Annotated in this window: 106 protein-coding genes and 2 tRNA genes (1 of these 108 cut by a window edge); 76 read left to right on the top strand and 32 right to left on the bottom strand. The window is 33.1% G+C overall.

Translation table 11 applies throughout. The features are described 5' to 3' along the window. The 11 genes from EYD46_RS11055 to EYD46_RS11010 all read left to right on the top strand — a co-directional run. Positions 1 to 1,331, top strand: the end of a protein-coding gene (locus EYD46_RS11055) for a LamG-like jellyroll fold domain-containing protein (protein WP_130937211.1). The gene continues 3,535 nt to the left of window position 1, outside the view; only the last 1,331 of its 4,866 coding nucleotides appear in the window; its start codon lies beyond the left edge, outside the window; the stop codon is at positions 1,329 to 1,331. Between the two features lie 133 nt (positions 1,332 to 1,464). Beyond that, positions 1,465 to 2,109 (top strand): GntR family transcriptional regulator, encoded by a 645-nt coding sequence (locus tag EYD46_RS11050; protein WP_130937210.1) that lies wholly within the window; start codon positions 1,465 to 1,467, stop codon positions 2,107 to 2,109. Continuing rightward, entirely contained in the window at positions 2,102 to 3,148 is a 1,047-nt protein-coding gene (locus tag EYD46_RS11045; protein WP_130937209.1) for an isocitrate/isopropylmalate dehydrogenase family protein, read from the top strand. The genes EYD46_RS11050 and EYD46_RS11045 overlap by 8 nt, the downstream gene beginning before the upstream one ends. Positions 3,149 to 3,158: 10 nt before the next feature. Next, positions 3,159 to 3,791: a cyclase family protein gene (locus EYD46_RS11040; protein ID WP_130937208.1), complete on the top strand. Its 633-nt coding sequence runs from the start codon at positions 3,159 to 3,161 to the stop codon at positions 3,789 to 3,791. A 3-nt stretch (positions 3,792 to 3,794) separates the two neighbouring features. Next, positions 3,795 to 5,207: a four-carbon acid sugar kinase family protein gene (locus EYD46_RS11035; RefSeq protein WP_130937207.1), complete on the top strand. Its 1,413-nt coding sequence runs from the start codon at positions 3,795 to 3,797 to the stop codon at positions 5,205 to 5,207. After that, positions 5,200 to 6,456: an MFS transporter gene (locus tag EYD46_RS11030; RefSeq protein ID WP_130937206.1), complete on the top strand. Its 1,257-nt coding sequence runs from the start codon at positions 5,200 to 5,202 to the stop codon at positions 6,454 to 6,456. Before EYD46_RS11035 ends, EYD46_RS11030 begins: the two co-directional genes overlap by 8 nt. Beyond that, positions 6,449 to 7,474 carry a Gfo/Idh/MocA family protein gene (locus EYD46_RS11025; protein WP_130937205.1) on the top strand — a complete coding sequence of 342 codons (1,026 nt, stop codon included), beginning with the start codon at positions 6,449 to 6,451 and terminating at the stop codon, positions 7,472 to 7,474. The genes EYD46_RS11030 and EYD46_RS11025 overlap by 8 nt, the downstream gene beginning before the upstream one ends. Before the next feature lie 77 nt (positions 7,475 to 7,551). Then, positions 7,552 to 8,556 (top strand): LacI family DNA-binding transcriptional regulator, encoded by a 1,005-nt coding sequence (locus EYD46_RS11020; protein ID WP_130937204.1) that lies wholly within the window; start codon positions 7,552 to 7,554, stop codon positions 8,554 to 8,556. A gap of 367 nt (positions 8,557 to 8,923) precedes the next feature. After that, positions 8,924 to 9,070 (top strand): hypothetical protein, encoded by a 147-nt coding sequence (locus EYD46_RS17770; RefSeq protein ID WP_165454373.1) that lies wholly within the window; start codon positions 8,924 to 8,926, stop codon positions 9,068 to 9,070. Positions 9,071 to 9,189: 119 nt separating this feature from the next. Then, positions 9,190 to 11,034: a tetratricopeptide repeat-containing sensor histidine kinase gene (locus EYD46_RS11015; RefSeq protein ID WP_130937203.1), complete on the top strand. Its 1,845-nt coding sequence runs from the start codon at positions 9,190 to 9,192 to the stop codon at positions 11,032 to 11,034. Between the two features lie 3 nt (positions 11,035 to 11,037). Continuing rightward, the gene (locus tag EYD46_RS11010) at positions 11,038 to 11,718 is read left to right on the top strand and encodes a response regulator (RefSeq protein ID WP_229731336.1); all 681 of its coding nucleotides are present in this window, start codon (positions 11,038 to 11,040) and stop codon (positions 11,716 to 11,718) included. Between the two features lie 261 nt (positions 11,719 to 11,979). On the opposite strand, the gene EYD46_RS11005 is transcribed toward EYD46_RS11010, so the two are convergent. Next, complete coding sequence (locus EYD46_RS11005) at positions 11,980 to 12,483, bottom strand: DUF456 domain-containing protein (protein ID WP_130937202.1); 504 nt, start codon at positions 12,481 to 12,483, stop codon at positions 11,980 to 11,982. Positions 12,484 to 12,620: 137 nt separating this feature from the next. On the opposite strand from EYD46_RS11005, the gene EYD46_RS11000 reads away from it, so the two are divergent. The 5 genes from EYD46_RS11000 (at position 12,621) to EYD46_RS10980 (ending at position 16,177) form a co-directional block, all read left to right on the top strand. Beyond that, positions 12,621 to 12,983 (top strand): BlaI/MecI/CopY family transcriptional regulator, encoded by a 363-nt coding sequence (locus EYD46_RS11000; RefSeq protein ID WP_130937201.1) that lies wholly within the window; start codon positions 12,621 to 12,623, stop codon positions 12,981 to 12,983. Position 12,984: 1 nt separating this feature from the next. Next, entirely contained in the window at positions 12,985 to 14,487 is a 1,503-nt protein-coding gene (locus tag EYD46_RS10995; RefSeq protein WP_130937200.1) for a M56 family metallopeptidase, read from the top strand. Continuing rightward, positions 14,488 to 15,183, top strand: coding sequence for a tetratricopeptide repeat protein (locus EYD46_RS10990; RefSeq protein ID WP_130937199.1), 696 nt, complete (start codon positions 14,488 to 14,490; stop codon positions 15,181 to 15,183). A 27-nt stretch (positions 15,184 to 15,210) separates the two neighbouring features. Then, positions 15,211 to 15,630, top strand: a complete 420-nt coding sequence (locus tag EYD46_RS10985) for a tetratricopeptide repeat protein (RefSeq protein WP_130937198.1) — start codon at positions 15,211 to 15,213, stop codon at positions 15,628 to 15,630. 70 nt (positions 15,631 to 15,700) lie between these two features. Next, positions 15,701 to 16,177, top strand: coding sequence for a hypothetical protein (locus EYD46_RS10980; protein WP_130937197.1), 477 nt, complete (start codon positions 15,701 to 15,703; stop codon positions 16,175 to 16,177). Here EYD46_RS10980 and EYD46_RS10975 read toward each other — a convergent pair whose 3' ends face one another. Genes EYD46_RS10975 through EYD46_RS10965 form a run of 3 tightly spaced genes read right to left on the bottom strand, consistent with a single transcriptional unit; the run spans position 16,178 to position 19,061 of the window. Further along, a complete protein-coding gene (locus tag EYD46_RS10975; protein ID WP_130937196.1) occupies positions 16,178 to 16,912 on the bottom strand; it encodes a Bax inhibitor-1/YccA family protein in 735 nt (244 codons plus the stop codon). It abuts the gene before it with no gap. A gap of 17 nt (positions 16,913 to 16,929) precedes the next feature. Beyond that, entirely contained in the window at positions 16,930 to 18,072 is a 1,143-nt protein-coding gene (locus EYD46_RS10970) for a glycosyltransferase (RefSeq protein WP_130937195.1), read from the bottom strand. Continuing rightward, positions 18,069 to 19,061, bottom strand: coding sequence for a lysylphosphatidylglycerol synthase domain-containing protein (locus tag EYD46_RS10965; RefSeq protein WP_229731335.1), 993 nt, complete (start codon positions 19,059 to 19,061; stop codon positions 18,069 to 18,071). Before EYD46_RS10965 ends, EYD46_RS10970 begins: the two co-directional genes overlap by 4 nt. 10 nt (positions 19,062 to 19,071) lie before the next feature. On the opposite strand from EYD46_RS10965, the gene EYD46_RS10960 reads away from it, so the two are divergent. From EYD46_RS10960 to EYD46_RS10925, 8 genes are all read left to right on the top strand, one after another. Then, positions 19,072 to 19,710 carry an outer membrane beta-barrel protein gene (locus EYD46_RS10960; protein WP_130937194.1) on the top strand — a complete coding sequence of 213 codons (639 nt, stop codon included), beginning with the start codon at positions 19,072 to 19,074 and terminating at the stop codon, positions 19,708 to 19,710. Beyond that, the gene (ruvC, locus tag EYD46_RS10955; protein WP_130937193.1) at positions 19,710 to 20,261 is read left to right on the top strand and encodes a crossover junction endodeoxyribonuclease RuvC; all 552 of its coding nucleotides are present in this window, start codon (positions 19,710 to 19,712) and stop codon (positions 20,259 to 20,261) included. Before EYD46_RS10960 ends, ruvC begins: the two co-directional genes overlap by 1 nt. 72 nt (positions 20,262 to 20,333) lie before the next feature. Then, entirely contained in the window at positions 20,334 to 21,209 is an 876-nt protein-coding gene (locus EYD46_RS10950; RefSeq protein ID WP_130937192.1) for a hypothetical protein, read from the top strand. A gap of 59 nt (positions 21,210 to 21,268) precedes the next feature. After that, complete coding sequence (gene hemW / locus EYD46_RS10945) at positions 21,269 to 22,402, top strand: radical SAM family heme chaperone HemW (RefSeq protein ID WP_130937191.1); 1,134 nt, start codon at positions 21,269 to 21,271, stop codon at positions 22,400 to 22,402. Beyond that, entirely contained in the window at positions 22,399 to 23,148 is a 750-nt protein-coding gene (locus EYD46_RS10940; protein WP_130937190.1) for a cyclase family protein, read from the top strand. Before hemW ends, EYD46_RS10940 begins: the two co-directional genes overlap by 4 nt. Next, positions 23,148 to 23,756, top strand: a complete 609-nt coding sequence (locus EYD46_RS10935) for a DUF4230 domain-containing protein (protein ID WP_130937189.1) — start codon at positions 23,148 to 23,150, stop codon at positions 23,754 to 23,756. The genes EYD46_RS10940 and EYD46_RS10935 overlap by 1 nt, the downstream gene beginning before the upstream one ends. Continuing rightward, positions 23,753 to 24,157, top strand: coding sequence for a GNAT family N-acetyltransferase (locus EYD46_RS10930; protein WP_308807866.1), 405 nt, complete (start codon positions 23,753 to 23,755; stop codon positions 24,155 to 24,157). The genes EYD46_RS10935 and EYD46_RS10930 overlap by 4 nt, the downstream gene beginning before the upstream one ends. Further along, complete coding sequence (locus EYD46_RS10925) at positions 24,154 to 24,528, top strand: MmcQ/YjbR family DNA-binding protein (protein WP_130937188.1); 375 nt, start codon at positions 24,154 to 24,156, stop codon at positions 24,526 to 24,528. The genes EYD46_RS10930 and EYD46_RS10925 overlap by 4 nt, the downstream gene beginning before the upstream one ends. A gap of 29 nt (positions 24,529 to 24,557) precedes the next feature. Here the strand turns inward: EYD46_RS10925 and EYD46_RS10920 are convergent, their stop codons facing one another. Then, complete coding sequence (locus EYD46_RS10920; protein ID WP_130937187.1) at positions 24,558 to 24,989, bottom strand: YybH family protein; 432 nt, start codon at positions 24,987 to 24,989, stop codon at positions 24,558 to 24,560. Between the two features lie 216 nt (positions 24,990 to 25,205). Between EYD46_RS10920 and EYD46_RS10915 the strand changes: the two genes are divergently transcribed. Both EYD46_RS10915 and EYD46_RS10910 read left to right on the top strand, forming a co-directional pair. Continuing rightward, positions 25,206 to 25,484: an STAS domain-containing protein gene (locus EYD46_RS10915; RefSeq protein ID WP_130937186.1), complete on the top strand. Its 279-nt coding sequence runs from the start codon at positions 25,206 to 25,208 to the stop codon at positions 25,482 to 25,484. Between the two features lie 153 nt (positions 25,485 to 25,637). Next, positions 25,638 to 25,916: a hypothetical protein gene (locus EYD46_RS10910; RefSeq protein WP_130937185.1), complete on the top strand. Its 279-nt coding sequence runs from the start codon at positions 25,638 to 25,640 to the stop codon at positions 25,914 to 25,916. Here EYD46_RS10910 and EYD46_RS10905 read toward each other — a convergent pair whose 3' ends face one another. The 5 genes from EYD46_RS10905 to EYD46_RS10885 form a co-directional block, all read right to left on the bottom strand. After that, entirely contained in the window at positions 25,917 to 27,017 is a 1,101-nt protein-coding gene (locus EYD46_RS10905; protein WP_130937184.1) for a DUF4407 domain-containing protein, read from the bottom strand. It abuts the gene before it with no gap. A 95-nt stretch (positions 27,018 to 27,112) separates the two neighbouring features. Then, positions 27,113 to 28,816, bottom strand: a complete 1,704-nt coding sequence (locus EYD46_RS10900) for a M56 family metallopeptidase (RefSeq protein WP_130937183.1) — start codon at positions 28,814 to 28,816, stop codon at positions 27,113 to 27,115. A 2-nt stretch (positions 28,817 to 28,818) separates the two neighbouring features. Further along, positions 28,819 to 29,184 (bottom strand): BlaI/MecI/CopY family transcriptional regulator, encoded by a 366-nt coding sequence (locus EYD46_RS10895; protein ID WP_130937182.1) that lies wholly within the window; start codon positions 29,182 to 29,184, stop codon positions 28,819 to 28,821. Positions 29,185 to 29,265: 81 nt separating this feature from the next. Further along, positions 29,266 to 30,126: a DMT family transporter gene (locus EYD46_RS10890; protein ID WP_130937181.1), complete on the bottom strand. Its 861-nt coding sequence runs from the start codon at positions 30,124 to 30,126 to the stop codon at positions 29,266 to 29,268. A gap of 121 nt (positions 30,127 to 30,247) precedes the next feature. After that, positions 30,248 to 31,639: a dipeptidase gene (locus EYD46_RS10885; protein WP_130937180.1), complete on the bottom strand. Its 1,392-nt coding sequence runs from the start codon at positions 31,637 to 31,639 to the stop codon at positions 30,248 to 30,250. A gap of 98 nt (positions 31,640 to 31,737) precedes the next feature. On the opposite strand from EYD46_RS10885, the gene EYD46_RS10880 reads away from it, so the two are divergent. Continuing rightward, positions 31,738 to 31,819: transfer RNA gene (locus tag EYD46_RS10880), tRNA-Leu, on the top strand. A 162-nt stretch (positions 31,820 to 31,981) separates the two neighbouring features. After that, positions 31,982 to 34,366, top strand: coding sequence for a GAF domain-containing protein (locus EYD46_RS10875; RefSeq protein WP_130937179.1), 2,385 nt, complete (start codon positions 31,982 to 31,984; stop codon positions 34,364 to 34,366). A 6-nt stretch (positions 34,367 to 34,372) separates the two neighbouring features. Here EYD46_RS10875 and EYD46_RS10870 read toward each other — a convergent pair whose 3' ends face one another. From EYD46_RS10870 to EYD46_RS10860, 3 genes are all read right to left on the bottom strand, one after another. After that, positions 34,373 to 35,500 carry a PepSY-associated TM helix domain-containing protein gene (locus EYD46_RS10870; protein ID WP_130937178.1) on the bottom strand — a complete coding sequence of 376 codons (1,128 nt, stop codon included), beginning with the start codon at positions 35,498 to 35,500 and terminating at the stop codon, positions 34,373 to 34,375. A 91-nt stretch (positions 35,501 to 35,591) separates the two neighbouring features. Then, the gene (locus EYD46_RS10865) at positions 35,592 to 38,012 is read right to left on the bottom strand and encodes a TonB-dependent receptor (RefSeq protein ID WP_130937177.1); all 2,421 of its coding nucleotides are present in this window, start codon (positions 38,010 to 38,012) and stop codon (positions 35,592 to 35,594) included. A gap of 174 nt (positions 38,013 to 38,186) precedes the next feature. Continuing rightward, a complete protein-coding gene (locus EYD46_RS10860) occupies positions 38,187 to 39,389 on the bottom strand; it encodes a Pycsar system effector family protein (protein WP_130937176.1) in 1,203 nt (400 codons plus the stop codon). 202 nt (positions 39,390 to 39,591) lie between these two features. Here EYD46_RS10860 and msrB point away from each other — a divergent pair, with 202 nt between their 5' ends. The 11 genes from msrB to trxA all read left to right on the top strand — a co-directional run bounded on the left by msrB (position 39,592) and on the right by trxA (position 50,188). Continuing rightward, positions 39,592 to 40,041, top strand: a complete 450-nt coding sequence (gene msrB / locus EYD46_RS10855) for a peptide-methionine (R)-S-oxide reductase MsrB (protein WP_130937175.1) — start codon at positions 39,592 to 39,594, stop codon at positions 40,039 to 40,041. A gap of 10 nt (positions 40,042 to 40,051) precedes the next feature. Beyond that, positions 40,052 to 40,300, top strand: a complete 249-nt coding sequence (locus EYD46_RS10850; RefSeq protein WP_130937174.1) for a glutaredoxin family protein — start codon at positions 40,052 to 40,054, stop codon at positions 40,298 to 40,300. Continuing rightward, positions 40,297 to 41,853, top strand: a complete 1,557-nt coding sequence (locus EYD46_RS10845) for a protein adenylyltransferase SelO (RefSeq protein ID WP_130937173.1) — start codon at positions 40,297 to 40,299, stop codon at positions 41,851 to 41,853. Before EYD46_RS10850 ends, EYD46_RS10845 begins: the two co-directional genes overlap by 4 nt. Further along, positions 41,853 to 42,107: a peptide methionine sulfoxide reductase gene (locus EYD46_RS10840; protein ID WP_130937172.1), complete on the top strand. Its 255-nt coding sequence runs from the start codon at positions 41,853 to 41,855 to the stop codon at positions 42,105 to 42,107. Before EYD46_RS10845 ends, EYD46_RS10840 begins: the two co-directional genes overlap by 1 nt. Positions 42,108 to 42,139: 32 nt before the next feature. Further along, complete coding sequence (gene msrA / locus EYD46_RS10835) at positions 42,140 to 42,643, top strand: peptide-methionine (S)-S-oxide reductase MsrA (protein ID WP_130937171.1); 504 nt, start codon at positions 42,140 to 42,142, stop codon at positions 42,641 to 42,643. Positions 42,644 to 42,720: 77 nt separating this feature from the next. Next, complete coding sequence (locus tag EYD46_RS10830; protein ID WP_130937170.1) at positions 42,721 to 43,197, top strand: hypothetical protein; 477 nt, start codon at positions 42,721 to 42,723, stop codon at positions 43,195 to 43,197. 170 nt (positions 43,198 to 43,367) lie between these two features. Further along, the gene (locus tag EYD46_RS10825) at positions 43,368 to 43,922 is read left to right on the top strand and encodes a peptide-methionine (S)-S-oxide reductase (protein WP_130937169.1); all 555 of its coding nucleotides are present in this window, start codon (positions 43,368 to 43,370) and stop codon (positions 43,920 to 43,922) included. Beyond that, positions 43,879 to 45,099 carry a bifunctional alpha/beta hydrolase/OsmC family protein gene (locus EYD46_RS10820; protein WP_130937168.1) on the top strand — a complete coding sequence of 407 codons (1,221 nt, stop codon included), beginning with the start codon at positions 43,879 to 43,881 and terminating at the stop codon, positions 45,097 to 45,099. Before EYD46_RS10825 ends, EYD46_RS10820 begins: the two co-directional genes overlap by 44 nt. Next, positions 45,099 to 46,061 (top strand): aldo/keto reductase, encoded by a 963-nt coding sequence (locus EYD46_RS10815; RefSeq protein ID WP_130937167.1) that lies wholly within the window; start codon positions 45,099 to 45,101, stop codon positions 46,059 to 46,061. Before EYD46_RS10820 ends, EYD46_RS10815 begins: the two co-directional genes overlap by 1 nt. A gap of 43 nt (positions 46,062 to 46,104) precedes the next feature. Further along, positions 46,105 to 49,779, top strand: coding sequence for a metallophosphoesterase (locus EYD46_RS10810; protein WP_130937166.1), 3,675 nt, complete (start codon positions 46,105 to 46,107; stop codon positions 49,777 to 49,779). 97 nt (positions 49,780 to 49,876) lie between these two features. After that, on the top strand, positions 49,877 to 50,188 hold the full coding sequence (gene trxA / locus EYD46_RS10805; RefSeq protein WP_130937165.1) for a thioredoxin: 312 nt from the start codon (positions 49,877 to 49,879) through the stop codon (positions 50,186 to 50,188). Here trxA and EYD46_RS10800 read toward each other — a convergent pair. Next, positions 50,185 to 50,979 (bottom strand): hypothetical protein, encoded by a 795-nt coding sequence (locus EYD46_RS10800; protein WP_130937164.1) that lies wholly within the window; start codon positions 50,977 to 50,979, stop codon positions 50,185 to 50,187. The two genes, trxA and EYD46_RS10800, sit on opposite strands and share 4 nt — an antisense overlap. A 67-nt stretch (positions 50,980 to 51,046) precedes the next feature. Here EYD46_RS10800 and EYD46_RS10795 point away from each other — a divergent pair, with 67 nt between their 5' ends. From EYD46_RS10795 to EYD46_RS10740, 12 genes are all read left to right on the top strand, one after another. Continuing rightward, a complete protein-coding gene (locus EYD46_RS10795) occupies positions 51,047 to 51,733 on the top strand; it encodes a glycerophosphodiester phosphodiesterase (RefSeq protein ID WP_130937163.1) in 687 nt (228 codons plus the stop codon). Further along, entirely contained in the window at positions 51,730 to 52,944 is a 1,215-nt protein-coding gene (locus EYD46_RS10790) for a BaiN/RdsA family NAD(P)/FAD-dependent oxidoreductase (RefSeq protein WP_130937162.1), read from the top strand. The genes EYD46_RS10795 and EYD46_RS10790 overlap by 4 nt, the downstream gene beginning before the upstream one ends. A 4-nt stretch (positions 52,945 to 52,948) precedes the next feature. Next, positions 52,949 to 53,356, top strand: a complete 408-nt coding sequence (locus tag EYD46_RS10785; protein WP_130937161.1) for a DUF4174 domain-containing protein — start codon at positions 52,949 to 52,951, stop codon at positions 53,354 to 53,356. Beyond that, positions 53,349 to 53,870, top strand: coding sequence for a DUF1697 domain-containing protein (locus EYD46_RS10780; RefSeq protein ID WP_130937160.1), 522 nt, complete (start codon positions 53,349 to 53,351; stop codon positions 53,868 to 53,870). Before EYD46_RS10785 ends, EYD46_RS10780 begins: the two co-directional genes overlap by 8 nt. A gap of 162 nt (positions 53,871 to 54,032) precedes the next feature. Next, positions 54,033 to 55,142 carry a diphosphomevalonate/mevalonate 3,5-bisphosphate decarboxylase family protein gene (locus EYD46_RS10775; protein ID WP_130937159.1) on the top strand — a complete coding sequence of 370 codons (1,110 nt, stop codon included), beginning with the start codon at positions 54,033 to 54,035 and terminating at the stop codon, positions 55,140 to 55,142. 70 nt (positions 55,143 to 55,212) lie between these two features. Then, a complete protein-coding gene (locus EYD46_RS10770) occupies positions 55,213 to 56,142 on the top strand; it encodes a mevalonate kinase family protein (RefSeq protein ID WP_130937158.1) in 930 nt (309 codons plus the stop codon). A 71-nt stretch (positions 56,143 to 56,213) separates the two neighbouring features. After that, positions 56,214 to 57,116 carry a geranylgeranylglycerol-phosphate geranylgeranyltransferase gene (locus tag EYD46_RS10765; RefSeq protein ID WP_130937157.1) on the top strand — a complete coding sequence of 301 codons (903 nt, stop codon included), beginning with the start codon at positions 56,214 to 56,216 and terminating at the stop codon, positions 57,114 to 57,116. Then, positions 57,117 to 58,067, top strand: a complete 951-nt coding sequence (locus EYD46_RS10760; protein WP_130937156.1) for a carbon-nitrogen hydrolase family protein — start codon at positions 57,117 to 57,119, stop codon at positions 58,065 to 58,067. 67 nt (positions 58,068 to 58,134) lie between these two features. Further along, positions 58,135 to 58,968: a pseudouridine synthase gene (locus EYD46_RS10755; protein WP_130937155.1), complete on the top strand. Its 834-nt coding sequence runs from the start codon at positions 58,135 to 58,137 to the stop codon at positions 58,966 to 58,968. A gap of 184 nt (positions 58,969 to 59,152) precedes the next feature. Further along, a complete protein-coding gene (locus EYD46_RS10750) occupies positions 59,153 to 59,500 on the top strand; it encodes a hypothetical protein (protein ID WP_130937154.1) in 348 nt (115 codons plus the stop codon). Between the two features lie 265 nt (positions 59,501 to 59,765). Beyond that, positions 59,766 to 60,092, top strand: a complete 327-nt coding sequence (locus EYD46_RS10745) for a hypothetical protein (protein ID WP_130937152.1) — start codon at positions 59,766 to 59,768, stop codon at positions 60,090 to 60,092. A gap of 20 nt (positions 60,093 to 60,112) precedes the next feature. Then, positions 60,113 to 60,334, top strand: coding sequence for a hypothetical protein (locus EYD46_RS10740; protein ID WP_130937150.1), 222 nt, complete (start codon positions 60,113 to 60,115; stop codon positions 60,332 to 60,334). On the opposite strand, the gene EYD46_RS10735 is transcribed toward EYD46_RS10740, so the two are convergent. The 9 genes from EYD46_RS10735 to EYD46_RS10695 form a co-directional block, all read right to left on the bottom strand. Further along, positions 60,320 to 61,801: a mannosyltransferase gene (locus EYD46_RS10735; RefSeq protein ID WP_130937148.1), complete on the bottom strand. Its 1,482-nt coding sequence runs from the start codon at positions 61,799 to 61,801 to the stop codon at positions 60,320 to 60,322. The two genes, EYD46_RS10740 and EYD46_RS10735, sit on opposite strands and share 15 nt — an antisense overlap. Positions 61,802 to 62,089: 288 nt before the next feature. After that, positions 62,090 to 63,580, bottom strand: coding sequence for a cellulose synthase family protein (locus EYD46_RS10730; RefSeq protein ID WP_130937146.1), 1,491 nt, complete (start codon positions 63,578 to 63,580; stop codon positions 62,090 to 62,092). After that, complete coding sequence (locus EYD46_RS10725; RefSeq protein WP_130937144.1) at positions 63,580 to 64,269, bottom strand: glycosyltransferase family 2 protein; 690 nt, start codon at positions 64,267 to 64,269, stop codon at positions 63,580 to 63,582. The genes EYD46_RS10730 and EYD46_RS10725 overlap by 1 nt, the downstream gene beginning before the upstream one ends. 137 nt (positions 64,270 to 64,406) lie before the next feature. Then, positions 64,407 to 65,336, bottom strand: a complete 930-nt coding sequence (locus EYD46_RS10720; protein WP_130937142.1) for a homocysteine S-methyltransferase family protein — start codon at positions 65,334 to 65,336, stop codon at positions 64,407 to 64,409. 2 nt (positions 65,337 to 65,338) lie between these two features. Beyond that, positions 65,339 to 66,094, bottom strand: coding sequence for a sterol desaturase family protein (locus EYD46_RS10715; RefSeq protein ID WP_130937140.1), 756 nt, complete (start codon positions 66,092 to 66,094; stop codon positions 65,339 to 65,341). A 107-nt stretch (positions 66,095 to 66,201) separates the two neighbouring features. After that, positions 66,202 to 67,971 carry a tetratricopeptide repeat protein gene (locus EYD46_RS10710; protein ID WP_130937138.1) on the bottom strand — a complete coding sequence of 590 codons (1,770 nt, stop codon included), beginning with the start codon at positions 67,969 to 67,971 and terminating at the stop codon, positions 66,202 to 66,204. 91 nt (positions 67,972 to 68,062) lie between these two features. Next, complete coding sequence (locus tag EYD46_RS10705; protein ID WP_130937137.1) at positions 68,063 to 68,965, bottom strand: toxin-antitoxin system YwqK family antitoxin; 903 nt, start codon at positions 68,963 to 68,965, stop codon at positions 68,063 to 68,065. Then, positions 68,966 to 70,555: a 4Fe-4S binding protein gene (locus tag EYD46_RS10700; RefSeq protein WP_130937135.1), complete on the bottom strand. Its 1,590-nt coding sequence runs from the start codon at positions 70,553 to 70,555 to the stop codon at positions 68,966 to 68,968. It lies immediately after the preceding gene. A gap of 2 nt (positions 70,556 to 70,557) precedes the next feature. Then, positions 70,558 to 71,859, bottom strand: a complete 1,302-nt coding sequence (locus tag EYD46_RS10695; RefSeq protein WP_130937133.1) for an NAD(P)/FAD-dependent oxidoreductase — start codon at positions 71,857 to 71,859, stop codon at positions 70,558 to 70,560. A 376-nt stretch (positions 71,860 to 72,235) separates the two neighbouring features. On the opposite strand from EYD46_RS10695, the gene EYD46_RS10690 reads away from it, so the two are divergent. From EYD46_RS10690 to EYD46_RS10665, 6 genes are all read left to right on the top strand, one after another. Then, positions 72,236 to 72,949 carry a DUF547 domain-containing protein gene (locus tag EYD46_RS10690; RefSeq protein WP_130937131.1) on the top strand — a complete coding sequence of 238 codons (714 nt, stop codon included), beginning with the start codon at positions 72,236 to 72,238 and terminating at the stop codon, positions 72,947 to 72,949. A 69-nt stretch (positions 72,950 to 73,018) separates the two neighbouring features. Further along, positions 73,019 to 73,924 (top strand): hypothetical protein, encoded by a 906-nt coding sequence (locus EYD46_RS10685; protein ID WP_130937129.1) that lies wholly within the window; start codon positions 73,019 to 73,021, stop codon positions 73,922 to 73,924. 46 nt (positions 73,925 to 73,970) lie between these two features. Next, on the top strand, positions 73,971 to 74,978 hold the full coding sequence (locus tag EYD46_RS10680; protein ID WP_130937127.1) for a glycoside hydrolase family 113: 1,008 nt from the start codon (positions 73,971 to 73,973) through the stop codon (positions 74,976 to 74,978). Beyond that, complete coding sequence (locus EYD46_RS10675) at positions 74,978 to 75,709, top strand: hypothetical protein (protein ID WP_130937126.1); 732 nt, start codon at positions 74,978 to 74,980, stop codon at positions 75,707 to 75,709. Before EYD46_RS10680 ends, EYD46_RS10675 begins: the two co-directional genes overlap by 1 nt. Positions 75,710 to 75,777: 68 nt before the next feature. Continuing rightward, positions 75,778 to 76,965, top strand: coding sequence for a POTRA domain-containing protein (locus tag EYD46_RS10670; protein ID WP_317128082.1), 1,188 nt, complete (start codon positions 75,778 to 75,780; stop codon positions 76,963 to 76,965). 110 nt (positions 76,966 to 77,075) lie between these two features. Beyond that, positions 77,076 to 77,807 carry a metallophosphoesterase family protein gene (locus EYD46_RS10665; protein WP_130937124.1) on the top strand — a complete coding sequence of 244 codons (732 nt, stop codon included), beginning with the start codon at positions 77,076 to 77,078 and terminating at the stop codon, positions 77,805 to 77,807. Here EYD46_RS10665 and EYD46_RS10660 read toward each other — a convergent pair. From EYD46_RS10660 to EYD46_RS10630, 7 genes are all read right to left on the bottom strand, one after another. Then, complete coding sequence (locus EYD46_RS10660) at positions 77,804 to 78,526, bottom strand: TIGR04283 family arsenosugar biosynthesis glycosyltransferase (RefSeq protein ID WP_130937122.1); 723 nt, start codon at positions 78,524 to 78,526, stop codon at positions 77,804 to 77,806. The genes EYD46_RS10665 and EYD46_RS10660 overlap by 4 nt on opposite strands. After that, positions 78,519 to 79,400, bottom strand: a complete 882-nt coding sequence (locus EYD46_RS10655) for a DUF547 domain-containing protein (protein ID WP_229731334.1) — start codon at positions 79,398 to 79,400, stop codon at positions 78,519 to 78,521. Before EYD46_RS10655 ends, EYD46_RS10660 begins: the two co-directional genes overlap by 8 nt. Before the next feature lie 18 nt (positions 79,401 to 79,418). Beyond that, a complete protein-coding gene (gene arsM / locus EYD46_RS10650) occupies positions 79,419 to 80,390 on the bottom strand; it encodes an arsenosugar biosynthesis arsenite methyltransferase ArsM (protein WP_130937120.1) in 972 nt (323 codons plus the stop codon). Between the two features lie 89 nt (positions 80,391 to 80,479). Next, entirely contained in the window at positions 80,480 to 81,292 is an 813-nt protein-coding gene (locus EYD46_RS10645; protein ID WP_130937118.1) for a purine-nucleoside phosphorylase, read from the bottom strand. Positions 81,293 to 81,348: 56 nt separating this feature from the next. Continuing rightward, on the bottom strand, positions 81,349 to 81,978 hold the full coding sequence (locus tag EYD46_RS10640; protein ID WP_130937117.1) for a TIGR04282 family arsenosugar biosynthesis glycosyltransferase: 630 nt from the start codon (positions 81,976 to 81,978) through the stop codon (positions 81,349 to 81,351). 26 nt (positions 81,979 to 82,004) lie between these two features. Continuing rightward, the gene (arsS, locus tag EYD46_RS10635) at positions 82,005 to 83,060 is read right to left on the bottom strand and encodes an arsenosugar biosynthesis radical SAM (seleno)protein ArsS (RefSeq protein ID WP_130937389.1); all 1,056 of its coding nucleotides are present in this window, start codon (positions 83,058 to 83,060) and stop codon (positions 82,005 to 82,007) included. Between the two features lie 165 nt (positions 83,061 to 83,225). Further along, the gene (locus EYD46_RS10630; RefSeq protein ID WP_130937115.1) at positions 83,226 to 83,561 is read right to left on the bottom strand and encodes an arsenosugar biosynthesis-associated peroxidase-like protein; all 336 of its coding nucleotides are present in this window, start codon (positions 83,559 to 83,561) and stop codon (positions 83,226 to 83,228) included. A 203-nt stretch (positions 83,562 to 83,764) separates the two neighbouring features. Between EYD46_RS10630 and EYD46_RS10625 the strand changes: the two genes are divergently transcribed. The 3 genes from EYD46_RS10625 (at position 83,765) to xylE (ending at position 88,190) form a co-directional block, all read left to right on the top strand. Beyond that, positions 83,765 to 85,246 carry a xylulokinase gene (locus EYD46_RS10625; protein ID WP_130937114.1) on the top strand — a complete coding sequence of 494 codons (1,482 nt, stop codon included), beginning with the start codon at positions 83,765 to 83,767 and terminating at the stop codon, positions 85,244 to 85,246. Positions 85,247 to 85,392: 146 nt separating this feature from the next. After that, positions 85,393 to 86,718: a xylose isomerase gene (xylA, locus tag EYD46_RS10620; RefSeq protein WP_130937112.1), complete on the top strand. Its 1,326-nt coding sequence runs from the start codon at positions 85,393 to 85,395 to the stop codon at positions 86,716 to 86,718. A 50-nt stretch (positions 86,719 to 86,768) separates the two neighbouring features. Beyond that, on the top strand, positions 86,769 to 88,190 hold the full coding sequence (gene xylE, locus EYD46_RS10615; protein WP_130937111.1) for a D-xylose transporter XylE: 1,422 nt from the start codon (positions 86,769 to 86,771) through the stop codon (positions 88,188 to 88,190). A 150-nt stretch (positions 88,191 to 88,340) separates the two neighbouring features. On the opposite strand, the gene yihA is transcribed toward xylE, so the two are convergent. Both yihA and EYD46_RS10605 read right to left on the bottom strand, forming a co-directional pair. Continuing rightward, a complete protein-coding gene (gene yihA, locus EYD46_RS10610; protein WP_130937109.1) occupies positions 88,341 to 88,940 on the bottom strand; it encodes a ribosome biogenesis GTP-binding protein YihA/YsxC in 600 nt (199 codons plus the stop codon). A gap of 26 nt (positions 88,941 to 88,966) precedes the next feature. Further along, on the bottom strand, positions 88,967 to 89,731 hold the full coding sequence (locus tag EYD46_RS10605) for an alpha/beta fold hydrolase (RefSeq protein ID WP_130937388.1): 765 nt from the start codon (positions 89,729 to 89,731) through the stop codon (positions 88,967 to 88,969). A 297-nt stretch (positions 89,732 to 90,028) separates the two neighbouring features. Between EYD46_RS10605 and mraZ the strand changes: the two genes are divergently transcribed. The 16 genes from mraZ to EYD46_RS10525 form a co-directional block, all read left to right on the top strand. After that, the gene (gene mraZ / locus EYD46_RS10600; RefSeq protein ID WP_130937107.1) at positions 90,029 to 90,496 is read left to right on the top strand and encodes a division/cell wall cluster transcriptional repressor MraZ; all 468 of its coding nucleotides are present in this window, start codon (positions 90,029 to 90,031) and stop codon (positions 90,494 to 90,496) included. Further along, positions 90,477 to 91,379: a 16S rRNA (cytosine(1402)-N(4))-methyltransferase RsmH gene (gene rsmH, locus EYD46_RS10595; RefSeq protein ID WP_130937106.1), complete on the top strand. Its 903-nt coding sequence runs from the start codon at positions 90,477 to 90,479 to the stop codon at positions 91,377 to 91,379. The genes mraZ and rsmH overlap by 20 nt, the downstream gene beginning before the upstream one ends. Further along, entirely contained in the window at positions 91,380 to 91,697 is a 318-nt protein-coding gene (locus tag EYD46_RS10590) for an FtsL-like putative cell division protein (protein ID WP_130937104.1), read from the top strand. It begins immediately after the preceding gene. 63 nt (positions 91,698 to 91,760) lie between these two features. Then, the gene (locus tag EYD46_RS10585) at positions 91,761 to 93,719 is read left to right on the top strand and encodes a penicillin-binding protein (protein WP_130937387.1); all 1,959 of its coding nucleotides are present in this window, start codon (positions 91,761 to 91,763) and stop codon (positions 93,717 to 93,719) included. Further along, on the top strand, positions 93,716 to 95,179 hold the full coding sequence (locus EYD46_RS10580) for a UDP-N-acetylmuramoyl-L-alanyl-D-glutamate--2,6-diaminopimelate ligase (protein WP_130937102.1): 1,464 nt from the start codon (positions 93,716 to 93,718) through the stop codon (positions 95,177 to 95,179). The genes EYD46_RS10585 and EYD46_RS10580 overlap by 4 nt, the downstream gene beginning before the upstream one ends. Further along, positions 95,180 to 96,421, top strand: coding sequence for a phospho-N-acetylmuramoyl-pentapeptide-transferase (gene mraY / locus EYD46_RS10575; RefSeq protein WP_130937101.1), 1,242 nt, complete (start codon positions 95,180 to 95,182; stop codon positions 96,419 to 96,421). It begins immediately after the preceding gene. Between the two features lie 31 nt (positions 96,422 to 96,452). After that, positions 96,453 to 97,841, top strand: coding sequence for a UDP-N-acetylmuramoyl-L-alanine--D-glutamate ligase (gene murD, locus EYD46_RS10570; RefSeq protein WP_130937099.1), 1,389 nt, complete (start codon positions 96,453 to 96,455; stop codon positions 97,839 to 97,841). An 8-nt stretch (positions 97,842 to 97,849) separates the two neighbouring features. Then, entirely contained in the window at positions 97,850 to 99,037 is a 1,188-nt protein-coding gene (locus tag EYD46_RS10565) for an FtsW/RodA/SpoVE family cell cycle protein (protein WP_130937098.1), read from the top strand. 6 nt (positions 99,038 to 99,043) lie between these two features. Then, complete coding sequence (murG, locus tag EYD46_RS10560) at positions 99,044 to 100,144, top strand: undecaprenyldiphospho-muramoylpentapeptide beta-N-acetylglucosaminyltransferase (RefSeq protein ID WP_130937096.1); 1,101 nt, start codon at positions 99,044 to 99,046, stop codon at positions 100,142 to 100,144. Next, positions 100,144 to 101,496, top strand: coding sequence for a UDP-N-acetylmuramate--L-alanine ligase (gene murC / locus EYD46_RS10555; RefSeq protein WP_130937094.1), 1,353 nt, complete (start codon positions 100,144 to 100,146; stop codon positions 101,494 to 101,496). Before murG ends, murC begins: the two co-directional genes overlap by 1 nt. 16 nt (positions 101,497 to 101,512) lie before the next feature. Further along, complete coding sequence (locus tag EYD46_RS10550; RefSeq protein ID WP_229731333.1) at positions 101,513 to 102,205, top strand: cell division protein FtsQ/DivIB; 693 nt, start codon at positions 101,513 to 101,515, stop codon at positions 102,203 to 102,205. Between the two features lie 3 nt (positions 102,206 to 102,208). Continuing rightward, a complete protein-coding gene (gene ftsA, locus EYD46_RS10545; protein ID WP_130937091.1) occupies positions 102,209 to 103,528 on the top strand; it encodes a cell division protein FtsA in 1,320 nt (439 codons plus the stop codon). 103 nt (positions 103,529 to 103,631) lie between these two features. Next, a complete protein-coding gene (gene ftsZ / locus EYD46_RS10540) occupies positions 103,632 to 105,599 on the top strand; it encodes a cell division protein FtsZ (RefSeq protein WP_130937089.1) in 1,968 nt (655 codons plus the stop codon). A gap of 118 nt (positions 105,600 to 105,717) precedes the next feature. Further along, positions 105,718 to 106,170, top strand: a complete 453-nt coding sequence (locus tag EYD46_RS10535; protein WP_130937087.1) for a GatB/YqeY domain-containing protein — start codon at positions 105,718 to 105,720, stop codon at positions 106,168 to 106,170. A 41-nt stretch (positions 106,171 to 106,211) separates the two neighbouring features. After that, positions 106,212 to 106,285: transfer RNA gene (locus tag EYD46_RS10530), tRNA-Arg, on the top strand. A gap of 687 nt (positions 106,286 to 106,972) precedes the next feature. Further along, positions 106,973 to 115,343, top strand: an 8,371-nt coding sequence (locus tag EYD46_RS10525) for a DUF11 domain-containing protein (RefSeq protein WP_130937086.1), incomplete at its 3' end; no start/stop codon positions are given.

Genomic DNA, 115,343 nt, shown 5'->3' with positions numbered 1-115,343 from the left:
ATGATTCTTGGGAAAAAATTGATGAAGCAACATCTTTGTTAACTGGAGAAGGTTATACTATGAAAGGTACTAGTGGAGCTGCTCCTTTAAATATAGAACAAAATTATGTGTTTCAAGGTTTGCCAAATAATGGAGACATTACTTTAGAATTAGACAATTCGTCTGGAGAAGTAGATCGTTTAATAGGAAATCCTTACCCATCTGCAATAGACGCAACAGAATTTATATTAGATAATTTAAGTGTGGCAGATGGAGGCACTAACACTAATGGCACAATATTTAATGGAGCTCTATATTTTTGGGATCATTTTGGAGAAGAGAATTCTCATAACTTAGGAGAGTATGTTGGTGGCTATGCAACACGTAATTTAACAGGAGGAGCTGCAGCTATATCAAATGATACAAGAATTAATACTACCTCAAATGCAGGAAGCCCTGCAACAGGTACTAAAGTGCCGGGACAGTATATACCAGTAAATCAAGGCTTTTTTGTTACCACTGCTCTTGATGGATTTGATAATGATAATGGAACACCTATCTTAACGGTTGATGGGGGAGATATACTATTTAAAAATAGTCAGCGTATTTTTGCAGAAGAAGATGGAACTACTTCATTATTTACAAAACGAATAGCAAGTAAAACTGATAAAAAACAAGAAGGAAAACCATTATTGAAATTGGTATTTACTTCTCCAGAGGGTTACTTACGCCAAATTGTATTGGGTGCAGATGTTAACGCATCACAAAGTTTTGATATTGGATATGATGCCTTTATGATTGATGTTGCAAAAGAAGATATGTATTGGATGTTAGATGACAAAAAGCTTGTAATTCAAGGAGTAACGTCATTTGAGAATAATCAAGAGTTTGATTTGGGCTTAAAGGTAAATACATCAGGGCTTGCTAAAATTAGTACTGAAATTATTGAGAATTCTGATGTGTCAGTATTAGTTAAAGATACAGAAACGAATGAAGTTTTTGATATAACTAATACGCCGTTTGAAATATTTCTTGAACCTAATAGCTATCACGGAAGATTCAAAATAATGCTTAATTCTCAGTCAAATCAATTAAGCACTGATGAATATGCTTCTGAAGCAGATAGAATTGAAACTTATTTTGATAAAGCAAAATCAATTCTTGAGGTCAATGTAGTATCTGATGCTACAGCGTTAGGAATAGAAATAGTTAATATAACAGGACAATCTGTCTTAACTAAAAAAGTTAACTCTAATAATTTTTTCTTGCCTTTTAAAGGAAGTTCAGGTATTTATATTTTAAAAGTAAAAACTACAAAAGGTATAATCAGTAAGAAAGTGATTTTAGAATAGTTTTAGTTGAAAACTAGCCAAAGTTTATAAAAACGACTTTTTTTATCAATAATTAAATCAAAGAATAGCTATACATATACTTTGATTTAATTATTGTATTTTTGCATTTTGTATACAAAATGCAAAATCATCTATGATTGAATATACCGACTTGAGTAAACCTATATATAAGCGCCTTAAAGAGATGATTCGTAATGGCGAATTAAAGCAAGGCGAAAAAATAGTTCAGGAAAAAATTGCTGAAGAGTTAGGTGTAAGTAGAACCCCTTTAATGAAAGCGCTTTTGGCTCTTGAAAATGAATACTTAGTTGAAAGTATTCCAAGACGAGGTATGTATTTACGAGTGTTAGACTACAAAGAAATCATAGATATATATGTGTGTAGAGAAGCTTTAGAAGGAATGGCTGCCAGAGTTCTAGCTAGTAAAAAAGACAAGCTTATAGTTGAAAAATTAAAAGCATGTTTTACTCCTTTTGTAAATCAAGATAAAATTGATGAACATGAGTATGCTGAGGCTGATGAGAATTTCCATTCACTTTTAATAAAGCTTACAGAAAATGCGCCATTAGATAATATTTATTTTTTCAGTAACATACATGATAAGGTTGTGGGACATGGTTTAGTTAGAACACCAGAAGATACTTTAGAAGAGCATTTTGATATAATTAAAGCGATAGAAGAAGGAGATGGAGAAAAGGCTGAAACCTTAGTAAGGTCACATATTAACCAATCAAAAGAATTATTAATAAATCAACATAAAATTCAAAAAAGTGAGTAATTACAAAATTGCAGTTGTACCTGGAGATGGTATTGGAAACGAAATTGTACCTGAAGGATTAAGAGTAATTAAAGCAGTTGCTGAGAAGCATAATTTTTCAATTGAAACAGAAGAGTTTGATTGGGGTGCTGGTTATTATCAAAAAAACAATCAGTTTTTACCAGATGATGGAATTGATAAACTAAGAGCATTTGATGCTGTGTATTTTGGTTCTGTTGGACTTCCAGCAGTAGATGATACACTTCCAGCTAAAGATTATACATTTAAAGTACGTACACATTTTAATCAGTATGTAAACCACAGGCCTGTTCGTACTTATCCAGGTGTTACTAGACCTATACGTTCTGAAAAGCATATTGATTTTGTAATTGTAAGAGAAAACAATGAAGGGGAATTTGTGCAAATGGGCGGACAATACTTACCAGATTTTGAAAATGGTATGGGAATAGATACCAGTGTTTTTACTAGAAAAGGTATTGAGCGAGTAGCGCATTATGCTTTTAAATTAGCAAGAACAAGACGCAATAAAGTAACACATATTACTAAGTCTAATACTTTAATAAACAGTTTGTCTTTCTGGGATAGAGTGATTGGAGAAGTGGCAGCACAATATCCAGATGTAGAGCACCAACAAATGTATATTGATAACTCTACAGCAATGTTTGTTTTAAAACCAGAGCAGTTTGATGTGGTACTAACAACAAATTTATTTGGAGATATTCTAAGTGATTTGGGAGGAGCTATTATGGGAAGCCTTGGTTTAGGAGGTAGTGGAAACATTAATCCAGAAAAAGAGTTTCCTTCTATGTTTGAACCTATTCACGGGTCAGCACCAGATATAGCAGGTCAAAATATAGCAAACCCTTATGGACAAATTTGGTCAGCAGCATTAATGCTAGAGCATTTGGGAGAAGCTGAAGCAGCAAATAGTATTATGAAAGCTATTGATAAATCTACAACTCAAGGTGTTTTAACAGTAGACTTAGGAGGTAGTGCTAGCACTTCAGATGTTGCAGATGCTGTAATAGCTAACTTATAAGTTTAAAAATATGAGCCGTGTTATTGATCTAACAATGCCATACCACAACGATATCAATGGTTTTTCAAAAGAAACAGCAAAAACTAAAGATAAAGATGGTTGGAATGCTAGCACGCTAACGTTTTACTCCCATGTTGGTACGCACATGGATGCGCCTTTTCATTTTAATGTAAGTAACCAAACTATTGATGAAATTCCAGTTTCTGATTTTGTGGGTAGCGCATGGGTAGTAGATGCTCGCGATGTAGATTCTAAAGGATTGGTTAGTGTTGAGCATATTTCAGAAGACATCATTAAAAACTTTGCAGCTGGCGATAGTTTAATCATTTGGACGGGTTGGTCACAACATGTGGGTACTCAAAAGTATAGAGATGATTTACCTAGAATAAGTGAAGCGTTAGCGCATTGGTGTATTAGCAATAAGGTAAAAATGCTAGGTGTGGAACCGCCATCAGTAGCAGATGTTAATAATCTAGCTGAAGTTACTAAAATTCATGAAATTCTTCTAGAAGGCGTTGTAATAATTGAAGGCTTAACAAATATTGACAGTTTAACATCACATAAAGTAGAGCTCATAGCATTGCCTTTAAAAATTAAAGAAGGAGATGGTGCTCCAGCCCGTGTAATAGCAATTGAAAGATAAGTAGTGAGTGTTAGTTTAAAACATATAACGGAAACCTTACCAAGTGTAGATACCAATGATTATCGTTCTAAAAATGCAAAGCTTTTTTCTACGCTGGATAAAATTTTGGTTGTAATTGATGATGATCCAACAGGAAACCAAACAGTATATGGTATTCCTCTATTAAGTTCTTGGAGTATAGATGTGTTTGTTAAAGAATTTATTGAAGGTACACCAGTATTTTACGTATTAACGAATTCAAGAAGTTTAACACCAGAAGCAACTACAGAAATTTATAAGGAAATTGCTGAAAACCTTTTGAAGACATCAGAGTTAACCCAAAAAAAGTTTACTGTTTTAAGTAGAAGTGATTCTACGTTGCGTGGACATTTTCCGTTAGAACCTGAGACACTTCAACAGCATTTAAAGTTAGAAAATGCTATCACAGTTTTTATTCCAGTGATGTTTGAGGGTAATAGAGTTACTTTAAATAGTAACCATTACATTAAGGATGAAGATTTACTAACACCAGTAAATGAAACGCCATTTGCACAAGACCATTCGTTTAAATATTCAAAAGGAAATTTAAAGGAATATATAGAGGAAAAATCAAATGGGAAAGTGAAGTCTTCAGAAGTGTTTTCATTTTCTATTGAAGCAATAAGAAGACGAAATTTAGATGTGCTTGCTGAAAATATTTTAGAGATACCAGACACATCCTATTGTGTATTTGATAGTTTAAGTTATTATGATTTAGATAAAGTAACATCTGCACTTTTGCTGGCTGAAGCGCAAGGAAAGCAAATTATATATAGAACGTCTAGTTCTTTTGTGCCCTCTTATATAGGTTTAAAACCCAAAGGATTATTATTACCAAAAGATATCTTGGATAAAAATAATGAAAGTGGTGGATTAACCATTGTGGGGTCTTATGTTAAGAAATCATCAGAGCAATTGGCAAATGCATTGTCTCTATTTGATGAAAAACAAATTGTTGAAGTAGATGTGTCAAAAATACTTTCTGATAGTGCTAACGAATACATAGAAGCACAAGTTTCTGCTATTGATAATACGATATCAAGTGGACATGATGTAATTGTATATACAAGTCGTAAATTAATAACTGGAGCAACTACTAATGATACAGTGCTTATAGCAAGTAAAATTTCTAATGCTCTGGTAGATATTGTAAAAGGCATCACTGTAAGACCAAAATATTTAATAGCTAAAGGAGGAATTACCTCGCATGATTTGGCTACCAAAGGTCTGGGTATGAAACGATCTAAAGTACTGGGACAAATTCAACCAGGAATACCAACTTGGGAAATGGGAAGCGAAACCAAATTTTCAAAGTTGCCTTATATCGTTTTTCCTGGCAATGTAGGTAATGCAACCACACTTCAAACCATAATAACTAAACTAAAACACCATGATTAACAATTCCAAACGTTATCGATTTTTCTTAGGCTCTTTTCTAATAACCCTATTGCTTTATATAGATCGCGTATGTATATCATCAGCAAAAGATGCCATTGCAGGAGACCTAATTTTAACCGATAAAGAAATGGGATGGGTGTTAGGTGCGTTTGCATTAGGTTATGCATTGTTTCAAGTTCCTGGAGGAGCTTTGGGGGACAAATATGGTGTTAGAAAAGTAATGACTTGGATAATGATTTTATGGTCAGCTTTTACATCTTTAACAGGAGTAGCATGGAATTATGTTTCTATTTTATTTTTCCGATTTATTTTTGGAGCTGGAGAAGCAGGAGCATTCCCAAATATATCTAGAGCTGCATTTTCATGGGTGCCAACTAAAGAGCGAGGCGCGTTTCAAGGTATTAATTTCTCAGGGTCTAGATTAGGTGCAGCATTTGCACTCCCATTAGTAGCCTATTTAATTGAAGATTGGGGCTGGCGCAATATATTTTATTTCTTTGGTGCAGTAGGTGTTTTATTTGCCGTATTGTTTTATGTTTTCTTTAGAAATAAACCCGAAGATCACCCTGGATTAAATGATAAAGAAAAAGATTTTATAGTAAAAAACAGACAACAACAAGTAGAGAAAAAAGGAGGAAATTTACCTATAGGTAAAATTTTAGGATCCAAAAATGTTATACTCACTATGATACAATACATAGGGAGTAATTTTATTTTTTATTTCACGTTAACTTGGTTGTTTCCTTACATAAAAGTAAAATACGATTTAAATCTTGTTACAACAGGATTGTATGCCATGCTACCACTTTTAGCAGGAGCAGTAGGCAACTGGACTTCAGGTTTTATGGTAGATGCCATCTACAAAAAAGGTAATTGGAAACTTTCCAGACAATTACCAGCAACTATAGGTTTTATTCTTGTGGTTTTAGGAGTTTTATCAAGTCTATTTATGGAAACGCCATTAGGAGCCGTATTATGTTTGTCAGTAGCCATTTTTGGTGCAGATATGACGTTGAGTCCGTCATGGTCTTTTTGTATGGATATAGGTGAGGAAAACTCAGGGAAAGTGTCTGGAATGATGAATATGGCGGGTAATATAGGAGCATTTATAACATCTCTAGCGTTTCCTTATTTACGAGAATGGACAGGGACGGATCAAACGTATTTTTATATAGCCGCAGCACTAGGTTTTATAGCTATATTCTGTTGGTATTTTATGAATCCAAATCAAAAATTAAACAATGCCTAAATTAAAAGGAGTCGCCATAGGCGCAGGCTATTTTAGCCAATTTCAATACGAAGCATGGACACGCATTCCAGAAGTAGAAATAACAGCTTTGTGTAATTCTAACCTAGGTCGTGCAAAAGGCATCATGGATGCTTATGGTGTAAAAAGGCACTACACAGATTATAAAGAAATGATTCTTCAAGAAAAACCTGATTTTATAGATATCATTACTCCGCCAGAGACTCACTTCGAAATGTGCAAATTTGCTGCAGATAACGGGGTACATATTATTTGTCAAAAACCATTAGCGCCAACTTTAGAAGAATCACAACGAATTGTAGATTATGTTTCGCAAAAGAATGTGAGGTTTGTAGTGCATGAGAATTTTAGATTTCAACCTTGGCATAGAGAGATTAAAAAGTTGATAAATAACGATGAAGTAGGCGAATTATTCAATTTAAATTTTAGGTCTCGTATGGGAGACGGATGGGGAGAAGATGCATATTTATCAAGACAACCCTATTTTAGAGACTATAAAAAGTTATTAATTTACGAAACAGGAGTACACTTTATTGATACGTTTCGTTATCATGCTGGAGAAGTAAAAAGCGTATTCGCTATTTTAAAACGTTTAAATCCTGTAATAAAAGGCGAAGATGCAGGACTAATGCTTTTAAATTTTGAATCTGATACCACAGCGCTTTGGGATGCCAACAGGTATAATGAAAATAATTTTTCTAACCCTAGATATACTTTTGGAGAGTATCTGGTTGAAGGTTCTAAAGGTACTATTCGCTTATACACAGATGGTAAAATAACCATACAAGCACTTGGGAAACCAGAAACAGAACATATATATACACATAACAATATAGGCTTTGCAGGCGATTGTTGTTTTATTTTCCAAAAAGATTTTGTAGATAATTTAATAGCAAATACCCCTTTTGAAACTAACGGACCTAATTACTTAAAAACACTAAAAGTGCAAGAAGCGGTCTATAAATCTGCAGAAACCAAGCTGCCAGTTACTATTATTTAAGCCGCAATTGCCGAAAATTTAGTTTTTTAGGGTTCTATTTTTGTAAATTGCATTCTCGTTTTAATCAATTATTCCTTATGGTTACCCTAAAACAGCTTGCTAAAGAACTAGGTGTTTCAATTTCAACAGTATCAAAAGCGTTAAATGATAGTGAAGAAATTGGAGAAGACACACGAAAAAAGGTTAAGGAATTAGCTGCACTATATAATTATAAACCCAATAAAGTAGCATTAAGCCTAAAGCAGAATAAAACAAAAACTATAGGAGTAATTATCCCAGATATTCTTAATCACTTTTTAGCAAAAGTACTTTTTGGAATAGAACGAGAAGCAAACTTACATGGGTATAATATTATAACCTGTATATCCAATGAATCACTTCAAAAAGAAAAAGATAGCTTACAACTTTTGGCTAATGGTAGTGTTGATGGTTTTATTTTAAGTATTGCCGAAGAAACACAAACCAAAAATGAAATAAATCATTTTAAGGAAACCATTAGTAAGGGTTTACCAATAGTGATGTTTGATAGGGTAGCACATGATGTTAGATGTGATAAAGTAATTGTTGATGATTTTGAAGCAACTTACAATGCTACCAAGAGCTTAATAGCAGAAAAAAGGCGAGATATAGTTTTTATGAGTAATATAGATAATATAAGTGTAGGTAAGCTAAGAGAACGTGGCTACAATAAAGCCATGTTAGAAGAGAATTTAAATACGCATGTATTAAGAATAAAGAAAGGAGATGATGTTCAGCAAAAAATTAAACGACTATACAAAAAGTATAAAAAGATAGATGGTGTAGTATCTGCCGATAGTACATCAGGAGTTGTTGCTATAAATATGGCAAGAGATTTTAAAAAGAAAGTGCCAAAAGATGTTTCAGTAGTTGGATTTTCAAGTAAATCTGTATCTATCCATTCAGTACCTAAGTTGACTATTATCCGTCAGCATGCTAAAAAAATAGGAGCAAAGGCAGCCCAATTATTAATAGAACGACTAAATAATACAGCTGAAGCTAAAGATGATTACACTACCAAAATAGTAAAGACTACCTTGGTAAAAAGTAAATCTACGCTATAGTATTGGTAATTAATATCTTACAAATTAATAGATCGATATAATCACTTATTTTGATATAATCAACATAATTATGTATTTCATCGATTAAAATTACACTTCATCGATTATATTGCGTTTCTCGTATTTATTGCATGTAATTTAGCAGTGCTTTAGAGCATTACATCCCTCCGCTCACATTAAAGCTTAATTAATCCTTTTTTTGACCCCCCTCGGTCTCAAATCCCCTCAAAAGAAAATAGCTTTGTTTGCTTCGTTGCATTCGATTTTAATTAATTATCCATTTTTCCCTCTGTCAAAATCAAAATGTATTTGGTTTTGACTACTAAAGTTTAAGAGAAAAATAGTTTAACCTTAAAATTGAATACATATGAAAGCCCTAAAAATTACTTTAATTTTAGCAGTATTATTTGCATCATTAACATCTTGTGTAAAACAAGATTTAAATGAAGATGATTTATTGACAGACCCGCAAACACAACCGAAGATTTATACTGGTGGAAATGCAGATGATTAAATAAAAAACAAAATCTAAGTACAGATATAAGGTTTCCCAAATTTATTTGGGAAACCTTTTTTGTTTTAATTAAAAAAATATAAATATTTTTGATTAAATGTACTAAATAGCTATTAAAATTGAAACTTTCTTTTCTTTATATATTTATATTATTTGTTTTTGGTTTTGCCAATTGTCAAGAAAAAAGTTTTGATTTAATAGATTCTATTCAAAGTCATTATCTGAATAAAAAGAATATACAAGATTCACTTATTGTTGCGAAGGCTCACTTTTCAATTGGAGAAATATATAGAAAGACAATAGGTCAATCAGATAGTGCATATATTTATTACCATACAGCCGAAAAAATTTTCCGAAAATTAAATAAGGATTTAGAGTTAGGTATGACCCTATATGGTATTGCTGTAATTCAAAAAAACGAAAAAGATTATTTAGGAAGTGAAGTTACTTCAATTGAAGTGATATCTCTTTTAGAATCATTAGATTCTTCTAACAAAGCTAAACAATATATATCTTATGCTTACAACAATTTAGGTATAGTATATGATGAATTGGAAGAATATGAAGAGTCTATTAAATATTATCTTATAGCTTTAGATATTAAGAGGGGTTTGTCAGGAAATTTCAAGGCTAGTATAGATAATTCATTAAATAATTTAGCCAAGACCTACAGACGTTCAGGTAAATATGATCTTGCTATTAATGAGTTTGAGAAAATACTTGATAATAAAGATTTAATAAATGAAAGACCAGACTTTTATGCTTTAGTTCTCGATAATTATGCCCACACATTTTTTTTATCAAAAAAATATGATAAACTACCAGGAATCTACTTAAGAGCATTAAGAATTACAGAAAGTAGTAGTCTTAGTAATTATAATTCTATAATTATAAATCAACATCTTGCTGAGTATTATAATAATACTGGAAAAAAGGATTCTGCTAGATATTATGCTTATAAAGCTAAAAGAATTTCTGAAAAATATCATAATGATGATCTGTTAAAATCTTTAATGCTTCTATCAAAAATAGAAAATGGTAAGAAGGCAGCAAAACATCTTAGAGCTTACGTAAAGCTTAGTGACAGTCTCCAAAGGGCTGAAAGAAAAATAAGAAATAAATCAGCTCGTATTCGTTTTGAAACAAAACAAATAGAACAAGAAAACATTCGTATTGCCAGAGAGCGTATGTGGTTATTTATAACATCTAGTGTTTTATTAGTAGCTGGGGTACTGGTATATATTATTATATCGCAACGTGCAAAAAACAAAGAATTAAAATTTGCAAAACAACAGCAGGAAGCAAACGAAGAGATTTATAATTTAATGCTAGGAGAGCATGAAAAGGTAGAGGAAGCAAGAACAATAGAAAAGCAGCGTATTTCTCAAGAGCTTCACGATGGTGTACTAGGTAGGTTATTTGGTACCCGGTTAAGTTTGGATAGCCTGAATATGAACAATACAAATGAGGCTATTAAAACCAGAGGGCAATACATAAGCGAACTTAAAACTATTGAGGACGATATTAGAAAAGTGTCTCACGAATTAAATACAGATTTTGTTTCTGGTTCTGGTTTTATTGATCTCATAAAATCTTTGGTAGAAACACAAACAACAGTTTATAAATTAAGTTATACTATAAATCATGATGATGATATAAATTGGGATAGTGTATCCAATAAATCTAAAATTCACATTTACCGTATTTTACAAGAAACACTACACAATATTCATAAACATGCCAATGCTAAACACATAAATATTGGGATAAGATTGGAAAATGACGTAATTTGCTTAAAAGTAGAAGATGACGGTTCTGGTTTTGATGTTAATAAGGCTAAATCAGGAATTGGGCTTAAAAACATGAATGCAAGGATTAAAGAAGTTGATGGTACTATACATATCGAATCTCAAAAAAATATAGGAACAACCGTAAGTATAAAGATTCCAACCCAATATTTGTAACTTATGAACCAACCCGAAAAAATTAGAATATTAATGATTGATGATCACCCTATAATTATTGAAGGGTATCAAAATACATTACAATTTACCAAAAAGGAACACCAACAGCTAGACATTGATATAGCTAATAACTGTGATGAGGCCTTAGTTTATATAAATAAATCTGTAGATAATAATTTACCTTACGATTTACTATTTGTAGATATAAGTTTACCGCCATCATCAGATGGACGTATGAATTCTGGAGAAGATTTAGCAGAATATGTACGCAAAGTTTTACCTAATGCAAAAATTATAATTCTCACTATGTTTAATGAGTCATTTAGGATTCATAATATCATAAAAAATATAGATCCTGAAGGGTTTTTAATTAAGAGTGATTTAACATCAAGTGAGCTTGCTAGTGCTTTTCAAGCCGTACTTAATAACCCTCCCTTTTATAGCGGTACTGTAAATAGTTTTATTAGAAAATCAATTACCAGCGATATAGTAATTGATGATAAGAATAGAAAAATATTGTATTTACTTTCTCAAGGAGTGAAAACCAAAAACCTAGCCTCTCATTTAGATATATCTCTAAGTGCGGTAGAGAAAAGAAAAAAACAGTTGAAAGAACTTTTTGACATTGAAGACGGACAAGACGAATCCTTACTAAAGGCAGCGCGCAGTAAGGGTTTTATCTAATAAGCATTCGCTTTATTTCCTTATAAGAAAATAGATTTCAGAAAAAACTTAGCTTTTTATAGCTTCTCAAGCCTTTATTTAACAGAGTTTTATAAGTTCACCGTAACAATGTTACGGTTTTTCCACAGCTGGAAGAAAAAACTTATTGGTATCTTTGAAGAGTCAACATATCAGATTAATTAATCCCTCGATTTTTTTGTTGATAATAGCAATTTACAGGCCCTGTGGAGGTGAGAGACCCACAGGGCTACTTCATTATAGCTATATGTTAAAAAGCGTGTTACTATATTCAGAAAGTTTTCCAAAATAAAGACCAAGAAAAACGATAGCCACGATAAATTTTAGAAAGGTGGAAGTTATAAAACCAATAAATGACCCGAAAGCAGCTTTTATAGCCACTTTAGAATCATTTTTATTAATTAGTTCGCCTATTAAAGCTCCAACAAAAGGCCCAATAATAATACCACCAGGGATTGGAGATAGTAAACCAATAATTAAACCTAAAGTAGTACCTATCATACCATATTTAGATCCGCCAAAACGTTTAGTACCAATAGCAGGAATAATGTAGTCTAATACCCATATACAAGCTGCAATAATAAATGTAACTACTAAGAATGTTGTGTTCATTGGTATTGCATCAGTAAAATGTATAATGAGTAAACCAACCCAACTTGTAATAGGTCCTGGTAATACAGGTAAAAAGCTACCAAGTATACCAAGCAGCATAAAAAGTGCTGCAATAACAATTAAAATTATGTCCATAAATGTTTGTTTTCTATTAATTAAGACGCATTTATAGCTATTATGTTACATTTTAAACTAAAAATTTAGTTAAAACTAAAAATTTAGTTACATTTGTTCAACTAACTTTTTAGTTGAATGCTTTAATTCGCAATAAAATGAAACAACTTACAAAAGCAGAAGAAGATATTATGCAAATTTTATGGCAATTAGAAAAAGCTAATGTAAAAGCCATAATTGAGCAATTTTCAGAGCCGAAACCTGCATATAACACGGTATCTACAATAGTAAGGATTCTAGAAAATAAAGGGTTTGTAGATTATGAAAAACAAGGGAAAGGGCATGTGTATTTTCCGCTAATAGCAAAACAAGACTACAGCAACCAATCTATAAATAAATTGGTAGACAATTACTTTCAAGGATCTTTTAAAAGTATGGTGTCTTTCTTTGTTAAAAAGAATGATATGGATATAAAAGACTTGGAAACTGTTTTAAAGGATATTAATAAAGAAGAGAATTAAAATGCTATATTATATCATACAAATCATAATATTTCAGTTACTCTTTTTAATTATTTACGATGCGTTTTTAAAGAGAGAGACATTTTTTAATTGGAATAGATGTTATCTCCTAATAACTCCAGTTTTATCTACACTAATTCCGTTGATTAAAATACCTCAATTTCGTGAGATAGTTCCACAGGATTATATGATTCACTTACCAGAAATACTTATTGGAGCGACCAAAACAGATGCTGTTTCTAAAACTCGTTTGGATGCCGTAGTACTTGAAACAGTAAATTTTATGTCGTGGAAAATTCTGTTTATGTTAGGAACGACTCTAATTACTGTATTATTTTTCTTTAAGGTTTTTAGAATCATAAAATTGATAATAACGAGTCCGAAACAACGTCAAGGAAATTATACTATTATACAGCTTCCCGATAGTGCATCTGCATTTTCTTTTTTCAACTATGTTTTTCTCGGGGACAATATACCAGCAAAAGAAAAAGAGACTATACTTCAACATGAAATAATTCATATAAAACAAAAACACAGTTTAGACTTGTTGTTTTTTGAGGGGCTTAAAATTGTATTTTGGTATAATCCCTTGGTTTATGCCTACCAAAGAAGAATTCAGGCCATACACGAATACATAGCTGATGCTAAAGCATTGCAATATCAAGGAAAATCCCAATACTATAAAAATTTGCTATCACAAGTATTTGAGACTAAAAATGTCTCGTTCATCAATCCATTTTTTAAACAATCATTAATCAAAAAACGAATTATTATGTTACAAAAATCTAAATCTAAACAAAAAAGTTTATGGAAATACGGTATACTACTTCCAGTAATTCTAATAATGCTTATCTATAGTTCTTGTTCAAAGGAAGAAACAAAAGAAATTGTTAATCAAGATAAAATAGAAGATAGTCAGATTAAAGAAAGCATTAAGGATGGTGTAATAACATTGCAGATAAGTAACTTTAAAGAGCTTTCAACTGCTGACAAAACAAAAATATTAGAAGACTATATCAATAGAAAGATTCCTGGTACAGATACATATTATAAAATCATTGTAAAATCAGATAATACAAGAATAATATTTGGAGGAGATATAACTAAAGTTAACGCAAATAAAGAAAATCAGATATCTGATGAAATAGAAGTGCCTTTCGGATTTATTGAGCGCGTACCAACTTTTCCTGAATGTGATTCTGAACTTAATGAAGAACGAAAAAAATGTACCTCCGAAACTATTTCAAGGTTTGTAAGTAGAAGTTTCAATACAGAGCTTGCCAAAGATTTAAATTTAAAAGGTAGGCAGCGTATTCATGTGATTTTTAAGATAAGTAAAGAAGGAGATATAATAGATGTAAAGGCAAGGGCTCCACACCCAGAACTGGAAAAAGAAGCTATTAGGGTTATTAACGCTTTGCCAAAAATGATTCCAGGAGAACAAAAAGGGAAAAAAGTAAACGTACCATATGCATTACCAATAGTTTTTCAAGTAGTAGATTAGATGAGAATAACCTTTTTATTGTTTCTAACACTATTTTTTAAAACCGAAGCACAAACTTCGGTTTTAAACATTGCAGATAGTTTATTTCTAAATGGTAATTATACTAAAGCTATTAACCAGTACAAATTACATAAAAATCAGGATGAAATATTTGAGAAAATAGCAAAAGCATATGTAGCAATTGGAAATTATGATCTGGCTCTTAGCAATTTTGAAGCTGCTATTGAGGCATATTCCGATAACATTTTATTGAAATACGAATTTGCAAAATTACTTTCAAAGACTAAAAATTTTGAAACAGCTTTGGTAATGTATAAAACACTAATTTCTATACATGGAAACAACCCAAATTACCATTATGAGCTGGGTTTGGTACAAGAACAAATTAAGGATTCCTTAGCGATTAAAAGTTTTACCAAAGCTTTTAATTTAGATAATGTACATCAAAAAGCTATCTATAAAGTTGCTAAATACAATTTACAAAAGCGTAGATACACTGCAGTAGATTCTTTGATAAGTATAGGACTGGAAACCTATCCTAAGAATATTGAACTCATAAATTTAAAAGCCCAAAATTACTATTGGCAACAAGATTACAGAAAGGCAGGTAAATGGTTTAAACAATTAATAGAACTTGGAGAAACTTCAGAGTTTATTTATGAAAAGTTAAGTCTGTGCTATGGGTATCATTACTAATACAAAGAAGCTTTAAAATATAGATTAATGGCATTAAAGTACAACCCAACCGATACTGATGCGCTGTATACAATAGGTAGTTATTATCTTGAATTAGAAAATTACCCAAAAGCCGAGGAGTTCCTTAATAAAGCACTTTCTTTTTTAGATAAACCCTTACACCATGAGTATAGTACTCTAGCAAAAGCATTTAGTTACCAAAAAAAATATCCAGAGGCTATAAAGGCTCTAAAAAAGGCTATACGTGAATCACCAGATAATGAATTTCTACATTTTAAATTAGCTGTAATTTTAGAAAAATACTATGAAGATTATGATGCTAAAATAAAAGCTTTTGAAGCCGTGAAAAAGAAATTTCCAAAAGGTAGAATGAACGAAATGGTAGACCATTACATAAGTAAATTAAAAGAAGAACAGTTTAAAGACCAAAAAGATGGGACAGACTAAAAGCATATCTTGAAATAAATATTACATATAATTTCAAAAAAATTGTACTTTTCCGTTTCATAAGCTATCTATGAGACAGTGCTATATTATTCTTTTAGTTTTAGTGGTATATTCTTGCGATTATTTTAATGTAAAAAAAACTACGCCAGAGGCTATTTTAAAAGAAGATTTAAAAACATTTAATTGGGATGAGGTAGATATGTACCCAAGTTTTTCTCAATGCGATACTATTATTGCTAAAACAAATAAAAAAGTATGTTTTGAAAGTACGCTTTATGCTAAAATGAGTACCTATTTACAACAACAAAATATAGTAGTTACTAAAGATGTTAATGATACTTTAATGCTTAAGCTAAGGGTTTCTAAAAAAGGCATTATTACGTTAATTGGAGCAGAAATGGACTCACTTACAAAGCAAGAAATACCAAACTTAGAAAAAATGCTATTAAAGAGTCTAGAGCAGCTCCCTAATATTACTTCTGCAATTAAGATGAGTCAGCCAGTTAGAACAGAATTTGAGTTACCATTAATTATTAAGGTTAACTAATTAAAATCTAATCGCCAGTTTACGCATCAAGCGTAACACTTCTACATATAACCAAACCAGTGTTACAAGTAATCCCCAAGTAGCTAACCATTCTTTATATTTTGGAGATTTGTTTTTGTGCCTTTCTATATAATCAAAATCTAATAAAAGTGATAAAGAAGCAAAAACTACCGCAATTACATTAAAAATTATCGCTGGCCAAGAAGTGCCCCAAATAAATACCTTGATACCAAAAAAGCCTAATATCCAAGAAATAATATAAATAACAAAAATACTTGTAACAGCAGTAATTATTACACTTCTTAGTTTTTTTGTAACTACAATTATTCGTGTTTGGTACAGCAATAAAACCACTAAAAATGTTGTCATAGTGATGCCAATGGCTTGATAAGGGAACTCTGGAAACCGAGCATGTACATAAGCAGTTGTAGCACCTAAAAAGAAGCCTTTAGCAATAGCATATAACGGTACTAAAATATGTGCCCAATGCTGCCTTACTGATATTATTATACTAATAATTATGGTTGCTAACATACCTCCCATGGAATACCATTTTATGTCATTGCCTTCGCTATATAATTTCCAAATACCTATGGAAATAATAAACATAATACATATAGAAAGCATAGACTTGATGAAAATACCGGTTACAGTCATTTTTTTAGATGCTGGTCTATCGTCATTAAAAAAATAACTTGTAAATGCGGGGTTAGTAGTTTTATCAAGTAGTTTCATGTACTAAATCTAATAAATTATCTCTTAAAAGATCTCCCTTTCCACTCGTAGTTTTTAAACATAGAAAGCAAAGCCACATTAACACTAAAAAGAGGATAAAGAAAAAAACTGGTTAAAAAACTTCTAAACGCTTTTCGCTGGCTAAAAAAAGCAGAAGTTTTATAGAGTAATAAGAAGTCAATATTCAATTTAATAACTAAAATATAGAGCCACACTTTAATATTATAAAACCCAATAAGTGCAATTATAGGAAGTACAGCAATGATAAAATTCATAAAAAAAACCACTATTCCTGTAAACTTCCCAAACCAATTATTATAGTTGCTAGTTTTTGCAGCCCAACGTATACGTTGAGTAATTAATTGATGCCACGTAGGTTGTGATCTTGTAGAAATAATAGCATGTTCATGTTTTAGATATTTTACATATTCAGGATGTTTTTTTATTATTTTTTCTAAAAGAAAAATATCATCACCACTAGCTATGGAATTGTTGTCATTAAAACCGTTTACATTTTTAAAAACAGTCTTGGTGTATCCAAAATTTGCACCATTACACAAAAAAGGCTTTTTTATCCCAAAAGCACCTATTGTAGCACCTTGCAAGCTAAAAAAGTCCAATTGTTGAAAACGGTTTAAAAACGTATTATTATCTATATAAGTAACAGGGGCAACAATACACACTGGGTTATGTTGCTGTATAAAAACATCAAAACTGTCAAGCCAAAACTTAGGTAATATACAATCAGCATCAGTTGTTAAAATCCACTCGTGTTTTGCAATATTTATAGCAGTAGTTATAGCATCTTTCTTAGGAGAATTAGAAATATGTTTATTCTTAATTATTTTTACAGCAATTGCTCTATCATTATCTTGGGAGAAGGTGTTTAAAAATGTATTAATAGCATCAACAGAGTCGTCTTCAGAGTCATCATCCACTAAAATAACTTCAAAAAGAGAGTTGGGGTAATTTAAGTGGAGCATAGATTGTAATAATTGAGGTAAATTTTTAGCCTCATTTCTAAATGGAACAACTACAGAAAACTTGGTTTTTGCAGGAATATCATTAAATGCCATGAGTTCAACTTTATCAAAGCCAAAAATAAAAAGACCTATTAGTAATAGATACAACACTGAAATGATGATGCTAGCAATAATCATTTATTAGTTTTTGGAAGTTTAAAATTAAGTACATAAAAGCTTCCTAAACAGCTTGGGATAGCAAAGTTTGATAGCCACATAAGTGTTACAGTACATACTATTGTAATGGGGGCTATATATAAAAATGAAAATAAAAAAATAGCAACACTGCCTTTAATAATAACATCAAAAATAAAAATGGATGGAATTACAGATGAAATTAAATACATTGAGGTAATTATGGTCATTGCTTCAAAATAAGAAAGGTTTACTTTGAATAATTGAAGAATAAAGAAAAACTGAAATGAAAAAATCATATAACGTAAAAGGGATAAAATAAACCCATATAACAATTTGCTTTTTGGAAATGTAATTACAAATGTTTTTAGCTTTTGTATTGAAAACCCCTTTATTTTGAATCGGTTTTGTTTTATTCCTAAACTAGCAAAAATAATAACTAGTATACTTATTAAGGTAAATCGGGTAATTTTATAATAGTCAATTGAAACCTCGTATTTACTCACAAATAATACAAAACCAAAAATTCCAAAAAGTACAGTTACACTCATTTGAAGCATATTACTTATGAGGTTTGTTAACATGATTTTTTTTCTTAATGAAGGTATGTAATATATTGCTTTTGCACCATATTCGCCTATTCTATTAGGTGTAAAAAGAGAAGCAGTAAGTGCACCTAGGCTTTGTGCAAGAGCATTTTTAAAATTGATTTTGTGTACTGAATTGACTAATAATTGCCATTTTAGAATTTCTAAAAACCAATTAAAAAAGGATAAAATCATTAAAAAAAGGATGTTTTTTAAAGTAAAAACACCGTTTTTTGATGTAAATTGAATAAAACTTGAAAAACTTAAGGTATCGTTTTTAGCTAGTTTTTCATAAATGAAGTATCCTGCTCCAATTACAATACTTAACTTAATAAGTACAAAAAAGAATTGTTTAGTTTTGTATGGTAGCGAGTTATGTAGCATTTCTAATTGCAAAATAGTCATTAAACTAATTATGAACCCAAAAATAGTCATACTTAAAACCATTAGTTTTAGTATGCTCTTATTTGTGTGCAGCTTTAATGGTTTAGCACAAGGTGATACAAGTAAACTAAAGGCACAAATTGCGTTAGGAATAAATAACCCATCTTCAGATGGATTTGTGACTACTTTTAAAGGGAAATCAATTAATTTTCCAACTGTAAATTTAGGTGTTCAATACATGTTGACGTCACAACTTGGAGCAAAATTAGATTATGGCTTTAATCGAATTTCAAATGATAATGCATCTCCAGAATTTAAATTAAACTATACACGCATCAATTTACAAGGCGTTTATGATGCATCTAGAATTTTAAGATTTTCGCAAAGAGTGGGGGCTTTTTTACACGCAGGTCCTGGCATTAGTATAATTAACCCGTTGGGTAATTATGGAAATAATGATGTGTCGTTTATTAATGCTATAACAGGTATAGAATTGCATTATGGTATTTCAGATAGTTTAACCTTTTACATGGATACGTCTTATGTTTTTGGTTTTGGAAAAGATTTTAGTCCTATCTCAGATGGTTTTGGTGCTTTTAATGGAGATTTATTAACAGTAACCTTTGGTGTGTCTATATCACTAAGTGGTTGCTATTTTTGTGGAAGTTAATGCAAAAGGAAAGAATAATATTGGGGATTGATCCTGGGACCACTATCATGGGGTTTGGTCTTATAAAAGTAGTTGGAAAGACAATGACATTTTTGCAGCTCAATGAGTTAGACTTAAAAAAGTATGACGATCATTATTTAAAGTTAAAGCTCATATTTGAACGCACTATAGAGCTTATAGATACCCATCATCCAGATGAAATAGCTATTGAAGCGCCATTTTACGGTAAAAATGTACAAAGTATGTTAAAACTAGGAAGAGCACAAGGCGTAGCAATGGCTGCAGGTTTAAGCAGGCAAATACCGATTACAGAATACCTTCCTAAAAAAATAAAAATGGCCATTACAGGTAATGGTAATGCTAGTAAGGAACAGGTGGCAAAAATGCTACAAGGTTTATTGGGTTTAAAAACGTTACCAAAAAATTTGGATGCTACAGACGGTTTAGCTGCAGCGGTGTGTCACTTTTATAATTCTGGGCGAATTGAAGTTGGTAAGAGTTATTCGGGTTGGGCTAGTTTTGTAAAAAATAACCCTGATAAAGTTGGTTAATTTGTAAGACTATTCTTTTTTAAGTTGGTTATTTTGGTATATTTGGGGTAAACGAATTAAACTCCAAATTACATGAAAATTCTAAATGCGTTAAGTACTCTATTTCTGTTTTTATTTATTGTTTCTTGTTCAAGCGATAGTGATTCTAATGAAATTGATAATAAAGACTCTTTTTTGTACAAATTTGAAAACCAAGATGTTAATATTTCGAATTGGACTGCGTTAAGATCAGAAAATACAATGGAAGTTCTTGGTACTACAGATAATGGTGATAGTTTTGGTGTTCAATTCAATGTATATGGAAATTTAGGTTCAGCAACAGCACTTGCTAATGAAAGTGGATCTGGTGGATTTCCAAATTCGTACTGGGCTTTCGAATACTTTAAATCTAACTATTTTAATTTTGAACTGATAGGTATTGATGAAGCGAATAAAAGAGTAGCAGCTAAATTTTCTGGAAATTTATATGAAGATGAATATGATATTGATTCAGAAACTCGATATGCCGAGGGTAGTTTTAATGTAGAATATAGAGAAATCATGCCTCAAATATCTGGATTAGAAGTTTCTGCCGTAGTTGATGGGAACAATTGGTATGCTACTAGTTCAAGTTCTTCTGGAGGTTTTGCTGGTAGTCCTCGTTCTTATAACCACTATAGCGATAACGCATATAGTATATCTTATGTTATTATTTATGGAGATGTTGATTCAATAGGGAGTTTCCAGTTTGATGAGAATAGTACATACAATAAAATCTCTTTTTCAAGATATGATCCTAGTACAGGTGAGTTTATTGAATATAAAACATCTGGAATATTTAAAATTGATGAGCATTTAACAGGTTTTGGAATTAATCAAATTAAAGGCTCGTTCTCTCTTACCGCTGTAAATGGAAATGAAACTATTGAGATTACTGACGGTTATATTAACGACGTATATCCATTTTAGTTTAAAAAATAATTCTATAAAGTTGTAAAAGACAAGAAGTTTAATATCTTGTCTTTTTTATGGCCGGAATCTATATCCACATACCCTTTTGCAAGCAAGCATGTCATTATTGCGATTTTCATTTTTCTACGTCATTAAAAAAGAAAGAGGAACTCATTCAATGTTTAGTTCAAGAACTATTACTGCGACAAGACGAGTTTCAAAATAAAACAATCGAAACTATCTATTTTGGTGGTGGCACTCCAAGCTTGCTAACTGTCTCTGAATTGGAATTATTAATAGATACAGTTTACGAAAACTTTAAAGTTACAGATAATCCTGAAATTACTCTGGAAACCAATCCAGACGATTTATCAGCTCAACAAATAAAAAGCTTAACAAAAACATCAATTAATAGACTAAGTATTGGTGTTCAATCTTTTTTTGAAAGAGATTTAAAATTGATGAATCGTGCACACAATGCAAATGAAGCAAAGGTAAGTTTGTATGAAGCAACGAAGTATTTCAAAAATATTTCTATCGATTTAATTTACGGTATCCCAGGTTTAAGTCATAAAGAATGGATAGCTAATATAGAAACAGCATTATCTTATAACATACCTCATATTTCATGTTATGCGCTAACAGTAGAGCCTAAAACAGCTTTAGAAACTTTTATTAGCAAAGGAATTATTGAAAATGTTGATGACAATTTAGCACAGGAACAGTTTCAGATTTTGGTAGAGAGATTAGAAGCCGCAGGTTTTGTAAATTACGAACTTTCAAATTTTGGAAAGCCAAACTTTTTTAGCAGGAATAATTCAGCATATTGGCAAGGGAAACCGTATCTAGGTGTTGGTCCTTCTGCACATTCTTTTAATGGTGACCAACGTAGCTGGAATGTGTCTAATAATATAAAGTACATTAAGAGTATTAGAGAAAACAAATTACCCTTAGAAGTTGAAACGCTTTCCTTAACCGATAAGTTTAATGAATATATTATGACGGGGCTTAGAACAATCTGGGGCGTATCATTAGATAAAGTAGAAAGAGACTTTGGGAGTACTTACAAAAAGTACTTGTTACAGCAAGCCAAAGTTTTTATAAATGAACATTTATTGTATATTGATGATGATAAACTTTTAACTACAAAAAAAGGTAAATTTTTAAGTGATGGTATTGCCTCTAATCTTTTTAAATTAAATCTGTCTTGATAGCAACAATCCAATACAATTCTAGAAAAATAAAAATTGATTTATCTAAGCCATTAGATATTTCCATGCCACTGCGAGCATCAAAAGATAATGTAAATGCGTGGTATGTTGATGCACCTAAAATAGAACCTGCTAAAGATCGAGATTGGATTGCAACAGTAAAAGATGGTGCTTGTATAAATTTTAATAATATTCAATTTAATCCTCATGCACATGGTACACATACTGAATGTGTGGGGCACATCACTGAGGAGATCCACTCAATCAATAAAAATTTAAAAACGTTTTTTTTCTTAGCAGAAGTAGTTACTGTAGCTCCTGAAAAACTGGGAGAAGATTTTGTGATATCCAAAAAGCAAATACAATTTGCATTAGGCAATAAAAAGCGAGATGCAATTGTGATACGTACCATACCCAATACTTCAGAAAAACTAATAAGACAGTACTCTAATACAAACCCTACCTATTTGTTAGAAGAGGCAGCAATACATTTAAAGCAAAAGGGAATAAAACACCTTTTGATAGATTTGCCAAGTGTGGACAAAGAGAAAGATGAATGCCAGTTATTGGCACATAATGCATTTTGGAACACTAAAGGAAAACTGCGCTTAGATGCTACTATCACAGAGTTTATTTATGTGCCAAATCATGTAGAGGATGGTCTATACGTTTTGAATTTACAAATAGCACCTTTTGAAAACGATGCTACGCCAAGTAAACCTATTCTATATAAAGTAATTGAATAATGGAAATTTTTATAGCAATAATTATAGCAATTTTGGTTACTCTGGGTGCAGTAACCCTCATAAAATCATTTAAGAAAAAACAATTGGTTAATGCACAGTCTACTATTTTATTAAATAAGATTAAAAAGGTGTGCAAATTTATTACTGTTGAAGGCGATTTTGCAGAGATTTACCATTATGAAGATGTAAAGCAAAAATTTTTAAAATTGATTTCAAGCAAGAAGAAAGCTTTGGTAGTAATTAATGCCAAAGCCCATGTGGGATATGATTTGTCTAAAATTCAGCTAATATCAGATACAGATAAGAAAAGGATAATCTTAGAAAAATTTCCGCAGCCTGAAGTACTATCTATTGAAACCAATTTAAATTATTACGATAAGTCAGATGGCTATTTTAATAAGTTTGAAGCCAGTGATTTAACAGATTTACATAATGAAGCAAAGGTACACATTAAAGCAAAAATTCCAGAAAGTGGTTTAATTCAAATAGCTCAGCAAGAAGCGTTAGATACTATTTTGTTGATTGAAACCATTGTAGAAACTATAGGGTGGAAGTTGGACTATTCAGCTTTACAAATTGAGAATAATCATATAAAGAAATTAGAGTGATAGTAGAAATATCTACAGATAAAAGTAAGCTTCAATTAGATGTAATACATGGTTTTCTAACCGAGAGTTATTGGGCTAAAGGAAGAACTTACGATGAAGTTAAAACATCAATAGAGCATTGTTTGTGTTTTGGTGTTTACATTAACAAAAAACAAATAGGATTTGCCAGAATAGCTACTGATTATACGGTTTTTGCCTATCTCATGGATGTTTTTATTTTACCAGAGTATCGTGGAAAAGGCTATTCTAAACAATTAATAGATGCTGTAATTAAAGATAAGAAACTACAAAACTGTAGCGTTTGGATGTTAAAAACAGCTGATGCCCATGGTTTATATAAACAGTATGGATTTACTGAGTTAAAACATCCAGATAAAGTAATGGAGCGATTGTTAAAATGAATATAGAACAAATAAGAACGTATTGCTTGAGTAAAAAAGGAACAACAGAAGATTTTCCTTTTGATGAAGATACTTTAGTTTTTAAGGTTTTAGGTAAAATGTTTGCTTTAGCTTCTTTAAAATGGTGGGAACGAGGTGAGGCCGCTATAAACTTAAAAGCAGATCCAGAATATTCTGAAACTTTACGTGCAGAGTACAATAGCATTCGTCCAGGATACCATATGAGTAAAAAGCACTGGAATACATTATATATTTACGAAGGCGAATTAGAGCCTAAACTCATTAAAGAGTTAATAGATCATTCTTATGAAATGGTTGTAAAGGGTATGACCAAGAAAATGCGAAAACAACTAAATATTACAGCTGATTAGTTTACTAGGTGTGATAAATATTGAGTGCATTAAGTAGATGTATCGGCGATAATTTTCCATGCGCCATCAATCTTTTTAAATACTAACATAAAAATGCCGTCAGCATTACCAACTTCACGTTTAATGTGATATTCGCCTAAAACATAATAAGAGTCAGGAGCAATATTATTAACAGCATTTATTTTAAAACTTAATTTACCAGTATAAGCTGCAGTAGGGTAATAGGTTAAATAGTGGTCTAATGTGTTTTCCCATCCATAAGTCACACCTTTATTACCATAAAACGCTAAGGAATCACTTTTCCAATAGCCTTCCATAAACCCTTCAATGTCATTGTTAGACCATGCAATACGCTGCTTTTTTAATACCTTATTAATAGCTTTAATGTCTGAGTCTTTATTGATTTGGGCATTTGTGAGACTAAAAACTAAAAAACACAATAGAGTTATTAATTTTTTCATAGTTGTAGGTTTTCAATAGTAATTTCGGGTAAATGTAAACAAAAAATCATGCCAAAACTGTATCTTATCGATGAAATTGACATTCGTAATACATTCAACGTTAGTAAAAATGGGTTTATCGAAAAATAAAGTCATTTTTGATGTAAGTACCTATATTTACACCACAACCATACGATTAATAGCCCAAATTTATTGTTGAATTAAAATTTATGTACTATGGAATTAAGAATTACTAACTGTAATAATTTCTTCAAATTAAAAGGTATTTTGAACAAAGACAATGTTGAATCATTTCGTTTGGAATTCCAAGAAGCATTCAGAAAATTTGATCATCTTACTATCAGTATAGAGGGATTAGAAAGTGTTGATCGTTTTGGTGTAGATGCCCTAGCTGATTTACATACAGAGTCTCTAAAAATAAACAAGCAACTGTCTATAGTTGGTTTTGGTTGTAAAGAGTTATACGATCATTTTAAATCTTTTGAAGCAGCTTAAGAGTTACCAGTATTTTAGTTTTTATACCTTCTAAAAGAATATAACTAAAGATAATATTTTTTTGAAAAGTAGGATTTTTAAAATATTTTTATATTTTAGCGAAAAATTTTATCGATTAAAACCCAAATTCATCGTTTAAATACAATTTGCTTTATGGATTTAAAAATAACTGCCTGTAATAATTTTTTTAAATTGAGAGGAGTGCTAAATGAAAATAACACTTCATTTTTTAAAAAAGAAATTTGTGATGCAATAGATGCATATCAAAAACTTACTGTAAGTGTTGATGCTTTAGAAGCTATAGATGCTAATGCTGTAGAAAGCTTTACTAATATGTACTTTTATGCAAAAAGCCTCCAAAAAGAATTTACAATAGTTGGAGTAGGTTGTAAAGAACTTTACGATCATTTTCAATCTTATAAGGTGGCTTAATTACAAAGCTGATTTTTGTTTTTTATAAAAAGCATTAGCTTTAAGTTGCATCAATTCGTGTGCCTTTTTGCGTTTGTAATTATATAATTCTTCATCGTTCTTAATATCTGTATACATTCTATCATTAATAGTGTGTTCGGTATTTACCATTGCAGCTCTTTGTTTTTTATTCTGTAGAATAATACTCTTTATAGTATCTTCTTGATCTTCAAGATTAAAGTCATATACACCTTTTGGCGCTAATAATTTGGCGAAAATTGGGGCGGTTTCTACGGCCAAAAAAAGTAGAAAAATAAAAAATGAAGGTATCCATGGTAATTTGCCTAATGCATTAACACGCGCCATTAAGCCGTCAAAATTAGATATAATGGGTTGGGTGTCGGCTACTTTGGTATTATAATTCTCTTTTAATTCGGCTACTTTAGTTTCAGCAGCCTGTATCTTAACTTTATTTTCTTCTTTTAAGGTTTGTAAGTCAATGAGTGCGGCATCATGTTTCTCTCTTTTTTCTTTGTAAACAGGGCCTTTTCCTAATAGCTTTGTTCCAGCAGTCCCTTCTGCTTCAGAGATATAAACATCATATAAATTATTTACCTCAATTTCTTTTGCTATAATTTCGTCTTGAAAGTTTTGTATCTCTGAATTTAAAGTTTCTATTTCGGGAGTGAATTGTGCTGCAATTTGGTTTTGATTTGCCAGTGTCATGGCGTTTTTTTCTTCTAAAAGCACTTGATTAATTTCCTTTTCAAAAATTTTTAATTCTAAAGGTTTAGCAATTACAATAGCTATAATTATTGCTAAAATTATTCTGGGAGTAGCTTGAATAAATTCGTCAATAGTATTATCTGTCTTTTTAATGGTAGAAACAATATATCTGTCTAGGTTAAATATGAGTAACCCCCAGATTAAACCAAAAAATATAGATGTAAACAGATTGTCGAAAACGGTATAAAGTGCATAGCCAGCAGCTATAAATGCCATAATTGCTGTAAAAAAAACGGTAGCTCCAATACCTGCGTATTTGTTTTGTTCCCCTTTGGAGCATTGTTGTAAGATGTCGGTATCTGCTCCAGAGCAGATAATAAAAAAACGCTTTAACATGTTGATAGTTTTTTGATTGATTGACTATTAGAACGTTAAAGCGTTTATTTTGTTACATTTTTTTTGGGGAAATTAAAACTCTATGTGAGTTGTGCTTATTCTTTATAGCTCTCGCTATACATACTTATAATACTTACTCCGTTTTCATGTTTTGTTGTTACATTGAAGAGTCCGTTACTATTGATAATGGAAATAGCTTTTTCAGCATCAATTTTTTTATCGTTAAAAAAACAAGTAGCACCTTTCTCAATCATTTGGATAACTATTTCTTTATCAGATTTTGGTGGGGTAAGAAAATCTGGGAAAGGTTTGAGATCTGCTTTTTTGTTTTGAGGTATTAAGCGGTACAACTCATGTAACCTTGAAAAATCTGTAACTTTTACAACTTTTTCGTGATCAGGTAAACTATTAAATTTTTCAACCAAACTATTATATTCGTTTATATCTTGTTGGTTGATACTTTTACTAATGTTAAGATTATTATTTAATGTAAAATCTGCTGTATTGAAGCCAACTTTAACTTTCCACGGACCTTGTTTTGTTGAAGATGTAAAGTTTATGGTCTGTTTATCTAAGATCTCTTGGGCTTCTATTGTTGTTTTACCATTAAATGGACTTTTGTATAAATTAAGATGATTAAAACCATTAACAATTACAATTTGAGAAGACTTAATGTCGCAGTTTAAACTTAAGAAGTTTGAGATTTTTTTTGTGTAAGGATACAACTTGTCATCCTCCATGAGTAGGTATGCAAATAAAAAATACTGTTTCTGTTTATTATCTAACAATGGATTTAATTTATTTACTTCGTCTTTTAAATTTTCAATGGTTACTTTGTTACCATTTAATACTAAATCGTCTTCATTTTTTATAATGAGTTGAATATCCTTAATTGTTAATCCATTTACAACATTGGAATTATTTGATTTTATAATTGTTTCTTTTTGGCTAAATCCATAGACAGAAATAATGCATAGAGGTAGTAACAGAAGTACTTTTAGAAGAAGTTTAGATTTTGAAGTTTGTGTTTTCATAATTTTAAATCGTTTTTTGAGTGATGAATAATTTATTGGATTGACCAATGTTGGGTATTTTATGTTTGATGAAAAAGAAAGGAGTGTCTTTTGGTATTCTGAAGTACTAATTCCGCTTGATAATACCGCTTTATCTGCTAAAAACTCATGATTTAGCTTAATATATCTTTTAAGTAAAATTAATAATGGGTTAAACCAAAATATAACCTGTACAATTTCTATTGCTAATATGTCAACTGAATGCTTTTGTATGGCGTGGGTTTGTTCATGTAAAAAAACTCCTTTATCAATATTATTTTTCTCGTAGTCATTTTTATTTAAAAAAATATAATTGAAAAACGTGTGGGGAAGTGAGCTATCCTCTGATAACACTATACATACATTGCCTACTTTTGTTTTAGGGGATGTTTTTATCTTTTTGACAAGAGTAGATATGTTTTTCAAGAATCTAAATAAAAAAAGTATAGCACCTAAGTAATATATTGCCCATAAAATAATTGATACATAATCTACTGGATTAGTATAATTATTGATTATCTGTTGCTCTATGTCTTGTTTTATAGGGAATAAGTTTTTAGTATTGAGAGTTATCGAGGGGTCAACGTATTTTACTAGTGTTATAAGAGGTATTGCAATAGATACTGCGACAATACTTAACAAGTAAAATCTTTTTAAGGTGTGCGCACTTGTATTCTCTAAAGCCAGTTTGTAGAATATCATAAATACAGCTAAACAGATAATAGATTTTAATATGATTAGAAGCATAGTTATTTCTTTTTAATTTCACTATCAATTAATCTTTTTAAATCCTCTAACTCTTCTTTGGTTAGGTTCGTTTCTTTGGTAAAAAATGATGCAAATTGAGATGCGCTATCATTAAAAAAGTTTTTTATCAATCCATTTACATGCTTTGAGAAATAGTCTTTCTTTTTTACTAAAGGGTAGTATTGTCTTGATTTTCCAAACAGCGTATAGCCTATGAAGCCTTTGTCAGTCATGCGTTTCAGTAGTGTTGCTACTGTAGTTGTAGCTGGTTTTGGTTCTGGGTAAACGTCCAATAAATCTTTCATAAAGGCTTTTTCGAGCTTCCAAAGGTGATTCATTAATTCCTCTTCAGTTCTAGATAGTTTCATATTCTACAGCATTAGAATGTTTTCTACAAATGTAGAGTAAAAATTTATATTCTACAAATGTAGAGTAAAGGATTTTTAGAATTATGCTTTTTTTGATCTAATACTTTCAATAATTACAGTAGTCAGAATTAAAGCGCCTCCAATGTAAGTGTTTGATGTTGGTATTTCATTTAAGAAAAAATAGGCCATAATAATGCCAAATACAGGTTGAGCACTACCTATGATACTAGCTGTACTTACAGAAAAATGCTTTAAACTACTTATAAATAGGGAGTGCCCTAGCGCAGTTGTAACTAATCCCAGAATTAGTAAGTAAGGTAGTTGTGTTTTGGTTGCTGTTATGTCTAAATTAAATAAAACGGGTATTAGTAATACACTTACAATAATACATTGCTGCATCATAAGTACTGTACCGTCATAAGTAGTAACATGTCGTTTTAATATAAGATTTCTTAGAGCATAACAACAAGCAGAAAACACCCCTAAAAGTATACCCTTTAGGTAAGTACTCTGGAAGTTAATTTCTGGTGCAAGAACATAAATGCCAAGTAACACCATAAACCCCAAAAGAATGTGTATTGGGTTTAGTTTAGTTTTGGTAAACAAGGGTTCTAGTAAAGCTGTGATCACAGGAAAAGTAAACATTGATAGCATACCTACTGCAACGCTAGAAAGCTTTAATGCAAGAAAGTAAGTAATCCAGTGTGCTCCTAACAATATGCCACCAATGATAATTGTTGGAGCATCTTTTTTAGATTGGAGTTTTATGTTTAACTTTTTATACTTACAAAAGAGAAATAAAAAAAATGCCGCCAGAGCACTTCTAAACCATATAATTATTGGAGTGGGAAGATTAATATATCTACCTAATACACCTGAGGTACTTATAAACAGTGTAGCTAACCCTAATAATAGTAGATGATTGGTGTGTTGGTTTTTCATGTGTGTATTGTAAACGTTCGGGTTGCGTTAGGGATTGAGGGATTTGTTGAAGCTCCCCGACGTAGGAGGGAGCGACTCCCGAAAGCCCGACCTCGCCATTAAAAGCGGGGTAACGCCCAAATTATGTTTTAGAGAGTTCTGTAAAGTATTTATAAAAATAAGGGATGGTTTCTATACCTTTAAAGTAGTTCCAAATACCGAAATGCTCGTTAGGAGAGTGTATTGCATCGCTATCTAGACCAAAGCCCATTAAAATGGTTTTGCTTTTTAATTCTTTTTCGAAAAGGGATACAATAGGAATACTACCACCACCACGCTGTGGAATGGGTATTTTGCCGAAAGTAGTCTCATAGGCTTTACTGGCTGCTTTATAGCCTATATTGTTTGTAGGTGTAACGTAACCTTGTCCGCCATGATGAGGTATTACTTTAACTTTAATTCCTTTGGGGGCAATGTTTTCGAAATGTGTTTTAAACAGTTGTGTAATATGCTCCCAATCTTGATTTGGAACTAAGCGCATGGAAATTTTTGCATAGGCTTTACTGGCTATAACGGTTTTGGCGCCTTCGCCAATGTAACCTCCCCAAATACCATTAACATCTAGTGTGGGACGAATGGAGTTACGCTCGTTTGTGGTATAGCCTGATTCTCCATACACAGCTTCGATATCTAAGGCTTTTTTATAATTCTCTAAACTGAAAGGCGCTTTTGCCATTTCAGCACGTTCTTCTGAAGAGAGTACTTCTACTTTATCGTAAAATCCTGGAATGGTAATATAATTATTTTCATCGTGTAGCGAAGCAATCATTTTTGCAAGTACATTAATTGGATTAGCTACGGCACCACCATATAAACCAGAGTGTAAATCTCTATTTGGTCCTGTAACTTCTACTTCTACATAACTTAAACCTCGAAGGCCAGTGGTTATTGATGGTACATCTTTAGCAATCATACCAGTATCTGAAATTAGAATAACATCATTCTCTAGCTTTTTTTGATTGTTTTTCACAAAGATGGATAGGTTTTTACTTCCTACTTCTTCCTCTCCTTCAATCATGAATTTTACGTTGCATGGTAGTTGATTTGTCTCTGTCATAAATTCTAGAGCTTTTACATGCATATATAATTGGCCTTTATCGTCACATGCACCACGAGCGAAGATTGCGCCTTCGGGGTGTAGATCTGTTTTTTCTATTACAGGTTCAAATGGTGCAGAATTCCAAAGCTCTAACGGGTCCGGAGGTTGCACATCATAATGACCATATACTAAAACAGTTGGTAAGTTTTTGTCTACGATTTTTTCGCCATAAACAATGGGATAACCGCCGGTTTCGCATATTTCAACGGTGCTACAACCTGCTTTTTCCAAACTTGTTTTTATAGCTTTAGCGGTTTTTAAAACCTCGTTTTTATGTGCAGAATCAGCACTAATAGATGGTATTTTAAGTAATGCGATAAGTTCGCTTAAAAACCTATCCTTATGAGTGTCTATATAAGATTTAATATTATCCATGTGAGCAAAAAAGGTTATGCTCAAAAGTATAAAAAAGAATACTTTTTAATGCGATAAGTTTGCAATTTAAAAATCTTGATTATATTTGCAGTCCTTTTGCGGGCGTGGTGGAATTGGTAGACACGCTAGACTTAGGATCTAGTGCCGCGAGGTGTGAGAGTTCGAGTCTCTCCGCCCGCACAAACAAAAAGCTTCTTGAAATTATCAAGAAGCTTTTTTTAGTTTTATTTCTATAAAAATTTAACACAATTTCTTGTAACATTTCAGGTGTTAGCAAGTCTGCTATATAACGACTAAAACAATAATTTTGTAAATTTGTTACTTACTGAATTACATAAGATTATGGATATTAACGATAATATCGAATCACCAATGATGCTAAATGTTAGCTTTAACAAGCTACTTGAGCATTATGAAAAACTGGCTGAGAGTAAAGATGAATTTCTTTCGGCTAAGGCAAAGCGTGTATTAAAAACAGCTGCGCCTTATCCAGAACTTCGTGAAGGATTTAGTAATATGCAAATATTACAAGATAGAGAAGTAGAGATAGGTGTTATACTTCAAGATTCTTTTGCTCCTGTTTTAACAAAAAATGAGATTAAAACGGCATCGGTACCATTTCACGATTTAATTTTTAATTCCTCTGAGCGATTTAAGAATATTATCGAAATAGCTGGTGATGGTTTTGAGTTAAACATTAAAAACATGCCAGATGATCATCGTTACATCATTGCATGTACTGTTATTCTCAATTTTTGTTATGGGTATAGCTTGAATTTTAAGCGTCCGTTTTATTACGAAATTCCTGATGCTAATGGAATTTTGAGATATTATAAGATTCTATATAATGCAGATTTTTGTGAAATTATACCCACAGACAAGGCTAAAAATATTACAGAGGAGGATTACAAACAATTACTAGATAATTTTGAAAACCTAGACTTATGGAAAGAAAAGTTTCCTCCAGATAGTTATATTTTTAAAGGTTTTGTAATCTCTAATATTTTTGATGTTACTGAAGATCAATCTATATCCAACATAAAATCTAATTTAATAGGTGAGGATAAGCGAAAGGATGAAAATTTTATATACGAATTTCATGATGTTTTCAGATCTTTATTAGGTATCAACGATTTACAAGTTGGGTTTTCTATTTATAATGAAGAAGAAAATGTTTTTGAGCGTGTTTACGGTGTAGGTATTAATAGTTATTTACTTGGTAATCAAGAGCGTTTAGAATGTAGTAGCTCACTATGTAAATGGTCTTATAATCGATTGATTAAAGAGAACAAATATTTTTCTATTTCTGATGTTGATGAAGTTTATGATATTTATGAAAAAGGAAACGAGACTTGTGCTCCTCAAGTGGAAGTGCTTTATAAACAGGGTTTTAAAAGTGCGATATTCGCACCTATAGCTAATGATGAAGGCTTAATGGGAGTTATGGAAATTGTTTCTAATACACCACATGCGTTGAATAGTATCAATGCTAATAAGCTTATAGATATTATGCCATTTATTGTTTCGGCAGTAGAACGTTCTAAAAAGGAAGAAGAAAACTTAATTGAGGCTATTATTCAAAAAGAATGTACCTCAATTCATCCAAGTGTGCATTGGCGTTTCGCAAAAGAAGCAAAAAATTATATTAAGTCTGAGTTTGAAGGACAAGAAACGTCTTTTAAAAAGATAGCCTTTGAAAATGTTTATCCGCTATATGGACAAATAGATATCAAAGGATCTTCTGAAGCTAGAAATAATGCTACTCAAGAAGATTTATCACTTCAACTTAAAGCTGCAAAACGTATTTTAACAAAAGCTTTCGAATTAGAAGGTTTACCTATTTATGAGCAGTTTATATATCAGATAAATGATTTTCAAAATGGTTTAGACGATAATTTCCAAGTAGATAGTGAACAACAAATTTCTGCGTTTTTTAAACAAGATGTTGAGCCTTTATTAAATCATTTGAAACAAAATGGGCTGCTGAAGGAAGATGTAAAGGCCTATTATGATAACATAGATGATAAGGTAAATGTGCTATACAAACACAGGAAAGATTATGATGAAACCATATCGAAAATAAATCGTGAAATGGCTTCACTACTTGATAAAAAACAAGTAGAAGCGCAACAAATGTATCCTCATTTCTTTGAGCGTTTTAAAACAGATGGTGTAGAGCATAACATGTATGTAGGTGAGTCTATTACAAAAGAGGCAAGTTTTAATCAGATTTACCTCTATAATTTACGTCTATGGCAATTGCAAGTTATGTGTGAGATGGAAAATGCATATTACCAAATGCAACCAGATTTCCCTGTTGCTTTAGATGTTGCGTCTATGATTTTAGTGTTTAATCAACCGTTAACTATAAGTTTTAGAATGGATGAAAAGCACTTTGATGTTGATGGTACATACAATGCACGTTATGAAATTGTAAAAAAACGTGTAGATAAAGCCTATATAAAAGGCACAAGGCAACGTGTTACTCAAAAAGGAAAAATAAGTATTGTATATTCTCAAAAACAAGATGAACAGGAGTATTTAAGCTATGTAAAGTTTTTACAGTCTAAAAATTACTTAGATACAGATGTAGAAATTGTGGAATTACAAGATTTACAAGCAGTAACTGGATTAAAAGCCATTAGAGTAAGTGTACTTTATCATAAAAATGAAGATGATAAAGCATTTTATACTTATGATGATTTAATGAAGGAAATAAAAGCTTAGTATTTACTAAGCTTTTTTCTTTTTATAATTTCTGCCGTACCATAATAGAATGCCAGTTACAGGTAAACTTGCTGTTAGTAAACTTACCAAAAATGCAATTATTTTTCCAGCAATACCTCCAATAGCCCCAATATGTATATCATAGTTCATTCTAATTATTTTTTCTGGAAGTTTAGCGTTTTTGTATTTTCCATAAATGCTGGTGGTTTCCAGTTCTTCTAACGTATTTTGATCGAAAAAACGATAATCAGAATCATAATATAGCCCTTTACTATTCGAAACTTCAACATAAATACTTGAAGAATCAGATTCCGGATAATGCAACTCAAAACTTTCAGCATTGGGATCTTCTTTTTGAAGTTTTAAGATGAGGTTGTCTATAGGAAGTACATCGTTTTCTTGTGATAGATGAGAACTGCTTGTGTTTTCTGGGATAATAAATTGAGGAGCCATGTCTCCACCAAAAGACTTGTACGTTATGTAATAAAACCAAGTGTAAGACATTATAGAGCCAGTAAACGCAAGTATAAGCGCTAAAGAGCAGATGTAAAACCCAATAATAGTGTGTAAGTCGAAGTTTTTACGTTTCCATCGCGTAGTAGATTTCCATTCGAATTTTAAACGTTGTTTTAAGTTTTTTCGCTTTTTAGGCAGCCATAATATGAAACCTGAAATGATAATTATGATGAATAATAATACTGAAATGCCTACAACTTGCTCGCCAATGGCTTTAGGTAGCCATAAACGCAAATGGCCTTTTAATATAAAAGCAAAAAATCCTGATAGGTGGTTGTCTACTTGGATGATTTTACCTGAATATGGATTGAGAAGTACACTTTGATAAAACTCTGGTTCTGCATCATAAAAAATAACTTCAATAGCCTCATTAGGTTTTCCGAATACAGTACCATGAACCGAATTATTTGGAAATACATTTTCTGCTATAGTTTTAGCTTTTGTAGGAGTTAAGATTGGTGTGTTTTGAGGTGTAACTGTTTTATAACCATTATACAAACTTTCTATTTCATCTTTAAAAGCCCAACAACAACCAGTAATGGATACTATAAAAACCACAATACCAGTAGCTAGTCCTAAAATTTTATGAAGTGTAAGTATCTTTTTTTTAAAATTCATATTTTAAAATGATTAAAAAGAACCTCCACGGATGGAGATTCTTTTTTGAAATAAAACTAAACTCAAACTAAATTGAAATTATAAATACTTTTTAAAATTTGTAATCTAGAGTTGCTAATATAAATCTTGGTAGTTGAGGGGTTAATGTACTCCAGCCTGAGTAATATGCTTCATCAGTAATATTGTTAGCTTTAACACTTAACCTGTAGGCGTCGGTTTCGTAATAAACAGAAGCATTAAAAATAGTATAAGCGGGTAATGTAAAGCCACCTGAATTTGTATAGTCGCTCATAGTGTTATAATCGCTTGCACCATTAAACCCTAAACCAAAACCTAAGTTTTTAGCAAAGCCTTCTTGTATTTTATAATCACTCCAAAAATTATAAAGGATGTCTGATCCAGATTCTGCTGGACGTACACCTACTAAATCTGGTCTTGATCTAGAAGTGGTTACTTCACTATCATTATAACTAATACCACCAGTTAGGTTTAAACCATCAATAGGGTTTGCACTTATTTCTAGTTCAACTCCATTACTTTGTACAGTGCCATCTTGCTGTTTTCCAGCGCCAAATCCCATAACTTTATCGTCAACTTTTATATTGTAATAATTAACAGTTGCAACTAATTTATCATTGAATAGATTTGTTTTTACACCAAATTCAAATTGATTAGCCTGTTCTAAGTCAAAAGACTGTATTTCAGTTCCTAATGTTGGATCATTGATGTCAATAGGAACTAATTCAGGATTTACATAAGAAAAGCTGTTTTGGTAATTTCCGAAAATAGATAGTTCATTTAAAATAGGCTGAAATACAATGCCAAATTTTGGCGAAAAAGTAGATTCTTCATAAGCTTGAAAATCATCATCAGGATTATTAGCATCCCCTTCATATTCAAATCTGTCATAGCGTACACTTGCCATTGCAGATAAATTAGGTAGAATATTAATAACATTAGAAATGTAAGCACCAAATACATTTTGTTTAACATCAGTATCTACATTGCCTAAGCCAGAAATTGCGGTTCTTAAATTATTTGCATTTACAGGTGGTTCTCCAAAAACAAGATCGCCTTGAGCATTTACAGTGTGTAAATATCCCCAATTAGAACTTTTATCAATAATTTGAGAATCTAAGTAATCTACGCCTACTAAGAGTTTATTTTCTAAGTTTCCAATTTTAAAGTTTCCAGTAAAATTCTGTTGTAAGTTTACCGTTTTGGTTCTAGCATCTGTGTCTTGAACAAATAATTGGAAATTTGGTGTTGGTTGCGGGTTGGTAACATCTGTCCAATCTGCAGCATTCCATAAATAGGTGTAAAACCCTTTAGATTTTGCTAATCCTCCTGCAATTATAGTTTGAGAAGACCAGTTGTCTGAAATTTTATAAGCAATTTCTCCACGGTAGTTTTGTGTTGGGTTAGTGATAACAACATCATTATTTGTCAATGATAAATCTCTATTATAATTTAATGCTTCAACAGTGTTAAAAACTAAGGGAACAGTCCTGTTAAAGAATAAAAAAGTTTGGTTGGTTTGTTCGTTTGAAGACGCTTCATAAGCAAAGTTTAATGTAAGCTTATTGTTTACTTTATAAGAAGCAGAAGGTGCCATAAATACAGATTTTCTAAATCCAGCATCTTGAAAACTATTTTCTTTTTGGTAGCCTGCATTCATTCTCAAAGAAAACTTGTCGTTAGGACTAACGTTGACATCAACATTTAGTTTTCTAAAATTAAATGAACCAGCAGAAACAGAAATACTACCACCAGTGCCGCTATACGGCTTTTTAGTAACAATATTAATTAAACCTCCATAGGATGTTATTGTACTACCAAATAATGTGGCAGAAGGGCCTTTGATGACTTCCACACGTTCTACATTAGAAGGATTTATAAATCCATTTGTAATTCCTGCAACACCATTTACGAGTTGGGGTTGAACGGAAAATCCACGAATTGAATAATAACCGGCACCATCGCCACTTCGTCCTGTAGAAGGCCAAAGTTTATCAACACCAACTGCGTTTTTTAAAGCATCTTCGAAGCTGTAAACAGATTGAGAAATTAATAGTTGGTTGGTTACCGTACTATACACTTGAGAATTTTCAATGTTTTTTAAGGGCATTTTTGAGACATAGGCACTTTTCTTTCTAGAAAACTTGTTTTTACGTTTAGTATCAATAACTACTTCTTGTAACAATTCATTTCCTTCAAAAAGGACTACTTTACCTAAATCTACTGTGTTGTCTTTAATAGAAAAGGCAATTTCCTTGGTTTTAAAACCCATATATGAAATAGATAAAACGTAATCTCCATTTTTAATATTTGAGATTTGAAATGAACCATTTTCATCGGTTTGCGTTCCCTTTTGTGTGTTTTTAATAATAGCATTTACTCCCAATATTGGTGTTTCATTATTATCAGAGATAGTACCTGTTATAGTTCCAGATTGGGAAAAGCACATCATATTTAGGGCAAAAAAGGTAAAATAAGCTAGTTTTAGTTTCATTTGTTTTTATTTAGACTAAATTTAAATAATAAATTGAGCTGCAAAAGTATACTCCGTTAAGGATATATCCAAATTATTTAAAATGATTCTAAATAGTATTTTACACGAGACTGATACTGTGTGGATTGTGGATAAAAAACCTGAGAAGAAACATAAATAATGCTTACGTGGATTTTAAACTACCCCACTGGTTGCAAAAGCAATTCCAAAAGCAATAACACTAATAACTATACCTATCATAAATACAGTATAGGTAGTTCTTAGTAAGTTATATTTTCTGTTTAAAACAAGTCCTAAAAAGTATAGGTCTTTGGTTAATGAGCCGTACAAATAGTCTTTGTCTTTCATCATTTCCCCCATGGCCCATTCAAAATCATTGAGTTTCATTTGATGAAAGTTACCAAAGAATAAAAGGTTTACCTTTTTGTTAGCAACATCCTCTTTTGTAAACTGACCTTTAGTAACGTTTGGCCTAGTAGCAAGTACTGATAAAACTATTGAAGCAACAGTAAAAGCTAGGAAAATTAATGTTGGGTAGATTAAATAGCTATTGGATGGGTTGTCCAGTTTTGGTAACAAATTGGATAGTGCTACTGAGATTATAATGGCATTTACCGATAGTAAAATATTAGCCTTGGTATCAGCAATATCACTTAACGTTATATGGTTTCTTAATGCTACCCTAAACATGGTTTCAATACCTCTGTCGGGTAAATCTAATTTTTCTTTTTTAAATTTTAGTTCAGCCTTTTTCTGTTTTAATTTTTCAGTAGAAGCTTTTATTTTATTTTGATTTTGAATCAGGTTAGCTAAATTTTTACCCTTTCGTTTTTCCCATTTGCTTGATGCTAACGAAGAATAGAAAGAATGATTAGTTAGAAATTTAATATTTTCTTCTAACCATTCTGCTTTTGATACTTTTTTATCAAGAGTAAGTTCCCACTCTTTTCTTAGCAACGCAGAGTAATCTTCATACTTTTTACTCGAAACATGGGCGCAATCAGCATCTCTTATTAGGCCTTCTAAAAGGTTATTAGGTTCATAACCCATTTTAGTAGCAGAAATAATTTTAGAAATAGCTTCAATATTTTCATTTGGAACTTTTTCAGCTTTTAAAAATTCTTCAACAATTTTTACACTCTCGTTTTCATGGTTTTCAATAGTTTTTGTAAATCCGGTGTCATGAAACCAAGCAGCGATAATAAGTTGCTCTTTTTCAGTATCAGTTATATCTAAAGTTTTATCTTCAATAAGTTCATGAACTTTATTAACCACTCTTTGGGTGTGAGCAATGTTATGGTAAACAAATGAAGAATCAAGATTGTCATTTAAATATTTAGTTACAAAATTTTCAGTTTTATCAATAAGAGTATTCATTCTGAAGTGCGATTTTGAGTAAAAATACTAAACTTTCGTTACATTAAAATTAAGTGTTTAAAACACCGTTATTTGTCGTAAATTTCAGTATTACTTTCAAAGTTGATTTTGCATGTCGTAAATGTAAGTTTTTGGATGTGATTTCGACCAAAGTTCAACTTTGAAGGCATATATTTAATTTAATAAAGAAAGGACAAAACATATGCTAACTTGGAAAGAAGTCATTAGTTTTTCTGTAAACGGAAACCCAACTCCAGATAGAAGAATTGAGAAAACAGAAAATGAGTGGAAATCTCAATTAACTCCTGAGCAATTTAGAATTACAAGATTAAAAGGTACAGAGCGCCCACATAGTGGCACCTTATGTAGTGTTCATGAAGCTGGAAAGTATAACTGTGTGTGTTGCAATACGCCTTTATTTGATTCTACAATAAAGTTTGAATCTGGTACCGGTTGGCCAAGTTTTACACAACCTATAAAAGAAAATGCCATTAAATATGAGCGTGATACCACATTTGGAATGGTAAGAGTTGAGGTAATGTGTAATACTTGCGATGCGCATTTAGGGCACGTGTTTCCTGATGGACCAGAACCCAGTGGATTACGCTATTGTATTAATTCTGAATCTATGCAGTTAGAAACAGAAGTTTAACACTGTATTTATGTTACCAAAAATCAAGCTTTATGGCACCAATAGGTGCCATAAAAGCACATACTATAAATTTTTTTTAGAAGCCTTAAATTTGAATTATGAATTTCTTGACGTTGAAGACAATGAAGTTAATGCAGAAGTATTGAGAAATTTATACGAAAACAGAAAACTTAATTTTCCAACGATTACTATTGGAGAAAAAAAGTTAAGAAACCCGTCTGATAAAGATTTAAAAAAGTGGATTGAAAAATTGTTATGAATTTAAGTATAAACGATAAATTTAATAAAGAACTTCCCGCAGATCCCATTCTGGAAAATTCCAGAAGACAGGTGGCTGAGGCATGTTTTTCGTACGTTACACCTAAACAAACGGCAAAACCTAAAATGCTACATATATCCCCAGAGATGCTTGAAAATTTAGGAATATCTAGAGAAGAGGCACAAAATGAAGCGTTTTTAGATGTATTTACTGGAAATAAGATATTGCTAAATACAAAGCCTTATGCAATGTGTTATGGTGGACATCAATTTGGGAATTGGGTAGGGCAATTAGGAGATGGGCGTGCTATTAATTTGTTTGAAGTTAACCATAAAGATAAAACTTGGCAAATACAATTAAAGGGCGCGGGAGAAACACCTTATTCTAGGAACGCTGATGGTTTAGCAGTATTACGTTCATCTATAAGAGAGTATTTGTGTAGTGAAGCAATGTTTCATTTAGGTATACCAACTACCAGAGCCTTATCTTTAGCACTATCTGGCGACCAAGTATTACGGGATGTTATGTATGATGGCAATGCTGCTTACGAAAAAGGAGCAATTGTATGTAGGACTGCTGAATCGTTTTTACGTTTTGGGAACTATCAAATTTTCGCAGCTAGACAGGATGATAAAAACTTAAGAGTATTAGTGGATTATACGATAAAGCATCACTTTCCCCATTTAGGAACACCATCAAAAGACACTTATATTGCTTTCTTTGATGAGGTTTCTAAACGTACATTAAAAATGATTGTTGAATGGCAACGTGTGGGCTTTGTGCATGGTGTGATGAATACTGATAATATGTCTATTCTAGGATTAACCATAGATTATGGCCCTTATGGTTGGTTAGAAGGGTATGATTATGGCTGGACGCCAAATACTACTGATAGGCAACACAAACGCTATCGTTATGGTAATCAACCCAATATAGGATTATGGAATTTGTTGCAATTGGCTAATGCCATTTATCCGTTAATAGAAGAGGCAGAACCTTTGGAGGCTATTTTGAATCAATATAAAATAGATTTTGATGACAAATCTTTTGAGATGATGAAGGCTAAACTTGGGCTTTATCAAGATATTGATAATGATGAATATTTAGTTAAGGATTTAGAAGAAAATTTGCAATTAGTTGAAACTGATATGACGATTTTCTTTAGAAATTTGAGTAATTTCAAAAATGAAGAAACAGGATTTGATGTATTAAAAGATGCGTTTTATGACTTTGATAATATGTCAGATACGGTTAAGGAAAAGTGGGAGATGTGGTTTTTAAATTATAAAGTAAGATTACAGCATGAATCTGAAATTTACGCAGGCAGAAAGAAAAAAATGAATCGCGTAAACCCAAAATACGTACTACGTAATTATATGGCGCAATTAGCTATAGATGATGCAGATAAAGGTAATTATGAGTTGATAGATGAATTATTTCAGATGCTTAAAAAACCTTATAGTGAACAACCAGAATATGAAAAATGGTTTGCAAAGCGACCAGATTGGGCACGCCATAAAGTTGGATGTTCCATGTTATCTTGTAGTTCGTAATGAGCGTTCTTAGATACATTGATAAGTTACCCGAAGGTTACTCTGAAGGAATGTATCAAAAGGAAAAATATGGCATTACTAAAGCTGTTTTCAACAACAAAAAATCATTTAAAATATTTGCAAAAGCACTTCAAGGCACAAATTTTATAAGCTTGAATTATTATATTACATCTAAAGATGAGTTTTTAAAACCTTGTGAAATGCCAGAGAAAAAAGTGATTCATTTTTTACAACACGTAGATTTGAATATATAAAATTGAAAAAGTAACTATTTTAAAATAAAGTTATGACAACATATAAAAAAGCATATTTAGCAGGAGGCTGTTTTTGGGGAATGGAAGATTTGTTTAGAACACGTCCAGGGGTAGTAGATACAGAAGTAGGGTATCAAGGCGGGCAAAACGATAACCCTACATATAAAAACCATCCGGGACATGCCGAAGGTATTGAAATTACTTATAATCCAGATGAAACCTCATTTAAAGCATTGCTAGACTATTTTTTTAGAATGCATAATCCAACAACTGTAGATCAGCAAGGAAACGATCGTGGATCTAGTTACCGTTCGGCTATTTTTTATCAAAATGAAGAAGAAAAACAAATTGCTGAAGAGATGATTGCCATAGTGGACGCTTCAGGTAGATGGGATAATAAAGTGGTAACAAGGCTAGAACCTTGGGATATATTTTGGAATGCAGAAGACTATCATCAAGACTATTTGGTTAAAAACCCTAATGGTTATACCTGTCATTTTTTAAGGTTTGAAACACCTTTTGTAAATGAAGTTTAGTATCACGCTTATAAATTTGTTGTGTGCGTACGAAAAATAAATTTTCATGGAACTACTTAAGCGCAATAATATTATTTATGGAGAACAAAAAAAATTCAACTAATAAATTAATAATAGGTCTTTTATTATTTGTGTTTATTATCACAGGGTTTTCAGATTTACTTTTACATAATAAAACTTCGTACTCTTCAATCATGGCAATGAATACAACAAGATTATATTTTTATACATTCTTTTTGTTGATAATAGGTTGTTGGCTTCTTTATAAAAAATGGTTTGTTGGTATTGGGTTTATATGTTTAGCAACATTTAGTTCTTATTTTACTGAATACATTTCTATTCATAATTATTTTGCATCAATTGCCGTATATATCGGTATAATAATAGATGTAGTTATACAAAAGAAAAAGAAATGGCTAATTCCATTGATTATTGTTGGAATATTACAAGGTATTGCATTTCAAACAGGTTGGTTTGATTACTATATGGTTGGATTTATGGAATTTATTGGTCTATGTTTAGGTTCAATTTTCGTTATTAAAACAATTAGGTAAAACTGACAAACAAATAAAAAAGGAGTATGACAAAATAACTCTAAGTAATTGATTTACTAACCAGTTTTTGGTTTGATGGGTTTCCTACAGGAAGATAAGCTTATAAGTTTAGTATTAAAACAGTTAGGTGTACATCCCAAAGTTATGCATTATTTAAAACACATTAAATTCTGAAAGAAACAACAAAAATAGCATTTGGAGGAGGCTGCCATTGGTGTACAGAAGCAGTATTTCAATCTTTACTAGGTGTGGACAAGGTAGAACAAGGTTTTGTGGCGTCATCCCATAATAATAGTGAATTCTCAGAAGCTGTTATTGTACATTACAATGAAGCAAAAATCCCATTATCTGTACTTATTGAAATTCATTTACATACTCATAAGAGTACCTCAAATCACTCTATGAGGGCTAAATATCGTTCTGCAGTTTATACCTTTTCAGAAGAACAGAAACGTGTGGTTGCATCTCAACTAGAATTATTACAGTTTCAATTTGAAAATAAACTTATTACTCAAATATTGTCTTTTGAAAGTTTTAAAGCCTCACGAGAGCAAATTCAAAATTACTATTACAGCAACCCAGAAAAGCCATTCTGTGAAAGTTTTATCAATCCAAAACTACAAATACTACTAAGTAAGTTTTCAAAATATACAGATAAGAATAAACTAAAGCATTTAAAAGATGAATCGCGAAAGATTAAGCATACAGAACACCAAGGGTCATAAATTACAAGCTTATTTAGAATTACCCGCAGACCAAAAACCACATTACTTTGCCATTTTCGCGCATTGTTTTACCTGTAACAGCAACTTAACGGCTGTAAAAAACATTAGTAGAGCGTTAACGGCTCATGGTTTTGGTGTAGTACGTTTTGATTTTACGGGTTTAGGACGAAGTGAAGGAGATTTTGCCGAGAGTTATTTTTCTGCAAATGTAGATGATTTAATAGCTGTGAACGCCTATATTACAGAGCGATACAAGGCTCCAGGGTTGTTAATAGGGCATTCTCTTGGTGGCGCTGCGGTTATTGTAGCAGCATCAAAGCTAGACAATATAAAAGCGGTAGCAACAATTGGTGCGCCATCTACTGTAAGCCATGTAAAGCATTTGTTTTCTCATGGTATTGAAGCGGTAAAACAAAAAGGAGAAGTTGAAATACATATTGGTGGACGCCCATTTAAAATTGATAAAGATTTTATTGAGGATTTTGATAAAATAGATTTACCAGAAATTACAAAAAATCTACGTAAACCACTACTAATTATGCATGCGCCTTTTGATGGTATTGTAGGTATAAATAATGCACACGCGTTATACCATACTGCACACCATCCTAAGAGTTTTGTGAGTTTAGATGATGCTGACCATTTATTGTCTAATTCAAAAGACAGTAACTATGTTGGCAACATGATTGGTGCTTGGGCAGATCGTTATTTTGAGCCTAAAAACAATACTATATTAGAGACTAAAGGTGAACAATTAGTAGCACACCTAAATATAGTTGATGATAATTTTACAACCGCAATTCAAACTAAAAAACATCACTTTATAGCAGATGAACCTGAAAGTATAGGTGGCGATGATTTTGGACCTTCACCTTATGATTTTTTAAGTGCTGGATTAGCAGCATGTACGGTAATGACTTTAAAAATGTATTCGCAACGCAAGAAATGGGATTTGCAAGAAGTATATGCTTATGTTACGTATTCCAAAAAGCATTGTGATGATTTAATGCTAGATGTAGATGAACCAAAACGAATCGATCATTTGCAAAAGCGTTTAAAATTTATTGGTAATTTAGATGATGTGCAGAAAGCAAAGTTAAAAGAAATAGCATCTAAATGCCCTGTACATCGTACCTTGCTCTCCGAAACAATTATTGAAACAGAAGTTATAAATTAATGAGTGAAACCAATACAAAAATTGGATTAGGGTTAGCGGCTCTAGGGAGACCAGAATACATTAATATTAGGAATAATAATGCTATTGATAAATCTAAAAATGCGTTTAAACAAAATACCTTTTCAGTTTTAGATGAAGCTTATAAATTAGGTGTTCGCTATTTTGATACAGCACCATCTTATGGTAAAGGCGAGGCTTTTTTACAAGAATGGCAAGACTCTAAATTACATGACGATACAATTTTAGGAACAAAATGGGGCTATACTTATGTAGCAAATTGGGAATTGGGTTATGCTGGAAAACATGAAATTAAAGAACACTCTATAGAAAAGTTAATTGAGCAGTGGCAAATATCAAAAGCATTGTTGCCAAATTTAAAATACTATCAAGTACATTCTGCAACTTTTGAAAGTGGTATTCTAGAAAATGAAGAGGTTCTAAATCAGCTACGTCAAATTAAAAAAGAAACTGGTTTAAAAATTGGTATTACAACCAGTGGTGCTAACCAAAAAGATGTTATCGCTTCCGCATTAAATATCAATATAAAAGGCGACGCTTTATTTGATAGTTTTCAAGTGACTTACAATATGTTTGAGCAAGATACTTTTGAAGTTTTAAAGACGGCTTTAAAAAATGGTAAACACGTTATAATAAAAGAAGCTTTAGCAAATGGCAGGATTTTTCCAAACAAAAACTTTAAACATTACTCAAAAACCTACCAAGTATTAGAAAATTTAGCAAAAAAATATCAGGTAGGTACAGATGCTATTGCGTTGCGTTTTGTTATGGATAATTTAAAGCCTACTTACGTGCTTAGTGGTGCATCTGATATTAATCAGCTTAAGTCTAATATGAAAGCGTTTAAATTTAAGCTTTCAGAAGAAGAAATTAATGTATTAAAAACGATATGCATTTTGCCACAAACTTATTGGGAAGAACGCAGTAAATTACGTTGGAATTAAATAAAATTCTAATTATTATCTTTAAAGAATAATCTATCAATCAATGAAGTTTCAGAAATTAATAATTTTAGCTTTTGTTTTCAGTATAAGTGCCTGTGCTACTTTTAAGCCGCAGTATAAAAGTGAGGTAGTTCAAGATAAATTCCCAGACAAAAAAATAACGCATTCATTTTACTTGATAGGTGACGCCGGCAATTACGAGTTAGGAGAATCTACCAAAGTTTTAAATACGTTTAAAAAAGAATTAAGTGAAGCTACTAAAAATAGTACAGCCATATTTTTAGGAGATAATATTTACCCTATTGGTTTTCCGGATAAGGATAATAAGCATAGAGCGTCTGCTGAAAGATATATAAAAGCGCAAACAGACGTAACCAAAAATTTTAAAGGACGAACTGTTTTTATTCCAGGTAATCATGATTGGTATTCAGGTGTTAAGGGTTTAAAGCGACAAGAAAAATTTGTTGAAGATGCATTGGGTAAGAATACATTTTTACCCGAAAATGGTTGCCCTATTGAGAAGATTCATGTTACTGAAGACATTGATCTTATTTTAGTTGATAGCCAATGGTACGTTACTAATTGGAATAATAAACCTACAATAAATGACGAATGTGAAATAAAAACTAGAGATGCTTTTCTAGCTGAGTTTAGCAGCCTTATAAAAAAAGCAAGAAACAAAACGACTATTGTCGCTATCCACCACCCAATGTTTGTTAATGGACCACATGGCGGTCAGTTTAGTTTTAAAAGTCACATGAAACCACTTCCAGTTATTGGGACTTTAATTAATGTATTTAGAAAAACAAATGGTGTGTCTAATGTAGACTTGCAAAATAAGCATTACAATGAGCTAAAGCAGCGTTTGGTTACATTAGCACAAGAAAATAAAAAAGTAGTTTTTGTATCGGGGCACGAACATAGTTTACAGTATTTAGAAAAAGATAATTTAAAGCAAATAGTAAGTGGTTCTGGATCTAAGAAAACACCAACGCGAAATGTTGGAGCGGGTCTATTTTCGTATGGAACACCAGGATATGCTAGGCTTGATGTTTTTAAGGATGGTTCTTCTTATGTTCGGTTTTATTCTGTAACAGATGAAAAAATAGTTTTTGAAAATGAAGTTTTTAGAAAAGATTTAAATCCAGTAACGATGTATAAAAACGACTTTCCAGAAACAGTTTTGGCATCCATATATACACCTGAAGAAACCAATGCCTCGAAATCTCAAGAGTTTTTCTGGGGAGAACGCTATCGCAAATATTTTAGTGCTAAAGTTAAATCACCAACCGTAAATTTAGATACGCTTTTTGGAGGTTTAAAACCTGTACGTAAAGGAGGAGGAAATCAATCTAAATCCTTGCGCTTAGAGGATAAAAATGGAGCGCAATATGTAATGCGTGCTTTGCGTAAACAAGCGTTACAGTATTTGCAAGCTGTTGTATTTAAAGACCAATATATAGAAGGGCAATTTGAAGATACAGCAATTGAAAAGCTACTGCTTGATGTATTTACAGGGTCTCATCCATACGCTCCTTTTGTTATTGGAGATTTATCTGATGCTGTGGGCGTTTATCACACAAATCCAGTTTTGTATTATGTACCCAAACAAGAGGCTCTAGGAGATTATAATACAGACTTTGGTAACGAACTGTATATGATTGAAGAACATACTTCTGAAGGACATGGCGATTTAGCAAGTTTTGGTTTTCAAAATAAAATAGAAGGTACTGATGATATGATGAAGCGCCTCCATAAAGATGAAGATATTATCATCGATGAAGCATCTTATATACGTGCACGTTTATTTGATATGCTTATTGGAGATTGGGATCGTCATCACGATCAATGGCGGTGGATAGAATTTAAAGAAAATGGCAAGAAAGTTTATAGACCACTCCCAAGAGATAGGGATCAGGCATTTTCTATTATGGGAGATGGCGCATTATTAAAGTCAGCCATTGCATTAATACCGGCTGCACGTTTACTCAGGCCTTACAGTGAGGATCTTAAGGATGTAAAGAGTGTAAATGTAGAACCATACCCCCTAGATATGGAGCTTATACAACGTTCTGGTAAAGAGGTTTGGGATACACAAGTAAAAACTATTCAAGAGGGCATAACGGATGAGGTTATCGAGAAATCTTTTTTAAATATGCCAGAAGAGGTAAGAGATGAAACTGTTGAAGAGATTAAAAGGAAATTGAAAGCTAGAAGAGGAAATCTACAAAAAATCTCAGACCGTTATTTTAAACTCATTAATAAATTGGCTGTGATAAAAGGAACCAACAAAGACGATTGGTTTGATATTGAGCGCTTACCAAACGGACAAACAAAAGTTACAGGTTATCGTATTAAAGATGATAAAAAGGCAGATGTGTTTATTGAGCGTACTTATAATGTATCAGAAACCAAGGAAATTTGGATTTATGCTTTGGATGATGATGATGTTTTTCATGTATATGGCAAAAGTGATAAGTATATAAAAGTATTATTGTTGGGTGGACAAAACAATGATACCTATGATATTAAAAATGGTAATAAAATTAAGTACTACGATTATAAGTCCAAACCAAATACCTTTAAAACCAAAAAGGGTAATCGCAGATTAACAGATAACTATTATACAAATGTTTACAACTACAAAAAGCTAAAAAACAGTACCACACAGATTTTACCTAGTTTGGGAGCAAACCCCGATGATGGATTTAAAATTGGTACAGCATTTACTAAAACCAATTATAATTTTGAGCGTAATCCATTTTCATCAAGACATAGTTTAAAAGCTGAATACTTTTTTGCAACCAATGGGTTTAATTTTAATTATGGTGGAGAGTTTGCTAATGTTTTTTTTCAAAATGTAAATTTTGGTATAGATATTCAATTTAATAGTCCAAATTATGCTACAAACTTTTTTGGCTTCGGTAATGAAACCTTAAATCCAGAGGCAGAAGAGAATGATGGTTTAGATGTTGATTTAGATTATAATCGCGTTAAAATTAGAACATTTAGAGCTATGCCAGCCATGGTTTGGCGTGGTTATTCTGGTTCTGAAGTAAAATTAAGTTTACTATACGAATCTAATGAAGTAGCTCGAACTGAAAATAGATTTATAGAGACCTTACCTGAGGATAACCCTTTGTTCGATAAACAAGATTTTTGGGGTTTTGATGCACAGTATAGTTACGAAAACAAGGATAGAGAAGCATTTCCGACTTTAGGGTTTCAATTGAGTTTACAAGCAGGTTATAAAAACAATGTATCCACTGAAAAAGGGTTTTCTTATATCATTCCTAAGATGGGGTTTGATTATAAATTAATTCCAAGTGGTAATTTGGTTTTAGCAACAAACTTTATTGGTCATATTAATTTTGGCAATGAGTTTGAGTTTTATCAAGGAGCAACATTAGGTGCTAATAATGGTTTAAGGGGTTATAGAAACCAACGTTTTACAGGGAAACGAGCTTTTGCACAAAGTACAGATTTACGACTAAATTTAACTCAAGTTAAAACAGGTTGGTTTCCACTATATCTTGGTTTATATGGTGGTGTTGATTATGGTAGGGTTTGGCTAGATGATGATAACTCAAAAAGATGGAACAATTCCTTTGGTGGAGGTATGTTTATTAACATGGCTAATATGCTTACTGGAAATATTTCGGCTTTTAATAGTGATGACGGTTTACGTTTAGCATTTAGATTAGGTTTTGGGTTTTGACACAAAGTGTCACCCTGAACTTGTTTCAGGGTCTCATTTTTATACTGTAATGTTATCCTGATTTTTACGTCTAAAAAGGCATAAAGAATAAATAAAAATGAAAAGCAGTTTCAACGATATCATAAATTCAGAAAAAGTAGTTTTAGTAGATTTTTTTGCAACTTGGTGTGGTCCATGTCAAGCATTATTACCTATTCTTAAAGATGTAAAAGATGAAGTGGAAGATGCTGTAAAAGTTGTAAAAATTGATATTGATAAAAACAATCCTTTGGCAACCCAATATCAGGTAAGAAGCGTGCCTACAATGCTTTTATTTGTTGATGGAGAACCTAAATGGAGACAATCGGGCGTACTTCAAAAGAAAGATATTCTAAATGTAATACAAACACATTCGGGTATTACTGTTTAGTTAATTTTGAATTCGTAGAGGTTTCCACCTTCTCCCTTTGTTCTTTCGTCGGTTATATATACAGATTTATTATTTTTAAAGCAAACACCCTCCTTTTGGGAATTATGATCAAACTTTAATTCTTGTATATGCCCTTCAAAGAAATCATCATTATTAAAATTAGTAATCTTCCAAAGTTTGTCATGATTTAATAGTACAATGGTTTTTCCATCATTACTTATGGCAGCAGAGGTTATTCTATGATGTTTTCCTTCTAAGTTAAATGTTTTAATACGTTCGGCAGTATGAAGTCCCACCTTATTAGGGACTTTAAAAAGCATACTCGATTTATTTTCTTTACTAAAAATGTAGAAGTTATGATTCCAAAGAAAAAAAGCTTCAAAATCTTTAGGTTTTACCTTTTTTGGTAATATGAAGTTAATACGTTCAGCATTCGTTGTATTACTACTCAAATCAGAGACTTTATAAATAGTAAAATCATCTCTATTTTTACTGTTATTCCCAAAATCGCCAATGTATAAATTACCAGCTTTATCAGATGTTAAGTCTTCCCAATCAATATTACTGGCATTTTTTATGTCTATACCCTTTATAATATCTCCTTTTAGATTTAATCCATAAATATTATTCTTATTACCAGAATCTTCTATGGTCCATAATAAATTAGAATGCGCAACTTTTTCAATGGCCGAGGCTTCTTTTAGGCTATTGGGTAAATCGGCAATAAGTGTTAGTTTTCCTGTGTTGCATGCAAGGAAAATTAAAAAAAATACACTGAGAAGTTTATTCATTTTAGGTAATAAAAAATTATAAGGTTAAATTTACGCAGATTATTACTAGTTTGTTAAAAAAGTATAAATGGATTTACCAGTTTTAAAAATTGGACACAGAGGAGCAAAAGGGCACCTTGCAGAAAATACATTACCTTCTATAAAAAAAGCATTGTCTTTAGGTGTTGATGCTATAGAAATTGATGTCCACAGATGTGCATCTGGAGAGTTGGTTGTGTTTCATGATTTCACTTTAGATAGAATGACTGATGGTAGTGGGGAGATTTCCAAATTTACCTACAAAGCATTACAAAAATTTAAAACCCGAGGAAGTTTTGAAATTCCAACTTTGTCTCAGGTTTTAGCTTTTATTGACAATAAATGCCTTTTGAATATTGAGCTGAAAGGACCTGATACAGCTAAGGAAGCTGCTAGGATTATTACCTTTTATGTTGAAAAGAAAGGATGGGATTACAGTAATTTTATAGTATCTAGTTTTCAAGAAGACTTATTGAAAACAGTGTTTGATGCAAATAAAAGCATTCCCTTAGGCGTGCTAACAGATACCAGTATAGAACGCTCTGTTGCATTAGCTAAAACTATAAATGCAGTTTCAATCCATATTGACTATACCATGCTAACTGAAGAGATTGTTACGGAACTAAAAGAAGATTTTAAGGTGTTTGCTTATACTGTAAATAACTTAAACCCATTAAAACGAATTAAATCTTATGGTGTAGATGGTATAATCTCAGACTACCCAGACAGAATATGATAAAAAGTGATGTGATTGTTGTAGGTGGTGGTGCAGCAGGTTTTTTTGCAGCCATTAATATCGCAGAACTAAATCCTAATTTAAAAGTTACCATTCTGGAAAGAGGTAAAGAGGGCTTAACAAAAGTTAAGGTTTCTGGCGGCGGACGATGTAACGTTACACATGCTGAGTTTATTCCACAAGAATTAATTTTAAATTACCCTAGAGGAGAAAAAGAATTGCTTGGACCTTTTCATCAATTTATGACTGGGGATACTATTGAGTGGTTTGAAAAAAGAGGTGTGCCATTAAAAATTGAAGATGATGGCAGAATGTTTCCTGTGTCTAACTCTTCACAAACAATTATCGATTGCTTTTTAAACGAAGCAGAAAAATTGGGAGTTAATGTGCTTTACAATCATGCTGTTAGGTCGATTCATAAAGAAGAAAATGATTTTAAAATAGAGACTACACAGGGTTTATTTTCAGCTCAAAAGGTTTTAATGGCTACAGGTAGTAATCCAAAAATCTGGAATTTGTTAGAAGATTTAGGACATACTATTTCACAGCCAGTACCTTCATTATTTACATTTAATATTGAAGACGAGCGTATCAAAACCATTCCTGGTGTAGTTGCAAAACATGTAGAAGTAAACGTTTTAGAAACAGATTTGTGGAGTGAAGGTCCACTTTTAATAACCCATTGGGGAATGAGTGCACCATCCATTTTAAAATTATCTGCTTTTGGGGCATTGGAGTTGGCAAAACGAGAGTATAAGTTTCAAATAGAAGTAAATTTTATAAAGCAATCTTTTGATGGATGTTTAGATGTCTTAAAAGAATTAAAACAAGATTTAGCTAAAAAAATAGTTTTTAAATCTACTCAGTTTGATATTCCAAAACGGTTGTGGCATAAATTAGTCTTAGCTTCAAAAATTACGGAAGAGACCCGTTGGGCAGATTTAAATAAAATAAAATTAGAAAACTTGGCGAGTCAATTAACCCAAGCCGTTTTTAATGTGAAGGGTAAAAGCACTTTTAAAGAAGAATTTGTTACCGCTGGTGGTGTAAACCTTAAAGAAGTCAATTTTAAAACCTTTGGAAGTAAATATATAAACGGTCTCTATTTTGCAGGCGAAGTACTAAATATTGATGCAGTAACAGGAGGATTTAATTTTCAAAATGCATGGACCGGAGCTTATATTGCAGCAAAGGCTATAGTAAATTCATGATATTATGAAGTATCTAGTTTTGGTGTTTTTCTTATCACATATAATGTGGTCTCAAAATTTAGATAAGCATCTATGGGAAAATCGTGTGATTGTAATTTCAGCAGATAAAAAGAATGAAACACGTGCTACAGAACAATTTAATATTCTGAAAACAGAAAAAGATAGACTTACGGATAGAAGGTTGGTGGTTTACAAATGTATAGGCGATATATGTAAATACTATGATTTTAAGAAAGATGCTAAAGTAGTTTTAGTAGACAAAAAACTAACGGGATTTAATGTTGTGTTACTAGGATTAGATGGTGGTAAAAAGTTTAATTCGAATAAAGTAGAAAATGCAAATGTCTTTTTTAATCTCATTGACAAAATGCCAATGAGGAGACAAGAACTCAGAAACAAAAAGAATGACTAAATATATTGCACTTTTAAGGGGTATAAATGTAAGTGGGCAAAAAAAGATTCCCATGGCAGACTTACGCGAATTACTTACTAAATCTGGTTTAGAAGATGTGCAAACATATATACAAAGTGGGAATGTAATCTTTAAATCTTTAGAAAAAGATAAAGTAGAATTAGAGCGTATAATTCATGAAGCTATTAAATCTTATTTTGGCTTTGAAGTCCCTGTTTTAGTAATGAAACCAGAAGCATTACAACAAATTTTTGATGCTTGCCCGTTTCCTCAAGAAAAGAAAGAGAACAGTTATTTTATGATGCTATATTCTAAAGCAGATAAGGTGTTAGTAGATAATGTGTCTCAGTTATCCTATCCCAATGAAGAATTTAAAATAACAGATAGGGCAGTATATTTTTATTGCTCCACAGGGTATGGGACTGCAAAATTTAGTAACAATTTCTTTGAACGGAAATTAAAAATTACGGCAACAGCCAGAAATTATAAAACAATGGTAAAGTTAGTGAAATAAGATTTTTAGAAGTCTGTGCAACAGACGTATTAAAAACGATAGTTGAACTAATCCCGTTTTTATAACGGGATCTATATAAAAAAACGATAGGATTCGTTTTATGTAATTTCTTAAACATTCTAACCAATTGAAATCTTATCTTTGCCCAGTTAAAAAAGATAGATGACAGATAAAGAATTTATTCCTCAGCCCTATTCTAATACCATAGAAAAAGGAAGTTTTAGTTGGTCTTCTCCAAGTAATATTGCTTTAATAAAATATTGGGGTAAAAAGGAACATCAAATACCCGAAAACCCTTCTATTAGTTTTACGCTTAGTAATTGTAAAACCATTACATCTTTAAGTTTTTCAAAGAAAGAAAACACCAATAATTTCTCTTTTGATGTGTTTTTAGATGGACAAAAAAAGGACGATTTTAAGCCAAAAATTGAAACGTTTTTTAAAAGGGTAGAAGCATATTTACCATTTTTAAAAGACTATCACTTTAAGATAGAGACTTCCAATACATTTCCACACAGTTCTGGAATAGCCTCATCTGCTTCAGGTATGAGTGCTTTAGCATTGTGTTTGATGAGTATTGAAAAAGAATTAATCGAATTGGGTGTCACCTTGAGCTCAGTCGAAAGGTCATTAATTGATGAAGATTTCATTCAAAAAGCCTCTTTTTTAGCACGATTAGGTTCTGGTAGTGCCTGTAGAAGTTTAGAAGGCGATTTAGTGGTTTGGGGAACGCATAAAGATATTGAGGGGAGTTCGGATGTATTCGGTGTAAAATATCCTTATGATGTGCATCAAAACTTCAAAAATTATCAGGATACTATTCTTTTAGTAGATAAGGGAGAGAAGCAGGTAAGTAGTACGGTTGGTCATAATTTAATGCATGGGCATCCGTTTGCTCAAGAACGTTTTAATCAAGCTAATACTAACATGTCGGCTATTATTTCAATATTAAAAGATGGAGACTTAGATAAATTCATAGCTCTAGTTGAAAGCGAAGCATTAACACTACATGCGATGATGATGACCAGTATGCCGTATTTTATTCTAATGAAACCAAATACCTTGGAAATTATCAATAAAATTTGGACATTCAGAAAAGAAACAAATTCCAAAGTTTGTTTCACGTTAGATGCAGGTGCAAACGTGCATGTTTTGTATCCTGAGCAAGAATCCAAATCGGTTTTGGAATTCATTCAGAATGAATTAGTTGCATATTGTCAAAATGGGCAGTATATTTGCGATGTTATTGGTTTGGGGGCTAATAAATTATAAGAACGGTAATAATTTTGTTTAAAAAAACATTATATTTGTTAAACAAGTTTTCCCAAACAAGATAGCTATTATGAAAGGACCTCTTTTTTACTCAAAAATCCTACTCTTTGGAGAATACGGAATCATCAAGGATTCTAAGGGATTATCTATTCCTTACAGCTTTTACAATGGAGCTTTAAAAAAAGATGATAATACTTCACAAGAAGCAAAAACATCTAACGAAAGTTTAAGAAAGTTCACTGGATATATCAAAGGTATTGATGATGCTGTGGTAAGGTTTGATATAGGCAAACTATTAGAAGATGTAAATTCAGGAATGTATTTTGATTCATCTATCCCACAAGGCTATGGTGTGGGGAGTAGTGGTGCTTTAGTAGCAGCTATTTATGATAAGTATGCGTTTGATAAAATTACTGTTCTAGAAAATTTAACTAGAGAAAAACTTCTGAAGTTAAAATCTATATTTTCAGCTATGGAATCTTTCTTTCATGGAAATTCTTCAGGTTTAGATCCATTAAATAGTTATTTAAGTATTCCAATTCTTATCAATTCAAAAGATAACATTGAGGCCACTGGTATTCCTGCTCAACAAAGCGAAGGCAAAGGCGGTGTATTTTTATTAGACAGTGGTATTATAGGAGAAACAGCACCAATGGTAGGACTGTTTATGGAAAAAATGAAGCAAGAAGGTTTTCGTAGTATGTTGAAAAATCAGTTTATTAAGCATACAGACGCTTGTGTTGATGATTTCTTAAAAGGAGATATAAAGTCGTTGTTTAGAAATACAAAACAGCTTTCTAAAATTGTTTTAAATCATTTTAAACCAATGATTCCGCAACAGTTTCATGAACTTTGGAAGAAAGGTATAGAAACAAATGATTATTATCTAAAACTTTGCGGTTCTGGTGGTGGAGGCTATATCCTTGGATTTACAGAGGATATTGAAAAAGCAAAACAATCACTTGCAGATTATAAATTAGAAGTAGTTTATAACTTCTAAGTTCTTAGTATCTTTATTAAAAATTTTTTGTTATCCTGAGCTTGTTTCAGGATTTCATCAATTCCTACTAGATGCTTTCCAGAAGACAGAAACATATCTTACTCAAATTTTTCAGTATGTTTTCTGTTGTACGTGGCTACAATATTCTTATTGTAGTTATTGCACAATATCTTACGGCTATTTATATTTTGGCGTATAACAAACCATTAAAAGAAGTCTTATTTGATTTAAATTTGTTAATGCTGGTTTTAGCATCTGCAGCAACCATAGCGGGTGGTTATATTATCAATAGCTTTTACGATTCTGAAAAAGATTTAATAAATCGTCCTATTAAGTCAAGACTTGATAGACTAGTTAGTCAAAATACAAAGTTGTCTTTTTATTTTGTATTGAACTTTCTTGCTGTAATAATGGCGAGTTATGTGTCTTTTAAAGCTGTATTGTTCTTTTCAATTTACATTTTTGGTATTTGGTTTTATTCGCACAAACTAAAACGGCTACCATTTATTGGAAACCTCACTTCTGCTATATTAACTATAACACCATTCTTCGCCATCTTTATGTATTATAAGAATTTTGAAACAGTAATTTTTGTACATGCTGTATTCTTATTTATCATGATTTCAATGCGTGAGCTTACCAAAGATTTGGAAAATATTAAAGGAGATATTGCGCAAAACTATGTAACGATTCCTGTAGCTTATGGCGAAAAGGTATCCAAAATTATGTTGACAGTTTTAACTACTATAACGCTAATTCCAACATACCTACTTTTATTTCACTTTGAAGTGGGGTATATGTACCTGTTCTTTTATTTAAGTCTATTTTTATTGGTCGTGTTTTTGTTATTACTATGGAAATCTTCGACTAAAGTGCAATATTTAATATTGCACAATATTTTAAAATTTATAATTCTTGCAGGTGTATTTAGTATTTTACTATTAGATGTAAGTGTTATTTTAAATCGAATTTAAATGCAGAATTTATTAAAAGTAGCTTTAGCGCAAATTTCGCCAGTTTGGTTAAATAAAGCAGAGACCTTAAAAAAAGTAGAACAATCAATTATTGATGCTGCTAAAGAGGATTGTGAATTAATTATTTTTGGAGAAGGTTTAGTACCTGGATATCCTTTTTGGTTAGCATTAACAGGGGGAGCAGAATGGAACACTAATGTAAATAAAGAATTGCATGCACATTATGTAAGGAATTCTGTAACTATTGAAGATGGCGACTTACAGACCATTTGTGAACTTGCCAAAGCAAATAAAATCGCTGTGTATTTGGGGATTATTGAACGTCCACTTGATAGAGGAGGGCATAGTATTTATGCGTCGTTAGTTTATATCAATGAAAAAGGCGAAATTAAATCTACACATCGCAAATTACAGCCCACTTATGATGAGCGCTTAACGTGGGCTCCTGGAGATGGCAATGGCTTACAAGTACACCCATTAAAAGATTTTACTGTAGGAGGATTAAATTGTTGGGAAAATTGGATGCCTTTACCTAGAGCAGCATTATATGGTTTAGGCGAAAATTTACATATCGCAGTATGGCCAGGGAGTGATCATAATACCAAAGATATAACACGATTTATTGCAAGAGAATCCCGCTCTTTTGTGATTTCGGTAAGTAGTTTGATGACGAAAAACGATTTTCCAAAAGACACGCCACATCTGAATGAAATATTGAATAATACACCAGAGATATTAGCTAATGGTGGAAGCTGTATTGCTGGACCTGATGGGGAGTGGATTGTAGCACCTGTTTTACACAAACATGGATTAGTTATAGAGACTATTGATTTTAATAGGGTGTATGAAGAGCGTCAGAATTTTGATCCTGTTGGGCATTATTCCAGACCCGATGTTACACAGTTACATGTGAATAGAGAGCGACAATCCACTGTGAAATTTAACAAATAGATAAATCATCAATTTAAAACCTTTAATCGTTAATTATTAGATATATCTTTGCGGAAAATTATTTGTAATGAATAGGCACCAAGGCGATAGAAGTAAAGGGAAATCTAATAGAAAGGGTAATAGAAAAAAAAGTTTTTCTAATTACGCAAAAGAAAATACGTCTTCAAAAAAACCGAATAAAAGTCAAAAGCATTCTGATGAAATAAGACTAAATAAATATGTTGCAAATACAGGTGTTTGTTCTCGTCGTGAAGCTGATGTACATATTGCAACAGGTTTAGTTTCTGTAAATGGTAAGGTAATTACCGAAATGGGTTATAAAGTAAAGCCAGCAGATGAAGTGCGTTATGATGGGGCTAGAATAAACCCAGAGAAAAAGGCTTATGTGTTGTTAAATAAGCCTAAAGGTTTTGCAACAACAACAAGTGAAGGAAAAGGTAGAACGGTTATGGATTTGGTGGCTAATGCAACTAGTGCCAGAATAAAACCAATTGGTCGGCTAGGTAGGAATTCTAAAGGTTTATTGCTGTTTACGAATGATGAGACTATTCATAAAAAATTCACTAATTCTAAAAACGGAGTAGCGCGTTTATTTCATATAGAACTCGATAAAAACTTGAAGCTAGAGGACTTAAAAAAGATACAAAATGGTTTTAAGTTTGAAGGCAAACTTATTGAGGTAGAAGAAATAAGTTATATAGACGGCGCCAGTAAGAAAGAAGTGGGCTTAAAAATAAAGAATACAGGTAATACCATTATACGAACTATTTTTGAGCATTTTAGCTACGATATTTTAAGTTTAGATTGCGTGGCTATTGGGCATTTAACAAAAAAAGATATTCCTCGAGGACATTGGAAACATTTAACTGAACAAGAGTTGAATACATTAAGAATGTTGTAAAATAATTTATAGATAGTGTTAAATATTTGGTAAAAACGTTTTTGTGAAATCTAAAGATTACATGCTAGCGTATTTATTATAATTGCATATTGTTTTTTGACGTCGAAATGATGTGTGATATGAACTTAACCTAACAGGAGAATTCCTGTAAATTATTTTATTTTAATCTATAAATTTTATCAAAATGAGAACAAAATTTTTGTTTATGTTATGTAGTTTCTTGATGCTGTTTTTTACATTATCAAGTTTTACAAATGAAGTGCCTTCAGATGAATTATCGTTAATAATTCAAGATTCTGGGGAAGTAAATGCCATATATAAAGGCAGTGATGGCGATGGTTATAATTTTGAAGTTGAAGAGAATGGCGAGTCGTTTACCATGGTGTTTCAGCAAGTAGATGAACCCGTATTAAGCGTTTTTGATTTACACTCTGAAACGTTTATCGGTGTTAATTTTAAAGTTACCTATACCACAAAAATAGACGATAACGGTAATGAAATTAAAACTATTACAGAGTTAGAAAAGCTGTAAACAATAAAATTAAGTATATACTTAAAGCCACCTTTTTAGGTGGCTTTTTTAGTTTTTTGATGTTACTTCTGTTTGCTATTAATAGTATTAATTTTTTGTTCTGATAACATAGAATTAATCTTAGAGGTATAGTTTTATTTTTTTAAAAAATATTTAATTTAGAATAAAAAAAGTTACTGTGAAATAACTCTGCAGTTGTTGCATTTTTATTTTTTCCGTATCTTTTTACTAATAAAATTGACCAAATCAAAAAAAGTAACCAACCATGAAACAAAAAAATGATAACTTAAAGCGGGTTATTGTAGATTTCAAAAAATTAACCCCAGAGATTCTCTCCTTATTAGTTGAAAAATATCCTGATGGATATGATGATGACCATATAATTTCTTTTAGAAATCAACATAATGATATTATAGAAGCTGTTGAGGTTACCACTAATGATACCAAATATTTGGTAAAAGTTAGTTCTAAACTTGCGGTTACTATGCAAAATTATGATGAAGATGATTACGAAGATTTTGATAATAACAATCCTAATGCTGTGCGATCTCCTAAAATGGATGAGCAGGCTTTGGGTACTACTAATGATTAATACTTTTTACTTTATATATTATGAGAACAGCTGTTTTTAAGTCTTATAAAAACGGTTACTTTACCTTTTGGTTTGAAAATGGTGAAGAATTGGCTTTTGAAGAGGTGCACCCTCGCGTTTTAAAACAATTTGATTTAAAGAATGACAAAGACTTAATTGATAAAGATTTTAGGATAACCTTTGTTGAAGATTTAGATGGAGAGGACGAAATTTATCGTGTGCAGAGCTTAAAATTGCTTTAGCCTAACATTAGGTTTTTTGAAGAAAATTTCCCAGATAAATACGCCATACACTATAATGTACTCTACAGCTATTATCCATAGGTTTTCAGATTTATCTGCTTTGTTAAGATTTACGTAAGCGAGATAGCTTAAGATAATTACAAAGCTCCAAACCAAAGGGAATTTGTACTTTGTAAATACTGAAAGGATTAATAGTGTGGCAACATACCATGGATGTACTGTGGTGGTTGTAAAGTAATAGAATGAGAGTACAAATAGCATTGCTGTTATTAGTGCTACCATGGTTTTGTTTTTTCTAAAGAATGTAATAATTAGTGTCACTAGTACTACTACTATTGGAATGATTTTTCCGATGATAGCAATTTCGTTATAACCTCTAAAAAGATATCCTATCTCTCTGGCGACGTAATAGATACTGGCATTAAATTCAAAATTTTGAAACCAAAGGGCTACGGTTTGCGAATAATTGTTTATGAATTCTGAACTGTAAAATGGAAGGAATAACACAATAGTAGTTATTAAAACTATGCTGTAAAATCCAATCAACCTTGTCATTTCTGCGAAGGCAGGAATCCATTTTGAAGTTTTTTTATGTAATGCATTGCTCGGGTGGATATTAGTATTGTTATCTTGAGGGGACTTTAAGGGTGTTCCTTTAGAAGTCTTTGATTTATTATTAATAAACCACTGAAAAAACAGTGGTAAGAATATTAAAGGAATTAGCTTTACGGAGATAGAGAGTGCGAGAACTACAGCGCTCCATAGCCATTTACCACTATACAGTAAATACAAACTCCAAACGAGAAAGAAAATCATAACACCTTCAAAATGTAGATTTCCTGTAAGTTCTATAATGATAAATGGGTTTAAGATATACCAAAAGATTTGGTGTTTGGGGATGTTTAGTTGTTCTAGTAGTTTTTTACCAAAATGTAATGTGCCAAAGTCTGCAGCAATTATTAATAGTCGTAATACTATGGCAGAACCCAAAATATTTTTACCAGCAAATAGTCCAGCTATTACAAAGCATAATTGATTTACAGGTGGGTAATTAGTATAGTGGCCAGCATTTAATGGACCCATACCTTCTCTAAGTTCTTGGGCTTGGGCTACAGGAAATGTGCCTTGATTTATAAAGGATTCTACGGTGTATAGATATGGGTTAAACCCTTCAAAAATCATACGTCCGTCCCAAATAAAACGGTAAAAATCTTGAGATAAATTGGGGGTAGCTAGAATAAAAATTGCTCTTAATGCGAATGCTAGGTAGGTTAAAAAAGGGATATTACTTTTAAAATGTTGCACGAGTTTGTAAAACAGAAAAAACAAGGCGCTGTATAGCGTTATGAGTTTTATGTAATCTGTTCGTACTAAATTGTATGCAAAAACCCAATAGAGTAATGCACTAGTTAATACCATTAGTAACGGTATTCTATTAAGTTTTAAAAACGTTGGATTTAAAAGCATGAACCAAATATAATACTATTTGTTTGTTGCTTTTTATAAAAGAAGCTTACTTGATTTTGTAAAAAAAATCTGCTACCTTCGTTTAACGTCGGATATACGTCATTGAAACGACGCATATCCGTAAACACATTAAACGAACCTCTCTAAAAACGCCTTTTATTTTCCGATTTAAAACTTAGTTAGTAAATAAATCCGCGTTAGGGATTGCAGTGGAAAGCCCACAGCGACGTAGGAGTGAGGACTTGTAACGGAAAGCCCGACCCTTTAGGGTAACGCCCAAAATAAAAATTAAACTTTAGAGGTTAACGATTTAAAAAATACGTAGCCAAAGCCTACGAATAGCATTAGGTGGAATGGGAAAAGTCCAAAATCGCCGCCTTGATCTCCAACTACAAATGCACTATACATACCAAAACCAAAATATGCCATTAGGATGCCTTCTAGGATGACATGTGCTGAAACTGTTTTTTTTATGTATTTGTTATGTTTCCAGTTATCTTTAAACTTACTGATGTTGAATTTTGGAGTTCTTACAAACTCACTTTTCTTTCCTAAGTGCCCTTCTAAAACGGCTATAGAATTATGCAGGGAGAAGCCCATTGCTATTGAGAAAAACACGAAAAACATACCTATATATCCCATGAAGTTTTTGATGCCTCCTCCATATATTTTTCGATACATAATCCAATAACAAATAAAGAAAATGGCTGTGCTAATTACAAAGAAACTCATTATAATAAAGTATGGCTTAAGGTGTGCATACTCATTTTTAATATATAGCATTGGTATACTTAAAACGGCCACTACCAAAATGCTTAAAAACATGGTGCTATTAAGTAAATGTAGTAAACCATGTACCTTTGTTTTGGCAGAGATATTTTTGTTTTTTAATACACGCCAAAGCATTTTTCTAAAGTTCTCTGCACCTCCTTTATTCCACCTAAATTGTTGCGAACGTGCTGCGCTTATTACTATGGGTAATTCTGCTGGGGTTTCTACGTCTTCTAAGTATTTAAATTTCCAGTTTTTTAATTGGGCACGATAACTTAAATCTAAATCTTCTGTAAGTGTGTCGCCTTCCCAATTACCTGCATCAATTATACACTCTTTACGCCAAATTCCTGCAGTGCCATTAAAATTTATAAAGTGCCCTTTACTGTTACGCCCAACTTGTTCTAATGTAAAATGCGCATCTAGGGCAAAGGCTTGAATTTTGGTTAGTACTGAAAAATCACGATTTATATGTCCCCACCGGGTTTGTACAACACCAATATCATCATTTTTAAAATAAGGTACTGTACGCTTTAACCAATCTGATGTTGGAAGAAAATCAGAATCGAAAATGGCAATAAATTCGCCTTTTGCGATTTCTAAACCTTCTTTTAGTGCACCAGCTTTAAAGCCTGTTCTTATTTTTCTTGTGATATGTTGTATGTCTAATCCTGTTTTTTGGAGTTGCTCTACATGTGCTTTAGTACTTTTTACTGTTTCATCAGTAGAATCGTCTAAAACTTGAATTTCTAATTTATCTTTTGGATAGTCTATTTGAGCAATATTATCTAGTAAACGTTCCATTACATACATTTCGTTGTATACAGGAAGTTGTATGGTTACATAGGGAACTTCTTTGGCGTTAGATAAATCGAAAGTTTCGCAAGTAGTATCCTTTTTTTGTGCGGATAGATAATTAAATAATAAGTTAAGTTGTGCCAGCGCATACATGAAAATGAGCAGCAATGCAATGGTATAAATTATAATAATTACGGTTTCTATATACATTATTTTAAACTGTATTTAAAAATCCACCCTAGTATTTTTATGCCTGCAAATATAGCACCTTTTACGGTTCCTGAAACTTTTGATACTCCAATTCTATTTCTGTAGTTCACAGGTATTTCAGTATAACTTAGATTTTGTTTTATAGCTTTTAATTGCATTTCTACCGTCCAACCATACGTTTTGTCTTCCATGTTTAGTGACAATAACTTATTATATTTTATGGCTCTAAAAGGGCCTAAATCTGAGAATTTTGCTCCAAAAAAGAGTTTCATTAAAGTGGTTGCTAACCAATTTCCAAAAATTTGAGGAAACGTCATAGAGCCTTCTTCTCTAAGTCGTTTTACCCTTGCTCCAATTACAAAATCTATATTATCTTTAATAATTGGTGTTACTATTTTAGTGAGTTCTTCTGGGTAATCACTGTAATCGCCATCTAAAAATACTATAATATCTGGTTTTTGGGCTTTTTTGGAGATATAGTCCATTCCTTTTAAGCAAGCATAGCCGTAACCTTTTCTGTGTTCTTTTAAAACTGTAGCTCCGGCATTTTTTGCATTTTCCTCTGTTGCATCAGTAGAATTATTACTTACTACAACAACTTCATCAACTATAGAAGGAATATCTGCTATAACATTGGCTATTGAATCTGCTTCGTTATATGCAGGGATTATGACGTTTATTTTGGTCATTGATTAGTGTTAAGTTGTAAAAATACAATAAGCTCTGTCGTTCATCAAATTCTTTACTAACAAGATTGTTTAAAGAATTCTAATAAAAAAAGGAGTATTATATATACTCCCTAGTTGTGAACGTAGTTTTTTTGAGATTATGATAGTATTTGCGTGCAAATTGATTTTACATGAGATGCATCTGTACCACAACAACCTCCAAAGATTTTTAGATTTGGAAGATACTTTTTTAATGAAATGTACCATTGCCCTAGTTCTTCCTTATTGCCTTTATCTAATGTTGTATATTGATCTAACTCTGCATGACTTTTACAAGAGGCATTTGCTCGAATCCCTTTAATTCTTGATTTCCATGTTGAATTTGATGTTATTTTATTTAAAAAATGTGTTGGATGTGCACAGTTAATCATATAATATTTTGGATATGTATTGGTGCCATTATCTATGGTGTTAATTGCCTCTGCAAGGCTTTCTCCACTAGGTAGATTACCATCTGTCTCAACAGTAAAAGATATAACTACTGGTATATACTGCGTTTTGGCAGCATATACAATTCCTAAGGCTTCATCAACATTATTCATAGTTATTGCTGTAACCATATCTGTTTTTACTTCTTTAAATGCTTTTACTTGTAATAAATGATATTCTGCTGCTGCTTCAGAAGTCATTACTTCGTTAATGTTATATGCATCGCCTCGAGGGCCTATTTGTCCACTAATTAAAATTGAATGAATGTGGTTAGAAAAGTGCGCTTTTAATGTTTTAAGTTCTTTAATAGCTAGTTTGTTTATTCGTATTAAGTCTTCTTTGGAATACCCTAAGGTATATCCCCAGTCTGTATTAGCTCTCCATGTTGGACTTTCTAAAATAAAGCCAGTTTTATAAGTTTTAGCTAATTGCAAATACTCTATATAGTAGCTTTTTAGAATTTCTTTTTGATGTGGATTTTCTAAAAGAGGAAAAGCTGCAAAATGTGGTAAATCGATATGTTTATTAAATATTAAATCGGTTTCTAATCCACCATCGGTTAAGTAGATGGTGGATGTATTGCTATTAATTAAACACATGGTTATTGCTTTTGTTTATTAATATCTTGAAATGTTAGCATCTCCACTACTTTAGATGAAGCACCATGATAAAACCCAGTTTCATGCTCATAGTCTTTTGGATTTTTAAATGAACCGAAAATGATATCAAATATTGGTAAATCAGAATAGTTGTGCTTATGAATGCCCTTAGCATGATGTACTGTATGGCTTTCTGGACGTTGAATAACATAACCTAGCCAGTATGGAGTTTTAATATTAGTATGCTGAAAAATGCCTAAAAACATTGTACCTAGAAGCATAATAGTTACTGCTTGTGGTGTTACACCAATTAATAAAGCCAAACAAACACTACCTAAAAAGGTAAATCCTATCATATCAAAAAGACTAAAATAAAAAGCGCCATAAGTATCCATTCGTTCTGCACTATGATGCATTTGATGGAATGTTCTCCATAAAAAGTTAGATTTATGCATAGCGCGGTGCCATACAAAAACGGCTAATTCGTAAATTATAATAGCTACAATTCCACCTCTAATATTTCCTAAACTTGTTAAATCAAATAATTGATATTGTGACAAAAAAGGATCGGTTAATAATGGTAAGTAAGATGATAAAAAGAAAAATACAGTAAAGGAAGTCATTCCTTTAAGTTTCCAGTTTTTTACTTTAGGAAGTTCTTGTGCAGGGAATAAGGCTTCCCAAATAATTAAAAGGGCATACATTCCTAGTGCTGTTAATGAGATGGGGTCTAATAAAATTTCTAAAGGTGTTGGCATAATTACGTTGATTTTTTGATTAATAATTTTTGCATTCAACCTTTAAGGCGTAAGTTTTTACCTTACGATGTAAGTTTTAAAAAAATAAAATGTGAGTTTTGGTTTAATTATAAAGTCCAGTTTGCCTCAACCTCTGGCTTATAAGAACAATAAGTTCCTGTTTTAATGGATTTTGATAGGTGGTTGGCTAAATCTGGATGCATGGCTTCCATTTTTTTTATACTATTTCGGATACGCCATGTTACTGCAGAACGTGCTTTTTCTAATGTAGAATTTACTTTTCTTGTTTTTCCTGCTAACCCAAGAGATTGGGATAGATGGTTTAAAATACTATCGTATTCTTCTCTTAATACAGAAATACGTCCAATTTGGTTAAGACTTTCAGCTTCTTCAATTTCTTCTTGAAGGGCTTTTATACGAGCATGATAGCTTGTCTTAGCTTTATGGTCTATTGTAGATTCGCTGTGTGTTTCGTCTACTACAGACTGCATAAGATCAAGGCAATGCAATTCTTCATTGGGCTGTTTTAAAAGCTTGTAAATGTCATGTAGTCCTTTGGCATCTTTGAAAATTACTGAAGTATCTTTAAAAGAAATCTCCCAAACATTTCCAACAAGGCTAAATGAATTGCCAATTTTTATGCTAGATTCCTCAGTTTTAGAAATTCGTTTTTCAGTTTTAATGTAATCTATAAGTATATTTAAGCAAGATTTGTTCTTAAATGGATTTACTACTAAAAGCCATTTTAAGGCTTCTTCTTCCATGTTTTTTTCTCCTGAATATACTTCTCTTTTAAAAAGGTCTAAATAAATATCCCAATGTTGCCACATTAAATCGTATTGTTCAGTTTGCAAATATGCAGAAGCTATGAATGCAGGGAAATCTGTCCAATGATCTACTGGTGCTTTTTTTGCAAGTTCAATACTTTTTGTAAAATCGCCTTTTTCTAAATAGTAAATAGCGCCATGAGCAAAATAATGATTAGAGTGAAAGGGATTTAAATCAATAGCTTTATGATATAATTTTAACGCTTCGCCAAGGTATCCTAAAAACATAAAGGAGAATGCTACTCTTAGCAAGTGAGAGCAGTCATTGGAGTTCATTCTTAACGACTTTCTTAAGTAATGTTCTGCTTTTTCGTATGCTCCAGAATACACAAAAGTTCTACCCAAAATTCCTAAAGCAGTATAATCATTCTCATCTAGTTCAATAGCTTTAAGTGCATATTCATGAGCACCTTTCATGTTTTCGTCCCACCTGTCCCATAATAAACAAGACCAAAAGTTAAAATAGCTTAGAGATAGTCCTGTATAGGCTAAAGAATAATTTGGGTTAATTTTTAAAGCGGCGTTAAAGTAAGTTCTAGACTTTTCATCATTATCTCCAGATCCCTTTTTTAAAGTATGCATACCCATTAAGTAATTCTCGTACGCTGCTAGATCAACAGAGTTTTTTTTGTAGGAATGCGATAAGAGGTTATAATTTATTTTTTCTTCTAGTACGGTAGTTATTTGATGTACTATAGCATCTTGTGTTTCTAATAGTGCATCTAACGATTTATCATACTGATTGCCAAAAACTAGGCTTTGATCTTCACTTTTTATAAGTTGAATAGAAATTCTTAGTTTGGTTTGATGTTCACGAACACTACCAAAAATAAAATAATCTGCTCCCAACTTATCGATCTCCTTCTGATTGGAAATGTCTTTTATTCTACTTGTAGAGAATGAGGAAATAACTGAAAGTCCAATGAATTTTGAAAAATTAGTAATAAGGTCTTCTGTAAAACCAAGAAACAGAGTAGCTATCCTATCATCATTGCTAGTTACTTGAAATGGTAAAACGGCAATAGTAATATTCCTGTTTTTGACGGACATCAGAATAAAAGAGTTAGAGTTTAAAAAGTGAGTACTAAATTAATAATTTCAAGTAAAATGAGATGAAATTAAAAATGAACTTTAATAGCATTTATCTTAAATCACTCAATTTGTTTTCTTTTTTAAAGGATTCTAAATCAGTCCACTCTTTGATTTTTTTTCCTGATTGGTATTTTCTCGCAGATATTAACTTTTCGTTGGTGTACATTAAGCAATAGCCATTTTTTACACCATTTTCTAGCTGGCATTTATGATTTATTTTATCCATATCATCATAGAACAGCCACCATTTATTCTTCTTGCCGTCTATAAAGTGACCTTCCTTTTCTTTTGTACCATTTTTTCTAAAGAAAGACCAATACCCATTATACTTACCATTTTTAAACACACCTTTTTTTTCTAGTTGACCATTATTAAAAAAGAATTGCCAATAACCTGAGGCTTTTTTGTTGATATAGTTGCCCTCTTTTTTTATGGTTTTATTAGGATAGTAAAACTTCCAATATTTATTTTTGATGTCATTGTCAAACCTACCTTCACTTTCCTTGTTACCATTTTCATAATAGAACTTCCAATAATTCACTTTCTTATTATTGAAATAATCTCCTTCAGAATTAAGTTTTCCAGAAGCAAAGTATGTTCTCCAGCGGCCTGTTTTAAAATAATGCTTATAGCTCCCCTCTTTTTTTATACTACCATTTATATAATAGTATTTCCAGAATTTTTCCTTTTCATTATTTAGAAAATGACCTTCACTTTCACGGTTTCCGTTTTCGAAAAAAAACTCCCAATATTCTGACGCTAAGCCATATTTAAAATAACCTTGTTTTTTTAATTTTCCAGATTCAAAATAGAATTTCCAAAAGCCAGTTTTTAAATTATTTTCTATCCAGCCTTCGTTCTTTATAGTTCCATTATCAAAATAGGTTTTGTGATATGTTTTTTGAGCATACCCAAAAGTACTTAGTAGAACAAAGACAATAATAAAGCGCATTTATTTTTGATTTACTAAATCCATTAAATCTACATCATTTCCTAAAAGAATTTCTGTTGGGTTAATACGCCCTTCCATACTGTCGTTTTCAAGCTTTAAAACTCCTCTTGGGCAAACTGCAGAACAAATACCACAGCCAACACAACTTGAGCGAACTATGTTTTCGCCTTTTTGTGCATAGGCACGAACATCAATTCCCATTTCACAACTGTTTGAGCAGTTTCCGCAAGAAATACATTGTCCGCCGTTAGTTGTAATTCTAAATTTAGAGAATAAACGTTGTTGAAATCCTAAAATTGCAGCCATTGGACACCCAAATCTACACCAAGAACGACTTCCTAAAATAGGGTAAAACCCTGTACCAATAACTCCTGAAAATATAGATCCTATATATAAACCATAAGCAGATCGTAATGCGCCAGCTTTAATGTAGAAAATTTCATTTGTAGTACCTGTAAAATGCATAACAAGTAATAGTGTAATAACTACAAAGAAACCAATAGCGCCATATTTGGCATCTTTGCCTAATTCTTGTCTTTTAAAAAACATAACACCAGCAAATACTAAAGTTAAGAAGGCAATCACTAATGCAATAAAAACACCTCGGGTTAACCAAAAATTATTTTTATCATAACCCAAATAGGTATATACCATAGCTACCGTCATTACTACAGAAAACACTAAAACAGTATGTATTAACCAACGTTCTAGTTTCCAAGCAGACATTTTTTTAGAAGATAACTGTCTAAAAGAATCTCCAGCAGTTTCAGCTAAACCGCCACAACCACAAACCCATGAACAATACCAGCGTTTACCAAATTTATAAGTTAAAATAGGTGTAATTACAAATATTGAAATAATACCAAATAAAATTAGAGCTAAACCAATATTACCGTTTGAAAGAAAACCATTTACAGACCATTCATCAAAAATGTAATAGTTAAGCGGCCACACACTTTTTAAATCATAATAAGGCAAATCGTTGTTCATAACATACATGAACTCCGGAATTAAAAATGCAAAACCTAATTGAAAGAACATAACCGATACTGTTCGTATTTGTTGGTAACGGTTGTGTCTATATTTTAAAATAAACTTATATCCAAAAGCTAAAATAGCAACAGTGTATAGAGCACCATATACAAACCACTGGCTTGCAGGTCTTCCGCTTAAAAGTTTACTTAAAGGGTCAAATAATGCAATTAATCCTGTGTTTTCCGCACCGTCTGCTCCTAAACCTAAATATTTAGGAAAGAAATATAATATGATATAAAAAGCAGTGAGTATAACACCTACAATCCAGCCCCAAGTACCTCGAGAGGAGATAGATTTAAACCAAACACCATCATTTTTTATACCCTCTAATTTTGTTAAATAAGCTTCCCTAGAATACACTACTATTCCACCAGATGTTAATACTAACGCTAGTGTTAAGAATATACCTTTATTTGGAAAATTAGTATTAAATAATGCTAATGTTAAAATTAATAGCCCAATAATACCTATTGCAAGCGCTATTTTTTGTTTGTTCGTAATGTCAATTGCATCTGGTTTTGCTAAAGACATGCTGTGGTTTATTTTATTACTCATGGTTATACGGTTTGTAGTTGTTTATTGTAGGCTAATAATATATCAGCCTCGTAGTGGCTGTAAAATTCAGGGTCAAAATTGGCTTCAGAGAGATGTTGCATCACATAGTCTACATCACGTTTTTCAGTAAGCCACGTATCAAAAGTTTCATGACGCATTCTAATCCCAAAAGTGTTAATGCCTAAAAAAGCATTTGTAGTAGTGTCATAACAAACGGTTATACACTTTGTATCGTCCTCATGTTTCCAATGAAAATGCGCTTCGTTTTCTCTAGGTTTTGCAAATACCCAACCATAAGTTTGGTATTCAATATCCATAAATTTAGCAGAATTAAACCAATGCCCCGGATTATATTGTATTCTATTTCCGCAAATGGTTTGTGCTAGAGTTTCACCCATCATTCGTCCTGTGTACCACACCGCTTCAATAGGCCTGCGCCCATTTATGCCCTCGTGTTGTTCTGCACAATCACCAATAGCGTAAACATCAGGAATGTTAGTTTCTAAATAACGATTTACTTTTACACCTCTACCTGTTTCAATATTAGAATCTTTTATGAAATCAATATTAGGAGATACACCAGCGGTTAAGCCAACTACATTACATTCAATCTCTTCTCCTGTTTCTTGAATAATGATGGATTTTACTTTTCCGTTTTCATCAGATTTAATCTCTTTCAGATTCATACCTAAGCGTAAATCGATATGATGATTTTTTATGTGGCGATTAATCATTTCGCTTTCTCCATCGGGTAGCACGCCATTCCAAAAACTATTTTCTCGTACTAAAAAAGTAACAGGAATACTTCTAGAATTTAGCATTTCTGCTAGTTCAATACCAATTAAACCTCCACCAACTATTACAGCGCGTTTACAAACCTCCTTATTAGGCGCATATTTTTCAAGATTTTCTAAATCCTGCTTATGGTACATGCCCATAACGCCATCTAAATCTTGCCCTGGCCATCCAAATTTGTTAGGCTTACTACCAGTAGCAATAATTAATTTATCATATTGTAATGTGTCGCCCTCAGCAAAATGCAAAGTTTTAGCAGCGGTATCCACTTGGTTTACAAACCCTTTTTTAAGCGCAATTCGGTTCTTTTCCCAAAACCAATTCTCGTAAGGTTGTGTATGTTCAAACTTCATATGTCCCATATAAACATACATTAGTGCAGTACGGGAAAAGAAATAATCTGTCTCAGCAGAGACAATAGTAATTTTTTTGTCAGACAATTTTCTAATGTGTCTCGCAGCAGTTACGCCAGAAATGCCATTGCCTATAATAACGATATGTTCTTCCATAATTTGGTTGTTAGTGTAATTTTTAATTGAGCGTTACCCTCCTTAGGTCGGGTCGGGCTTTCCACTAAAAGTTTTGGCTCGATGCTCGCCTCGCCAAAAGCTACCGCTACAATCCCTAACGCGGGCTTCCTTGTTAAGGAGTGACTTTTACTAAACTAATTTTGTGTTTAATAAAGTTGTGGTAACACGCTTTTAGGTCGCATCTAAAGATAATAACTTAACACAACTATTTAATTTAGAACTAATTTAAATTGAATATTCTTTGTAAGGATTTGTATTATCCAAAGACGCGAAAAAACTTTAACTTTTTTTGAAAGTTTGTGGAAATTAAATAGACTTAGATGAGAGAAAATTAAAAAATCAAATATTTAATAAAATGAAAAAAATCATAATAATACTAACTTTAACATTAGTGGGACTTTCTGTAAAAGCGCAAGACCTAAATATGTTTTTCACTAAGGCAGATGTGTTTTTTAAAGCAAATGTTTCAAACGGAAAGGTGGCCTATGATAACATACATAGCGATCCTGCAAAGCTTAATGAAATTTTAAAAATAGCCGAAGGTATTTCAGTATCTAAAAGCGATGCGAAAAATTACCAAGCATTTTGGATTAATGCTTATAATCTATCAGTAATAAAAGGACTAATTGACAAGTACCCAACAAAATCACCTTTAGATCATGCTGGTTTTTTCGATAAAACCAAACATAATTTAGGAGGTAAGAATATTACCTTGAATGATATTGAGCACAAACTATTAAGAGCGCAATTTAACGATGCCCGTTTTCACTTTGTGTTAGTGTGCGGTGCAGTGGGATGCCCTCCTTTAATAAATAAAGCATATTTGCCAAACACTTTAGATGCACAGTTGGAAGCGCAAACAAAGAAGGCAATTAATGGTAGTTTTATACAAGTAAATACAAAGAAAAATAGAGTACAAGTATCTCAAATAATGGAATGGTATAAAGGTGATTTTACCATGAAAGGTACTGATGAGATCGATTTTATAAATAAGTACAGAAACGAAAAATTGGAAGGAAAATGGAAACTAAGTTATTTTCCTTACGATTGGACAATTAACAAACAATAAATCAATTAAAAACAACACATACATCATTCTGTAAAAAAAAATGATGTTAAATAACCAAAAATCAAAATAATGAAAAAAATAATAGCAATAGCAGTAGCATTAGTAGCGATATCATTTAACGGATTTTCGCAAGAAGATGATCAAGAAGAACGCAGTGTAATTCAAACCTATACACCATCAATTCTTCTAAAAAAAGGACAATGGGATATCAAGTGGTTTAATAACTTATATACAGAGACTAAAGACTTATTTGGAAACTCAGAGGGAACACAAAAACGCGATATTCCAAGAAACTCATTTTTTACATCAAGCGTAGATATTTTTACAGGTGTATCAGATAGCAATAGATTTAATTTAGGTTTGTTATTTGAAGTGCGCTCAAACGCAATAGGTGGAAGAGATGCTTTAGATGTATTTTCTTTTGATGGGGAAAGAGGGACAGCACGTTCTGGTTTAACTTCTTTTGCACCAGCTATTAAATTTAATCCTATAAAGAGTGTTGGTAATTTTACAATACAAACTGCATTTCATATTCCATTAATAGATAATGAAACAGAGAATGGTGTATTTTTAGATCAAGATGGATTCATTTTTCAAAACAGATTTTTTTACGATTATAGTTTTGCAGGAGGTGATTGGCAATTATTTACAGAGCTAAATACAGAGTATAATTTTGGAGAACAAAACAGTTTTGCTTACAATAGTTTGCGTTTAACACCAGGTGTGTTTTTAAGTTACTTTCCAAGTTCAAAATTTACCGTATTAGGATTAGCCCAACATATAGAATTAATATCTTTTGGTGCTAACGATGCAGGAGAGAACGATTTTAGTCAAAGTGTAACTATACTTGGCGGTGGTGCAAAATACCAACTAACAAAAACATTAAATGCAGAATTTTTATACTCTAATTTTCTTTTTGGTAAAAACTCTGGTTTAGGACAAACATTTAACATTGGATTAAGAGCATTGTTCTAAACAAAATCAGAATATAATAGTAAATTAGGAGCTTAAAGCGTGTTATATGAAACCTTTTAAGCTTCTTTTTTTTGTTCTTTTATTTGTAATACAATCATGTGAAACTCAATCCAAAAAAATTAATGGTGTTAGCTTTGTAGCTGCAAATACAGAAGTTTCAGATAAACATGTCAATCCTGTTGTTAGCGTAAATGCAAATTATGCTGCAGTTATGCCTTTTGGGTTTATTAAAGATTTAAAGCATCCAGAAATTGTGTACAACACACCTAGGCAATGGTTTGGAGAAACTGTTGATGGCGCAAAACAATACATTCAAGAACTCAGAAAAAAGAATATTAATATCATGTTGAAACCACAAATTTGGGTTTGGCATGGAGAATTTACTGGGTATATTGAAATGGAAAGTGAAGCAGATTGGCAAGTACTAGAAAATACCTATTCTAAATTTATTTTGGAGTATGCCATGTTAGGGGAAGAACTAAATGTCGACATATTTTGTATTGGAACCGAATTGGAGCGTTTTATTGAAAACAGACCAAAGTATTGGACGGATTTAATAAAGAAGATAAAAGCAGTTTATAAAGGCAAATTAACATACGCAGCCAACTGGGATGAATTTAAACGTACACCTTTTTGGGAAGATTTGGATTATGTAGGAGTAGATGCATATTTCCCAGTAAGTGATAGCAAGACACCATCTTTTGAAGAATGTGTAAAAGGATGGGAAGAACATAAAAAAATAGTAAAAGAAGTCTCTGTTAAATTTGATAAACCAATACTGTTTACAGAATTTGGTTATAGAAGTGTTGATTATGCAGGAAAAGAACCATGGAAAAGTGATAGAAGTATGAATCAAGTAAATTTACAAGCACAAGTAAATACAACAAAAGCATTGTTTGAAACGTTTTGGAAAGAAGAGTGGTTTGCAGGAGGGTTTATTTGGAAATGGTTTATTAATCATGATCTTTCTGGCGGACAAGATAATCCAATGTTCACACCACAAAACAAACCAGTAGAGGTTTTACTTCGTAACTATTACAAAACTAAGATGTAATGCAAAAGCTGTGCGTTCTACTATTCCTTATTGTAACCCTATTATCTTGCTCAGATAATGACGATACTGTTACACAAACTTTAGCAACATACGCTTCAACTAATATTGTGGAAACAGGTGCAGTAATTGCTTGTGCAGCGAGTGATGAAACTACAGGAGAGGTATTAACATTTTACTATCCAGAAGTTGGTGCAACAAACATCAGATTTTATGAAACTGATGATGTACAAGTAAATCATGAGGATTATTCCAATTACAAACAAATATTTATACAAAGCGAACCATTTTTTAATGGTCACTTAGGGATGTTCACACAAGTTTCATTGCAAGAAAAATGGGTAATCGTTACATTTGAGTTAGATGGAGAGTTGAAAATTTCAAACCCAATAAGAATAAAACACTTGTCAAAACCCTCAGTTTGGACTGATGCAGTTATAATAAATCAATCACAATCTGGAATGCCAGCATTTTCATGGGAACATAATGTGGCAGGAGATAATGCTATTTATTTTCAAGTCGTTTCAGATGATCAAGATAATTTATTGTCTGGAACTTACACTATCGAAAGTACATTTCAATATTACAATACTAGTAATGTAGTCCTAAATGTTACCACACAATTACCGCCACCAAATTTAACCTCTGGAAATCAATATAATTTCACTTTAATGGATGTAAGTCTAGATAATTGGGTAAATTTGGTAATTACTAAGTCTTTTACAGCCCAATGATGAAACACTATTTAATCTACGTAACGTTTCTATGTATAGGTTGTATTTCATTCGCTCAAAAAAATCTTGTGGCTGATGTGAAAATTCAAGGTAATGAAAGGCTGAAAACTTCATTTGTAAAAAAAATAGCCGCTCTTAAACCTGGAGATGTTTTAGATTCCCTACGTATAGAAGAGGATATGAAATTGTTAAAGCGCATGCCTTCTATTTCTCATGCTTATTATCAAGTATTTCATTCGCATGATAATTACTATAACGTATTTTATAATATTGAAGAAAATTTTACTCTAATTCCTTCAGTAAATTTTTATACCACAGACGAGGATGAGTTTGCATATAGGTTAGGTCTTTATGAGTTTAATGCATTAGGTAGAAATATTATAGTAGGTGGTTTTTACCAAAAGGATATTTATGATTCTTATGCTCTTAATATTCGAGCCCCGTTTTTATTTTCACGAAACTTAGGATTGGCAGCAACCTATCAGGATTTAACAACTTTAGAGCCAGTGTTTTTTGATAATGAGACTGCCCAATATCGTTATAACAATAAAAGTTATGAATTGTTGGGGTTGTTTAGATTTAATTTTAGAAATAGAGTAGAGGCAGGTTTTAATTATTTTACAGAAGACTATACATTTAGAGGGGAAAATATCAACAATAGGCCAGAGTTAAACGTAAAAAAATGGTTAACTAAGTTTATTTATGAATATAATAATCTTAACTATTTTTATCAATATGTATCAGGCTTTAGGAGTCTTTTTAACTTTCAGTATGTAACTTCTACAGATGATACCTTACCAGATTTCCACATTGCATGGAATGATTTTTTCTATTACACCAGAATTGGCAAGCATGGTAATTGGGCAAACAGGTTGCGTTTGGGGTTATCGTCTAACGATGATACACCGTTTGCACCTTTCTCTGTAGATAATAATTTAAACATTAGAGGTGTAGGTAATACCATAGATCGAGGTACAGGTGTTATAGTTTTAAATACGGAATACAGGCATGTGTTATATGAGAAAAACTGGTTTTGTATTCAAGGGAATGCTTTTATTGATGCAGGAACATGGCGTAATCCAGGAGGAGATTTTGGGGATTTTGGAGAAACCCAAAACTTAAGAGTTTATCCTGGGTTAGGGGTGCGCTTTATTCATAAAAAAATATTTAATGCCATTTTTAGAATAGATTATGGGCACGGTATAACCGAAGATTCTACAAGAGGTTTTGTATTTGGTATAGGGCAGTATTTTTAGTGAGACTAACTAACCCTATCCATTGTACGGGAGTATTATTAATCAAAACTTAACTTTATTCATTTTGCTTTTTACTTAAAATCTATAGTTTTGCCGAAAACTACTGGAGTATGAGAACTTTTGCTATTGGAGATATTCACGGAGGCTTAAAAGCGCTTATCGAATTATTGAATACGCTAAAACTTAAAGAGGAAGATAATCTAATATTTATGGGAGATTACGTAGATGGTTGGAGCGAATCTGCGCAAGTTATTCAGTTCTTAATAGAGCTTTCAAATACCTTTAATTGTGTTTTTATAAAAGGGAATCATGATGTTTGGGCTGAAGAGTGGTTGAGAAATGGAGATGTAAATCCTACTTGGTATATGCATGGAGGTAAGGAGACCATGGAAAGTTATGAAGGATTTTCAGATGAAGAAAAAAGGAAACATCTTGAATTTTTTAAAAACTTAAGTATGTACCATTTAGATGCTGATAATAGATTGTTTTTACATGCGGGATTTACATCTATGCATGGCGTAGAAAAAGAAGTATTTCAAACAACACTATATTTTGATAGAACACTTTGGGAAATGGCTCTTACAATGGATAAACGTATTGAGAAAAACTCTGAATTATATCCAAAACGGTTAAAGCACTATAAAGAAATTTATATAGGCCATACACCAACTATAAATTATAAACGATATGAGCCTATGAACGCTATAAACGTTTGGAATATAGATACTGGAGCTGCTTTTTTTGGAAAGTTATCAGCAATAAATATAGATACTAAAGAAGTGTTTCAAAGTGGTGTAGTTAAGGATTTATATCCTAATGAAAAAGGAAGAAATAAGAATTAAGTTTTTACTAAATTCTGTTTATAGTAGGATTTAAGCTCACTGGGAGAGGCACCTAGACGACTTTTTAAGTGAATACACCAAAAGTGAAATTGAGTTTTCCAAACGCCATTTTTTTGGTAGCATCTAGCAGATGTAGTTAACCATTCAGGAATAACTACATACTCTTTTCTAGCATATAGTTTTTTAATTAAATCGTTGTCTTCATAAATTTCAAAACGCTCATCATAACCGCCTATATCATCAAAAAGCTTTTTTGTAATAAATTGACTTTGATCCCCGCCACGACTCGCTTTAAAAGGTAAAGCAGTTAACCATCCTGCTAATTTTAACCACCAATGGCTACTATCAAATTGCATTCTAAAACACCCCGCATTGTTACCTTTTGTTACTTCAGTAATAATATATTTGTCAAAATTTTTAGGAGGAAAAGAGTCTGCATGTAAAAAATAAAGAACACCACCTGTAGCTTCTTTTGCACCTTTATTCATTTGCTTAGCACGTCCTTTTTTAGAAATTACTAATTGAATATTAGTTTTGAGTTTTTCAAACACTGGAAATGTATTGAGAACTACCTTTTGTGTATCATCACTACTTCCTCCATCAACTACTATTATTTCTTTAATATGGGTTTCTGAAGCGTTTTTTATAAGATGATTAAGCAGGTTTGTAATGTATTCTGCCTCATTAAAAACTGGTATTATAATTGAGATTTTATTCATTTAAATCCCAGCTGTAATCTTTAAATTGTTTTTTAGCACTTTGAGAAATCTCTGTTTCGGTGTATGCATTTAAAAAATCAATAAGAGAACCGTTTTGCTTAAAATCTTTAGCAAACCATTGAAATATTTTAGAAAGTTCTAAATTGTTTTTTGAAATAGAATTTCTTTCAGGATCATTTAAAAACTCCTTGGTAGCTCTAGTTAGTTGTTGTTCTAAATTTGAAGGCGTAAACGCTTCATTTTGTAATTTCGGACAAGAATAAGAAGCACAAACAATAGCAAAATGGATACGTGGTTCATCCATTTTACGTAAAATTTGATGTTCTATTTCGTCTAAATTATACCATTTTTCCCCAAGTTGCCAATAACGTTGTTTCCATGGATTTTTAATGTCCTTAATACTTTTTATTGGGTAATGACGTAAAATTAAATCAACAGTCATAGCATTGTAAGCGTTAATCCAATATGCTAATTTCTCGTTTTTAGTCCAATTACTGTCTGGTAAATTCTTACCTAGTTGGTCTATGTATTTTCTAAGAGTTTTCCAATCTGTTTTTAAGCCTTTATAATTAACATCGCCTCTGTCTGATACATGCTTTTTAAGCAACGTTTGAAACGTTTCGTGACCAAAAACTACTTTAAGAGGTGCTTGAGGTATTTCCTTGATAATGGGTTTCTCTATAATTTCAATATCTTTTTTATCAGGAGGTACCATCAATGAATCGGTCATTTTAATAACCTCTTTTGTGGTTGTAATAGTATCAATGACTTTTTTTTCTTGTTTAGATATTGAGGTTTCGTTAATAACCTTTTTAGCACTTTTACAAGAAAAAAGCGCTAGAGGTATTAGTATATAGAGATAAAACGATTTCACGGCAATTTGGGTTTTAAATTAACAACAGCCACCACCATCATAGTGATAGGTAGATTCACTAATGAAAATATCATGCCGATTTAAATCAGCCAAGGCACCAGCGGTTTTGTCACAAATAGCTAAAGGTTGGTTTTTTAGTAAAACGTGCCCTTTTTTATCATCAAAATAATCATCTTCGCCATAATAAATCGCTGCTTTTCCTGTAAAAATACATGGGCCATCTTCAGGCATAGGATCCTTTATAGCTGCTACTTCAATAGACTCTATGTAAATCAGCTCATCGGTAGGGTAGTGTTTAGGGTCTAAAATGCGATATGGCTTTCTTGCTCTTATTTCTATGGTTCCAAAACCAGCATCAGTTAATGCTTTTACATAATCAGCTATAGGCAAACTACCACTTAGACATAAAGCTCTTAAACGTTCATCATTTCGTAAAGTATCATTCATAGGTTGCTCGCAAGTAGGATCACTCATAACTAACCGTCCATGAGGTTTTAATACACGATACATTTCGGCAATAGCTTTCTTTAAATCATCAGCTTTAAATATGTTGAATAAACAATTTTGTGCCGCTACGTCTATACAGTTATCTTCAACAGGTAAGTTTAAAGCGTCTCCTTTTTTAAGTTCAACAAATTCGCTTTTAAACCAATCGTTTTGTGCTTCTGCTTCTTTAAAGTTTTTTCTTGATGCTTCTAACATTTCATCAACTACATCTACACCTACTACACCTCCTTTTTGTCTATTAAAATAGGAAAATTGTAATAATTCCATACCTCCTCCAACACCTACATAAAGCATCTTAGGATTGTTGGTTAAATCCCTTGCGTGTACAGTAGAACCACAACCATAGTTCATTTCTTGCATAATCTTTGGGATTTTTAATCCAGGTAGTTCCCAAATGGGGTTTGTTGTACAGCATAAGCCAACATCTGGTGTTAAGGCTGCTTCTTTATATACATCGTGGGTGGTGTCTAAATATGTGCTCATTTCTTCAGTGTTCAGTTTGCAGTAAGAAGTACGCAGTTTAAGTAGCAGCTATGACTTTGCTGCATACTGATGACTTGTGTACTGCTTAATTATAGTGTTTTAATTAATTCTTTAAATAGAGTGACCATATCTGGTTCAGCTTTTGCCGCCATAGCTATGATTTCTTCAATATTTACAGGTTCTAAGTTATCTGGGTCGCATTCATCTGTTAAAACTGACACTGCAGCCACTTTTAAATTTAAATGGTTAGCAACAATAATTTCAGGAACGGTACTCATACCTACAGCGTCTGCTCCAATTATTTTAAGCATTCGGTATTCTGCTCTAGTTTCTAATTGAGGTCCTACAACACTTACATAAACGCCTTCATGTAGTGTTATATTATTTGTTTTTGCAATACTTTTAAAAGTAGAATTTATAGTGTCATTATAGGGTGCACTCATATCAGTGAATCGTTCTCCTAGAAGTTCCACACCTTTAAAAGCTAAAGGGGAACTACCTTGAAGATTAATATGATCTTCAATAAGCATTAGCTCTCCTTTTTTGAAATTGAGGTTTATAGCTCCAGCAGCATTAGAAACTAACAAGGTGTGAATACCTAATTTTTCCATGATACGCACTGGGTAGGTTACGTCTTGCAACGTATAACCTTCGTATAAGTGAAAGCGCCCTTGCATAACAACAACTTTTTTACCTGCAAGTTCCCCAAAAATGAGTTTTCCTTTATGAAATTCGACAGTGGCTGTTGGAAAGTTAGGGATATGATTATAGCTTACCTCCTTTATAATATCAACTTCATTAATAAGTTGGCCTAAACCTGTACCTAAGATGATGCCAACTTCGGGATTTTCAAATCCCTTTTCTTTAAGGAAATCAACGGTTTCTGTTATAAATTTTAGCATGATTTGATTTTTTAAACTAAAAAATAAGAACCTGAGTCATCACTTAGTTCCCTTATTTAGTTATTTAACTGTTTTATTTTTTCTTGTAATTCAAGATTAGTTTTGTAAAACTCTGAAGCAACTAAATCTTCAAAAGTATCAATATCGTTTAAAGTCTCTAATATATCGTAATTGATGCTTTTGGATTGTAATTCTTTAATAGTATCCTCTAATAAGTTAGATTGACTCCAAGGTTTATCATCAAAAACACAATTATGTAATTTTGAAAGCCCAATAAGATAATAGCCACCATCAACTGCAGGACCAAAAACAACATCACTATCATTTAGAGCCTTTAAGCCATTTTTAATATGTGTTGCATTTATATCTGGAAGATCAGACCCTATTAAAACGATCCGTTCATAACCATCTTCAAAGCCTTTGGTAAAAGCATTTTTCATTCTAATACCCAAATCTTCTCCTTCCTGGACAAACTTGTCAAAGCTTTTCCACTTACTATCAATGATAACATCTGAAAAATAAATACGTTTGTTTACTTCAATATCTGAAGTTGCTTTTTCGGTTATATCAACTAATTCTTTGTAAACTTCAAATGCAGCATGATTACCGATTGTTTTGGCAAGTCTGGTTTTTACAGTGCCAAGTTTTATGTTTTTAACAAAGACTATTATGAGTTCTTTCGACATATTTTGGTAGAAAATTAAAGGGCTTTTTAAGCTACAGAACCTTGACAGCTACTTCCTGCTCCTGCGGTACAACCATAGCAATGTTGTGAAATTACAATATTTCTGCCTTCTAGAAGCGCTTCATTATAATCTGAAATATGTTTTACTTTACTATTTACAGGTAGCTCTAGCATTTGATTAAAATCGCAATCATACAAATAACCATCCCAACTTACTGAGAGGGTATTTGTACACATAACATTTACAACTGCTGAGGGATTGTAGGCTTCTACTAATTGATACATATAATCTTCGTAATTTTCTGAAGCTATGAGGTAATCTAAAAATCTTGAAATAGGTAAATTAGTAATAGCAAATAAATTATGAAATTGAATATTAAAATCTTCCATAAGTGCTTTTTTGAAATCTTTTTCCATAGCCATTTGGTCTCCAGGTAAAAATGCTCCAGATGGATTATAAACAAGATCTAGACGTAAACTGCTTTCTGGCATACCATAACCAATTGCATTTAGCATTTTTAATGCTTCAATGGATGCGTCAAAAACACCGTCTCCACGTTGTTTGTCGGTTTTTCCACGTGTCCAGTGTGGCATAGAACTTACCACATGTACATTGTGTTTTTTAAAGAACTCTGGTAAATCGTAATATTTTTTGTTGGCACGAATAATTGTAAGGTTAGAACGCACAATGAAATCTTTTATTCCTGCTTTTGAGGCTTCTTCTACAAACCATCTGAAATTTGGGTTCATCTCAGGGGCTCCTCCCGTTAAGTCTAAGGTATGAGCGCCAGTATTTTTAATGACTTCTAAGCATTGTTGCATAGTTTCTCTAGTCATTATTTCTTTTCGATCTGGGCCAGCGTCTACATGACAATGTTCGCAAACTTGATTACACATGTAACCAACGTTGATTTGGAGGATTTCTAGTTTTTTTGCTTTAAGTGGAAATTGATTGGTTTCTGCTATTTTTTTTGCAAACGTTGGTAATTCTCCATTTTGAAAGATACCATTAGATAGAATTTCTAATTGCTTTTTGCTTTTAGCTAACGCACTTTCTCGTTTATGTAGCGATTGTGTCTTTATCTTTGTCATATTCTTTCTAAAAAGCTATTAATCTTTGTTGTTCTATTTTGCGTTAGGAATTGAAGTGGCTGCTTTTGGTCCCGCCATTGCCAGAACCCAAAACTATTAACAGAAAGCCTGTTTGCAGGCAGATCCGCCCCCTTGTGGATAATACCCAAGAGGTTTTTACCCATCTAATTTATTTACTTTATTCATCATTTGTACACCATGTACTAAGGTTGCGCCACTTTTTATGGCAGCACCTACATGTATCGCTTCCATCATTTCCTCTTTAGTTACTCCGCGCTGAAGCCCATCTTTGGTATAAGCATCTATACAGTATGGGCATTGCTCTGTGTGAGCAACAGCCAGAGCAATTAAGGATTTTTCTCGTGCGGTTAAGGCTCCTTCTTCAAAAACTTTACCATAATATTCGAAAAATTTATTCCCTAAATCTTCGCTCCATTCTGTTATTTTCCCAAATTTTCTTAAGTCTGCGGGGTCGTAATATGTTTTTTGCATTATGTGGTTTTTAATGTAAATATAAACATCTTGCTATACTATGTCGTTAAAAAAGGTAAGTACTTAACAAAATTTTGAGATAATTTGCTTACTTAAATTTTTCGTAGAAACCATTATTATATTTTAGAGCTTTACACTAGTAACAGTGTACTATTTTTTAACTTTCCAAATTAAAATTTCTACAAAATAAATAAAATTTAAGCGTGTATTATATTGGATATGATTTAGGGAGTTCTTCGGTAAAAGTGGCTATTGTTAATGCTGAAACAGGTGCAAATATAATTACTCTTAATGAGCCAGCTAATGAAATGGAAATTGTAGCACCCCAACAACATTGGGCCGAGCAAGATCCAAATATGTGGTGGGATTATGTGTGTGTGGCTACTAAACGCGCTATAAAAGAAGGGAATATTGATGCTTCAAAAATTACGGGTATTGGTATTTCGTATCAAATGCATGGTTTGGTTGTAGTTGATAAAATAGGAAACCCTTTACGAAACTCTATTATATGGTGTGATAGTCGTGCTGTAGATATTGGTAATACTGCGTTTGAAGACTTAGGTAAAGATACTTGTATGCAGAAGTTACTTAATTCTCCCGGGAATTTTACAGCTTCTAAATTAAAGTGGGTAAGGGATAACGAACCTGATATTTATGATAGAATACATAAATACATGTTGCCTGGTGATTTTATTGCTATGAAATTAACTGGAGAAATCAATACCACAAAAAATGGTTTATCTGAAGGTATGCTCTGGGATTATGAGGCAGATACAGTGGCAGATTGGTTGTTGAAACACTACAATATAAATATAGATTTAACGCCAGATATAGTAGCGAATTTTACTCTGCAATGCAAAGTTAATTTTGCTGGTGCTGAAGCTACAGGTTTGCCTGAAGGTATACCAATTACATATAGGGCTGGAGACCAGCCGAACAATGCGTTGTCATTAAATGTATTTAATCATGGTGAGGTGGCAGCAACAGGTGGAACATCTGGAGTAGTATATGCTGTAACTGATATTTTGAAGTCTGAAGAGCCATCTAGAATTAATCACTTTGCACATGTAAACTACACTAATACTAACCCAACTTTAGGGAAGCTGTTGTGTATAAATGGTGCTGGAATTCAGTACAGGTGGTTAAAGGATAACTTGGCTTCAAATTCTTATGAAAATATGAATGCAAAAGCTGAGGCTGTTTCTATAGGGTCGGAAGGTGTTTGCGTTATTCCTTTTGGCAACGGTGCAGAGCGTATGTTTAATAATAAGATAGTTGGTACACATATTTTGAATTTAAATTTAAATACGCATAGCGAAGGACATTTATGTCGTGCAGCGTTAGAAGGTATTGCGTTTTCCTTTGTTTATGGTATGGATATTTTGAAGCGTGATAATGCTGAAATAAAAGTAATTAGAGCCGGGAATGATAATTTGTTTCGTTCTGAGATATTCTCAAATACTGTAGCTACTTTAATAGGTTACGATATAGAAATTTACAATACTACCGGTGCTGTTGGAGCAGCAAGAGCAGCTGGTTTGACTGATGGAGATTTTAAAAAGTTTGGCGATAATATTACGGCAAATGATCATGTAATGACTTATAAGCCATTGGGGAATAAAGCACCTTATGAACAGGCTTATAATAACTGGAAGAAGCAATTAGATATAATCTTAGATAAATAATATTAGGTAAGGTTTCTCTTGAGTGATTTAATAGGTAATGGTTTAATCATACTATATTTACCTCAAGCCTATACTAATACAAATGTTTCATTGGTTGAAAAAACAATACGATAAATAGAATAGATAACATTATAAATAAATAGAAAATGGCAATTTTAGGAGAAAAAGAATATTTTAAAGGTATCGGCGAAATTAAATTCGAGGGAAAAGAATCTGATAATCCTTTAGCATTTAAATACTACAATCCAGAGCAGGTAGTAGCAGGAAAAACAATGCGTGAGCATTTTAAGTTTGCTGTAGCGTATTGGCATACATTCTGCGGGCAAGGAGCAGATCCATTTGGGCCTGGTACTCAAAATTTTGAATGGGATCAATCTAACGATCCTATACAAGCAGCGAAAGATAAGGCTGATGCAGCTTTTGAATTTATTAGTAAAATGGGATTTGATTATTTCTGTTTTCACGATTATGATCTTGTGGCTGAAGGTGCAACACTAGCAGAATCTGAAAAACGTTTAGCGGATATTACAGATTATTTGAAAACTAAAAAAGATGCCTCTGGAATTAAATTACTTTGGGGGACAGCGAATTGTTTTTCTAATCCAAGATATATGAATGGTGCAGCTACTAACCCAGAGTTTGATGTAGTTGCTAGAGCTGGAGCACAGATAAAGTTAGCCTTAGATGCTACTATAAAATTAGATGGAGAAAATTATGTGTTCTGGGGTGGTAGAGAAGGTTACATGTCTTTGCTAAACACAGATATGGGGAGAGAATTGGATCATATGGCACAATTGTTAACAATGGCTAGAGATTATGCTAGATCTCAAGGGTTTAAAGGAACTTTCTTTATTGAGCCTAAGCCTATGGAGCCTATGAAACATCAGTACGATTTTGATGCGGCTACAGCTATAGGTTTTCTTCAAAAATATGGTTTGGATAAAGATTTTAAAATGAATATAGAGGTAAACCATGCTACTTTAGCGCAACACACGTTTCAACATGAATTAGAGGTTTCTGCTGCTGCAGGTATGTTAGGAAGTATTGATGCTAACCGTGGTGATTACCAAAACGGTTGGGATACGGATCAGTTCCCAAACAATATTCAAGAAACTACAGAAGCGATGTTGGTATTCTTGAAAGCAGGAGGCTTACAAGGTGGAGGTGTTAATTTTGACGCTAAAATTAGAAGAAACTCAACAGATTTAGAAGATGTATTTTTAGCGCATATTGGTGGTGCAGATACCTTTGCTAGAGCTTTAATTACTGCTGATAAGATTATATCATCTTCAGCTTATGATAAGTTAAGAGAGCAGCGTTATGCGTCTTTTGACTCAGGAAACGGTAAGGCCTTTGAAAATGGAACACTAGATTTTAATGATCTATACAAAATAGCACAAGAAAATGGGGAACTATCATTAAAAAGTGGTAAGCAAGAGCTGTTTGAAAATATAATTAACCAGTATATTTAGGCTATAAATTAATATTCTTTACATTTGAAACCAACTAACACATTTACTTTATGGAAGCATCACATTCAAAATATCTATTAAAATTAACTTTAGTTGCCACACTAGGTGGGCTATTATTTGGATATGATACAGGAGTTATCTCAGGAACCGTTGGTTCTTTAGATGAGTTTTTTGTAATTCCAAAACAATTATCAGAAACTGCTGCTAGTGCTTTTAAAGGATTTATAGTTTCTAGTGCATTGATAGGTTGTGTTATTGGTGGAATTTTTGGAGGTGTAGTTAGTAAGAAATTAGGTAGGAAAAAAGGTTTGATTTTAGCTGCTATTTTATTTTTAATATCTGCGCTAGGTTCTGCTATGCCAGAGATGTTAATTACATCTATTGGAGAAGGAGATCATACGCTTTCTACGGTATTCATTGTGTATAGAATTATTGGTGGTATAGGTGTAGGATTGGCGTCAATGTTGTCTCCGCTATACATTGCTGAAATTGCTCCTGCAAATAAAAGAGGGAAACTGGTGTCTTTTAACCAGTTAGCTATTGTTGGAGGGTTTATGGTAGTGTATTTTGTAAACTATTTTATTTCTAGAAGTGGTGGTTCTGATGAATGGCTAAATGCTATAGGATGGAGATGGATGTTTGCATCAGAGATTGTGCCAGCAGGATTATTTCTTTTGTTATTGTTTTTAGTTCCTGATACACCTCGTTCTTTAATGATGAAAAACAAATCAGAAGAGGCTTTAGATGTTCTAGAAAAAGTTAATGGCAAAGAACGAGCAAATGAAATATTAAGTGAGATTGAAGCATCCATGAATGAAAAAACTACTTCTGGAAGTTTGTTGTCTTTTGGGTGGTTGGTTATCATTATAGGAATTCTATTATCAGTATTTCAGCAATTCGTTGGTATAAATGTAGTATTGTACTATGCTCCTGAAATTTTTAAAACTATTTCTTCAGGAACAGATAGTGCTTTATTGATGACTATTATAGTAGGTATTGTAAATTTCTTGTTTACTATTATAGCTATCAGAACTGTAGATAAATATGGTAGAAAACCGCTAATGATTATTGGAGCTATAGGAATGGCAGTTGCTATGTTCTCTTTAGGGTTTGTGTTTTATGCCGAAGGGTCTGGGTACGCTGCATTATTTGCTATGATGTTATATGTTGCAAGTTTTGCAATGAGTTGGGGGCCTGTAACTTGGGTATTGCTTTCGGAAATTTTTCCTAATAAAATTAGAGGAAAAGCTTTGGCAATCGCTGTTGCAGCTCAGTGGATTTCTAACTATTTAGTATCTTTAACTTTCCCAATGATGAATGATAATTCATATCTAACCGAGCAGTTTAATCATGGTTTTGCATATTGGGTATATGGAATTATGAGTGTTTTAGCAACCTTGTTTATTCTTAAATATGTGCCAGAAACTAAAGGTAAAACACTGGAAAAAATGGAAAATATCTGGAAAAAGTAATCTATTTACCTAATAATATTTTGCACAAAAGCGGTATTCTTTTAGATATTTAGAATACCGTTTTTTTTTCTGTGTTATTAATTTAATATTCTTTTTAATTCTGCATTAGAATGATTTAATAATTAATTATTATATGATTGGGAAGACCGATTATTCTAAATTATTATTAAGTTGTTCTATATACGTTAAAACATCATTCTTTCCAATGTTTTTAGAACTTGAAGTTATAAAATAACTTGGCATCTCTTCCCAAAACTCTAGCATTATGGATTTGTAGTCGTTAACATGTCTTTCAATAGCTTTTGGTTTTAGTTTGTCAGCCTTAGTGAAAATAATAGAAAAAGGGATGTTATGCTCCCCTAACCATTGCATAAAATCTAAATCTATGGGTTGTGGTTTATGGCGAATATCTACCAATACAAAACCAGTAACTAATTGTTCACGATGAGCAAAATACTGAGTAATAAATTTTTGAAAGGTCTTTTTAGAGCTTTTAGAAACGCGAGCATAACCGTAACCAGGTAAATCTACCAAGTGCCAGTTTTTATTAATTAAAAAATGGTTGATTAATTGTGTTTTTCCAGGTTTTCCAGAAGTTTTTGCTAAACTTTTTCTACCAGTAAGCATGTTGATTAAAGAAGACTTTCCAACATTACTTCTGCCTATAAAAGCATATTCAGGTAAACTGCTTTTTGGGCATTTACTTACATCAGAATTACTGATTACAAATTCAGCAGATTTAATCAGCATAAAATTTTAATTTGAGTGTTACTGATTTATAGTTTTTTATCAGTCAGCCATGAATGCAGAATTTCATTGAATTTGTCTGGATGTTCCATCATGGCTGCATGGCCGCATTTATCAATCCAAAATAAATCAGAATCTGGTAATAATTCATGGAATTCTTCTGCAACTTCAGGAGGTGTAACATTGTCATTTTTTCCCCAAATTATACAGGTAGGTGTATGCATTTTAGGTAAATCTTTTGCCATGTTATGCCGTATAGCACTTTTAGCTATAGCAAGTGTTTTTATTAGTTTGTTGCGGTCATTTACAGTTGCGTAAACTTCATCTACAATTTCTTTTGTAGCAACTTCAGGATCATAAAATACATCTTGAGCTTTCTTTTTGATGACTTCATAATCACTACGCTTTGTATAGCCACTACCCATTGCGCTTTCATAAAGTCCTGAACTTCCTGTAATTACAAGGGCTTTTACCTTTTCTGGATATAGTTTGGTGTGATAAAGTCCAATGTGTCCTCCAAGAGAGTTTCCTAATAAAATAACTTCGTTAAAGCCTTTAAATTCAATAAAATCATGAAGATATTTTGCAAAACTCTTTACGTTGGTTTTTAAGAGCGACATGCTATAAATTGGTAGTTCAGGGATTACGATTTTATAACCCTTAACACTAAAAAAGTTTTTAACAGAATCAAAGTTGCTTAAACCTCCCATCAAGCCATGAAGCACAATTATTGGTATACCTTCTCCAACCTCTATATAACTGTAGCATTTTTCTTTTCTTAAGCTTTCCCCCATTAATCTTGGTTCATCCATTTCGTTAAAAACAAATATAGTTAAATCATTCATATTTCAAGGGGTTATTTTTTTCTTCAAATTAAGTGTTGCAATTAAGGATTATTAACAGTAGTTGATAAGTGGTTATCTCCTTTATAAGTGTTTGATATTAAGTTGTAAGAGTGCTGAATTAACTGTGGGAATCAGATTAAAAACATTAAGAATTGAAAAATTATTAACAAAAGTGGGATAAAGTGGTAAATGGTGGTAAATTTTGATATATTTGAAACTTAAACACCAAAAACTGAAATCGTTACAGTGCATTCATTGATAGGAACATACAATTGTAAGGTCGACGCTAAAGGGCGTATGATGATACCTTCAGGTATGAAAAAGCAGTTGATGCCTATTCTGGAAGATGGTTTTGTGTTGCGTCGTTCGGTATTCCAAAAATGTTTGGAATTGTATCCTATGGCAGAATGGCAATTGTTAATGCAGAAAATGAATAAGCTGAACAGGTTTAAGAAGAAAAATAATGATTTTATCAGGAGGTTTAGTGCAGGAGCGAGAATTGTGGAAGTAGATAGTAATGGCAGATTGTTGATTCCTAAAGATTTAACTGTTTTTGCTGATATCTCTAAAGATATTGTGATTTCTCCGTCGATAAATATTATCGAGATATGGGACAAAGAATTGTATGAACAATCTATTGACGATGCAGCTTTGGATTTTGCTGATTTAGCTGAAGAAGTAATGGGGCAAGATTATGGAGACGATGTATCATAATCCAGTTTTATTAAAAGAAACTGTAGATGGTTTAAATATAAAGCCAGACGGTGTTTATGTAGATGTAACCTTTGGTGGGGGTGGTCATAGTAAAGAGATTTTGCATAGGCTTGGAGATGGAGGAAGGCTGTTTGCTTTTGATCAGGATTTGGATGCTTTAGATAATGCAATTGATGATGATCGCTTTGTGTTGATAAATGAAAATTTTAGGTACGTAAAGCGTTTTTTAAGATTTCATGGTGTTAAGAAGGTAGATGGTGTTTTGGCAGACTTTGGAGTGTCATCTCATCAATTTGATGTTGCTGAGCGAGGGTTTTCAACGCGGTTTGAAGCGAAGTTAGATATGCGAATGAATCGGCAAAATGAATTATCAGCATATCATGTTGTTAATGAATATGAAGAGGAGCAATTAAGGCAGGTGTTTTTTCAATATGGAGAATTGAGGGCTGCTCCAGCAATGGCGAGATTGATTGTGGAGCATAGACAAAATGAACCTATATTGACTAGCCAGCAATTAAAGCAGGTGTTAAAAAAGTTTCTTTCGCCAAGGCATGAAAATAAAATTTTAGCTCAAATATATCAAGCGATTAGAATAGAGGTAAATCAGGAAATTGAGGTTTTAAAAGAGTTCTTGTTGCAAATGCCTGAAGTTTTAAAAATAGGAGGTAGGTTAAGTTTTATTTCTTATCACTCTTTGGAAGATCGATTGGTAAAGCGTTTTATTAGAAACGGATTATTTGAAGGAGAACCAGAGCGTGATGTGTTTGGGAATTTTGAAGTTCCGTTAAAAAAGATAAATGGATTGATAGTACCAACCCAAGAAGAAATAAAATTAAATAATAGAGCACGTAGTGCAAAACTTAGAATAGCCGAAAAGATATAGATGAAAAACAAAATCTATAACATATTAAAAGGGACATTTTTGGTAAGTGACGATTCGTTTAAAAATTGGCGCATTATACTCTTTATATCGGCTTTGGCTATTGTAATGATTGCAAGCTCTCACAGTGCTGATAAGAAAGTGCATGAGATAGCAAAATTGAAAAACGAAGTAAAAGAAATGCGATCTGCATTTGTGGATGGACGATCAAGATTAATGCGTTTAAAGATGGAGTCTTCTGTTGTGGCTAAAATGAAGGAAAAAGGGTTGACTCCCTCTGCAATTCCACCCAAAAAGATAAAAGTTAAATCACAAAATTAAAGTTAAATCTTGGCAGTAAACGAGAAGAACATATTAAACCGATTGTATTTCATAGCAGGATGTATGTTCCTCTTTGGAATTGCTGTTATGGTAAAATTGGCAAATGTTCAGTTTGTGCAAGGGGATGAGTATCGCGCCAAAGCTAGTGAACGTATTGTAAAAGATTTTCCAGTTCCCGCAAATCGCGGTAATGTTTACTCAGTTAACGGAAATTTACTAGCGACTTCCATTCCTAAATATGATATAAGAATTGATGCATTAACGCCAAAAGTATCAATTTTTGAAAAACATCTCAAAGGACTTTGTGATTCTTTGGCAAAGTTCCCAGGAAAGAGAACGTCTAGCCAATACCAACAACAATTGCGTAAAGCAAGGATAAATAAAAATAGATATTTTTTGTTAGCCAAAAATTTAGGCTATTCGGAATATATACGCATGCTTACCTATCCTTTATTGGATAAGAGTCCGTTTAAAGGTGGGTTAATTGTAGAACAAAGAACAAAACGAGAACACCCAATGGGTGGTATTGCACAACGTACCATTGGTTATGAGCGTATTGATGAGAAAGGAAATGTAACACGTCCAGGAATTGATGGAGCTTTTGGTGTAAAGTATCTACGTGGAACTGATGGAAAGCACGCCAAACAGCAAATTGGTAAAAACCAATGGAAACCTATAATTGATTACAATAAAATTGAACCGCAGGATGGTTTGGATGTATATACTACTATAGATGTGAATATTCAGGATATAGCACATCATTCACTGTTGAATCAACTTGAAAAGTATAAAGCAGATCATGGGTGTGCTGTAGTTATGGAAGTGGAAACTGGAGAAGTAAGGGCTATAGTAAATTTAGGTAGGAATCCAGAAGGGAAATATTACGAAAGAAGGAACTATGCAGTTTGGGAATCTCATGAACCAGGGTCAACATTTAAATTAATGGCGCTTGCTGCCGGTTTGGAAGATAAAGTGATAGATACAAGTGATGTTGTTGATACAGAAAAAGGTGTTTTAACTTATTACGGGAAGAAAGTAAGGGATTCAAAATGGGGAGGGTATGGTAAAATTTCTTTGTCAGAAGCCTTTGAAGTGTCTTCCAATACCGGAGTAGTAAAAGCTATATATAATGCCTATAAAGAAAGACCTGAAAAGTTTGTAGATAGGTTATATGAAATGAATTTAGACGGTAAACTTAATTTACCCATTATTGGAGAAGGTAAGGCTATCATTCCTGATCCTAGAATAAAAAACAAACGTTGGAGTGGTATAGCGTTGCCATGGATGGCTTTTGGTTATGGCGTGTCATTTACACCGTTGCAAACATTAACATTCTATAATGCAGTTGCAAATGATGGTGTTATGGTAAAACCTAGGTTTTTAAAAGAAGTTAAGGAATTTGATAAAACCATAGTGCCTTTTGAGCGTGAAATAATTAACAAGCAAATATGTTCTGAAACTACTATAAAAAAGCTTCAAAAACTATTAAAAAATGTAGTAGAGAAAAAGCATGGGACAGGGCATAGATTATATTCTAAAAACTTCTCCATGGCAGGTAAAACAGGCACTTGTCAAAAGGACTACAGAGATAAAGAAAAACTGAATTACATATCGTCATTTGCGGGTTTTTTTCCTGCTGATAATCCTAAATACTCATGTATTGTGGTTATTCATGAGCCAGATAAAAAGGTAGGGTATTATGGTGCGGATGTATCTGGTCCAGTTTTTAAAACGATAGCTCAAAAAATATTTACTGATACACCAGTGATTGAAGAGGTGGGGTCTTTAGAGGTAAAACATGCTTCTGTAGAACAGCAGTTTGAAGCATATTTTAAAACAGCACAAACCTATAAAACTATAATGCCAAATGTGGTGGGGTTGCCTGCAATGGATGCTGTTGCATTATTGGAAAACATGGGGCTTAAAGTGGGTTTTAAAGGTTCGGGAATAGTAAGAAAGCAGTCTGTTGCTAAAGGGCAAAAAATAAAAAAGAATCAAAAAGTAATTTTAGAAATATCGTGAGTATTCTAAAGGACATATTATATAAAGTGAATATTAATGCTGTTGTTGGTAATACCAATATAGCTATTAATGCAATTCAATTTGATTCCAGAAAAGTAGTAAACAAAGATGTGTTTGTTGCTGTAAAAGGAACTCTTGTTGATGGTCATAATTATATAGATGTTGCAATAAAACAAGGAGCATTAGTTATTATATGCGAAGCTTTGCCTACTAATTTGGTTGATGGTATTACCTATGTAGAAGTTTACAAATCAAACAAAGCACTGGCGATTATGGCTTCAAATTATTATGATTCCCCATCTGATAATTTGAAGCTGGTTGGTGTAACAGGAACTAATGGGAAAACTACAGTAACCACATTGCTGTATCAGCTATTTAAAAATGCAGGATACAAGGTAGGGTTATTATCTACAGTTAAAATTATGGTAGATGATACTGAGTACAAGTCAACTCATACTACACCAGATTCTTTAACTGTTAATAAGTATCTAAAGTTGATGAATGAGGCAGGAGTTGAATTTTGCTTTATGGAGGTAAGTTCTCATGGTATTCATCAAGGTAGAACAGAAGGTTTAAAGTTTGAAGGTGGGGTGTTTACTAACCTCTCTCATGACCATTTAGATTATCACAACACATTTGCAGAATATAGAGATGTAAAAAAAGCATTTTTTGATGGGTTAGATAAGCATGCATTCGCCTTATCAAATACGGATGATAAGAATGGTTTAGTGATGTTGCAAAATACAGAAGCTAAAAAATATACCTATGCTTTAAAAGGGTATGCCGATTATAAGTCTCAAATTTTAGAGAATGAGTTTAGTGGGTTATTACTTTCTATTGATGGAAGTGAAGTGTGGACCCGCTTAATAGGAAATTTTAATGCTTACAATGTTTTAGCAATTTATGCAACAGCAGAGCTGCTGGGGCTTGAAAAAGTTGAGGTTTTAAGGTTGATAAGCGATTTACAAAGCGTTAGTGGAAGATTTCAATATCTAGTATCTGATGAAAAAATAACTGCAATTGTAGATTATGCACATACACCAGATGCCTTAAAGAATGTATTAGAAACAATTAATAGTATTCGTACAAAAAACGAATCGCTCATAACGGTTGTAGGTTGTGGGGGAGATAGAGATAAAAAAAAGCGTCCTAAAATGGCGCATATCGCATCAGAGTTGAGCACGAAAGTGATTTTTACAAGTGATAATCCAAGAAGCGAAACTCCAGAGGTAATTATTGAGGATATGGAGAAAGGAGTGGAACCTCAGAATTTTAAAAAAACAATGTCAATAATAGATAGAAAGCAAGCTATTAAAACAGCTTGTCAATTGGCTGAGGCTAAAGATATCATTCTAATAGCAGGAAAAGGTCATGAAACCTATCAAGAAATAAATGGGGAACGATTTGATTTTGATGATTATAAAACGGTTCAAGAATTTTTAAAACAGTTGCAAAAGTAAATGCTGTACTACCTATTTGATTATTTAGAGAAAGAATTCCAGTTTCCTGGTGCTTCACTTTTTGGTTTCTTAACCTTTAGAGGTGCTCTAGCAATGATTCTCTCTTTGTTAATTTCAACCATTTACGGAAAACGTATTATTCGTTTCCTTCAAAAGAAACAAATGGGAGAAACCATCAGGGATTTAGGATTGGCTGGTCAAGCAGAAAAAGCAGGAACACCAACTATGGGCGGTATCATTATTATACTAGCAACACTTATACCTGTGTTCTTGTTAGCAAAATTAGAGAATGTTTATATCATTCTGCTTATCATCACAACGCTTTGGATGGGAGTTATTGGGTTTATTGATGACTATATTAAAAAATTTAAAAATGATAAAGAAGGTTTAAAAGGGCGTTTTAAAGTTTTGGGTCAGATAGGTTTAGGACTTATCGTCGGTTTAACATTATATCTTAATCCAGATGTAACAATTAAGGAGCAACTACCCATAGAAGAGCAACAAATATTATTACAAGAAAATCCCAATTTACCAATAAGTAAACTATTTGGGGAAGAACACCAATCCACTAAAACCACAATTCCTTTTGTGAAAAATAATGAGTTTGATTATGCAAACCTCATAACGTGGATTAGTGAGGATTTAGCAGATTATGCTTGGATAATTTTTGTGTTAGTAGCCATCTTTATTATTACTGCAGTGTCAAATGGCGCAAATCTTACAGATGGTATTGATGGTTTAGCAGCAGGAACCTCGGCCATTATAGTGTTAACCTTAGGAATTTTTGCATGGGTGTCTGGTAATATTGTTTTTTCTGATTATTTAAACATTATGTATATCCCAAGTGTTGAAGAAATAACAATTTATATAGCTGCATTTGTGGGTGCTTTAATAGGTTTTTTATGGTATAATACCTTTCCCGCACAAGTATTTATGGGAGATACCGGGAGTTTAACTATAGGTGGGATTATAGCTGTTATAGCAATTGCAGTAAGAAAAGAATGGTTGATACCATTAATGTGCGGTATTTTTTTAGCAGAAAATTTGTCTGTGGTAATGCAGGTAAGCTGGTTTAAATATACAAAGAAAAAATATGGAGAAGGACGACGCATTTTTAAGATGTCGCCATTACATCATCATTATCAAAAACTAGGGTATCATGAAAGTAAAATTGTAACGCGATTTTGGATTGTGGGTATTCTACTAGCTATTCTTTCAATAGTAACCTTGAAAATTAGATAACAAATTCTTGCGAGAGCAGGAATCTCATAAAATGAAGGAGGAAAAATTACATGAGGATAAGCGAAGCTCTTCCGTTGGAGGGCTTGGAAAGGGATTCTTAGTGGTTTTAGGAGGAGGAGAAAGTGGTGTTGGTACAGCACTTTTAGCAAATGCTAAAGGGTTTAGCGTTTTTGTTTCAGACAAAGGAAAAATAAAAACAAAATACAAAGAAGTTCTTATACATAATGAGATTGAGTGGGAGGAAGAGCAGCATACAGAAGCTAAAATTCTAAAAGCAGATGTGGTAATGAAGAGTCCTGGGATTCCAGATAAAGTGCCTTTAGTAAAAGCTATAAGAGGTAAAGGTGTGAAGGTGGTTTCAGAAATTGAGTTTGCATCAAAATATACATCAGCCTGTATTGTTGGAATTACAGGAAGTAATGGTAAAACTACAACAGCAACGCTAACACATCACTTGTTAAAAGATGATTTAAATGTGGGTTTAGCAGGAAACATAGGAGATAGTTTTGCAAAGCAATTGTTAGAAAAAAAATTTGAAAACTATGTGTTAGAGATAAGTAGTTTTCAATTAGATGATGTAGTTGATTTTAAACCAAAAATTGCTGTTATAACTAACATTACACCAGACCATTTAGATAGGTATGATTACGAGTTTGAGAATTATGTGAAAGCAAAATTTAAAATAGCTATGAATCAAACCAAAGATGATTACTTGATCTATGATGCTGATGATGAAGTAATAGTAAATTATTTAAAGGCTAATCCGCTTCAATCTACATTATTGCCATTTTCATTGGAGAGGAAAATTGAAAATGGTGCATATTTTAAAAACGATAAACTAATAATAACGATAGATAATAACCAAATACTTATGCCAACAAACAACTTAACTTTAGAGGGGAAACACAATATTAAAAATGCCATGGCAGCCTCCACCGTGGCGCATTTGTTAAAAATTAGGAAACAAACTATACGTGAAAGTTTAGAGAACTTTCAAGGTGTAGAGCATAGGCTAGAGCAAGTGCTTAAAATAAATAGAGTACAATATATCAACGATTCTAAAGCAACCAATGTAAATGCTACATATTTTGCTTTGGAAAGTATGGATGCGCCTACAGTATGGATTGTTGGAGGAGTAGATAAAGGTAATGATTACCGTGAATTATTTCCATTTGTAAACGAAAAGGTAAAAGCAATTATTTGTTTAGGAGTTGATAATGAAAAACTAATGGATACGTTTGGAAATATGGTTGATGTTATTGTTGAAACTCAATTTATGAGTGAGGCAGTTAAAATCGCATACAAGATTGCTGAATCTGGAGACAATGTACTTTTATCTCCTGCATGCGCAAGTTTTGATTTGTTTGAAAATTATGAAGATAGAGGGCGTCAATTCAAAAATTCAGTAAGGAATTTATAAAAGTTATTGTGCAGCAAATTTTTAAAAATATAAAAGGAGATCGGTTAATTTGGGCAATAGTGGCACTATTGGCTATTCTATCGTTTTTGCCGGTTTACAGTGCTGCGAGTAATTTGGCCTATAAAGGCGAAGGTACAAACACGTTTGTTTTTTTTGTGAAACATTTTGTGTTCTTGCTTACTGGCTTTTTAATTATGTATGGAACTCATAAGATTCCTTATCGTTATTTTAAAGGTTTGTCTTTAGTAATGATTCCTATTGTTTTTGTGTTGCTGACAATTACGATGTTACAGGGTACAACAGTTGGGGGAGCTAGTGCTAGTAGATGGATTAAAATTGGTGGAGTGTCATTTCAAACATCAGCATTTGCCGCAGTAGTTTTGATGGTGTATGTGGCAAGATATTTATCTAAAATGAAGGATAAAGATATAAAGTTGAATACCTCTATTTTGCCTTTGTGGATTCCTGTCTTTTTGGTATTAGCACTTATACTGCCCTCAAATTTTTCTACAGCTGCCATAATTTTTACAATGGTGTTAATTCTAGTGTTTATGGGAGGATATCCTGTTAAGTATTTGGCTGTGATTTTAGGTTCAGGATTAATAGCTTTAACGCTTTTTGTTTTAGTGGCAAGAATGACAGAAGGTCCTTTGAAGGTAAAAGTTAATACTTGGGAAAATAGAATAGCAAACTATTGGAATGGAGAAGATACAGAAGCAGACTATCAAATAGAGAAAGCAAAAATAGCAATAGCATCTGGGGAAATATATGGTGTTGGTCCGGGAAAAAGTATTCAAAAAAACTTTTTGCCTCAAATTTCTTCAGATTTCATTTTTGCAATAATTATTGAAGAGTATGGATTAATAGGAGGATTTCTTATTATGTTATTGTATTTGTGGTTGCTTTTTAGAGTGGTTATAGTGGCGCAAAAAGCAGATACTGTTTTTGGAAAATTACTGGTTTTAGGAGTTGGCTTACCTATAATTTTTCAGGCACTAATAAATATGGCTGTAGCAGTAGAATTATTTCCTGTAACAGGGCAAACATTGCCGCTTATTAGTAGTGGAGGAACATCTATTTGGATGACCTGTCTCGCTATTGGTATTATATTAAGTGTAAGTGCAAGGCGAGAAGAAGTTAAAGAACAAGCAATAAATAATGATAATCCTTTAGAGATTTTATCGGAAACGATTTAGTGATTAATGGCAAATAATAAAAAATACAGAATCATTTTATCTGGCGGTGGTACAGGTGGTCATATTTATCCAGCTATTGCCATAGCTAATGACTTGAAATCAAGATATCCTGAATCTGAATTTCTTTTTGTTGGAGCAAAAGATAGGATGGAGATGGAAAAAGTGCCAAGAGCAGGTTACGACATCAAAGGGTTGTGGATTTCGGGGATACAAAGAAGGTTGACATTAAAAAATTTGATGTTTCCATTTAAAGTGTTAAGTAGTCTTTGGAAGGCACGTAAAATTATAAAATCGTTTAAACCTGATGTAGCTATTGGGACAGGGGGTTTTGCCAGTGGTCCATTATTGCAAGTGGCGGTTTCTAATAATATTCCAACATTAATACAAGAACAAAATTCATATCCTGGCATTACCAATAAAATTCTATCAAAAAAAGCTCGTAAAATTTGTGTTGCTTATAAAGGTTTAGAGCGATTCTTTCCTAAGGAGAAGATTAAGGTTACAGGAAATCCTGTTCGACAAGATTTATTAAATATAGAAGGGAAAACCGTTGAAGCAAAAAATCATTTTAACCTAAAACACGGTAAATATACATTGTTAGTTTTAGGAGGTAGTTTAGGGTCTAGGCGTATTAATCAATTGATTGAGCAGGAACTTGATTTTTTAAGCACTCAAAATGTAGAGATTATTTGGCAATGTGGTAAGTTGTATTATCAACAATACAAATTGTATGGTAATTCTAAAGACGTTCAAGTATATCAATTTTTGAATGAAATGGATATGGCTTATGCATCTGCAGATATTATTATTTCTAGAGCAGGAGCGAGTTCGGTTTCAGAATTATGTATAGTTGGTAAACCCGTAATTTTTATTCCATCTCCAAATGTAGCAGAGGATCATCAAACCAAAAATGCGATGGCAATTGTTAATCAAGACGCTGCAATAATGATAAAAGAAGAAGATTTGGATGCGGATTTTGAAAACAAGTTTTCACAATTAATTGCCTCTCAAGAAAAACAGAATGAACTAGGCGGAAATATTAAGAAGTTGGCTTTAGTAAATGCAACTAAAGATATTGTTGATGAGATAGAATTATTACTCAAATAATGGATTTAAATAAGTTACATAACATTTATTTTATAGGTATTGGAGGTATAGGTATGAGTGCTTTGGCGAGATACTTCAAATCCATAGGTAAGCATGTTTCTGGATATGATAAAACCCCAACTGAGATTACAGAGGATTTAGAGCAACTAGGTATTTCAATTCATTTTGAAGATACTGTAAGTCTTATTGAAGCGCCATTTAACCACCATGAAAGTACTTTGGTTGTTTATACGCCGGCTATTCCGAAAAATCATGAAGAGCTAAACTTTTTCTTGTCCAAAGGATATCAAGTTATGAAGCGTTCTCAGGTTCTAGGGTTAATAACAGAAAATACATTTTGTTTAGCTGTAGCAGGAACGCATGGGAAAACTACAACTACTAGCATATTAGGGCATTTATTATATCAAAGTGATGTGAAATTAACAGCATTTTTAGGAGGAATAAGTGAGAACTATAATTCTAATTTAATTTTGAATGGAAGTGAAGTGTCTGTGGTGGAAGCAGATGAGTTTGATAGATCATTTTTAACATTGTCTCCAAATTTGGCTTGTATTACATCTATGGATGCTGATCACTTAGATATCTACGGAGATGCGTCAAAACTTACAGCATCTTTTGAAGATTTTTCAAAAAAAATAAAGCCAAATGGGAAGTTATTTGTGAAAAATGGCTTGCCTATTGAAGGTATAACATATGGGATTGAAGACGATGCAGATTATTCAATTCAAAACATAAAAATAGAAAATGGGGTTTATATTTTTGATATGAAAACTCCTGAAATTATCGTTAAGGGATTGAGATTTAATCTTCCCGGAAGACACAATTTATCAAACGCATTAATAGCAATGGCAATGGCTGCTGAATATGGCGTCTCTCACCAGCAGCTTGCCGATGCGCTTTCTACTTACAAAGGTGTGAAGCGTAGGTTTACATATCAAATTAAAACAGATAATTTGGTGTTTATAGATGATTATGCGCATCACCCTGAGGAAATTAATGCAGTACATGGAGCAGTGCGAGAAATGTATCCGGATAAGAAGGTGTTAGCAATATTTCAACCGCACCTATTTACGAGAACGAGAGATTTTATTGATGAATTTGCAAAAAGTTTATCTCAGTTTGATGAAATTTTGCTTTTAGATATTTATCCAGCAAGGGAATTGCCTATAGAAGGGGTAGATTCTAATTGGTTATTAGATAAAATTGAAAACTCTAATAAAAGGCTAACAGATAAAACAAATTTAGTTTCAGAAATTCATAAAAGTTCAGCTCAAATAATTTTAACTATTGGAGCTGGAGATATTGGAGAAGAAGTAAAACATATAAAAAAAGAATTGAGCGTTGCGAGTTAATTTGAATTACATAAAAATGTTTGTGCTATTTGTTATGGTAGGGCTTCTTTATGCTTTTGCTTCAGTAAAAAATGGTGTAAGAGAAATATCAAAAACTAACATTTCTTTTTCAGGAGAAAATAGCCTTTTTATTACCCAAGAAACTGTTAGTAAATTGTTAATACAAAATCAGGAGCACATTAAAAATGTGCCTAAAGAAACTTTAGATTTGAATACATTAGAACAGGCCCTGAATTCTAATCCCATGATAAAATCAGCTGAAGTATATGTTGCTGTAAATGGAATACTTAACGCTGAAATTAAACAAAAACGACCTGTTGCAAGAGTAAGCACAAACGCGTCATATTACATAGACGATGAAGGTAAGTATATGCCTTTGTCATCTAATTTCACTGCAAGAGTGCCATTAGTTACTGGTTATGTAGAGAAAAATAATTTAAAAAACGTTTTTAAAATAGCTCGAAAAGTAGAAACGGACGACTTTTTAAAACGACATGTAGTAGAGATTCATCAAAATGTAAATGGTAACATCGCTCTTAAATTGAGACAATGCAAGTTTACCGTGAATCTAGGGAGGCTAGATTTTTTAGATAAGAAGATAAATAACTTAAAAGCGTTTTACAAAAAGAGTTTAAAAGAGAAAACGCTTAATAAGTATAGTAAAGTTAATTTGCAATTTGATAGTCAAGTGGTGTGTACCAAAACGTAAGATATGGAACATAATTTATCAGTAGGTTTAGATATAGGAACCACAAAAATTGTGGCAATGATTGGTCGTAAGAATGAATACGGCAAACTAGAGATTTTAGGTATTGGTAAATCTAAAAGTTTAGGAGTGCACCGTGGAGTAGTAAATAATATTACGCAAACTATTCAGTCTATACAGCAAGCAGTTCAAGAATCTGAAGCTACTGCAGAATTGAAGATTGAGGAAGTAACTGTAGGTATTGCAGGACAACACATACGTAGTTTGCAACACAGTGATTACATTACCAGACCCAATTCTGAAACTGTAATTGATGAGGAAGATATCGATAGATTAATCAATCAAGTGCATAAATTAGTAATGCTTCCTGGCGAAGAAATTATCCATGTGTTACCTCAAGAATATAAAGTTGACGGACAAGCCGAAATAAAAGAACCTATTGGGATGTATGGCGGTAGATTAGAAGCCAACTTTCATGTAGTTGTAGGTCAGGTATCATCAATCAGAAATATAGGGAGATGTGTGCAAAGCTCAGGGTTAAACCTTGAAGGTATTACTCTAGAACCTTTAGCGTCAGCAAATGCAGTATTGAGTCAAGAAGAAAAAGAAGCAGGAGTTGCATTGATTGATATAGGTGGAGGAACAACAGACTTAGCTATTTTTAGAGATGGTATCATTCGTCATACAGCAGTAATTCCATTTGGAGGGAATGTTATTACTGAAGATATTAAAGAAGGATGTTCCATTATTGAAAAACAAGCAGAGTTATTAAAAATAAAATTTGGTTCTGCATGGCCTGGTGAGAATAAGGATAATGAGATTGTATCTATTCCTGGGTTACGCGGCAGAGAACCAAAAGAAATTACGCTTAAAAACCTATCAAGAATAATTCATGCACGTGTAGTTGAAATTATAGAGCAAGTATTTGCAGAAATTAAAAATTACGGGCACGAAGAACAAAAGAAGAAATTAATTGCTGGGATTGTTTTAACAGGTGGAGGTAGCCAGTTAAAGCATTTAAAGCAATTGGTAGAATATATTACAGGAATGGATACTAGAATTGGATATCCTAATGAGCATTTAGCAGGAGATAGTGATGCAGATGTTACAAGTCCGCTTTATGCTACTGCCGTTGGATTGGTGCTGGACGGATTAAAACGAAAAGAACGTAAAAAAGTTGAGCAGCAAGAGCAAGAGCACTATGAGGAACAAATTAAAGATGAAAATATTGAAGAAGAGCAAATTGAAAAACCTGTTAGAGAACGCAAATCGTTCTTAGATAAATTAACCGAACGTGTTAAAGATTTTTTAGATAACGCGGAGTAGGGATAACGCATTAAAATTATAAAGTTTACAATTTTAATGCGTTGCAAAAAGCTAATTAACCATTGATTAAAATAATATTTAGAACCCCAGAAAACTAGAATTTATGAGCAGCAAAAACGAATTCGAAAGCATTGCATTTGATTTACCTAAAAATCAATCAAATGTGATAAAAGTTATCGGTGTAGGAGGTGGCGGTAGCAATGCTATAAACCACATGTTCTTACAAGGTATAAAAGGTGTAGACTTTTATATCTGTAATACCGATGCACAAGCATTACAAAATAGTGGTGTGCCTAATAAAATTCAATTAGGTGTAAACTTAACTGAAGGATTAGGTGCAGGAGCAAATCCAGAAATAGGAGAGCAATCCGCTGTAGAGAGTTTTGATGACATTTCTCAAATGCTAGATTCTAATACAAAAATGGTATTCATTACTGCAGGAATGGGTGGTGGAACAGGAACAGGAGCTGCACCTATAATAGCAAAAATGGCTAAGGATAAAGATATCCTTACTGTTGGGATTGTAACAATGCCTTTTCAGTTTGAAGGAAAAATGCGTTTGGAACAATCTCAAAAAGGAATAGAAAGGTTAAGAGATGTAGTAGATTCTTTAATTGTAATCAATAATAACAAACTTCGTGAAGTTTATGGAAATCTTGGTTTTAAAGCAGGGTTTTCTAAGGCAGATGAAGTACTTTCCACAGCTGCTCGTGGAATAGCTGAAGTTATTACACATCACTACACACAAAATATCGATTTACGAGATGCAAAAACAGTGCTGAGTAACAGTGGTACGGCAATTATGGGGTCGTCTATTGCCTCTGGACAGAACAGAGCTCAAGATGCCATTCGTAAAGCTTTAGATTCTCCTTTATTAAATGATAATAAAATAACTGGAGCAAAAAATGTACTGTTACTAATAGTTTCAGGTTCTCAAGAGATTACGATTGATGAGATAGGAGAAATTAATGACCATATTCAAAATGAAGCAGGACATGGCGCCAATATTATTATGGGTGTTGGAGAAGATGAGACTCTTGAAGAATCAATTTCTGTTACTATAATTGCAACAGGGTTTAATATCGATCAACAAGATGAAATATCAAATACAGAAACAAAGAAAGTAATTCATGCTTTAGAAGATGATTCTGAAAAAGATAAAGAGCCTGTAATTATAGCACCAATAGTAGAGTTAGAAAAGAAAGAGCCTAATCCAATTGTAAGACATACTTTAGATTTGGATGAAGTTGAAGATGAGATTATTTCGGCTGAGAAGATAGTATTAGAAAAGCCTAAGGTTTCTGAAGAATTAAAAGACATTACTCTAATTCCAACATCTGAATTAATCAAAGATATAGATGTAGTGTATCAAGAAGTTAAATCTCCGGTTGAAGAAGATGATTTTATCATAAAACCTGTAACAATAATGGAAGTAAAAGATGTTGAAGTTGTTGAGCCTGAGGAAGAGCAGCAAATTACATTAACATTTGATTTACCTTTATCTCCAGAAAAAGAAGAGTTTACAGCAAAGGTTGAGGAAAAAGTGATGTTTGCTTTAGATGAAGAAGAGGATGTTAAAGATATGCCTGTAAATGATTATGTTGAGCTTATTACCGTTAATGAAACAAATGAGCAAGGAGAAGAAGTACGTTATGCACTTGATGATTATATTGAAGCAGAATCATCAATGAATAGCGGACAACCAGTTGTTGATAAAGTAGCAGAAGAAGTTCAAGAAGACATCGTTTTTGAAAGAAAAGTAGTTGAAGAAGAAGTTCAAGAAGAGCTAATTGAAGATGATGTTGAAGCTACTGAATTACCAATTTCCGAAATTTTGAAACAACGCACCGCAGAACGTAGAAGAAAAATGAAGGACTTTAACTATAAATTTAATAATGCTAAAATTGATGATATAGAAAAAGTACCAGCATATAAGCGACAAGGTGTTGATTTAGATGAAACTAAACATTCATCTGAAACTGATATATCTAGAACAAGCGTTGGTTTTGATGATAATGATGATATACAAATAAGAACTAATAATTCTTTTCTACATGACAATGTAGATTAGAAAGCACTTCTGTGTTTAACCTCACTTAAGTTATGATCCCGAAGAGTTTCCCTCAATCTTTTCGGGATTTTTTATATCCTTTTTTCTATCTTCGCATCTCTTTCGATTTACATAAATTATGAGTTTACAAAAAGATATAATGGCAGCTTTAAAAGATGCTATGAAAGCTAAAGATCAAACAGCATTAACAGCTTTAAGAGCAGTAAAGTCTGCAATCCTTTTAGCTAAAACTGAAAGTGGAGCGGGAGAAGAGCTTTCAGAAGAGCAAGAATTAAAAATTCTTCAAAAGCAAGTAAAACAACGTAAGGATAGTGCTGCGGTATATGTTGAGCAAGGTAGAGAAGATTTGGCTGCTCCTGAGTTGGCAGAAGCAGAAATTATAAGTCAATTTTTACCAGAAGCCTTAAGTGAAGAAGAAATAGAAAAAGTTGTTGTAGCAACCATTGATCAAGTAGGAGCAGAGGGTATGAAAGATATGGGAAAAGTTATGGGGATAGTTAGTAAGGAGTTAGCGGGGCAAGCAGATGGAAAAACTATTTCTACTATTGTAAAAGCAAAGCTATCTAGTTAAAAATTTCAGCAGCTGTAGACTGCTACTGCATACTAGAAAACGGCCCCGTGGCGCAACTGAATAGCGCATCAGATTTCGGCTCTGAGGGTTGGGGGTTTGAATCCCTCCGGGGTCACGAATAAAAAGAAAAACTCCGCGTCAAATCAAGCTAGCTTGAATTTGTAAGCGGAGTTTTTCTTTTTTCAAGGCGGAGCCTTGAGGGATATGTAATCCCAAAGCCTTAATATTAATATATATGGATATAAAGCTCGCTTGAATTTGTAGGAGTGAGTTTTTGTTTTTTTCAAAGTGGATCTTAGAGGTGTATATAATCACTTTTGGAGGCACTTGAATAGAGAATTTACCTAAACTGATGTCTTCTTCATTTTTTATTTTACCTATCCATTGATATTAAAGGGTTTAACTCGAAATTGTTGAATCTACTAAATAGGATTCTAATTTTTCCAATTCTATGGTGTATTTAACTTAAAACTTATTGTGAGTTTTAGTATCAATTTCTCCTATGGCTAAACGTTTCTTAATAGTTTTAACTTTTTGAGTTATCATATGTAAAATATTATTAACATATTTTGTTAATAATTTTCTCACTTTTGATGCGTTTATCTCCCTATCTTTGGAATTGTGGTTGCTTCTATTTTTACAGTTTTTACACATAAAACTGTTTTATTTACTCTCATTTTTATAATTATATCGATTTAATATGTTTTTAATCGATTTAAATTAAAGATCTTTTATAAAAAAAATCAAAAAAGGATCAATTTCTATTTTAGAATATTAATGTATAAACTATAACTAACAATAAATGAATAATTTCTACTCAATTACTAAGGCAAATACCAAAAAATTGCTCCTATGTTTTGGTGTTTTTATGTTTTTTGGAGTAAATATAACTGAAGCACAATCTTGTACTGTAAATGCTGGAGTTGATAGAACGATTTGCGAAAATGAAACGCTTCAACTAAATGGGAATACACCAGATACTTATGCAGAAGGACCTACGTGGAGACAAATCTTTGGACCTGCTGTTGTAATTAGTGATGATTCTATCGATAATCCAATAATCACTGGTCATACTGGAGGAAACACATATACTTTTGAGTTATTTGCTGTTTGTTTCAATGGGAGCGAGCCATCTCAAACAGTTACCATTACTGTTGAACCTATAACGCAGGCAGATGCTGGTATGAATATTGAATCTTGTCCTGATTCTTCAGGCTCGCTAGTGTTAAGTGCTAATACACCTACCAATCCAGGTGAGGTTGGGGTGTGGGAGTTTGTTGGTGGAAACCCTGCAGGTGTATCATTTGGCGATATGATGGCACCGGTTACTACTATTTCATTACCCGAAGGTTCTGCTGGTGTAACCACAGTGCGATGGGTAATAACAGGTCCCGAATATGCTCCAGGTAGATTTTGTGAATCCTTTGATGAAATTACAATAACAAATTATGGAGGTGTTGATCCTGTCGATGCAGGTCCCGATCAAACATTGTCAAATTGTTATACTGTAGATCAAAGTACAAACCTTAATGCAAGTTTTGGAGGTGAAAATATTAATGGGCAACAAGGTACTTGGACTTTCGTAAGTGGGCCAACTACTCCTGGTATTAGTTCGCCAAATAATAATACAACAGGCGTTAATGGGCTAAGAGAAGGAGAATACGTTTTTAGATGGGAAGTATCTGGTCCTTGTGTTACTGGTAGCGATACGGTAACAATCACAGTGCCTGAAGCCACTCAAGAGGTTTCGGAAGCAACCGTACAAGATAGAACAATTACATTTTGTGACCCTTCAACAACTGAGGCAACTCTAGTTGGTTCACAAGGTAATTTTACTAATGAAACTGTATTATGGGAGCAGATTAGTGGTCCAACAGTAACCATCGTAGATGAAGATAATAGTACCACGCAAGTTACGGGCTTATCAGCCTCAAATACATATAGATTTAGATATACAATTACTAATAACGCAACTAGTTGTGATGATTCTTCTTCATCCGCTGAGGTTACTGTTAGATACAACGTTAACCCCATAAGTATTCTAGCGAACGGCGGAAACAATATTACAGCGCCTTGTGGTGCTACTGAGGTGGATGTACCATACACATTTTCAAGTGGAAATCAAACACAATATAGCATAATAAGTGGTCCAGCAGATTCGGGTCTCACATTTCCAACAAATTATCAAAATGCACCTGGCGGCAGTCCAGGAACTACAACAATTGATGATTTTGATGTGGCAGGTACTTATACTGTAAACTTTAGAAGAAGGAGAACTGGTAATTTACTTCAAGGTTGTGATGTGGCAAATAGCAGCATAAGTATTTTTATCTCAACGCCTATTTCTGGCTCTAATGCAGGCTCACCGCAAGAGTTTGTTTGTGGGCAAATAGATGGGAATTTGGCTGGTAGTGCAATAGATCCAGGCGAAACATCTATTTGGTCTTTGATTGATGGACCTGATGGTATGACAAATGCAGTAATAAATGATAGATATTTACGTACAACTCAAATTGGTATTGCTCCAGCGCAAATAATGGTTCCTGGTGTATATACATTTAGTTACACAGTCTCAGCTGGTCCTGAATGTACGCCACCAGCGGTATCAACAACTATAGTTACTATAACTCCACTTTCTAATTTACCTGTAGATGCAGGAACTGATCAAAGCGTGTGTTTTAATGCACCTGTTCAGTTAAATGCAGCGGACTTGTTAGATAGTCAAGATGGCGTATGGACAGCATCAGATCCAGGTATTAGTTTTGAAGATGATACAGACCCTAATACAATTGCAACTGGTTTTTCTGCACCATCAACGGTATATACGCTTACATGGTCAGTAGATGAAAAAGCAGGTTTTCCGGATTGTGCGCCTGCCGCATCCGATACAGTAGAAATTACAACGTTGGCAGATGAGTCTCCAACTATAGCTGATGCAGGCACTGATTTTTGTTTGCCTAATGGTACAACATCAATACCTAATTTAGCTGGTAATACCCCTGAAGCAGATGAAACAGGAACTTGGACTTTTATTTCAGGGCCTTCTGTTGCCAACTTTATTGATGATAACGATCCAGCTACCTCAGTTGATAACTTAGTTAATGGCGTTTATATATTTAGATGGACTATAGGGTATACCGCACCTGCTCCTAACGCGTGTCCTGAAACTTTTGATGAAGTAGAAGTAGTAATAGCAGATACGGCTACAACTGTAAGCGCAGGTCCAGATCAATCATTGTGTTTAGATCCTGTTTTACTCTCCTTTACTATGAATGCAGATGATCCAGCGCCTTTAGGTGGAGAGGGAACATGGACTTTAGTTTCGGGGTTATCTGGTTACACAGTTGATGATGTAAACAGTCCAACAGCCACGTTTACCGATTTGTTAGATGGTACTTATGTGTTTGAATGGGTAATTTCTTATGGCAATTGTACAACTTCTGGATCTGCAGATCAGGTAGAAATTGAGGTAGGTATTCCACCTACTGAAGCAAATATTCCAGGAGGAGATCAAGTGGTTTGTGCTCAAACAAATACAAGAATTTCAGCAGATCCTTTACAGAATCCTAACTCAGAAAGTGGTATTTGGTCTTTAGTAAGTGGTCCAAATTCTCCAGACTTAGTTATTACGCAAGACCCAGATAATGATGGAAGTATTGAGACTGTTGATATAGAAATGCTAGTTACAGGTACTTATGTATTCAGATGGACCACCGTTGGAAATTCACCTTTATGTACAGACCCTTCTTTTGCAGATGTTACCGTGGAAGTATATGCCCCAGCAACAGCTGGAGATGATCAAGATTTATGTGAGGTTACAAGTGTGTTTTTGGAAGCTACAGAGGGAACTACAGGAACCTGGACAATTGTTTCAACAACCAATCCAGCTGGTACTTCAGGATTTGAGCCTTCTCAATCACCATCAAATAATAATACGGCTAATGCTGCCGTAGACCCTGGGTTTGAGTATGTGTATCGATATACTACAGACTACACAGGCTCTGGAGCTATTTGTAATAATTCAGACGACGTAATAATTACAGTTAGTGCAGGACCTAGCGAAGAGCCAGATGCAGGCGAAGATCAAGATATATGTATAGCAGATACAACAACTGCAACACTTACTACAGGTAATTTAGATGCAACAAATACATTTCCTGAAATACCAAGTGATGTGACTTCCGAGTGGAGGTTATTGTCTCAACCAGGTGGAGCCACAGTAGGTTTTACAGCTGCAAATAATAGCCCCACAACAGATGTTACTGGTCTTACTGTAGCCGGTCTATATATTTTTGAGTTGAATTTTTCCACAAATTCATGTACAGATAAATCAGATATTGTAAGAGTAGAAGTTTTTGAAGCACCAACACCAATTGAAGCTGGCCCTGATCAACCTAATGCTTGTCAGCAAGATGCACAATTAGCGGCAACTACTCCAACAATTGGTATTGGTACTTGGTCTTTCGCAAATCCAGCAGATGATCCTTCAGGTGGAATTGTGGTTATAGATAGGCCAAATGATCCATTGACTACATTATCTAATATACCTGGTGACGTTGGCAATGATGGTTTAGACGATGTATATGTTTTAACTTGGACAGTAGCAAATAACCCGCCACCACCAGATCCTTCAAACCCATTAACAGACCCGTTTCAGCCGCCATCGTTATGTGCGCCTCAATCGGATACGGTTACGCTAACATTTACAGGTACACCACCTTCAGAGGCAGTTGCAGGTCCAGATCAGGAGTTATGTGATGAAACAACAACATTTTTAGGTGCCACAGATTTAGTAGAAGGTACAGGAACATGGACACAAACAGCTGGTGCATCAGCAACTATAACAGCTCCTAACAATCCAAATAGTTTAATAACAGGTTTAGCAACAGGAACATATGAATTTACGTGGACTGCTGTTGGTGGAGGTTGTACCTCCGAAGATACGGTTCAAATAGTAGTATTTGCAGATCCTATTACTGCTGAAGCAGGTCCAGATCAAGTTATTCCAGTATTCGAAACACTAATGTTGGGCGCTGATGCTCCAACAGCAGGGGTTGGTACTTGGACACAAATTTCGGGCCCAACTACAGTTAACTTTGTTGATGAGAATGATGAAAATACCCAAGTATCAGGAATCGCTGAGGGCAATTATGTTTTTGAATGGTCAGTAAATAACGGTCCTTGTAGTTTCGCTTCAGACCGTGTTTCAGTGCAAATTTTACCCATTTCAGATTTAGAATTAACAAAAACAGTATCATCTTCTAACGTAAATGTGGGTGATGTGGTAACCTTTACTGTTTCCGTTTTTAATAACGATGAGAGCTCTGTGAATTCTGATGCTAATAACGTTACAGTACAAGATGTACTTCCTTTAGGTTATTCTTTGGTGCCCGGTACAGTATCAAATAGCGGATCTTTTGATTTAGGTACGCAAACAATTACTTGGACAAATTTAAGTATAGCAAATGGAGCTACTTTAAACTTAACATTCAATGCTACCGTTAATGCATCCGGACCTTATGTAAATTCTGCTCAGGTTGCTGAAAGTGGAAGTATAGATCCTGATAGTGATCCTAGTACAGGTCCAGATGTAGATGAAGATAATGAAGATGATGATAATGATCCAACAACTGGAGGAGACGATGATGATGAGGATACAGCTGAAGTTACCATACAATCAGCAGATTTATCATTAGCTAAAACAGTTGTTCCAACCGATGTTAGTATTGGTGATACTGTAACATTTACAATAGAGGTTTCAAATGATGGGCCTGATGATGCAACAAATATTGAAGTTCTAGATCAATTACCATCGGGTTATACCTATCAAAGTGATGATGCAAGTGGAGCTTATATTTCTGGTACAGGCGTTTGGACAATAGCCAGTATTACCTCAGGAAACTCAGCAACTCTTAATATCGTGGCTACTGTTAATACACCAACAGGTACAACAAATGAATATCTAAATATTGCGGAAATTACAGCCAGCGATCAAGCTGATCCTGATAGTGCACCAAATAATGATGATGGAGACCAAAGTGAAGATGATGAAGATAATGCAGAAATCACATTAGAATTAGCTGATTTACAAATAACAAAATCAGTCTTGCCGGTATCAGGTTCAGTGGGAGATACGGTTACATTCTCAATATTTTTAGAGAATTTTGGACCAGGAGATGCCACAGGTGTTGCTATTGAAGATGTATTACCATCTGGTTTTGATTTAGTGCCAGGAACAATTTCAAATTCTGGAGTTTATATAGTTGGTAACAATTCTATAGTTTGGAGCGATTTAGATGTAGGAAATGGTTTGTCAAGAACGTTAACTTACGATGCCGTAGTAAATGATACAGGAAATTATACCAACAGTGTACAAATTACAGCGAGCGATTTAGATGACCCTGATAGTGATCCTAATACAGATAATACGGTTGATGAAGATAATGCGGATGGTGATGGAGATCCAACTACAGGCGGAGATGATGATGATGAAGATACAGCAACTTTTGTAATTGAAGAAGCCGATTTGAATTTGGTTAAAACTGTAGCGCCTTCTAATGCAACCGTTGGAGACACAGTAACATTTACTATAATTGTTGATAATGATGGTGGTAATGATGCAACCAATGTAGAAGTTGTAGATCAATTACCAGTAGGTTTTACCTATGTAAGTGATGATGCCTCAGGTAATTATGATGAAGCTACAGGGGTTTGGAGTATAGCTACTATTGTTAATGGTAGTTCAGCGACTTTAAATATTACAGCTACCGTTAATGCCCCAACAGGAGCAGCGGGAGAGTACAATAATATAGCCGAAATCACAGCCAGCGATCAAGCAGATCCCGATAGTGATGTTAATAATGATGATGGTGATCAGAGTGAAGATGACGAGGATAATGCAGAACTTACACTTGATACCTCCGACCTAAGCATAAGCAAAGCAGTAAGCGACGCAACACCAAATGTAGGAGACGTAGTCACGTTTACCATTACATTGAGCAATGCGGGCACAACAGCAGCTACTGGGGTAGCCGTACAAGATGTAGTACCGGTAGGATACAGCAACATTGCGAGCATCAGTGGAACAGGAACCGAGACCGTGACCAACCAAGTAGACTGGACAGGGTTAACAGTACCCGTAGGTACCGATACAGTAACGCTAAGCTTTGATGCCACTGTAGACGCGCCAACGGGAGCAGCGAACGAGTATATCAATGGTGTAGAGATCACGGCAAGCGACCAGTTCGATCCAGACAGTGACCCAAGCAGCGATGCAGATACAGACGACAATGGCGATGGCATCCCAGACGATGATGAAGCCGAAGTAGGCGTAACGATCCAACAATCAGATTTAAGCATAGCTAAGACGATCAGTAACACCAGTCCAAACGTAGGAGATACAGTAACGTTCACGTTAACGGTAACCAACGCAGGCCCAGATATAGCGACAGGCGTAGCGTTAGAAGACATCTTACCAACAGGTTACACGCTAACCACGGTAAACGATGGCGGAACAGCAACATTGAACACCGCCACATGGACAGGGTTGACCGTAGCAGCCAATAATGGCACAACGGTAGTGACGTACGAGGCCACGGTAAACGCCCCAACAGGCGTAGCAGGCGAGTACACCAATGTCGCACAGATCACGGCAAGCGATCAGTACGATCCCGACAGTGACCCGACCACAGACAATACGGTAGACGAAGACGGCGATGGTAATGGCGACGATGACGATGAAGACGAACTGACCATAGCACCAGCACAGGCAGATTTAAGCATTACCAAAGGCTTAGCCTCAGGTAGTGCAACACCAAACGTAGGCGACACCTTAGTGTTTGAAATAGTAATTACAAATGATGGTCCAGACGCAGCCACAGGGGTAAGTGTAGAAGACGTATTGCCAACAGGTTATGCTTTAGGCACGGTAAACGATGCAGGCGTAGGATCAAGTAACACCGCCACATGGACAGGACTAAGTGTACCATCCAACGGCAGTATCACGGTAACCTATGAAGCCACAGTAAACGCACCAACAGGAGCAGCGGACGAGTACCTTAACAGTGTACAGATCACGGGCAGCGACCAGTTCGATCCCGACAGTGACCCGACTACGGACAATACCGTAGATGAGGATAATGCCGATGGCGACAACGATCCAACAACAGGAGGCGATGACGATGATGAAGATACCTTTGAAGTAGTACCACAAACAGCAGATTTATCAATAGATAAAACCGTAGTAGACAACAACGGCGCACCAGTAAACGTAGGCGATGTGCTGACGTTCAGCATAGCCATCAGCAACGGAGGCACAACAACAGCCACAGGCGTAAGTCTAGACGATGTATTGCCAATAGGTTACAGTTTAGTAGCTGGTAGCATCGATAACGGAGGGGTTTATAATGCAGGAGCAACGACGATAGATTGGGATGGACTTACCGTACCATTAGCAGGCTTAACATTAAGCTACCAAGTCACGGTAAACGCCCCAACGGGCGCAGCAGGCGAGTATAGAAACGTCGCAGAGATTACAGCAAGTGACCAGTTCGATCCCACCAGTACGCCAGATAATGATGATGGGGATCAAAGTGAAGACGATGAAGATACAGAAGAAGTAACCCCAGCCCAAGCAGACCTAGTATTAACAAAAGGAATAGCAGCCACAAGCAGTGCAACACCAAACGTAGGCGATACGGTAACCTTTGAGGTAACGATAACCAACGATGGTCCAGATGACGCTACAGGCGTAAGTGCAAGTGATGTTGTTCCAGTAGGATATACAATCACAGGTGGCACAATAGATAATGGAGGTATAGCCACAGGCAATCAGATAGATTGGTCAAGCTTATCAATAGCAAACGGCACATCAGTAACGTTGAGTTACGAGGTTACGGTCAATGCCCCAACAGGAGCAGTAGGCGAGTATACCAATATGGCCGAAGTAACAGGCAGCGATCAGTTCGATCCAACCAGTACACCAGATAATGACGATGGCGACCAGAGTGAGGACGATGAAGATAACTTTACAGTTACCCCACAAACGGCCGACCTAAGCATAAGCAAAGCAGTAAGCGACGCAACACCAAATGTAGGAGACGTAGTCACGTTTACCATTACATTGAGCAATGCGGGCACAACAGCAGCTACTGGGGTAGCCGTACAAGATTGTA

This window comes from Hyunsoonleella pacifica, assembly GCF_004310335.1.
In the GTDB taxonomy this organism is placed as follows: Bacteria; Bacteroidota; Bacteroidia; order Flavobacteriales; family Flavobacteriaceae; genus Jejuia; species Jejuia pacifica.
Note: the sequence above shows the minus strand (reverse complement) of the source record. Positions and strands in the feature narration are given on the sequence as shown.

Excerpts from the sequence above, each read along its gene's own strand:
- EYD46_RS10915 (WP_130937186.1), top strand. The coding sequence starts at position 25,206 with ATGGAATTAAGAATTACTAACTGTAATAATTTCTTCAAATTAAAAGGT.
- EYD46_RS10705 (WP_130937137.1), bottom strand. The coding sequence starts at position 68,965 with ATGCGCTTTATTATTGTCTTTGTTCTACTAAGTACTTTTGGGTATGCT.
- EYD46_RS10905 (WP_130937184.1), bottom strand. The coding sequence starts at position 27,017 with ATGTTAAAGCGTTTTTTTATTATCTGCTCTGGAGCAGATACCGACATC.
- EYD46_RS10995 (WP_130937200.1), top strand. The coding sequence starts at position 12,985 with ATGCTATATTATATCATACAAATCATAATATTTCAGTTACTCTTTTTA.
- EYD46_RS10950 (WP_130937192.1), top strand. The coding sequence starts at position 20,334 with ATGAAAATTCTAAATGCGTTAAGTACTCTATTTCTGTTTTTATTTATT.
- EYD46_RS10630 (WP_130937115.1), bottom strand. The coding sequence starts at position 83,561 with ATGCAAAAAACATATTACGACCCCGCAGACTTAAGAAAATTTGGGAAA.
- EYD46_RS10710 (WP_130937138.1), bottom strand. The coding sequence starts at position 67,971 with ATGTCCGTCAAAAACAGGAATATTACTATTGCCGTTTTACCATTTCAA.
- EYD46_RS11040 (WP_130937208.1), top strand. The coding sequence starts at position 3,159 with ATGAGCCGTGTTATTGATCTAACAATGCCATACCACAACGATATCAAT.
- EYD46_RS11030 (WP_130937206.1), top strand. The coding sequence starts at position 5,200 with ATGATTAACAATTCCAAACGTTATCGATTTTTCTTAGGCTCTTTTCTA.
- murD (WP_130937099.1), top strand. The coding sequence starts at position 96,453 with ATGAAGGAGGAAAAATTACATGAGGATAAGCGAAGCTCTTCCGTTGGA.
- murG (WP_130937096.1), top strand. The coding sequence starts at position 99,044 with ATGGCAAATAATAAAAAATACAGAATCATTTTATCTGGCGGTGGTACA.
- EYD46_RS10820 (WP_130937168.1), top strand. The coding sequence starts at position 43,879 with ATGAATCGCGAAAGATTAAGCATACAGAACACCAAGGGTCATAAATTA.
- EYD46_RS10755 (WP_130937155.1), top strand. The coding sequence starts at position 58,135 with ATGAATAGGCACCAAGGCGATAGAAGTAAAGGGAAATCTAATAGAAAG.
- EYD46_RS17770 (WP_165454373.1), top strand. The coding sequence starts at position 8,924 with ATGAAAGCCCTAAAAATTACTTTAATTTTAGCAGTATTATTTGCATCA.
- EYD46_RS10795 (WP_130937163.1), top strand. The coding sequence starts at position 51,047 with ATGGATTTACCAGTTTTAAAAATTGGACACAGAGGAGCAAAAGGGCAC.
- EYD46_RS10890 (WP_130937181.1), bottom strand. The coding sequence starts at position 30,126 with ATGAAAAACCAACACACCAATCATCTACTATTATTAGGGTTAGCTACA.
- EYD46_RS11000 (WP_130937201.1), top strand. The coding sequence starts at position 12,621 with ATGAAACAACTTACAAAAGCAGAAGAAGATATTATGCAAATTTTATGG.
- rsmH (WP_130937106.1), top strand. The coding sequence starts at position 90,477 with ATGGAGACGATGTATCATAATCCAGTTTTATTAAAAGAAACTGTAGAT.
- arsM (WP_130937120.1), bottom strand. The coding sequence starts at position 80,390 with ATGAGCACATATTTAGACACCACCCACGATGTATATAAAGAAGCAGCC.
- EYD46_RS10535 (WP_130937087.1), top strand. The coding sequence starts at position 105,718 with ATGAGTTTACAAAAAGATATAATGGCAGCTTTAAAAGATGCTATGAAA.
- EYD46_RS10790 (WP_130937162.1), top strand. The coding sequence starts at position 51,730 with ATGATAAAAAGTGATGTGATTGTTGTAGGTGGTGGTGCAGCAGGTTTT.
- EYD46_RS10740 (WP_130937150.1), top strand. The coding sequence starts at position 60,113 with ATGAGAACAGCTGTTTTTAAGTCTTATAAAAACGGTTACTTTACCTTT.
- ftsA (WP_130937091.1), top strand. The coding sequence starts at position 102,209 with ATGGAACATAATTTATCAGTAGGTTTAGATATAGGAACCACAAAAATT.
- murC (WP_130937094.1), top strand. The coding sequence starts at position 100,144 with ATGGATTTAAATAAGTTACATAACATTTATTTTATAGGTATTGGAGGT.
- EYD46_RS10960 (WP_130937194.1), top strand. The coding sequence starts at position 19,072 with ATGAACCCAAAAATAGTCATACTTAAAACCATTAGTTTTAGTATGCTC.
- EYD46_RS10980 (WP_130937197.1), top strand. The coding sequence starts at position 15,701 with ATGAGACAGTGCTATATTATTCTTTTAGTTTTAGTGGTATATTCTTGC.
- EYD46_RS10675 (WP_130937126.1), top strand. The coding sequence starts at position 74,978 with ATGCAAAAGCTGTGCGTTCTACTATTCCTTATTGTAACCCTATTATCT.
- EYD46_RS10900 (WP_130937183.1), bottom strand. The coding sequence starts at position 28,816 with ATGCTTCTAATCATATTAAAATCTATTATCTGTTTAGCTGTATTTATG.
- EYD46_RS10830 (WP_130937170.1), top strand. The coding sequence starts at position 42,721 with ATGGAGAACAAAAAAAATTCAACTAATAAATTAATAATAGGTCTTTTA.
- EYD46_RS10840 (WP_130937172.1), top strand. The coding sequence starts at position 41,853 with ATGAGCGTTCTTAGATACATTGATAAGTTACCCGAAGGTTACTCTGAA.
- EYD46_RS10750 (WP_130937154.1), top strand. The coding sequence starts at position 59,153 with ATGAGAACAAAATTTTTGTTTATGTTATGTAGTTTCTTGATGCTGTTT.
- ruvC (WP_130937193.1), top strand. The coding sequence starts at position 19,710 with ATGCAAAAGGAAAGAATAATATTGGGGATTGATCCTGGGACCACTATC.
- EYD46_RS10665 (WP_130937124.1), top strand. The coding sequence starts at position 77,076 with ATGAGAACTTTTGCTATTGGAGATATTCACGGAGGCTTAAAAGCGCTT.
- EYD46_RS11010 (WP_229731336.1), top strand. The coding sequence starts at position 11,038 with ATGAACCAACCCGAAAAAATTAGAATATTAATGATTGATGATCACCCT.
- EYD46_RS10970 (WP_130937195.1), bottom strand. The coding sequence starts at position 18,072 with ATGATTATTGCTAGCATCATCATTTCAGTGTTGTATCTATTACTAATA.
- EYD46_RS10865 (WP_130937177.1), bottom strand. The coding sequence starts at position 38,012 with ATGAAACTAAAACTAGCTTATTTTACCTTTTTTGCCCTAAATATGATG.
- EYD46_RS10735 (WP_130937148.1), bottom strand. The coding sequence starts at position 61,801 with ATGCTTTTAAATCCAACGTTTTTAAAACTTAATAGAATACCGTTACTA.
- EYD46_RS10965 (WP_229731335.1), bottom strand. The coding sequence starts at position 19,061 with ATGACTATTTTGCAATTAGAAATGCTACATAACTCGCTACCATACAAA.
- EYD46_RS10975 (WP_130937196.1), bottom strand. The coding sequence starts at position 16,912 with ATGAAACTACTTGATAAAACTACTAACCCCGCATTTACAAGTTATTTT.
- EYD46_RS10910 (WP_130937185.1), top strand. The coding sequence starts at position 25,638 with ATGGATTTAAAAATAACTGCCTGTAATAATTTTTTTAAATTGAGAGGA.
- EYD46_RS10765 (WP_130937157.1), top strand. The coding sequence starts at position 56,214 with ATGCTTTCCAGAAGACAGAAACATATCTTACTCAAATTTTTCAGTATG.
- EYD46_RS10715 (WP_130937140.1), bottom strand. The coding sequence starts at position 66,094 with ATGCCAACACCTTTAGAAATTTTATTAGACCCCATCTCATTAACAGCA.
- EYD46_RS10590 (WP_130937104.1), top strand. The coding sequence starts at position 91,380 with ATGAAAAACAAAATCTATAACATATTAAAAGGGACATTTTTGGTAAGT.
- EYD46_RS10695 (WP_130937133.1), bottom strand. The coding sequence starts at position 71,859 with ATGGAAGAACATATCGTTATTATAGGCAATGGCATTTCTGGCGTAACT.
- mraY (WP_130937101.1), top strand. The coding sequence starts at position 95,180 with ATGCTGTACTACCTATTTGATTATTTAGAGAAAGAATTCCAGTTTCCT.
- trxA (WP_130937165.1), top strand. The coding sequence starts at position 49,877 with ATGAAAAGCAGTTTCAACGATATCATAAATTCAGAAAAAGTAGTTTTA.
- ftsZ (WP_130937089.1), top strand. The coding sequence starts at position 103,632 with ATGAGCAGCAAAAACGAATTCGAAAGCATTGCATTTGATTTACCTAAA.
- EYD46_RS10810 (WP_130937166.1), top strand. The coding sequence starts at position 46,105 with ATGAAGTTTCAGAAATTAATAATTTTAGCTTTTGTTTTCAGTATAAGT.
- EYD46_RS10845 (WP_130937173.1), top strand. The coding sequence starts at position 40,297 with ATGAATTTAAGTATAAACGATAAATTTAATAAAGAACTTCCCGCAGAT.
- EYD46_RS10990 (WP_130937199.1), top strand. The coding sequence starts at position 14,488 with ATGAGAATAACCTTTTTATTGTTTCTAACACTATTTTTTAAAACCGAA.
- EYD46_RS10920 (WP_130937187.1), bottom strand. The coding sequence starts at position 24,989 with ATGAAAAAATTAATAACTCTATTGTGTTTTTTAGTTTTTAGTCTCACA.
- EYD46_RS10700 (WP_130937135.1), bottom strand. The coding sequence starts at position 70,555 with ATGAGTAATAAAATAAACCACAGCATGTCTTTAGCAAAACCAGATGCA.
- msrB (WP_130937175.1), top strand. The coding sequence starts at position 39,592 with ATGCTAACTTGGAAAGAAGTCATTAGTTTTTCTGTAAACGGAAACCCA.
- EYD46_RS10690 (WP_130937131.1), top strand. The coding sequence starts at position 72,236 with ATGAAAAAAATCATAATAATACTAACTTTAACATTAGTGGGACTTTCT.
- EYD46_RS10800 (WP_130937164.1), bottom strand. The coding sequence starts at position 50,979 with ATGAATAAACTTCTCAGTGTATTTTTTTTAATTTTCCTTGCATGCAAC.
- EYD46_RS10815 (WP_130937167.1), top strand. The coding sequence starts at position 45,099 with ATGAGTGAAACCAATACAAAAATTGGATTAGGGTTAGCGGCTCTAGGG.
- EYD46_RS11025 (WP_130937205.1), top strand. The coding sequence starts at position 6,449 with ATGCCTAAATTAAAAGGAGTCGCCATAGGCGCAGGCTATTTTAGCCAA.
- EYD46_RS10660 (WP_130937122.1), bottom strand. The coding sequence starts at position 78,526 with ATGAATAAAATCTCAATTATAATACCAGTTTTTAATGAGGCAGAATAC.
- EYD46_RS10760 (WP_130937156.1), top strand. The coding sequence starts at position 57,117 with ATGCAGAATTTATTAAAAGTAGCTTTAGCGCAAATTTCGCCAGTTTGG.
- EYD46_RS10745 (WP_130937152.1), top strand. The coding sequence starts at position 59,766 with ATGAAACAAAAAAATGATAACTTAAAGCGGGTTATTGTAGATTTCAAA.
- hemW (WP_130937191.1), top strand. The coding sequence starts at position 21,269 with ATGGCCGGAATCTATATCCACATACCCTTTTGCAAGCAAGCATGTCAT.
- EYD46_RS10680 (WP_130937127.1), top strand. The coding sequence starts at position 73,971 with ATGAAACCTTTTAAGCTTCTTTTTTTTGTTCTTTTATTTGTAATACAA.
- EYD46_RS10725 (WP_130937144.1), bottom strand. The coding sequence starts at position 64,269 with ATGACCAAAATAAACGTCATAATCCCTGCATATAACGAAGCAGATTCA.
- EYD46_RS10985 (WP_130937198.1), top strand. The coding sequence starts at position 15,211 with ATGGCATTAAAGTACAACCCAACCGATACTGATGCGCTGTATACAATA.
- EYD46_RS10685 (WP_130937129.1), top strand. The coding sequence starts at position 73,019 with ATGAAAAAAATAATAGCAATAGCAGTAGCATTAGTAGCGATATCATTT.
- xylE (WP_130937111.1), top strand. The coding sequence starts at position 86,769 with ATGGAAGCATCACATTCAAAATATCTATTAAAATTAACTTTAGTTGCC.
- EYD46_RS11020 (WP_130937204.1), top strand. The coding sequence starts at position 7,552 with ATGGTTACCCTAAAACAGCTTGCTAAAGAACTAGGTGTTTCAATTTCA.
- EYD46_RS11005 (WP_130937202.1), bottom strand. The coding sequence starts at position 12,483 with ATGGACATAATTTTAATTGTTATTGCAGCACTTTTTATGCTGCTTGGT.
- EYD46_RS10605 (WP_130937388.1), bottom strand. The coding sequence starts at position 89,731 with ATGGGGGAAAGCTTAAGAAAAGAAAAATGCTACAGTTATATAGAGGTT.
- EYD46_RS10640 (WP_130937117.1), bottom strand. The coding sequence starts at position 81,978 with ATGTCGAAAGAACTCATAATAGTCTTTGTTAAAAACATAAAACTTGGC.
- EYD46_RS10550 (WP_229731333.1), top strand. The coding sequence starts at position 101,513 with ATGTTTGTGCTATTTGTTATGGTAGGGCTTCTTTATGCTTTTGCTTCA.
- EYD46_RS10925 (WP_130937188.1), top strand. The coding sequence starts at position 24,154 with ATGAATATAGAACAAATAAGAACGTATTGCTTGAGTAAAAAAGGAACA.
- EYD46_RS10775 (WP_130937159.1), top strand. The coding sequence starts at position 54,033 with ATGACAGATAAAGAATTTATTCCTCAGCCCTATTCTAATACCATAGAA.
- EYD46_RS10860 (WP_130937176.1), bottom strand. The coding sequence starts at position 39,389 with ATGAATACTCTTATTGATAAAACTGAAAATTTTGTAACTAAATATTTA.
- msrA (WP_130937171.1), top strand. The coding sequence starts at position 42,140 with ATGACAACATATAAAAAAGCATATTTAGCAGGAGGCTGTTTTTGGGGA.
- yihA (WP_130937109.1), bottom strand. The coding sequence starts at position 88,940 with ATGCTGATTAAATCTGCTGAATTTGTAATCAGTAATTCTGATGTAAGT.
- EYD46_RS10585 (WP_130937387.1), top strand. The coding sequence starts at position 91,761 with ATGTTCCTCTTTGGAATTGCTGTTATGGTAAAATTGGCAAATGTTCAG.
- EYD46_RS10770 (WP_130937158.1), top strand. The coding sequence starts at position 55,213 with ATGAAAGGACCTCTTTTTTACTCAAAAATCCTACTCTTTGGAGAATAC.
- EYD46_RS10875 (WP_130937179.1), top strand. The coding sequence starts at position 31,982 with ATGGATATTAACGATAATATCGAATCACCAATGATGCTAAATGTTAGC.
- EYD46_RS10645 (WP_130937118.1), bottom strand. The coding sequence starts at position 81,292 with ATGCTAAAATTTATAACAGAAACCGTTGATTTCCTTAAAGAAAAGGGA.
- EYD46_RS10935 (WP_130937189.1), top strand. The coding sequence starts at position 23,148 with ATGGAAATTTTTATAGCAATAATTATAGCAATTTTGGTTACTCTGGGT.
- EYD46_RS10720 (WP_130937142.1), bottom strand. The coding sequence starts at position 65,336 with ATGTGTTTAATTAATAGCAATACATCCACCATCTACTTAACCGATGGT.
- EYD46_RS10895 (WP_130937182.1), bottom strand. The coding sequence starts at position 29,184 with ATGAAACTATCTAGAACTGAAGAGGAATTAATGAATCACCTTTGGAAG.
- EYD46_RS10780 (WP_130937160.1), top strand. The coding sequence starts at position 53,349 with ATGACTAAATATATTGCACTTTTAAGGGGTATAAATGTAAGTGGGCAA.
- EYD46_RS10885 (WP_130937180.1), bottom strand. The coding sequence starts at position 31,639 with ATGGATAATATTAAATCTTATATAGACACTCATAAGGATAGGTTTTTA.
- EYD46_RS10850 (WP_130937174.1), top strand. The coding sequence starts at position 40,052 with ATGTTACCAAAAATCAAGCTTTATGGCACCAATAGGTGCCATAAAAGC.
- xylA (WP_130937112.1), top strand. The coding sequence starts at position 85,393 with ATGGCAATTTTAGGAGAAAAAGAATATTTTAAAGGTATCGGCGAAATT.
- EYD46_RS11050 (WP_130937210.1), top strand. The coding sequence starts at position 1,465 with ATGATTGAATATACCGACTTGAGTAAACCTATATATAAGCGCCTTAAA.
- EYD46_RS10785 (WP_130937161.1), top strand. The coding sequence starts at position 52,949 with ATGAAGTATCTAGTTTTGGTGTTTTTCTTATCACATATAATGTGGTCT.
- EYD46_RS10730 (WP_130937146.1), bottom strand. The coding sequence starts at position 63,580 with ATGTATATAGAAACCGTAATTATTATAATTTATACCATTGCATTGCTG.
- EYD46_RS10870 (WP_130937178.1), bottom strand. The coding sequence starts at position 35,500 with ATGAATTTTAAAAAAAAGATACTTACACTTCATAAAATTTTAGGACTA.